The following is a 115,004-nucleotide window of genomic DNA, read 5'->3' on the forward strand; positions in this document are numbered from 1 at the left end:
GTTCAGGGGAATTGCGATGCTTCGTCACTCTTTGCGGGTGCGCCTGCTGTTGCCGGTGCTGGCCTTGGTGCTGGTCGTGGTGGTGGCACTGACGGTCATTCTGGCCATTACCGAAGCGAATCGGGTCAAGTTCGAGACCGGCGACGCGATCGAGCGCCAGTCGGTGTCCTTGCAGACCCTGTTCTCGGTCACCCGCGCGATGATGCTCGATCGCGTCAATACCTCCATGCGCCAGCTGCGCAAGGAAGCCAACGCACACGGCGCCGCCAGCGTCGGCAACGAAGTGCGCGTGGGCGAGCGCAGCGCCAACGACCTGCTGCTGGGCCAGAAGGCGCAGGCCAACGTCTTCGACATGCTCGACGAGGTCACCGCCATCCACGAAGGCACCGCCACGCTGTTCTCGCGCACCGGCGATGACTTCGTGCGCATCTCCACCAACGTCAAGAAGGACGACGGCAGCCGCGCCATCGGCACCGTGCTCGATCCGAACGGCCAGGCCGCCGCCAAGCTGCGCAACGGCGAAAGCTTCTACGGCGTGGTCGACATCCTCGGCAATCCGTACGTCACCGGCTACGAGCCGATCTTCGCCGGCAACGACAAGCGCGTGATCGGTGCCTGGTACGTCGGCTACAAGGCCGACACCCAGGCGCTGGAAAACGTGGTCAGCAGCCGTCGCGTGCTCGACTCCGGCTTCATCGCCGTGTTCGACAGCAAGAACAAGCTGCGCTTCCAGTCCACCACCGGTGCCACCACCGACACCGCCACCATCGAGCGGATCGTCAAGGAAACGCCCAACGACTGGGTCGTCACCAAGCAGGAAGTGCCCGATTGGGGCTTCACCCTGGTGTCGGCTTATCCCAAGAGCGACGTCAATGGCGTGATCGTGCGCCAGTCGCTGTGGATCGCCGGCATCGGCCTGCTGGTGTGTGCGCTGTTGCTCGGCCTGCAGTGGGCGTTGATCTGGAGCCGCGTGTTGCGCCCGATCCAGCACCTGACCACCGTGGCCGAAGAGCTGAGCCTGGGCAAGTGGAACCACACCATCGACGAGGTCAACCTCAAGGATGAAATTGGTACCCTGGCGCGCGCCATCTCCCGCCTGTCCAACAGTGTCCGGCTGGCCATGGAGCGGCTCAGCAAACGCTGAGCTGCGCGCACCCACTCCGTACCAGATGATGCAAGGAAGACGCCATGTCCACTGAATTCCGTCCGCTGATCGAGGTCCTGCGCGAACTCAAGGCGCTGGCACTGAAGAAGGCGTCCGGCTTTCTGTTCATCGTCACCGAGGAGAACCACTCCTGCATCATCCGCCTCAACGCCGGGCAGATCGAGGAAGTGGTGTTCCGCATGCTGCGCAATGACGAGGCGGTGCAACGCCTCACCATGGTCAATGCGGCCAAGGCCCGCTTCCAGGCCGACCCCGGCGCCGGCATGGGCAAGCCCTCGCTGCTGAGCGATGATTCGCGACAATGGTTGATGGGCGGTTTCGAACAGGATCTGGGTGGTGTACCGCCGCGGGCAGCGGTTGCAGCGGCTTCGGCACCGGCCGCCGCAACGCCGCTCGCCGCACCGAACGCAGCACCTTCAGGCGCTGGGTCGCCACCGGACGAGCGCGTCCGCGATGCATTGGAAAAAGTCGCGCTGAATTATCTCGGCCCGATCGCGGGTATGCTCTGCGACGAAGCCTGGGACATATCGAGCGACATCGAACAAGTGCTCAATCAGCTGGGCGCCAACCTCTCCACGCCACAGGAAACGCAGAAATTCATGGCAGATGCGCGCGTGGCGCTGGCCAAGCTGCGCTGACGGGCAACTGCAGTGGATCCAGGATCAAGCCGCGCATTGCGCGGTTTTTTTTCGCGCCCACTCGTGCGGAGATAGCGGAATTATCGCTGGCTAATCCAGACTTTTCACGCTTATGCCATTCAAGAACAAGTCGACGAAATGCCCGATACGCGATTTCGATGATTGGTCATTTTCGACTGCAAGGGAGATGGCAGTCACCACGCAAATGAAATCCTCATACGTGACGTCGCCACGGATCGCACCCGCGTCCTGCCCGCGCTGAAGCAGCCGGCGCCCTTCAGCGGTGATCGCATTACAGCCGGGCGTCCCGCATTGGATAACAGCTCCGATCGAAGCAGCAAGGCTCTGATAAATGCTCGTGTTCCTGGCAAGTTCTTCCAGGTACGCGCGTACCGCCTCGCCTGGAGCAAGGTCTCGGTCGCGCGCACGGCTGGCTTGCGCCAGCGACAGGAAACGCTCGTTGCTGGTTGCGGCTAACAGTGCCTCGCGCGTGGGAAAGCGACGATAAAGCGTACCGATGCCGACACCTGCGCGCCTGGCAACTTCCTCGAGCGGAACACCAGCTCCTTTTTCCAGAAAAAGCGCTTCAGCTGCAGAAAGGATGAGTTCCCGATTTTTCTGCGCGTCAGCCCGAAGGGCAGGTTCATCACTCACACGTTTTCCTCCCTCTCTTGTCAAGTGGAGGTTACCTCCATATCATAAGTGGAGCAATCCTCCATATTTGAAGAAGGCATCGGAAGATGACGAACCGTTTCGAAGACAAAGTGGTGGTGATCACGGGGGGCAGCGACGGCATCGGCCTGGCAACGGCGAAGCTGTTCGCAATGGAAGGCGCGCACGTGTACATCACCGGGCGTCGGCAGGACGCACTTACCGAGGCCGTGAAGGAGATCGGCCACGGAGCAGTCGGTGTGCAAGGCGATGTCACCAACTCCGGCGACGTCGCTCGGCTTTACGAGCAGATCCAACGCGATCACCACAAGGTCGATGTCGTGTTCGCCAATGCGGGCATCTACGAGGTCGTCTCCCTCGATGCGATCGACGATATGCATTTCGACACGACCTTCGACGTCAATGTGAAAGGCATGGTGTTCACCGTGCAAAAAGCGCTACCGCTGATGACTGCGGGCAGCGCTATCGTCCTCAACGGCTCCATCGCCGGCAGCAAGGGCCTGCCAGGCCAGTCTCTTTACAACGCCAGCAAGGCCGCGGTGCGCTCGTTCGCCCGAAGCTGGACCACCGACCTCAAGGAGCGAGGCATCCGCGTGAACGTCGTCTCGCCTGGTGGCACGCAGACGCGCCTGATACGCAGCTACCTCGATTCGCAGCCCGAAGTTGAAGAGGCGCTGAGCAAGAGTGTTCCGCTCGGGCGGCTGGCCGAACCGAACGAGGTAGCACGGGCAGTCCTCTTCCTGGCATCCAGCGAGAGCAGCTTTGTCGCCGGCCATGAGCTTTTCGTCGACGGTGGTGTCGCTGCGGTTTAGGCATTGGGCAAGACGCGTGGGGTGCACGGCGATCCTGCGTGTCGAAGCCGTGCTGATCGTGCAGGCATGGCTGCGGCTCTGGTCGAAACGCTTCGTCGAGCGCAGGGCATCCCGCTGTGCGGTCTTGTTTGACGCAAAGGCGCAATGCAGCCCGCGCTTCTAGAGGGTGATCCTGGCATCCAGCAACGGCACGAGCGCAGGCCAGCATCCCATCATCCGCAGAGGTCGAACGTACCTGAGTGCAGCACGCCTCACCCTCCCCCGCCAACGGCGGGGTCCGGGCGCATGCGCACCCGGTCTATTTCACCATCATCGATACTTGCGTCATCTTTTCGACGACCGGCGACAGTCCTCGAAAGGCCGATGTCACTCCTCCTCTGTCATCAACGGGCCTCGTAAATCCCTATGATTTAAGGGATTTCTAGTGAGGGATTTCTAGTGATCGACAAATGTATACCGTCGCGATCTACCGTCAAAACACGCGTTTAATGCTGGTGCGGGTTATAGAGCGACCTGCGCGGCGTAGACACTTCCGGGCTTATTGTCGATTTAGCGCGCTCCACTACGACCGGGAACGACCACACGCTAAGGGATTACAGTTCGCCCAGGAAATCCCCGACCACGGCGACGCAATGATCGAAGCTGGGCGTGTAATCCAGCATGGCGATGGCCTTGAACGCGGCGCGCAGGCCGGCATGCGGCGCTTGGATCTGGGACAGAAACGCCTCCCGATGGCGTAGGAGAAACGGCGTCGCCGCCAGAAGCTGCTGAGGCTCGCGCTCAATCACGAGCGCCAGGTCGAAAAGATCACGCGCCGTGACCCGATCGCCACGGTGATACATCTTCTTGGCAATGATTTCGGCGGCTGTCTCCACCTTCACGGCGCGACCGCCGATATCCCAGGTGTCCCAGGCGTCGTTCAGCAGATTGGGAGCGGCAACGAAGTCGACCTCGCCCTCCTCGAACTGCAGTTTGACGAAGGCGCCTGGCTGCTCAGTATAGTCCTGCGTCAAGTCCACCGCCGAGTCGCTCAAACGAGGCGTGACAAAGCCGAGGTACTGCGGATCGGGCACGAAAATGTCGATATCCTTGCTCAGCCGATGGCGGTGACGGAACATCAGCACGGTTCCACCGCCCAGGGTCCAGAACGGGTCCGTGATGCCGCCGTACTGGCTGATCTCGTCGATCAGCACCAACGCCCGCGGGAAAAGCCTCTCCCATGGACCGCCGGGCAGTGCCACGGGCTTCATGCCCACAGCGCCCGACGGTGCACGGACAAGGACCCGGCCAGCTTCGCCACGTTGCGCCAGACCTGCCTTGGCGGCAGGTGTGCACGCGAGGCCGCCTCTTCCACGGCCATCACGACGATGGGCACAGGCGCCTCGTCGAGTAAATGTGTCAGGTGAGGGGCAAATGGAGCAGGCACTTCGCCACTCGCCAGGGCCTGCTCCAGCGCCTCGGGCGCCAGTTCACGTGCATAGCTGACGCTCACCGTCTTGGCCGCCATCCACAGGCCGCGCTTCTTACGCCTCGCTTGCGTATCGAGCTTGGGACTGTCCAAGCCCAGTACCGCCGTCACCTGCCCCACACGGTTGACGCCAAGATCGCTCAGCGTGCCATTTTCCAGGCCGACCAGGGTCTGGCGAGACAGTCCGCTCAAGTGTGCCAACTGCGCCTGGGACAGGCCCAGCTCAGTGCGCCGGGTCCGCACGGTATGGCCGATATCGATGAGGTTCATGGCAGGCGCGATAGCTAGGTTAAATGTCTAATATTTTTTACATAATATACCCACTTATCACCACCTGCAAGAAGGCAGATTTAGCAAGCCGTCGTCCCTATTTCGCTGCGATGGCTCTTATCTAGCCGATATCTTTGCCAACTGGCGCTAATATCCTGGCAGGGCGTAACGGGGCGTAATGCGCGTTATGACAGGGCACTGCAGGGGATTCCATGGACGAGACACAACTGGAAGATTCGGCCACCGCTGCCGAATTGAAAATCGACGTTACCCTGATCGCCAAATTGAACTTGGCGGACTTTCAAAATGCGGTCCCACTGTTGCGGGATCTCTGGCTGGTCAACGAGACCGATCAGAAGCATGAGCAGGTCGAGTTGGTCCTGACGTCCGATCCGCCCTTTCTGAAGCCGCGCCGTTGGCGGATCGACGCGCTGGCCGCGGGCTCCCGCTATCCGATCCGCGACCTGGACCTGAATCTGGACGGCGGATTGCTGGCGCGGCTAACCGAGGCCGAGACGGCCACGGTCTCGCTGGCCTTGCGCTCCGTGGGCGCGGATGCGTCCATCCCGGCCCTCGCGCAGCGCGACAGCCATCTGGAGCTGCTGCCACGCAACCAATGGGGCGGCATCTCGCATCTGCCGGACTTGGTCGCCGCCTTCGTCCAACCCAACGATCCGGCCGTGGATCGGCTGCTCAAGCGAACCGCCGAGGTGTTGCGGCAGAACGATCGCAACCCCGCACTGGATGGCTACACCGGCGGCGCCAAACGCGCCTGGGAACTGGCTTCGGCCCTCTGGGGGGCCACGGCTGGCATGCAGTTGGACTATGCCCTGCCCCCGGCCAGCTTCGAGCAGTCGGGCCAGAAGGTGCGCAGTCCCAGCCAGATCGAAAGCTCGGGGCTGGGGACGTGTTTCGACCTCACGTTGCTGTTCTGCGCCGCACTCGAGCAGGCAGGGTTGAACCCCCTGTTGGTCTTCACAGAGGGCCATGCCTTTGCAGGTGTCTGGCTGCAACCAGAGGAGTTTTCCAACACGGTCGTCGACGACGTGACCGCTTTGCGCAAGCGCCTCAGGCTCAAGGAACTGGTGCTGTTCGAGACCACCCTGATCACCCAGCGCCCCACTGTCCCTTTCAGCTATGCCACCGAACGCGGTGCCCAGCAGGTTGATGAATCTCAGGATGCGGGATTCCGCCTGGCCGTGGACATCCGCCGGGCGCGGCTGCAGCGCATCAAGCCATTGGCCAGTGCGGAGGCGGCAGTTGCTACGGCGTCGGACACCGAAGGGTCACCGTCCACGCCCGCCGTGCCAAAGATCGAAGACGCGCCTGACCTGCCTGACAACGCGCCGGCCAATGCGGAAGATGCCAGCCAGCTCGATCCCAAGGACCGGCTGCTTCGCTGGCAACGCAAGCTGCTGGATCTGTCGCTTCGCAACAACCTGCTCAACTTCAAGGCCGGCAAGAAAGCACTCAAGCTGGAAGCACCGGACCCTGGCGCGCTGGAAGACCTGCTGGCCAGCGGCCAGTCCCTGAAGCTGCGCACGCGTCCGGACCTGATGAACGGTGCCGATCCGCGCGATCAGACCATCTACGAAGCCCGCGAACGCGAGAACGTGCGCCGTGCGCACGCGCTGGAAGCCCTGCAGAAGGGCGAGGTTTTCGTTGGCGTTCCCGAGATCGAACTCGATTCACGCCTGGTCGATTTGTTTCGCAGCGCTCGCACGACTTTGCAGGAAGGCGGTGCCAACACGCTTTATCTCGCCTTGGGCTTCCTGTCCTGGACCCGCGAAGACCGTGACGGTCAGCGCTACCGCGCGCCCTTGATCCTGGTGCCGGTCAGCCTGCAGCGCAAGAGCGCCCGCTCGGGCTTCACGCTCAGCCTGCATGACGACGAGCCCCGCTTCAATCCGACCTTGATCGAGATGCTGCGCCAGGACTTCGAACTGAGCCTGGGCACGCTCGAAGGCGAACTGCCGCGGGACGATGCCGGCCTGGACGTCGCTGCGGTATGGAAGGCTGTCGGCCACGCCATCAAGGACATCAAGGGCTGGGAAGTGACCGAGGACGTGGTGTTGTCCATGTTCTCGTTCGCCAAGTACCTGATGTGGAAAGACCTGGCCGAGCACAGCGAACAGTTACGCGAGAACCCGGTCGTGCGCCACCTGCTGGACACCCCGCGCGATGCCTATCCATTGGGCGCTCCGTTCCCGCAAGTGCGCGAACTGGACCAGCACTTCGACCCCAGGCAGGTGTTCTGCCCCTTGCCGGCGGATTCCTCGCAGTTGTCAGCTGTGCTGGCCGCCTCGCAGGGCAAGGACTTCGTCCTGATCGGTCCACCGGGGACTGGCAAGAGCCAGACCATCGCCAACCTGATCGCCCAATCCCTGGCACAGGGCCGACGCGTCCTCTTCGTATCCGAGAAAATCGCGGCGCTGGATGTCGTCTACCGGCGCCTGCGTGAAATCGGCCTGGGCGAGTTCTGCCTGGAACTGCACTCGAGCAAAGCCCGCAAGCTCGACGTGCTGACGCAGTTGCAATCGGCTTGGTCCAGCACTGGCCAGGCCGATGCCGAGCAATGGCGGGCCGAGGCTGAGAAACTCAAGCGCCTGCGCGATGCGCTGAACATCTATGTGGAACGCCTTCACCAGCGTCGCCGCAACGGCTTGAGCCTGTTCGGTGCCATCGGCACCGTCAGCGCGGGACACGACGTCCCGACACTTCACGTGGCCTGGCCCTCGGCCGATCAGCACGATCATGCTGGCATCGAACAGTTGCGCAGTGCCGTGGACCGCCTGGAAGTCAACGCACAGGCCATTGGCCATGCCGCGCTGGCGCAGCACCCCTTGGCCCTGGTCGGCCAGGGAGACTGGTCGCCCACCTGGCAGCAGCAACTAATCGCCACTGCACGTGATGTGCTTCCCGCCGCCCAGGCGACGATCGAATCCGCCCAGGCGTTTGTCCAGGCCATCGGCCTGCCCTCGCCCACCTTGACGCCCGAAACCTGCGAAGCGCTGCTGCTCCTGGCCCAACGCCTGCCTGTGGCGGCGGGACATGATTGGCGCTTTGTCCTGCGGCCCGACGCACGCAGCCTGAGCCAACGCCTTCAGGAAGGCGCGGCACTGGTGCGCCGCCATGCGGAACTGAACATACAGCTGTCCACGCCGTGGCCCGCTTCTGTCATGACCGCCTGCGCCGACGGGCTGGCCCTGCTCGCCGAGCACCGGCAGACTCGCGCAGAACTCGGCGAGCCCTGGCCGATACGCATCACCGTGCAGCTCAACCAAGGGCTGGGCTTGCTGGCCCAACTCGGCGAGCACCACTCGGCAATATCGGCTCCCTACGGCAAGGCGATCGAACAGCTCGACGTCGCCCAGTTGCAGCAAATGTGGGAACAGGCCGAGCAGACGTTCTGGCCCAAGTCCTGGCTGGGTAAACGCAAGGTCACAGCACAACTGTCCAGCGCTATCACAGGCGGCGCGCAGCCCAACGTAGCCAACGATCTGCAGCATTGGAAGGCCATCCGCGCCTTGCGCCAGCAGATCCAGGCCATCGCTCCAGGCCAGCAGTGTGCGGACGTCTGGGCAGGACTGGAGACACAAGAGGACAAGATACGCACGGCCCTGCGCTGGCAAACCGCCCTGGCCGCCGTACGCGAAGGCCAGCCCTGGGAGGACGACGGCTTCGATGCCATCGCCAACGGCCAATGCGGGGCCGCCCTGCAAGCCGATCTGCAACGGGCACGGCGACTGCGCCAGCTCGACCAAGACATTGCGGCACAGGCATCGCTGGAAACGGCGACCGACGGCCTATGGGCAGGCCACGCCACACCAGTCGACCGCATGCGTGCCGCACTCGACTTCCTGAGCGACTGGCGCAGCCATGCCCAGCTAGGTGCGTTGGATGCCCACACCTTGGTTGAGGAAGGCGCTTGCGGCCCCACGCTGACACGTGACCACCAAACGCTTCGCCAGCGGGCCGATACGGAACAAGCACTGGCCGCCCTGGACGACTTGCGCGAGTTCACCGCAGGCCTGTGGAAAGGTCTCGCCACCCACCTGGATGACCTCGAGCAGGCCTGCCAGCTCCGAGAGGATCTGGCTGCCGTGCTGGCCCGCCTGGCCACCACGCCCGAACAGATCTCTGCCTGCAAGGCACCGCTGCATACGCTGTTGGGCGATGCCAATGCACTGCTGGAGCCCGGTGGTCGAATCGTGCTGGCCGGCGCTCGATACGTGGAGAAATGGGAACAGCTACTACCCCGGCGCGAGGCACTCGCGACAACCGGACATTTTGCCGAGGCCGCCCAGGCGCAGTGGCAGTCCATATCACTCGACGGGCTGATCGAGCAAAGCCAGTCCATCGTGCGCGCCGAACACGGGCTGCGCAGCTGGTGCGCATGGCGCCAGGCGTGCGACGAGGCGCTCGCACTCGGGCTGGCCACCCTGGTCCAGGCCATCGAGCAGGGCCAGGTCGGCCCGGACCAGGCACGCCGAAGCTTCGAGACCAACTACGCACGCTGGTGGCTCAACGCCGTGGTCGATCACGAGCCGGTCATTCGCGGCTTCGTCAGCGCCGAGCATGAACAGCGCATCCGCGATTTCTGCGAACTCGACGAACGCTTCACCGCCATGACCCGGGACTGGCTGCGCGCCCGCCTGTGCGCCGACCTGCCCTCGCAGGACAACGTCAGCCGCAACTCCGAATGGGGGCTGCTACGGCACGAAATGGGCAAGAAGCGCGCGCACCTGCCCTTGCGCGAACTGATGGCTCAGATTCCCGAGGCGCTGACCAAGCTCACGCCCTGCTTGCTGATGAGTCCGCTGTCCATCGCGCAGTATCTCCAGGCCGGAGCCAACGCGTTCGACCTGGTGATCTTCGACGAAGCTTCGCAGATCCCGGTCTGGGACGCGATCGGCGCCATCGCCCGCGGCCGCCAGGTCGTCATGGTCGGCGACCCCAAGCAGTTGCCGCCCACCTCTTTCTTCGACCGCGCCGAATCCGGGCTGGACGACGAAGACGTCGAGGCCGACCTGGAGAGCATCCTCGACGAGTGCATCGGCGCCAACCTGCCGACACGGAATCTGAACTGGCACTACCGCTCCCGTCATGAAAGCCTGATTGCGTTCTCCAATCATGCCTACTACGACGGCGAACTGGTCACCTTCCCCTCACCCGTCACCAACGATCGCGCGGTCAGCCTGCAGCCGGTCTCAGGCACCTACCAGAAAGGCGGTGCGCGGACCAACCCGGCCGAAGCGAAGGCGCTGGTCGCCGACGTGGTGGCGCGCCTGACGGCGCCCGGTTTCCGCGAAATCGGGCTTACGATTGGAGTGGTCACCTTCAATGCGGAGCAGCAAAAACTGATCGAGGACCTGCTCGACGAGGCTCGCCGCCAGGATCCAAGGCTGGAGCCCTATTTCGCCGAGAGCGAACTGGAGCCGCTGTTCGTCAAGAACCTGGAGAGCGTGCAGGGCGACGAACGCGATCTCATCTATTTCTCCATCACCTACGGCCCGGACCCCGCAGGCCAACTGGCTATGAACTTCGGTCCACTCAACCGCCAAGGCGGCGAGCGCCGGCTCAACGTGGCTATCACCCGCGCGCGTCACGAACTGCGCGTATTCGCCAGCGTCCGCGCGGAGCAGATGGATTTGGCGCGAACCCAAGCCATCGGCGTGCGCGATCTCAAGCACTTCTTGGAATTCGCCGAACGCGGCGCTCGCGCGCTGGCGGAAGCGAACAGAGGCAGCCTGGGGGGCTTCGACAGTCCCTTTGAACAAGCCGTGGCCACCGCCCTGACCCGGCGCGGCTGGCAGGTCCAGCCACAGATCGGCGCCTCCTCGTTCCGCGTCGACCTCGGCATCGTCGATCCCGACGCCCCCGGACGCTACCTGGCCGGTGTGGAATGCGATGGCGCCACCTACCATCGCAGCGCCACCGCGCGCGACCGCGACAAGCTGCGCGAGCAGGTTCTGCGCGGCCTGGGATGGGACATCGTGCGGGTCTGGTCCACCGACTGGTGGATTGATCCGGCCGGCACGCTCGACAGGCTGGACGCCCGGCTGCAAGCCGTGCTCACGGCCCAGCGCAAGCGGCGCTCCGAACAGGCCGAGCGCGAAGCTGAGGCCGAGCGCCTAGCGCAGGCGGCCATCGCGCAAGCTATGGCGTCAGTAACGAAGCCAGACGAGGAAACGGCGGCCCCAATCCAGGATGCGGGTCCGGTCGCACCAGAAGTCCCGGCGACAGCTCCATCGCAGCAAGTCGAGGAAGTCTTTGCTCGCCAGGTCTCCGCAGCACCAGCCCATGCCGGTATCGCAGAAACAACGCCACCCGAAGCCTCGCTCTATCGGGTCACCCACCCGGCCGAAGCGGTCGCCGGCGCTAATCCCGATCGCTTTTTCGACGGCGATTACAACGACACCCTACTGGCCATGATCGCCCACGTCATCGATCATGAAGGCCCCGTGCTCGACGCCCTGCTGGCTCGCCGCATCGCCCGTGCCCACGGCTGGGTACGTACAGGCGGGCGGATCCGCGAGCGCGTGTTCCAACTTGCTCGGGCCCGCCATCGGACGACGGATGAAGAGGTCGGCACGTTCTACTGGCCCGAGCATCTTGATCCTGCAACGGAGCCGCCTTTCCGAGCGCCTGCCGACGAGGACAGCGTGCGAGCGGTCGACGAGATCAGCCTGCAGGAACTGGCTTCGCTGGCCCGTGCTGTGATCGCACAAGGAACGAAAGACGAAGCTGTGTATTACGCAATGGCGCGGAGACTGAGCCTCCAGCAGCTGCGGGCCTCCAGCCGAATGCGCTTGGAGCAGGCCGTGCATTCGACAGGGCATTAGGTAGACATTCTCAGGAGGGGAGCCATGCCGCACCAGGAGGCGCTATCGTCGAACCCGGAACAGGGCCTTGCAACGCCCAAGATGGTCCCGGCGGAGCCTTGGCCGCAGGCATCCTCCGAGAGCAGCGAGTGATTGGATGGCGCCACAGAACTACTTGACCTGTCACGTAAGCAGCGCAACCTGCTACTCCTGCGGCCCATCTTCCAACTCGAGCGCTACAAGGCGATGCTTGGTGATGAGGCAAGTGGGGACAGGACACTGTTCCACGGCATCGATGCCCACTACCTCGCGTTGTCAGCGCAAATGTGCAAGGCCACGAAGATGTCCATCGCCTGCCGCGACAGTAGGAAGGTCTGGATCCGACCTCCGGGGGGCTTACCGTCAGTTCTGTCGCCGACCCGTTCTGCTGGTCGGCAATAGCCACAGATAGAAAACTCAACTTATACTTTTATAATCAAAAAGTTAAGTTACTTCTACCGATATCGGGCGATAGCCTCCGAAAGACGCTTCATCACTCCCACTCGATCGTCGCCGGCGGCTTGCCGGAGATGTCGTAGACCACGCGCGAGACGCCGCGCAGTTCGTTGATGATGCGGTTGCTCACCGTGCCGAGGAAATCGTACGGCAGGTGCGCCCAGTGCGCGGTCATGAAGTCGATGGTCTCCACTGCGCGCAGTGCGATCACCCATTCGTAGGCGCGTGCATCGCCGACCACACCGACCGACTTGACCGGCAGGAACACCGCAAACGCCTGGCTGGTCTTGTCGTACAGATCGGCCTTGCGCAGTTCGTCGATGAAGATCGCATCGGCCTTGGCCAGCAATTCGGCGTATTCGCGCTTCACTTCGCCCAGGATGCGCACGCCCAGCCCCGGGCCCGGGAACGGATGGCGGTACACCATCGTGCGCGGCAGGCCGAGTTCGACACCGAGGCGGCGCACTTCGTCCTTGAACAATTCGCGCAACGGCTCGACCAAGCCCAGCTTCATGTGCTCGGGCAGGCCGCCGACGTTGTGGTGGCTCTTGATCACGTGCGCCTTGCCGGTCTTGCTGCCGGCCGACTCGATCACGTCCGGATAGATCGTACCCTGCGCCAGCCACTTGGCATTGGCCAGCTTGTTGGATTCCTCGTCGAAGATATCCACGAACAGGTTGCCGATGATCTTGCGCTTGGCTTCCGGGTCGCTGACGCCTTCGAGCTTGGCGAAGTAACGATCGGCCGCGTTGACGCGGATCACCTTCACGCCCATGTGCTCGGCGAACATCGCCATCACCTGGTCGCCTTCCTGCCAACGCAGCAGGCCGGTATCGACGAACACGCAGGTCAGCTTGTCGCCGATCGCCTTGTGCAGCAGCGCGGCGACCACCGACGAATCGACGCCGCCGGACAGGCCCAGGATCACTTCGTCATCGCCCACCTGCTCGCGCACGCGCGCGATCTGGTCGTCGATGATGTTGGCCGCCGTCCACAGCGTCTGGCAGCCGCAGACATCGACCACGAAGCGGCGCAGCAAGGTCTGGCCCTGCAGCGTGTGGGTGACCTCGGGATGGAACTGCACGCCGTACCAGCGCTTGTCCTCGTTGGACATCGCCGCCACCGGGATGCGGTCGGTCACCGCGGTGACGGTGAAGCCCGGCGGCACCTGCGACACGTGGTCGCCGTGGCTCATCCACACATTGAGACGCGACGCGCCGGCATGATCGGTCAGCCCTGCGAACAAGGCATCGGCAGCCACCACATCGACTTCGGCATGACCGAATTCGCGCTGGTCCGCCGCCTCGGTCGCACCACCCAGCTGCGCAGCCAGCGTCTGCATGCCGTAGCAGATACCGAACACCGGCAAGCCGCTGTCGAACACTTCCTGCGGCGCGACCGGCGCACCCGGCAAGGTGGTCGACTCCGGACCACCGGACAGGATGATGCCCTTGGCGCCGAAACCGGCGATCTCGGCCGGATCATGATCCCAGGCCCAGATCTCGCAATACACCCCGATCTCGCGGATGCGCCGCGCAATCAGCTGGGTGTACTGCGCGCCGAAATCGAGGATGAGGATCTTGTCGCTGTGGATGTTGGTCATTGGCGCCGGGATTGGGAATTCGGGATTGGAGATTGGCAAGAGCGGGATGGCGGCGATGCGCCCTGCCGAAGGAGATGCGGCGGGCTGCTACGCGTCCCTAATCCCGAATCCCCAATCCCGCGCACGGGCATCAGCCCATGCGGTAATTCGGCGGTTCCTTGGTGATCTGCACGTCGTGAACATGGCTTTCGCGCTGGCCGGCACCGGTGATGGTGACGAACTTCGGCTTGGTGCGCATTTCCTCGATGGTCGCGCAGCCCACGTAGCCCATCGTGGCGCGCAGGCCGCCGATCAGCTGATGGACGATGCCACCGACCGGGCCGCGATACGGCACGCGCCCTTCGATGCCTTCCGGCACCAGCTTGTCGGCATCGCTAGAATCCTGGAAATAGCGGTCCTTGGACCCCTTCTCCATCGCGCCCAGGCTGCCCATGCCGCGGTAGCTCTTGTAGCTGCGGCCCTGGAACAACTCGACCTCGCCCGGTGCTTCCTCGGTGCCGGCGAACAGGCCGCCGACCATCACCGTGGAGGCGCCGGCGACCAGCGCCTTGCCGATGTCGCCGGAGTAGCGGATGCCGCCATCGGCGATCAGCGGAATACGGTCCTGCAGCGCCTCGGCGACCATGTCCACCGCGGTGATCTGCGGCACGCCGACACCGGCGACCACGCGCGTGGTGCAGATCGACCCGGGGCCCACGCCGACCTTGACCGCATCGGCACCGGCGTCCATCAGTGCCAGCGCGGCATCGCCGGTGACGATGTTGCCGCCGATCACCTGCAGCTGCGGATACGCCTTCTTGACCCAGGCCACGCGATCGATCACGCCCTGCGAATGGCCGTGCGCGGTATCGACGATGACCACGTCCACGCCGGCCGCGGCCAGCAGTTCGATGCGCTGCTCGGTGTCGCCGCCCACGCCGACCGCCGCGCCGACCAGCAGGCGCGTGGACCCGTCCTTGGCCGCGTTGGGGTTGTCGGTCTTCTTCTGGATGTCCTTGACCGTGATCAGGCCGCGCAGCTCGAAGCTGTCGTTGACCACCAGGATCTTTTCGATGCGGTTGCGGTGCAGCAGCTCCAGCACTTCCTCGTCACTGGCGCCTTCGCGCACGGTGATCAGGCGATCCTTCTTGGTCATGATGTGGCGGACCGGATCGTCGAGCTTCTTCTCGAAGCGCATGTCGCGGCTGGTGACGATGCCGACCAGTTCGCTGCCATCCACCACCGGCACGCCGGAGATGTTGCGCGCGCGGGTCAGCTTGAGCACCTCGCCGATGGTCGTGTCCGGGCTCACCGTGAACGGCTCGGTGATCACGCCGGATTCGAATTTCTTGACCCGGGCAACTTCGCCCGCTTGCTGCGCAGGGGTCAGATTCTTGTGGATGATGCCGATGCCGCCCAGCTGGGCCATGGCCACCGCCAGCCGGTGCTCGGTCACTGTGTCCATCGCGGCCGAAAGAATCGGCAGTTTCAGGCGCAGATCGCGGGTCAGCCGGGTTTCCAGGCTGACGTCCTTGGGCAGGACGATCGAATGAGCGGGGACGAGGGAAACGTCGTCGTAGGTGAGAGCTTCAGCCTGGATGCGTAGCATCGGCGGACCCGAGTTTGGGGAAGCGCGGCATTTTACCCTGAAAGCCTTCACGAAGACACAACGCGACTGCAATGCAGCGTTACACGCGCCTCAGCCAGCCGCGTCGGCCGCTTCCAGCGTGTTCTGCATCAGCGTGGCGACCGTCATCGGCCCGACTCCACCCGGCACCGGCGTGATCCAGGCCGCACGTTGCACCGCTGCGTCGAAACCGACATCGCCAACCAGGCGGCCGTCGTCCAGCCGATTGATGCCGACATCGATCACCACTGCGCCCGGCTTGACCCATTCGCCCGGAATCAGGCCCGGGCGACCGACTGCCACCACCAGGATGTCGGCATTGCGCACGCTGGCTTCCAGCACCTCGGGCGGGGTGAACTTGTGGCAGCTGGTGACCGTGCAACCGGCGATCAGCAGCTCCAGGCCCATCGGCCGGCCGACGTGATTGCTCACGCCCACGATGGTCGCGTTGCGGCCGCGCACCGGCTGATCGGTGTGCCCCAGCAAGGTCACGATGCCGCGCGGCGTGCACGGACGCAGGCCGAACTCGCGCAGCGCCAGGTGCCCGACATTCTGCGGATGGAAGCCGTCGACGTCCTTGCGCGGATCGATGCGTTGGATCAGGCGATTGGCATCGGGGATGCCCGGCAGCGGCAGCTGGATCAGGATGCCGTGGATCTTGGGGTCGGCATTGAGCTGATCGATCAGCCGCGCCAGTTCGGCCTCGCTGGTGCCCTGCGGCAAATCGTAATCGAAGGCCTCGATGCCAACCTTTTCCGCGGCACGCCGCTTGTTGCGCACATACACCGACGAAGCCGGATCCCCGCCGACCAGCACCACCGCCAGCCCGGGGCGTGTCTTGCCGGCGGCCAGGCGCGCATCCACGCGCAGCTTCAGCCCGTCGAGCAGTTCCTCGGCGATGCGGCGACCATCGAGAAGGCGGGCCGGAGCAGAGGCAGCTGGCGCGGAAACGGTCATGGGGCGTCAGGTGTAGAGTCGAAGGCCGTCTATTGTCCCCGATTCCGTCATGACCGACACCACCTCGACACCCGATTCCATCACCACGTCCATCGAAGCGGCCGCATTTCGCCGTCTGTTGCAGCATCTCAACCAGCAGCGCCCGGATGTGCAGAACATCGATCTGATGATCCTGGCCGGCTTCTGCCGCAACTGCCTGGGCGACTGGTACCGCGAAGCCGCCGAAGCGCACGGCCAGCCGATGAGCAAGGAGCAGGCACGCGAAGCGGTGTACGGCATGCCGTTTGCCGACTGGAAACGGCAGCACCAGAAAGACGCCACGCCCGAGCAACTGGAAGCCTTCGCGGCCGCTCAACGCCGGCACGGCTGAGCCGGTCGACTTGTCAGCTCCGGCCGGCAGCTTGGTGCCGGCCGCTCTATCACCCCAGGTTTTTTCTCGACCAGCCGAGGCAATCCCAGCGCCGAACCCGCTTCGGTGCCCGCCAGCCGCATACGACTCAGTCGCGGGTCACGGCTTCGGGCTGAGTGGCCTGCGGCACCGCATCGGGATTGAGCGTGCGGCTCTCCCGCCGCGGCGGGGTGAACGGCGTGGGCTTGGGCACGGTCGGCGTGAGATTGCCGTACATCAGCCCTGCCACGGCGCCGGCACGCGTGTTGCCGGCCGCAATCTCCAGTTCGAACCGCTCGGCATCGCGCCGCCGGATCTCGCGCGCGATGGTGACCGCCTCGTCCTCGTCCACGCCCAGCTCGACCAGGGCCGCCTGCCCGAACGCCACTGCCGACTCGAAGGTCTCGCGAATCTGATAGTCCACCCCGGCAGCGACCAACTGCAATGAATGCTCACGGTCGAACGAGCGCACCAGCAACCTGGCGTGCGGGAACTCGTGCCTTGCCAGCTCGACGATGCGATTGGCCGCCCCGCGGTTGTCGATGCATATCGCGATCGCGCGTGCGCTATGCGCCCCGGAGGCGTGCAGCACATCGAGCCGGGTGCCGTCGCCATAGTAGATCTTGAAACCGAACTGTTCCGCGCTCTGGATCATCTCGATGTCGTTATCGATGATGGTCACATCCACATCGCGCGCCAGCAGCGACTGGCTGGCAACCTGCCCGAAGCGCCCGAACCCGATGATCAGCACGCTGCCGGTCTGCCCACTGACGGCGTCCACGCCTTCCAGCGACGGCTGGGCGGCCGGCGTCAGCCGTCGCTGCAACAGCACGAACAGCGGCGTCAGCGCCATCGACAACACCACGATTGCCGTCAGGCTGGCGTTGACCTGCGCGTCGATGACGCCAGACGCCGATGCTGCCGCGAACAGCACGAAGGCGAACTCGCCGCCCTGCGCCATCAGCACGCCCCGATCCAGCGCCTGGCGATGGTCGCTGCGCATCAGCCGCGCCACCACGTAGATGCACACGCCCTTGCCGAGCATGAGCGCCAGCACACCGGCCACGATCAGCCGCCAGTCCGCCGCAACCACATGCAGGTCCAGGCTCATGCCGACGCCCAGGAAGAACAGCCCCAGCAGGATGCCGCGGAACGGCTCGATATCCGCCTCGATCTGATGCCGGAAGGTGGATTCCGACAGCAGCACACCGGCCAGAAACGCGCCCATCGCCATCGACAGCCCGCCGACCTGCATCAACAGCGCCGCGCCCAGCACCACCAGCAAGGCCGCCGCCGTCATCACCTCGCGCGCCTTGGACGCGGCCAGGATGCGGAACAAGGGATTGAGCAGCCAGCGCCCCGCCACCACCAGGCCGACGATGCAGGCCAGACCGATGCCGATGTCCTGCCAGCGTTGCGTGGCCACCTGCGGGTCGCCGCTGGCGCCCATCCAGGCCACGATCGCCAGCAGCGGCACGATCAACAGGTCCTCGAACAACAGGATCGCCACGATCTTCTGGCCCGGCGGCAAGGCGACATCGCCCCGCTCTGCCAGCAACTGCATCACCACCGCCGTGGAGGTCAGCACGAAGCCGGATGCGGCCACGAATGCCACCGGCGGCGTGAAGCCGAGCAACAGGCCGATGCCGGTCAGCACCAGCGCGCACACTGCGATCTGCAGCGTCCCCAGGCCGAAGATCTCCTTGCGCAGGCTCCACAGGTGGGACGGCCGCATTTCCAGCCCGATGACGAACAGAAACATCACCACGCCCAACTCGGCCACGTGCAGGATCGCCTGCGGGTCATCGAACAGGCCCAGGCCAAACGGACCGATCGCCAGACCCGCGGCCAGATAACCCAGTACCGAACCCAGGCCCAGACGTCGAAACACCGGGATGGCGACCACGGCAGCGCCCAGCAAGGCCACCACGTTGATCAGTTCGCTGGATTCGGCAGGCTGGCTCATGCCGAGGATTCTAGCCGCAGGCACGTACCACGGACTTGCACCAGCGTGCCACGCTGGCAAAGCCGCCTGACGTGTCGATCAGCCAGCGGCACGGCGTTCTCGCCCGGCGAGGCCCCAAACGACGAACGACGCCGGATGGCGTCGTTCGTGGATGCAGGCGATGGCCAGGCAATCAGCCGCGCGCGTCGGCCTCGGCCAATGCGGTGCGCAGGATTTCCTTGGCCGGCCCGCCATGCTTTTCGTGCTCGAGCGCGAAATGCACGGTGGCCTCGATCAGACCGATATGCGCGCCGCAATCGAAACGACGGCCCTCGAAGCGGTAGGCGTCGACGGTTTCCTGCTGCAGCAGTCCGGCAATCGCATCGGTCAGCTGGATTTCGCCACCGGCACCGGCGCCGGTCTCTTCGAGCAGTTCGAAGATCTTCGGGTTGAGCACATACCGGCCGACCACGGCCAGATTGCTCGGCGCCACTTCCGGCTTGGGCTTTTCGACGATGGCGTTGATGCGCCCCTTGCGACCATCGAACGCATCGGTTGCCACGATGCCGTAGCTGGCGGTCTTGTCATGCGGCACATCCTCCACGGCGATGACGCTGCCGCCCGAGGCTTCGGCCACATCGGCCATCTGGGTCAGCGCACCGGCACCCCGGTTCCAGATCAGGTCGTCCGGCAGCAACACCGCAAACGGCTCGTCACCGACCACGGCCTTGGCACACAGCACGGCGTGCCCCAGGCCGAGCGCTTCGGCCTGCGTCACGAAAATGGCGCGCACGCCTTCCGGCAAGGCATGCCGCACCAGCTCCAGCTGTTCAAGCTTGCCGGCGCGCTCGAGCTTTTGCTCCAGTTCGTAGGCCTTGTCGAAGTAGTCGGCGATCGAGTGCTTGTAGCGATTGGTCACGAAGATCAGCGTGTCGCAACCGGCCTGGATGGCCTCGTCGACGGCGTACTGGATCAAAGGTTTGTCGATGATTGGCAGCATTTCCTTCGGCACCGTTTTGGTTGCCGGAAGAAAGCGGGTCCCAAGACCTGCGACGGGGAATACGGCCTTGCGAATACGCTTGCTCATTAAAGTCTTCTGACCTCACGTGCGGGGAATGGAACGACCGTATCAGATCGCGCGTCGACTTTCCGTCGAGCAGCCGCAAAATCCGGCATCAGACTGCCCAGGACAGTCTCCATCGCCTTGATGTCGTAACGGTTAACCGCCTCACGCAAGCGCGTCACCAGCTGCAACACCTGCTCGTGCGAGAACTCGCGCACACCGGCTTCCAGAATCTTGGGATGCGCGGTTGGGCGATAGTCTTCGTCGGAATAGAACAGGGTTTCGTGCAGCTTCTCGCCCGGACGCAGGCCGGTATAGAGGATCGCCACGTCCTTGCCGGGTTGCTTGCCGGCAAGACGGATCATCTGCTCGGCGAGCAGGCGGATCGGCACCGGCTCACCCATGTCCAATGTATAGATCGCGCCATGCGAGGCAGAGGCCGCGGCCTGCACCACCAGCTGGCAGGCTTCCGGAATAGTCATGAAGTAACGCGTCACATCCGGATGGGTCACCGTGACCGGGCCACCCTGGCGGATCTGCTCGCGGAACAACGGCACCACGCTGCCGGCCGAATCCAGCACGTTGCCGAAACGCACGGTGATGAAGCGCGTCGGCGCATCGCGCGCGTCCAGGCTCTGGCAGATCATCTCCGCATAGCGCTTGCTCGCGCCCAGCACGTTGACCGGCTCGACCGCCTTGTCGGTGGAGATGAAGACGAAGGTCTCGATGCGTGCGCGCTGGCAGGCGCGCGCCACGTTTTCGGTGGCCAGCACGTTGTTGCGTACCGCCTCGCGCAACTGCTCTTCCAGCAGCGGCACCTGCTTGTAGGCGGCGGCATGAAAGACGGCATCCGGCAACGCGGTGTTCAAGGCATGTGCGACCACCGCCGGGTCGCCGCAATCGCCAAGCACGCGCACCACCTCGATATCGGGGAACAACCGACGCAGGTCCGAATCGACGGTCAGCAACGCCAGCTCATCGATCTCCAGCAGCACGATGCGGCGCGCACCGTGCCGGGCGCACTGGCGGCAGACTTCCGAGCCAATCGAACCACCCGCGCCGGTCACCATCACCGTCTTGTTGGTCAACCAGTCGCGAATCAGGCGCCAATCCGGGGTGACCGGCTTGCGGTTGAGCAGGTCCTCGATCGCGACTTCTTTCAGTTCGCCAGGCAACGAGCGCCCTTCCAGCACGTTGATCAGCTTGGGCACCATCCGGAAAGGCAGCCCGGTACTTTCGCAGATGGCCACCACGCGCTGCATGCCCGAGGCATCCAGCGACGGAATCGCGATGACCAGCAGCTTGGCAGCCGTCTCCTTGGCGATGGCTGCAGCCTGGTCCAGATTGCCCAGCACATTCAGGCCCTGGATCTTGGCGCCATGCAGATTGTTGGCATCGTCCAGATAGCCGACCGGCACGAATGCGCCGGTGCGGCGCAGATCACGGACCAGACCCTCGGCGGCGCGACCTGCGCCAAGGATCAACACGCGCTGCGCGGCATCGCCGGAGTGCGCGATCTGGTAATCCTTCCAGGCGCGGTACAGCAGCCGCGGCGTACCCAGCAGCGCCGACAGGGCAAAGGGATAAACCACCAGCACCGACAGCGGCACTCCGTCCAGGCGGTCATAGGACAGCGCCAGCACGATCGCGACCAAGCCGAGAAAACTCGACTTGAAGATGTTCCACAGGTCCGGCACCGAGGCAAATCGCCACAGCCCGCGATACAGGCCCATCTTCCAGAACACCAGGCCTTGCGCGACCAGGACCACCGCGGTGCGCCAATCCCATAACGGCAGATCGGGAGCCTCGCGCAGCATGGAATAGCGGCCTGCATGCAGCAACTGCCAGCACACCCACACCATCAACAGGTCATGCAGCACCACCGCTGCTTGCGGCAGGGCCTTGGTCAAACGGTCACGCCAGGAAATCATAAAAGTCCGTTACTCAGGAATTGCGCAATCCATCGCGCAGGAAGTGCCAGATTGCGGTGGCACCCAGTCCCCATACCAGGGCTCCGGACACCTGCAGCCAAGTTGCATCATGACGAATTAACACATACAAGCAGACGGCAGCCACGCTGAAAGCGAAATAAATACCGGTTACCGGAACGTGCGTCTCAACCCTGCGTGCCAACCGCTGATAGAGATGTTGGGCATGCGGCTCCCACCACTGTTGCCTAGCGAGCATGCGAGACAGCAGTGTGAAGCCGGCGTCTACAAGAAATGCTGTCAATGGCAACCAGCTGATCCACCAACTTACCTGCCCGCTCGCTACCGTGAGTGCGAGCAACGCAGCCAGCACATATCCCAACGCACCACTGCCGCCATCACCCAGAAAGATGCGCGCACGCGGAAAGTTGAACGGCAAAAATCCCAGGCAGGACGCGGCGACGGCAAGACCTGCCCAGGCCCAGGCACCAGGCAAGACCGCAGCAAACGCCAGCGCGGCCAGCGCCGCCTGGCTGCTGGCCAGGCCGTTGATGCCGTCCATGAAGTTCCAGACGTTGATCAACACTACCGACGCCATGGCGGTGAGCACGCCATCCCAGAGCCTGCCGGTGTGATGGCTGACCAGCCAGCCAAGCATGACCGACGCCAACAGGTGGATCGCAAAACGCAGCCTGGCCGAGAGCGGACGATGGTCGTCCCACCAACCCACCCCGGCCACCAGTACCAGCCCGGCCGCGAACCAACCAAGAATCTGGCCTGCAGCCGGCCAGATCACGCCGGCTGCCACGCACCCGGACAGCAGCGCCGCCACGATTGCCATGCCACCGCCACGTGGGGTCGCGACCACATGGCTGCGGCGTTCACCCGGATGATCGAGCAGCCGCCGATGCAGCGCGTAACGTCGCAACAACCAGGTTCCCAGTGCCGCGACCGTCAGGTGCAACAGACACCACCACAGCCAGGCCTGCGGCATCAGACCACCGCGTAGTTCAACAGCGGCTTGACCGTGCCCCATTCCTTGCAACTCGGGCATTGCCAGTGATGGGTCTTGGCGCCGAAGCCGCAGCGAGTGCAGCGGTAACTCGGGTTGCGCACCAGCAACTGGTCGGTGATGTGCTTGAGGTCCTGCAAGGTGCCGACCGGGTCGCTGCCTTCGGCCAGGGTCAGGTCGATCAACGCCGATTCGCCGCGGACCGAGGGCCGGTCCTTGAGCTGGCGGCCCAGGTAGGCCAACGCAGGTGCCACACCGTCCTGGGCTTCCATCAACTGGGTCAATGCCAGCACCGGGGCGATGCCGCGATAGTGCTCGGTCATCTCGGACAAGAAATTACGTGCGCCGGCGATATCGCCGACCCGGCGATAGGCCGCCATCAATGCGGGAATGATCTCCGGCAGGTATTCCGGATCGTGCCGCGCAGCGCGCTCAAACGCGCGCACTGCCGCTTCGTCGTGTCCGCGCTCGGCTTCGATGCGTCCTTCCAGAATGCCGGCGCGCACCGAGGTGCCATCGGCCTGGTAGGCACGCGCGATCGCCTGCAATGCTTCGTCGGGCTTGCTCAGGCCACGATAGCGGTCGGCCAGCTCGCACTCGAATTGCGAAATCAGCTTGCCCATCGGCTCGCCGGTGACTTCTTCGTAACGGGTGGCGTTGTCGATCGCCTTTTCCCAGTCGCGCTCGGCCTGATAGATGCCGATCAGGTGACGCAGCGCCTGCGGCGCACGCTGATCCAGTTGCGCCAGTTCGGTGAACACGGTCTCGGCGCGATCCAGCAGGCCGGACTTCATATAGTCTTCGCCCAGTGCCAGCAAGGCCTGCACGCGCTGCTGATCGGTCAGGTCGGCGCGTTGCACCAAGCCCTGATGCAGCCGGATCGCGCGGTCGACCTCACCGCGACGGCGGAACAAATGCCCCAACGCGACCTGGGTCTCGAAGGTTTCCTTGTCCAGTTCGGCGATATGCAGAAACAGCTCGATTGCCTTGTCCGGCTGCTCGTTGAGCAGATAGTTCAGGCCACGAAAGTAGGTGCTGGACAGGCGACTGACCTGGGTATCGCCGTGGCGTTGACCACCGCGGCGGCCAACGACCCAGCCCCCCAGCGCTGCCAACGGCACGAACAGGAAGAACCAGATCCACTCGGTCAGAAAGTCCATACGCGCTTACAGTCCATCAAAGGGGCGCGGCTCGACTGCTGCAGGCGCAATGGGCCTGGCGTCGGCGCGACTGACTGCAACCGCCTTGTTGGCCTGGCGCAGTTTGGAATAGAGGGGAATGACCACACTGACCAGCACCATGCCGGCGCCGATCAACACACCGACCAGCAGCGCGACGATGATCGCGATTCCGGAGGTCGTGTGCACACTGGAGAAAAGGAAGTCGAGAGTGACATCCTGGGAATTGACCGCACCGATGATCAGACCGACCAGCAGGAAGGCCAACATCACCAGCAAGCGAAACACCTTCATGGCCAGACTCCGTCAAAAGAGGCTTAGCTTAACCGAGCCGACATAAACGCAGCGGCAGAATGACCTCAGTCAGCCGCATCCAGCAGATCGACCGGGACCACGGAGCTGACACGCTCGCGCAATTCCTTGCCAGGCTTGAAATGCGGAACATGCTTGCCCGGCAACGCGACCGACTCGCCGGTCTTCGGATTACGGCCAAGACGTGGCGGGCGGTAATGCAGCGAGAAGCTGCCGAACCCGCGGATTTCGATCCGATCACCATCGGAGAGCGCCTGCCCCATCATTTCCAGCAGCGATTTGACTGCCAGATCCACGTCGTCCGCCTTCAGATGCGCTTGACGTCGCGCCAGGATTTCAATCAATTCGGACTTGGTCATGGGAAGACTTGCTTTTTTCGACTGACACATCGGAATCGGCCCGGGCAAGCCCGGGCCGATCCATCACGCTCTTGCGAGCGCTACGCGCTTACTCGGACTTGTTGCTGTTCAACTGTGCACGCAGCAGCGCGCCCAGCTGGGTCATGCCACCGGATGCGGCCGAAGACTGGTATTCCTCCAGCGTTTCGCGCATTTCGGCATCGTCCTTGGCCTTGATCGACAGCTGCAGGGTGCGGCCCTTGCGGTCCATGCCCACGAACTTGGCTTCGATCTTGTCGCCGACCTTCAGGTGCTGGGTCGCATCGTCCACACGCTCGTTGGCGATGTCGCGTGCAGCGACGTAGCCTTCGATGCCATCGGCCAAGTCGATCGTGGCGCCCTTGGCATCCACTTCACGCACCACGCCTTCGACCTTCGAACCCTTCGGGTTGGACGCCATGTACTGGCCGAACGGATCCTGCTCCAGCTGCTTGACGCCCAGGCTGATGCGCTCACGTTCCGGATCGACTGCCAGCACAACGGCTTCCAGCGTGTCGCCCTTCTTGTAGTTGCGCACGACATCTTCGCCGGTGGTGTTCCAGCTGATGTCGGACAGGTGCACCAGACCGTCGATGCCGCCGTCCAGACCGATGAAGATGCCGAAGTCGGTGATCGACTTGATCTGACCGGACACCTTGTCGTTCTTCTTGTGGGTGGCAGCGAAGGTTTCCCACGGATTGGCGGCAACCTGCTTCATGCCCAGCGAGATGCGGCGACGCTCCTCGTCGACATCCAGCACCATCACTTCGACTTCGTCACCCACCTGCACAACCTTGGACGGGTTGACGTTCTTGTTGGTCCAATCCATCTCGGAGACGTGCACCAGACCTTCGACGCCCGGCTCGATCTCGACGAATGCGCCGTAATCGGTGACGTTGGAGACCTTGCCGAACACGCGGCTGTTGGCCGGGTAGCGACGTGCGATGTTGTCCCACGGATCTTCGCCCAGCTGCTTCAGGCCGAGGCTGACGCGGTTACGCTCGCGATCGAACTTCAGCACGCGCACGTCCAGCTCGTCGCCGACGTTGACGACTTCGGACGGATGGCGCACGCGCTTCCAGGCCATGTCGGTGATGTGCAGCAGGCCGTCGATACCGCCCAGGTCCACGAACGCGCCGTAATCGGTCAGGTTCTTGACGACACCCTTCAGGATCGCGCCTTCCTGCAGCTTGTCCATCAGCTGCTCGCGCTCTTCCGAGTGCTCGCTCTCGACCACGGCACGACGCGAGACCACCACGTTGTTGCGCTTGCGGTCCAGCTTGATCAGCTTGAACTCGAGTTCCTTGCCTTCCAGGTAGGCCGGGTCGCGCACCGGGCGCACATCCACCAGCGAACCAGGCAGGAACGCGCGGACATCCTTGATGTCCACGGTGAAACCACCCTTGACCTTGCCGCTGATGCGGCCGGTGATGGTTTCGTTCTTTTCCAACGCCTCTTCCAGCTCGTCCCACACCATTGCGCGCTTGGCCTTCTCGCGCGACAGCACGGTCTCACCGAAGCCGTTCTCGATGGAATCGAGGGCAACCTTGACCTGGTCGCCTACGCCGACATCGATCTCGCCAGCGTCATTACGGAACTGCTCGATCGGCACGATGCCTTCGGACTTCAGGCCAGCGTTGATCACCACCACGTCGCCGCGCACTTCCACGACGGTACCGGTGACAATGGAGCCCGGCTTCAGCTTCGCCAGATTGGCTTGACTGGCTTCGAACAGTTCAGCAAAAGATTCTGTCATTTGAATTTTACTCAGTTGAACACACGGGCGTTGATCGTCGAATGCGACAGATGCCAAGCGCCCAGCCTGTTGGTCGACTCCGGACAGCGAGTCGGTTAAGTAGTAGTAGAACCGCCACACGGGATGTGCGACGGAGCCTTGGAACGCCTTACGGTCGGCGGGACATGCCCGCTTGCGGAACGCTTACGACGACGTGCGAACGGTCAACAACCCGACCACACGTTGGACGACATCCTCGATCCCCATTCCGCTGGTATCGATCAGCACGGCGTCTTCGGCCGGCCGCAATGGCGCCACCACCCGCTGCGCATCACGGGCATCTCGAGCCATGATCTCGCGCAGCAGGTCGTCAAAGATAACCGAAACACCCTTTTCCATCAACTGTTTATGGCGACGGCCCGCACGTTCTTCGGCACTGGCGGTCAGAAACACCTTGAAGGCGGCATCGGGGAAGATCACCGTGCCCATGTCGCGCCCGTCCGCGACCAGGCCGGGGGCCTGCCTGAATGCGCGTTGGCGTTCCTTCAACGCGCTGCGCACCTCGGGAATGGCCGCAATCGCCGAGGCAAGTGCGCCGGTGGTCTCCAGGCGCAGTTCGCCGGTGGCGTCCACGCCATTGACCAGCACCCGCAGCCCTGCCTCGCCGGCATCGTCGAACTCCACCCTGGTGTCGAAGGTGCAGCGCACCAGCGCGGCCGGATCGGAGACATCCAGATCGGCCCAGCTCGCTGCCACGCCCACCGCGCGATACAGTGCGCCCGAATCGAGGTAATGCCAGCCCAGCCGGGCGGCCACGATCCGGCTCACGGTGCCCTTGCCGGCGCCGGAGGGACCATCGATGGTAAGGACGGGCGAAAGGTCGGTCATTCAGGTTTCCGGAAGGTCATCAGGCGGTAGTGTAGCGCCGCTCGCGGGGATTGCGATGCAACCACTTGAAAGCACGACGAAAAGCCGGTTAGAATTGCCGGCTTAATTCCGGGTGCACCCTCGATTGCGGGCACTCTTCCATCGAATCCAACCGTTTACGCCGAGGTGTGCCATGAAAGTCCTGTCCTCCCTGAAGTCTGCGAAGACCCGTCACCGCGACTGCAAGGTGGTCCGCCGCCGCGGCAAGGTCTTCGTGATCTGCAAGTCGAACCCGCGTTTCAAGGCGCGTCAGCGCTAAGCTTTCGCCGCGCGTGCAAGACCCGAGAAAGCCGCCTCCGGGCGGCTTTTTCTTGGCCGATCCTTCACGCCGACGATTGCCTGATGCAGGCTGGACTACACGGATGCCCGGCCGGCTCCGCGTGACGGGTGCGCTGGCAGGCAATACGCCGCGGCGTTGTGTACCACCGATCTGCAAGCACGCTGGCCCTGGTTTTGCTGTAATCACCATCCGAATCTTGTCCACTGGGGAGTAGATGACATGCGCAACCGTTTGTTTGTCCTGCCGCTGATCGCGCTGATGGGGATCAGTGCCGCTGCGTCGGCCGATACGCTGCTGATCGACCGCGCACAGCAAAAGCCTGCCGCTGCCCTGCCCTTGCGCGGCGACAGCATGAGCCAGGTCGAAGGCCGTTATGGCGCGCCGCAGGAAAAGCTGGCGCCGCGCGGCGGCCAGAAGCGCCAGTGGCCGACCATCCACCGCTGGGTATATCCGGCCTTCACCGTGTACTTCGAAAAGAGCCGGGTGATCGACGTGGTAGCCAACCAGGCCGATGCCAACGAGATCGGGCCCAAACCGCCGATCAAGTGATCGCGGGTTGTTCGGGTTCCATCGGAGGGTGACTGCAACAGTGGTTTGATCCAATGGTGTGCGGGAAGCGATCACTGCGAGTCGGTAAGGCGAGTCCTTCGCAAGGGGCGGTTCGACGCGAATTCCTCGCAAGAGCCGATTCAACGCGAGTCCCTCGCAAGAGCCGACTTAAGGCAAGTCCCTCGCAAGAGCCGACTTGAGGCGAGTCCCTCGCAAGAGCCCGCACATCCATGTGCGGGGATTGAATTAACGGCCCGGCGTTGCCTGGCATTGATTAGGTAGTTGCAAGTTATGACCGATAGCGTTCGCTTTCCTGCCGAGTGGGAATCTCAGTCCGCCGTGTTGATTGCGTGGCCGCATGCGGGCACCGATTGGGCCGAGCGTCTTGCCGAGGTGGAAGAGACCTATATCGCGCTGGTCACGGCGATTTCCCGCTTCGAGCCGGTGATCGTGTGCGTGGCCGATGACGACCTGCAGATCTACGCGGAAGCGCGGCTGCGCTCGGCACGGGTGGACATGGCGCAGGTGCGCTTCGTGGTTGCGGCCTACAACGACACCTGGCTGCGCGATTCGGGCCCGATCACACTGCGCCAGGACGGCGGTTTCCGCCTGATGGATTTCCGCTTCACCGGCTGGGGCGGCAAGTTCGAGGCCAGCCTGGACGATCAGCTGGTCACCTCGCTGGATGCGGCGCAGGTATTCGTGCCCTCGCAGGTGCAGACGGTGGACTTTGCGCTGGAAGGCGGCGCGATCGAGACCGATGGTGCGGGCACCTTGCTGACCACCTGGAAGTGCCTGCACGAGCGGCATCCGCAGCGCACACGCGATTCGCTGAGTGCCGATCTTGCCGCGTGGCTGGCGCAGGACCGCGTGCTGTGGCTGGATCACGGCTATCTGGAAGGCGACGACACCGATGCGCATATCGATACGCTGGCGCGCTTCGCCGGCCCGGATGCGATCGTCTACCAGGGCTGCGATGTGGCCAGCGATTCGCATTACACCGAACTGCAGGCGATGGGCGCCGAACTGGCTGCGTTGCGCAAGGCCGATGGGCAGCCGTATCGGCTGTTCGTGTTGCCGTGGGCCGAGCCGATCCTGGACCAGGGCCGGCGTCTGGCCGCCTCGTACGCCAACTTCCTGATCGTCAACGGTGCGGTGCTGATGCCGGCTTACGGCGACAAGGCCGATGCGCGCGCGCAGGCAGTGCTGGCCGAGGCGTTTCCGCAGCACGTCATCGTGCCGGTGCCGTGCCGCCCATTGATCTGGCAGAACGGCAGCCTGCATTGTCTGACCATGCAGCTGCCCGCCGGTCTGCTGGCTGCCTGAGTCACTCCTGTTCCGGCCGGCAGGCCGGTGTTACACCATCGCGCGCTACCTTAGTGCGCCACTTCGCTGGACGAATCGCCATGACCCGTCATCTCCTTCCCGTCGCGCTGATCCAGGAGCGCAACCACGGCGACGCCGCGGCCAATCTGGCCATCATCGAATCGCGCGTGGCCGAAGCCGCCGCACAGGGCGCCAAGCTGGTGCTGCTGCAGGAACTGCACAACGGTGCGTATTTCTGCCAGCACGAGTCGGTGGACGAATTTGACCTGGCCGAGCCGATCCCCGGCCCCAGCACCGAGCGGCTGGGCGCGCTGGCCAAGCAGCACGGCGTGGTGCTGGTGGCCTCGTTGTTCGAGCGCCGCGCGGCCGGGCTGTATCACAACACCGCGGTCGTGTTCGAAAAGGACGGCCGCCTGCTCGGCAAGTACCGCAAGATGCATATCCCGGACGATCCGGGCTTCTATGAAAAGTTCTATTTCACGCCGGGCGATCTGGGCTTTGCGCCGATCGATACCTCGGTCGGCCGGCTCGGTGTGCTGGTGTGCTGGGACCAGTGGTACCCCGAAGCGGCGCGCCTGATGGCGCTGGCCGGTGCGGAACTGCTGCTCTACCCCACCGCGATCGGCTGGGATCCGGATGACCAGCAACCCGAGCAGGAGCGCCAACGCGATGCCTGGGTGCTCAGCCATCGCGGCCATGCGGTCGCCAACGGGGTGCCGGTGCTGTCGTGCAACCGCGTCGGCCATGAGCCCTCGCCGTTGGGCGCGTCGGGCATCCAGTTCTGGGGCAACAGCCATGTGCTGGGGCCGCAGGGCGAGTTCATCGCCGAAGCAGGACAGGACCCGACCGTGCTGGTCTGCGACGTCGACCTGCAGCGCAGCGAACACGTGCGCCGCATCTGGCCGTTCCTGCGCGATCGCCGTATCGATGCGTATGGCGACCTGCTCAAGCGCTACATCGACTGACCGCATGCCTGTCGAGTTGCGCGAAGTCTGCGACGCGGACATCCCGGCCATCACCGCGATCTATGCGGAGCAGATTGCCGGGGTCAACAGCTACGAATACAGCGCACCATCGCGCGATGAGATGGCTGCACGGGTGCGCGCGAGCGTGGATGCCGGCTACCCCTATCTTGTTGCCGAGCGCGATGGCGTGGTGGTGGGCTATGCCTACGTCGGCGCCTATCGCGCACGCGCCGGCTACCGCTGGACCGTTGAGAATTCGATCTATCTCGCCAGCGCCGCGCAGGGCCACGGCATCGGCAAGGCCTTGCTCGGCGAGCTGATCGCACGCTGCCAACAGCGCGGCTATCGACAGATGATTGCGGTGATCGGCGATGCCGACAACCTGGCATCGCGACGGCTGCATGAACGTTTTGGTTTTCGCACGGTCGGAGTGTTCACCGGTATCGGCCGCAAGCATGGTCGCTGGCTGGACGGCGTGCAGATGCAACGCGCGCTCGGCTCCGGTGACACCGCCCCTCCTTCTGATGAATGACCCCATGACTGAGCAAACCACCCACGTTCTGGACGATGCGCTGTCCGGCCAGCCGCATCGCATTGTCGAACGCGATGGCGTGCGCTATACCCTGCTCGGCACCGCGCATGTCTCGCTGGCCAGCGTGGCTGCGGTGCAGCGGGCGATCGGCAGCGGCCGCTACGATGCGGTGGCGGTGGAACTGGACGCGCAGCGCCTGCAGGCGCTCAGCGACCCGGATGCCCTCGCCCGCCTGGACCTGGTGCAGGTGATTCGCAAGGGCCGGGTGGCCTTGTTTGCGGCCAACCTCGCCCTGGCCGCCTACCAGCGCCGCCTGGCCAAGCAGCTCGGTATCGAGCCGGGCGCGGAATTGAAGGAAGCGGTGAATCTGGCGCGCGCGCAAGGCCTGCCGGTGCACCTGATCGATCGCGAGGTCGGCCTGACCTTCAAGCGCGCGTCCGGGCGGCTGGGATTCTTCGGCAAGATGAAACTGGCCGGCGGCCTGCTCGGCGGTCTGTTCGCGGCTGACGAGGTGGGCGAAGAGGAAATCGAAAAGCTCAAGCAGGGCGACATGCTGGAGGCGAGCTTCGGCGACTTTGCCAGCGAAAGCCCGGAGCTGTACGAGACCGTGATTGCCGAGCGCGACCAGTACATGGCCACGCGCCTGCGCGAGGAAGCCACCACCGATCAGCGCGAGATCCTGGCGGTGGTCGGTGCAGGACATCTGGCCGGTCTTGCACGCCACCTGGAGCAGGACACCGCCGCACCCGGCCCGTTGCGCGAGTCGCTGGAATACGTGCAGCAGCGCAAGCGCATTCCGTGGATTACGCTGGGCATCCTGGCGGTCATCATCACCGGCATCGGCATCGGCTTCTGGCGCGGCGGCCTGAGCATGGGCGCGGACCTGTTGTTGCAGTGGGCGATGTATACCGGAGGACTGGCCGCGCTGGGCTGCCTGCTGGCGGGCAGCCACCCGTTGAGCATCCTCACCGCGGCGGTGGTGGCGCCGTTCAAGCCGTTCCGCCTGAGCGTGCCGACCGGTGCGTTCGCCGCCCTGGTCGAAGTGCATATGCGCAAGCCGGCCTATGGCGACTTCCTGTCGCTGCGCGACGATGCGCAGACCTTGCGCGGCTGGTACCGCAATCGCGTCTCGCGCGTGGTGCTGACCTTCCTGCTGACCAACGTCGGCAGCATGGCCGGCGTGTGGCTGGCCGGTGTGCAGATCTTCAATCGCCTGCATGGGTGAGCGTGGCGGCACTACAGTCTGTTGCTCGTAGGAGCGCACCCGGGCGCGATTGGGCGTTACCGGTAACGCCCCATCGCGCCCGGGTGCGCTCCTACGGCATTCGATCGCTTGCGCGCGGCTACGGCGCGGACTGCGCCTGTGGCGCGAGCTGCAGGCGCACCCAGACGCCGTAGTGATCCGAGGCCCAGCGCCCTTCGGCATACGGGGTGTCGAACAGGATGCGCGCTTCGCGCGCCAGCAGGCGGTTCTGCTGGAAGAACACGTGGTCGATCCGCGCCGGCGTGTCGAACACATGCAGGTTCAAGGTGCTGACGGTGGCATCGCTGTTGCGATGCACACTGCCGTAGCTGTCGCCGTAGCCCTTGCGTAGCGCTTCCAGATCCAGGGCATCGGCGGCGGTGTTGAAATCGCCGGCGATCACGACCGGTGCCTGCTCGCTGTTGGAGGCAATGAAGTCCAGCAGGTCGGCGACCTGACGCGTGCGTGTGGCGGTGCCACGCGCATCGGCACGTTCGTTGAGGTGGGTGACGTAGACATTGATCGGCTGGCCGTCGACATCGACTTGCAGATGCGCGGCAACGCGGTAGTCGTCCAGCGGCTGCAGCAGGCGCTGATGCCGGGCCAGCACCGTGCGCCGGCTCAGCAACGCGTTGCCGTAGCGCTTGGGCGCGCCGACCGGATCTGCCGAGGCGAAGGTGTAGTCGTAATCCAGCTTGCGCGCCAACCAGGCGGCCTGGTTCTCCACACCGCCGCGGCGCTCGATCACTTCCTGCAGCGCGATCACGTCCGGCGCCAGTTTCTTGAGCTCTCTGGCGATATAGGCGCGACGCGCCGGCCAGTCTTCGCGGTCGTGATGCAGGTTGAGCGTGACCAGGGTCATCTCGCGCTGCGCCGCGCCCGGCGACTGCACTGCCGGGGATGCGCGTGCTGCCTGATCGGTCTGCTCGAGTTGTGCGGGTTGCGCGGCCTGCGTGGCGTGTACAGCGACAAAGCACAGTAGCAGCGCCACCCACACGACCGGCCACCCGCCGCCGCGCCGCGCCGGCGCTGCCCGGGTCGGTCTAGCCGCGTCGTTCATTGCGAGGCGCGCTCGGCCCGCCGCACCGCGCTGGGCACATCGATCTGCACGTTGGCCGGCAGCTGTTGAATCCGCAATTCGCCGTTCTGCCATTCGGCAGATTCACCGTTGATGCTGGCCTTGCCCGGCGTGCCCTGGTACGGCCACGGCAGCACCACCCCGCCCGGCGGCAGGATCAGGCCGGGCTGCAGTTGCAGCACCAGCTGCTTGTCGGTGCGCTGCAAGGTGTAATTGAGGCGCCCGTACGGTGTGCGCAGCTCGGCAATGCCGATGCCCTTGCCCTCGAACCAACGCGTCGGCGTGCCGGCAGCGATGACCAGACTGGCGTCGGATTCGCGTCCGTAGGCGAACATGTCCAGCACCGAGCGCACGAAATCCGAGGCGACCCAGGCATGCGGCAGGTCGCCGACGAAGAACGGCGTGCGCGGCGTGCGCGAGACCACTTCCGCCCATTGGTTCCAGGGTTGCGGCGCACGGTCCTTGAAGAAGAACGCGGTGGCGTCCCAGGCGCGGTCGCGCCAGCCCAGACGCACGAACGCGGCCACGTTGCGCCATTCGTAGGGCGTGTAGTCCTTCCATGCGCGCTTGCCGTCGCGGCGATCGGAAAACTCCTTCCAGTAGCGCTCGAAGGTATTGGTCAACAGGTCCTGCGGCAGGCGTTGCTGCTCGCCGCCCGGGGCCAGCGCGATGGTGGTCGAGGTCGCATCGAAGTCGCCCAGCTCGGCCGAGCCAGGCAGGAAATCGAGACTGTGCTGGCGCACCGCCGCGCCCAGCGAGGCGACCAGGTCGCCACTGAATTCGTCGCGTGCGGCGCTGAAGCGGGCGACCTCGTCGGGCTTGTCGAGCGCGCCGGCCAGCATCGCCGCATCCTTGTAGCCGCGCAGCGCCCAGAAGTTGTCCCAGTACGAATGCACCGGCTTGGCCGAATAGCCTTCGTGGCTGATCGACACCGGCATCATTCCGTAGAAGGCCGGATTGCGCATGAAGTTGTCTTCGGTGCGCTCGCTGGCGCGCAGCTTTTCCATGTAGTCGTAGGCGCCGGTCACGTGCGGCCACATCTTTTCCAGGAACGCCTTGTCGCCGGTGTAGCGGTAGTACTCGGCGATGTTGAAGATCAGCTCGCCATGGCTGTCGTTCTCGGGCACCGGGTCGCTGCCGCGGTCGTCCACGCAGCACGGCACCATGCCGTCGGCGAACTGATACGGGGCGAACCAGTCGACGTACTCGCGCACCACGTCTTCGCGGCCGAGCCGCAGCAGGCCTTCGGAAATCATCGCGCCGTCGCGGATCCAGCTGCGCGAATACGAGCGCGTGCCCGGCTGCAGGCGCGGGCCGATGCGCGAGATCAACATATGCGCCAACGCGGTGCGCAAGGTGTCGACCACCGGCTTGCCTTCGGCCGGCACGCTGATGCGCACGCGATCGAGCTTGCTGCGCCACTGCTGGGCCACCTGCTGCTGCGCCTTGTCGGCATCGAAGCCGGCCGGCAGTTGCGCGGTGCCGGTCTGCGGAATCACCAGCGCCACCTCGCGCTGTTGGCCGGGCTCCAGCTTCCAGCGATACAGCAGCACGCCCGAAGCCAGGCCGGTGTCGTCCTTGACCTGGGTGATCGTCGGCGGCGTGGCGGCGGTGAGATGGCTGACATCCATGCCGCTGTCGAAGGCGCTGGCAAAGCCGGCATCCGGACGTTGTGCGGCGAATACCCGCGGCTTGCCGTTGACGCTGACCTGCGCGCCCTCCACCGCCAGTTGTTCGATCCGGCTGACGCCGCCCAGGGTGTTGAGGAACTGCGCCGGCGGGTTGACCTGGAACGGCCGCACCGCCAACGCCAGGGTGAAGTCGCGCGCCTCCTTGCCGGTGTTGTGCAGCTGATAGCGTGCGACCAGTTGCGCCTGATCCGGGGTGCCCTGCACGAATGCGGTCACGCGCAGGTTCATCAGGTCGTGGTGCCAGTCGACGCTGGGAATCGGCAGGTAATCGTCCTGCAGGCTCTGTTCGCTGCTGACGTCGGACCAGTGCAGCAGCTTGCCGCCGGTGACCACGAACGGCTCGATGCTGAAGCCGCCCTTGCCCACTTCCACCGCGCCGTCCTCGCCGATCAGGCCCTGCTCGGTGCCGCCGTCCAGACCCAGGATGGTCCAGTACGGCTGCTCGCCGGAGAAACCGCGCGGATAGCTGCCGCGCGGCATCTGCGCGGCCAGCGACTTGATGAAGTCGTTCGGGGTCGCCGCAAACGCCAGCGGCTGCAGCTGAACTTCCTTGATGCCATAGCGCCAGTTGGGGCCGTCCTTGAGATCGAAGCGCAGGTATCGCGCCTCGGTGTCCGGCAGCGCTAGCCAATCGGTGCCGCCGGCACCGGCCGTGACGGTGCGCAGGTCGCGCCAGCCGCGCCCGTCGCTGGACGCGCGCACCACGTATTGCGAGGCCTGCAGGCCGGGGACCCACTGCACCACCGCGCCGCCGAATTCGCGCACCTTGCCCAGGTCCAGCGTGACGGTCTGTTGCTTGACCGCGCCGCTGAGCCAGAAGGTCTCCGGCTTGCCGTCGGCCAGGCGTTGTTCCAGTGCGGGCGCGGTGTCGGTGATGGCCTCGGCCTTCAACGGCGAGGTGTCTTCCGGCGGCAGCGGCGTGAGCGTCAGACGGTCGAAGCACACCGTGCCCTTGCCGCCGACCTTGTTGTAGATGGTGAACTCCACATCCGCGCTGCTGCGCAGCTGCTTGTCCTGGCCCGGGCCCCAGGCCTTTTCGATGTTGCGCTTGCGATAGCCGACGGTGGTCCAGTTCTTCGGGAAGTTGAAGCCGGGCCGGTTGACCCACCACACGTTGTCGCCGCTGGCATCGATCAGCTTGACCTGCAGGTCGTTGGACGGCGAGTCGCCGCGCAGCGCAAAGCCGATGCGGTAATTGTCCGGATAGTCGATCGGCAGGTTGCGACGGATGCCGACATAGCCGGACACGCCGTTGAAGTTGTAGTCCAGGCACAGCGCATGCCCGCCGGCGCTGGTGGCGACCGGCCGCAGCGAGCCGCTGACCTGGTTGGACACCACCAGGCGCCAGGCGCCGATGTCGTTGAAGCCGTCGAGCACGCGTTCCTGCGCCTGCGCCGTGACCGCAGAGGTGGCAACAGCGGTCATGGCAAACAATCGCAGGAACATTGGCTTCACCCCTTCACACTCCCCAGCAGAAGACCTTGGATGTAGTAGCGCTGCAGCGCGACGAACAATAGCAGCACCGGAATCACCGTCACCACTGCGCCGGCCATCATCAGCTCCACGTCCATGATGTGCTCGCGCGACAGTGCGGCCAGCGCCACCGGCAAGGTGTACTGCTCCTGGTCGGTCAGCACGATCAGCGGCCACATGAAATCGTTCCACGAGCCCATGAAGGTGAAGATGGTCAGGGTGACCAGCACCGGCTTGAGCATCGGCAGCACGATCTGGAAGAAGATCCGCATTTCGCTGGCGCCGTCGATGCGCGCGGCCTCGATCAGTTCATCGGGAATGCTGCGCGCGTACTGGCGCACCAGGAAGATGCCGAACACCGTCGCCAGCGCCGGCACCACCACCCCGCCGATGTTGTTGACCAGATGCAGCTGCTTCATCAACAGGAACAGCGGCAGCATCGCCACCTGCGCCGGGATCACCAGCGCCGCCATCAGGATCTTGAAGATGCGCTCGCGGCCGACGAACTGCAGCTTGGCGAACGCATAGCCGGCCATGGTGTTGATCAGCAGCGAGCCGAGCGTGATCAGCCCGGACACCATCAGGCTGTTGGCGAAGTTGCGCGCCATGCCGGTACGCGCGAACAGCTCGTGGTAGTTGGCGGTGGTGAACGCCGAGGGCAGCATCGGCGGCGGGAAGCGGCTGGCCTCGCCGGTGGGCATGAACGACACCGACAGCATCCACAACAGCGGCGCCAGGCTGACCAGCGCCAGCAGCAGCAGGCCACCGTTGATCAGCACGCCATTCCAGCGCGATTGGCCGACATCACGACTCATATCAAATCCCTCTTGCGGCCGAAGCGCAGCATTACGGTGGTCACCGCCAGGATGATCAGGAACAGCAGGAACGCCACCGCCGACGCGCGGCCGAGGTTCCACCACTTGAAGCCTTCCTCGAACATGAAATACAGCACGCTCACGGTGCTTTGCAGTGGGTCGCCGCGGGTCATCACGTAGGGCTCGGCGAACAGCTGGAAATAGCCGGAGATGGTGATCACCCCGACCACCATCAGCACCGGGCCGAGCATCGGCAGGGTGATATGCAGGAACTGCTTCCAGCGCGAGGCGCCATCGATGCGCGCGGCCTCATACAGGTCCTGCGGGATTGCCTGCAGCCCGGCCAGGAAGATCACCATGTTGTAGCCGAAGTTCTTCCACACCGCGAACAGCATGATGGTCGGCATCGCCCAGCGCGGGTCGCCCAGCCAGTCGATCGGGGCGATGCCCAGATGGCTCAGACCGAAGTTCACCAGGCCGTACTTGATGTGGAACAGATAGCGCCAGATCACCGCCACCGCCACCAGCGTGGTCACCACCGGGGCGAACAAGGCGGTACGGAACAACGCCTTGAAGCGCGAGGCCTTGGCATTGAGCAGCAATGCCGCGCCCAGCGACACGCCGATCGACATCGGCACGCCCAGCAGCACGAAATACGTGGTGTTCCACAACGACTTCCAGAACAGCGGCGTCTGCAGCAGGTCGATGTAGTTGCCCAGGCCGACGAAGCGCAGATGGCCGCTGTCGGCCAGTGCGTACAGATCGAAGTCGGTGACGCTGAGCACCAGCGCGGCGAACACCGGCACGCCGAAGAACATGCCCAGCACCAGGATCGACGGCGCGGCGAACACCCAGCCGGCGACGGAATTACGCTTCATCATCGTGCCGCCCCCTCGCCCGCTGCAGGCGCTGCGGCAGGTGTCGCCGCAGGCGTTGCCGGTGCACCGGCCGGACCGACATGCCCGCCCTCCTGTTCGAAGATCCAGCGGCGCTTGGCCAGGATCTCGTCCACGCGTTTATCCAGTTCCTGCACGGCGGCCTCATGTGATTGGCCGCCACGCACCACGCGCTCGGTCACCAGGCGCATTTCCTGCACGATGCGCTCCCATTCCAGCACCTTGGGCGTGGCCTTGACCCGCTCCAGCTGGTCGCCGAAGGCATGCGCCAGTTCGTCGTTGGCCAGCGAGGGCAACTTCCAGGTGCTGCGACGCGGCGGCAGGTCGCCGATGATGGCGTGGAAGCGCGCCTGCACCTGCGGCTGCGACAGGTATTCGATCAGCTTCCAGCTGGCGTCCTTGTGCTGCGACGACTTGAAGATCACCAGGCTGGAACCGCCGGCAATGCCCGCGCCCAGGCCGTTGGGCCCCGGCAGCGGCGCAGTGCCCCACTTGCCTTCCATGCCCGGCGGCTGGCGCAGCTTGAACTCGCGCACGTTCCAGGGGCCGGACAGATAGAACGCGTAATAGCCGTTGAAGAACTCGTACCAGACGTTGGAGACCTGGGTCTCGGAGACCTTCGGCGCCCAGCCTTTCTGATACATGGTGTCGTAGAAGCCCAGCGCCTTGCGGAAGCCCTCGCCGCGAAAGTTGCCGTAGTTGTCGTGGTCGCGCAGCAGGCGGTCGTCCTGCTGCAGCGCGAACGACAGCTGCTGCTCGAACTCGTTGAGCGGCATCAGGATGGCGTAGCGGTCCGGGCCGACCTTGCGCTTGATCGCCGCCATCACCTGTTCCATCTCGGCCCAGGTCTTGGGCATCTCGCTATAGCCGGCCTCGCGCAGCAGGTCCTTGCGATAGAAAAGCAGCCGGGTGTCCACATACCACGGCACGCCATACAGGGTGCCGTCGACCAGATTGGTGTCCCACACGCCGGGGAAATAATCCTGCGGGTCGACGATCCTGGAACGCGCCACATACGGCTGCATCGGTTCCAGCGTGTCCAGCAGGGCGAACTCCGGCAGCCAGGTGTTGCCGAGCTGGCACACGTCCGGCAAGCCATCGGCGGCAAAGGCGGTCAGCAGTTTTTCGTGCGCCGCCGTCATCGGGATGTTCTGCACATCCACGTGGATGTCGGGGTTTTGCTTCTCGAAGTCGGTCACCAGCTCGGCGACCACTTCGGCCTCCTTGCCCATGGCCCAGAAGCGCACGGTGGTCTTGCCGGGGTCGGAGCGTTCGCATCCCGCCATACCCACACACAGTGCGGCGGAGATCATCAACAGTTTCAAAAGTCGCACGGATTACTCGGGTTTTTGGCGTTGCGAGGGGTCTTGCTGGGCCTGGGCGGCGGCGGCACGCGACTCGGCCATGCCCAGCGCGCGGGCGGCGGCTTTTTGCTCGTCCTTCTGCGGTGCCGGCTGCGGCTCGCCTTCGGGAGTGAGCCAGCCGCCGGTGAAGCCGGCGCGTTCCAGACCGGCCCGGATGTAGGGGTTCTTCTTCATCACGGTCCAGACGAATTCGTTCTGGTAGTTGGCGATCATCGCCAGGATCGGGCCCTGGTCGATGGCGATGTAGTCGCTGGCCACCCAGCCACGGTCCGGCACCATGCGCCCGGTCTTGAGCGGGATGTCGTAGTTGAAGCTGGGATTGAACGAGTCCAGAAAGCCGTAGCTGGAATACAGGAAGTCGCCATAGCGCTTGTGCATTTCCTCGGTGGCCGGGATCACCACTTCCGGGGCGAACACGATCGAGGAAATCGCCGCCGACGGCACGATGGTGCCGTCGTCGAAGTTCTCGCGCAGGCCGGCGCCGCGCGAGGAATAGTGGCGGAACTGGCGCTGCTCGCCACGGTATTCCTGGCTGGTGTTCTGCGGGCCGTCGCCGGCGGTCAAGCCCCAGACGTTCTCGCCGTAGTCCTTCCACTTCATCGGGTTGTCGATGGCATAGTCGCGCTGGGCCAGGGTGGCGCGGCGGCTGTTGAGGAAATAGTCGATGCCGCGTTCGCGCATGTACTGGTCCTGGATATCGCGGAAGTCGATCCAGACATGGCTGTACTGGTGACCGAACAGCGGGCCGAAGGACAGGTATTCCTGGCCCTGGTAGACGCCCCAGTCATTGTTGTAGGTGCGGGTCCAGCTGGTCCAGGCATCCACGTCCACGCCGTGGGTCGGCGAGCCGAGCGCGAGGATGTACAGCATCATCGCCTCGTTGTAGCCCATCCAGTCGTGGTCGATGAAGCCGCTCTCGGGGAACCAGCCCATCGAGATCAGCGGTGCGCGCTGCTGCAGCCAGCGCCAGTCCACGCGCTTGTACAGCGCATCGGCGATCTGCCGGATCTCCTTTTCGCGCGGGTCGTCGCCGTCGTAATACGACTGGGTGAACAACACGCCCATCATCAGCAGCGCGGTGTCCACGCTCGACAGCTCGACCCAGCTGTCGTAACGGTTGCCCTGCTGCATGTCCAGAAAGTGGTAGTAGAAGCCCTTGTACCCGGCCCTACCGGTCCGCTGCGGCCCCATTGGCGCATCGCGGAAGAATTTGAGTGTGGTCAAGGTGCGGTCGATCGCCTGATTGCGACTGACCCAGCCGTTCTCTATGCCGATCGGGTACGCGGTCAGCGCGAACCCCACCGAGGCGATGCTGGCGAACGGACGTGACGGAAACCGGTCCGGCGACAGCCCATTGAGTTCGTTGGTGGTGTCCCAGAAAAACTGGAAAGTGCGGCGCTCGATGTCCGAGAACAGCGGCGGCAGCGCGGGTTTGACCGGCTTGGGTGGCAGCTGCGCTTCCACCAGGATGACTTTCACCGGCGCCTTCTTTTCGGCCACTTTGGGTTCCTCGGCCTGCTTGCAGGACGCTAGCACCAGCGCACCCAGCAATAGTGGAATCGTCAACCAATACGAAGTCCTGCCCCTGTTCATCCGCCCCCCACTTGTGTAATCGATTACATCTCGCACGCCAACCTACCCTATCCAAGCGCCGAGTTCGACCGCCCCGGCAACTGCCGGGGCGGTCGAGTACCTCACCAGTTCAGGCCGAAGGCCAGACGGAAGGTACGCATCGGCGACGCCAGCACACCGGTCGGGGTGCCGTAAGCCGTGTTCAAGTCTCCGAGTGTCCCGGTCTCGCCGTTAAAGTTGGCGTAGTTCACCCAATTGAACACGTTGAGGATATCCGCACGCACGTTGAATTTGACACCTGCGCCGGTATCCCACTCTTTATTGGCGGCGATGCTGAACTCCTTGTAGCCCAACGTGCCGTCCGGCTTGAACTGCACGATGTAGCACTGGTCGTTGCCGGCCAGGCAGTTCTGCCCATAACGCGCGGTCTGGCTGGCCAGCGACAGCTTGCCGGACAGCTTGATCTCGTACGGCAGCTCGTAGATGCCGGTGACCACCAGGCGATTCTTCGGAATGCCGCCGGCCTCGCGCCAGCCGTAGTCCTCGATGCGTTCGCGATCCAGGGCGTAATGCTCGCCAAACTGGCGGTTCTCCTTGGCATCGGAATAGGTGTAGGCCACCGTCAGGCCCCAGCCGGACTCCTCGTCGAACGGCTTTTCGACCTGCAGGGCGAGCTGGTTGTTGCGGGTTTCCACGCCGTTGGTCCCCAGCACGATGGCGCTGTAGCCATCCGGGCCGTCGGTCGGCGAGCCGGACGTGGTGCCCGGCTGGAAGAACGACCCGTCCGGCAGACGGTTGCCGCGCACGAACGCGAAACCGTCATGGCTTTCGATGCGGCTCAGGGTCACGTCGGTGAACCAGTCCTGGCCCCACAGCGGCACCATGTTGCGCATGCCGATGCTGAATTGATCGGAGTACGGGGTCTTGATGTTGTTGTCGATCAGGTAGACCTCGCGACCGCCGCCGCCGGTGCTGCTGGCTGTCAGCGTGTTCAGGCCTTCCTGGGTGTTGTAGGCCGGATTCCATGCGGTGCACGGGTCGCCCAGGCAGGCCGGGTTATTGGCGCTGGTGAAGTAGTAACTGTAGGAGTTGAACGAGTTGTTGAGCTGCTCGAGCGCCAGGTAATCGAAGATGTTGCGGTCGTAGGCACGGCCGGCACCGCCATAGATCACATGCGCCTGATCGCCGAACAGGTCATAGGAGGCACCCAGGCGGGGCTGCCAGGCGTTCTTGAACGCCTTGCGGTTGTTGCCGGTGCTGATGAAGTTGTTGATGTCGTAGTTGGCGTTGCGCAGGTTGGTCCAGTTCTGCAGCGCACCGGCGACGTCGGACGGGGTCACGAAGTCCAGGAACGCCGGGGTTTCTTCGTAGTCGTAGCGCACGCCCAGGTTCAGGGTCCAGTGCTCGTTGACCTCCCAGTCGTCCTGCAAATAGATGCCGTACTGCTTGTTCTCGGACACCACCGAACCGCCACCTTCGACCAGCGGCGCACCGAAGCGCACCCGGTACGGCGTTTCGACATCGCTGAGGATGTTGTAGTAGTACTGCGGGTTGGCCGGATTGAACTGGGTGGAATCCAGATCGATGCTCTTGAACTTCACGCCCATCTTGACGGTGTGCGCGCCGTGCCATTCCAGGCTGTTCAGGGTCAAATCGTCCTGGAAGGTCCAGCCCTTCTGACCCTTGCGCTGGAAGCTGCTGCCGGCGCCTGCGGCAAGCACGTCGGTCTCGTTACCGCGGTTGGGCGTGTAGCTGAGGATGTAGCCGTTGCCGTTGTTGATCGGCGCCTGGTTCCAGAACGCGCTCTCGTAGCTGAGGTTGGCTTCGTTGAGGAAGTTGGCGCCGCTGTACTGCCAGCGCAGGTTGGCACGCTTTTCTTCCTGGCCGTTGATGCTGCCGTGCTCGAGGGTCGAGGTGCCGCCGACGTCGTTGAGCTCGTCTTCCTTGCGGTACTTGCCGCTCAGCTCGAACAGGCTGTTGTCGCCGATGGTCCAGTCGATCTTGGCGAAGTACAGGTCTTCCTTGAACGGCGTGCTGTAGGTGGCGACCAGCGGCTGCAACTGCGTGGGCAGCTGATCGACGCGGTCCGAATAGATCGAACCGGGGATCACCACGTTCGGGGTGGTGTATTCCTTGGCTTCATAGGCGACGAAGAAGTGCGCCTTGTCCTTGAGGATCGGGCCGCTGAAGGTGGCGCCGTACTGGGTTTCCTCGAAGTCGTCACGCACGCCGGCGCGCTTTTCCAGCGGGCTTTCTTCGCGCCAGCTGTCGTTGCTGGTATCCCAGAAGAAGCTGCCGTGGAAATCGTTGGTACCGGACTTGGACGAGGCCACGATGGCCGCGCCGCTGACCTGGTCGAACTCGGCCTTGTAGTTGGAGGTGATGACCTTGTATTCGCCGATCGCCGACTGCGGGAACGGGTTGCCGCGGCTGGAATCCTGGCCGCTGACGCCGCCGGTCAGCACGTAGTTCTTCTGGCTCACGCCGTCGATGTAGACGTTGGTGCCTTCGGCCGAGGTAGCGCCCGAGCGCACCTTGGTGGTGCCGTTGGCCTCGCGGGTGAACTGCACGTTCGGCACGGTATCGGCCAGTTCCAGGAAGTTGCGCGTGGCACGCGGCAGGTTCTGGATCTGCACGTTGGAGATATAGGTGGCGTTCTCGGAGGTACGGGTTTCCACCAGTACCGGCGGGGCCTTGACCTGCACCGCGTCCAGCGTGGTGGCGTTACCACCGTCAGCCGTGGCCGGTTCGCCGCCGACGCCCAGGTTCAGGGTCGCGGTCTGGCCGACCTGCACGGTGACGTTCTGCGAGGTGGTCTGGCCGTTGGCGGTGACGTCCAGGCGGTACGAACCCGGCGGCAGGCCGCCGAGCGAGTAGCCACCGTTGCTGACCTGCACGGTGCGGGTCAGGCCGGTGGCGAGATTGGTCGCGGTGACCTGGGCCTGGCTGGCAGGCGCCGAGTCGACGGTGACCTGGCCGCGGATGGTCGCCGCAGCACTCTGCGCAAAGGCCGGCGCGGCACCAAGCAGCAGGCAACTGGCCAGGGCGCAGCTGAGCAGCTTGCGCGCCGGACTGGCGGAATGGGGGTAGTGGTGGCGCATTGGTCCCTCCAGGGATCGGTACAGATTGTTGTTGTGGCGTTGCGAGTTGCAGGAACGACCGCTGCGGGGGGCAGCGGGAGCGGACAGAACGTCCGCGAAAAGGGTCAGCGGGCAGGAAACCTCAGGGGCCGGGCTCGCCGGCGCCGCAGGAGGCGCGGATCACCAGCTCGGGCGTGAGCAATTGGCGGATGCCGTCGTCGCGGCCGGGCTGGTCCACCAGCCGCATCAGCCGGGACATCGCCTGCTCGCCCAGGCGCGCGATGCTGACCCGCATCGTGGTCAGCGCCGGATGGACGAAACGGGCCAGCGGAATATCGTCGAAACCGGCCAGTGCCACATCGCCGGGCACCGAGACATCGGCCTGGACAAACGCGTACAGGCAGCCCAGCGCGGTCATGTCGTTGGCGGCGAAGACCGCGTCGGGCAGCGTGCCGCCGGCCAGCATCGCCTGCCCGGCGCGGTGGCCTGAGGCCTCGTCGAAGTCGCCGGTGAATTCGATGCCCTGCGCGGTACCGCCGTGGGCGGCGATCGCATCGCGGAAGCCACGCAGGCGTTCGCGCGCATCGAAATTCAGCGCTGGCCCGCCGATGAAGGCGATGCGCCGATGTCCGGCCGACAACAGATGTTCGGTCATCGCCATCGCGCCGGCATGGTCGTCGATGCTCAGCACCGGATAGGCGTCGCCGGGGAGATGCGCGTTGATCAATACCGTGGGCAGCGCCTGCGGCAGGTTGTCGGTGAGGAACCCGGGCTGCTCGGCATACGGCGACAGCACCAGCAGACCATCCACGCGCCCGCGCATGGACTGCAATGCCCTGCCCTGCGCTTCCGGGTCGCCGTGGTAACTGGACACCAGCAGATGCTGGCCGGCGGCACGCGCCGCACCATCGATACCGCGGATCAGCTCGGAAAAGAATTCGCCATACAGATCGGGCAGCACCACGCCCAGGGTCTGGGTGCGTCGGCTGCTGAGGCTGCGGGCTGCCGCATGCGGGCTGTAGCGCAGCCGCGCGGCCACGTCCTGCACCAGCTGGCGCACCGGCCCGGCGACGTTGTCATGCCCATTGAGCGCACGCGACACCGTTGCAACGGAGACCTGTGCTTCCCTGGCGACATCTTTGATGGTGACCGCACCCTTGGCCATTCGTGTCGCCCTCCGCGACCGAGTTCCCAAAACTGGCGCGGACTGTAAGCGTTTTCATACGAAGGCGTAAACCCCTGTCTTCACGCCCGTGAAAACGCTTACAGATCAAGCATCTGCAAGTGATGAATACGTGAAGCGATGTGTTGCGACGCAACAAATATCGCCCATATGTCCACGGATGAAGGTCGACGGCGATCACGGTTGGGCGGTTTGGCGCTCCGGAGGGAACGGTCCCCCGCGTAGGAGCGCACCCGGGCGCGACGGTGGCTATGGGATAAGGCAGTCGCGCCCGGGTGCGCTCCTACGACGGCGGTTTGATTGGCCCGGTTATCCCGCCTCGCCCGGCGCGATCGCCTCGATCGACAGCGCGTGGATATCGGTCTGCATCATCTCGCCCACCGCGGCATAGACCGCGCGGTGCCGCGCCAGCGGCGGCTTGCCGGCGAAGGCGGCGCTGACCACGCGCACATTGAAATGCCCACGGCCGTCGCGCGCGCCGGCATGCCCGGCATGGCGATGGCTGTCGTCCACCACCTCCAGCTCGGTCGGCGCCAGCGCCGCCTGCAGCGCGGTGCGGATCCGCTCGACCCGGCTCATGGCAGCACCCGGCGGAACGGACGCACCTCGGTGCGCACGTAGACACCCGCCTCGACATACGGTTCGGCATCGGCCCAGGCGCGGGCGTCATTCAGCGCGTCGAATTCGGCGATGACCACGCTGCCACTGAAACCGGCCGGGCCCGGATCCTCCGCATCGATCGCCGGGCATGGCCCGGCCACCAGCAGGCGCCCTGCCGCCGCCAGCGCCTGCAAACGGGCCAGATGCGCCGGTCGCGCCTGCTGCCGGGCCGCCAGTGCGTCGGCCCGGTCATACCCCTCGATTACGTACCACATAGGCCACCTCGCCCAAGACGTGAAGAACAGCCCCGGGATTCTAGCCGCCTCGGCGCTGGACACCGCCCCCGCGCACGCATTACCCTTGCCACCACTGCACACGCAATCGGACGCAGCGGCCCGTCGGCCCAGGCCCCACGCCTCCTCGACGACCGATTCGCTGCCCACCGCCGACCCGCGTAGACGACCTCCTCGCTGTTCCGTCGCCGCATGCCACGCGGCGCACGTTGTATGTGGATTTGTAGGATCGTGCCGGCACGGGCACGACATTGATCGCAATAACTCAAGGCAAAGCCCTGCAGGCGCGGCTCCGACCGTGGCCGGCGACCGTAAGACCCGATGTCGACCTGATGAATTCCGAACTCGCGCACGACGCGAATCCGCCAGCCACGAGCGCGCCGCCACAGCAGCAGGAAATGCGGCTGGCGGTGGTGCATGGGCAAGCGGTGCTGCAGATCCCGCAGGATCTGTATATTCCGCCGGACGCGCTGGAAGTCATCCTGGATGCCTTCGAAGGTCCGCTGGACCTGCTGCTGTATCTGATTCGTCGCCAGAATCTGGACATCCTGGATATCCCCGTCGCCGAGATCACCCGGCAGTACGTGGATTACATCAACGTGATGCAGGAGCTGCGCTTCGAACTGGCGGCGGAATATCTGGTGATGGCCGCGATCCTGGCCGAGATCAAGTCGCGCATGCTGTTGCCGCGCCCGCCCAGCGAGGAAGGCGAAGAAAACGATCCGCGCGCCGAGCTGGTGCGCCGGCTGCAGGAATACGAACGCTTCAAGCAGGCTGCCGAGGATCTGGACACGCTGCCGCGCATGGGCCGCGACAGCGCGCCGGTGCAGGCGCATCTGCCCGAGCGCGCCGCGGTCAAGCTGCCGCCGCCGGTGGAACTGAAAGAAATGCTGATGGCGCTGTACGACGTGCTCAAACGCGCCGAACTGTTCACCGGCCATGCGATCAAGCGCGAGGCGCTGAGCGTGCGCCAGCGCATGGGCGATGTGCTGAGCCGCCTGGACGATGGCAGGTTCTACCGTTTCGAATCGCTGTTCACTGCCGAAGAAGGCAAGCTCGGCGTGCTGGTCACCTTCCTGGCGCTGCTCGAACTGGCCAAGGAGCAGTTGCTGGACATCGTGCAGGAGGCGCCGCTGGCGCCGATCTACGTGAAGTCGCTGGCCTTGGGCAATACCAATGCGCCGCTGCAATTCTCCAGCGAATTCGACGACAGCGATGCCGCCAACGAACCCCTCTGAAGCCGATCACCGAATGGATCAAGCGTTGATCACCCGCATCATCGAAGCCGCCCTGCTGGCGAGCAGCCAGCCGCTGACGCTGGCGCAGCTGCAGGGCGTGTTTCCGGAAGAAGAACCGGCGCCGCCCGGCAGTGTCGAGCGCGCGCTGGAACTGCTGCGCGACGGCTGCGCCGAGCGCGGCGTGGAGCTGGTCGAGGTGGCCTCGGGCTTCCGCTTCCAGGTCAAGGCTGACGTGCATGGCTGGGTCGCCCGGCTGTGGACCGAGCGCCGCACCAAGTACACCCGCGCCACGCTGGAAACCCTGGCGCTGATCGCCTACCGGCAGCCGATCACCCGCGGCGAGATCGAGCAGGTGCGCGGCGTGGCGGTCAGCAGCAACATCATCCAGGCGCTGGAAGAACGCGAGTGGATCCGCGTGGTCGGCCACCGCGACGTGCCCGGCAAGCCGGCCCTGTTCGGCACCACCAAGGGCTTTCTGGATTACTTCGGGCTCAAGCGATTGGACGAGCTGCCGCCATTGTCTGAGTTGAAGGACATTGCCGAGCTGGAGCCGCAGTTGCCGCTGGACCGCGACGGCCAACTGGATGGCGCGGTGCCGGCGTCGGCGGCGATGGGTGCGGAGCATGCTGAAGCGGGTCCGGATACGGATCCAGACCCGGATATGGCGGATGCAGACGGCGCCGGCGCCGATGCGGCGATTGCCGCCCGGACTGACGCGGCGGCGGATGCAGGTGCTGACGCGGATGCCGACCCGGGCGACGTTGCGCCGGAACACCGCGATGCCGAGGATGTGTTGCCGGCATCGGACAGCACCACCGATGCAACCAGCGACAGCGACGACGCAACGCACGCCGATGCCGAGATGGCTGTTAATGCCGACGACAGCGACCAGACCGCCAGCCCAGGCACTGCAGTCGACGATGAAATCGAACACCACGCCGACGCGGTCGATGACCACGCCAGCGCCGATGAATCGAGTGACGACACACCGCAACACCCCGAGCATGCCTCGGCGCAGGACCCAAACCCGTTGGACCCAGATGACGCCCGTGAGGGCGACCCCGACACCGCGCCGGGAACGCGCGCGGATGCAGTGAACGAAGACGAAGACAACGCCGTCGCGACGACGACCGTGGCTGTTGACGAAGCCGATTCCGAACCAGAGGCCGACCCAGAACGCGTCGGCCGGAGCCAGACACATGAGTGACACCCCCCGCAAGCTGTCGTTGAACAAGCTTTCCCTCAAGCGCGACAGCGCGCCCGAAGCGCCCAAGCTGGAAGAGCGCCTGCACAAGGTGCTGGCCCAGGCCGGACTGGGGTCGCGCCGCGCGCTGGAACAGCGCATTGCCGATGGCCTGATCAAGGTCAATGGCGCCGTCGCGCAGACCGGCATGTCGGTGCGCAGCGGCGACAAGATCGAGCTGGATGGCCGCAGTTTCGTGGCCAGCGCGCTGACCGAGCCCTCGCGCGTGCTGATCTACAACAAGCCCGAAGGCGAAGTGACCACCCGCGAAGACCCCGAAGGCCGCCCGACCGTGTTCGAGTCGCTGCCGGCATTGAAAGGCTCGCGCTGGATCGCCATCGGCCGCCTGGACATCAACACCACCGGCCTGCTGCTGCTGACCACCGACGGTGAGCTGGCCAACGCGATGATGCACCCCTCCTACGAGGTCGAGCGCGAATACGTGGTGCGCGTACGCGCCCCGGAAGGCGAGGACAAGGTCTCCGACGCCATCATCGAGCGCCTGTCACGCGGCGTGCTGCTGGAAGACGGCGGCGCCAAGTTCGACGAGATCGAACGCATCGGCGGCACCGATTCGCACGACTGGTTCCGCGTGGTGGTCAAGGAAGGCCGCAACCGCGAAGTGCGTCGCCTGTGGGAGTCGCAGGGCTGCCAGGTCAGTCGCCTCAAGCGCAGCCGCTACGGCAAGATCTCGCTGCCGCGCGAACTGCTGCGTGGGCAGTCGATCGAAGTGGCGCAGGACAAGGTCGACAGCCTGCGCGCCGAACTCAAGCTGGAAGAAGGCGCGCCGTCGGCGCTGACGCTGCAGCCGGTGATCGGCCAGCGCCGCGCCGCCAAGTCCACCGTGCACGTCTCGCGCGATGGCCGCAGCAATGCCTACGTCAATGGCCAGACCTCCGGCGCCGACGAAGGCCGCGAACTGCGTCGCTTCGACAACCTGCGTGAAGATCGCGGCGGCCGTGGCCGTGGCAAGCCAGGCGGTTTCCGCGGTGGCCTCACCGTCAGCGGCGAAGCGGCGGCCAAGCAGTCGCAGCAGCGCCCATTCAAGCAACGCGCCCCCGCCAAGGGCGACCGCGGCCTTCCGGACGGCAACCCGGCCGCGTTCCGCAGCTGGTACGTGCCCGATGGCGTGAGCACCGGCCCGAGCGGCCACCGCAATGCCGGCCCCGGTGGCCCTGGCACCGGCCAGGCGCGCCCGTACGCGAAGAAGGGTCCGGGCGGTGCACGCCCAGGTGGCGGCGCGGGCAATGCACGCCCTGGCGCGGGCGGCGCGGCACGTGGCGGCGCCGGTGGCGGACAGGGCCAGTCGCAGGGCCAGGGTCAGCGCAAGCACCCGTACGGTCATCCGGGCAATGCGCCGAGCTTTCCGTCCGATCACGCCAACCCGGGTTTCAGCCCGTATGGCGCGGCACGTCCGGCGGCCGGTCGCCCGACCGGCGCACGCGCGGGTGGCCCCGGTGGCAACCGTGGTCCGGGCGGCAATCGCGGTCCGGGTGGTCCGGGCGGCGCGCCGCGTGGACCGGGTGGTCGCCCGCCGGGTGGCGGCAATCGTCGTCCGCCAGGCGGTGGTAATCGCGGTCGCTAAGCTGCGGCACGCGCAATAAAAAACGGCCCTGCAAAGGGCCGTTTTTTATTGGTGTTTCCGTTCGCGCCCGGCATCGCAGTTGCTGGAAACAGCAGCGACACCGAGTTCGTACAGCAACAGCGCAGAGCCCACTGTTTGGGGGCGCTGCGCGTTCACGCAGGCGTCGACCATTGGCGACGCTTGCGCTGCATGCACAGCGTCTTACTTGCGACGCTCGATGACGAAGTTGCCCACCGCCACGCCCAGATCGACGCCCTCGCCCGTGCCGGCCAGGGCCAGCGAAATGTCGCCCTTGGTGACCACCTGTGCCGTGCTGGACTTGACCACGCCGGCATGCGCTTCGGCCGCCGCGTAGGTGCCGAACAGATCATTGAGGCTGTAGGCGCCTGAGAAGGTGCCGCGGCCGCCGACAATCTTGGACTTGCCGACGGTCAGGCCGCCGCCCTTGCTGGAGATCTTGACCGGGATCACCGCGCCGTTGTCGCACTTGATGGTGCCGGTGCCGCTGGCGGTCTTGTAGAACACCGACCAGCCCGACAGGTTGAACGACAGCTGGCAGTCGATGTTACCGGCGGCCTGCGCCTGCGGTGCAAGCGTTGCGGCGCCCAGCAGCGCGAAGAGGGAAAGGGACTTGATCATGCGGGCATTCCGGTTGGTGAACGTGGCGCCGAGCCTATCAGCGCCGATGTGGCAGCCGCGACAACATGCCGGCACCGCGCATGCGACCGTTCAGCGAATCATTATTTCGCCGGCCGGCGGCCTGCGCCGCCACAGTCTGCGATGGCGGCATGGGATGATTGCGGCATGCCACGCACCGTCTACAGCCTGCTCTTCGCCGCCCTGCTGCTGCCCACCCTCGCCCACTGCGGCGAGACCATCCCGACCCAGGGCTATACCGTCGTGCGCACCTATCCGCACGACACCGCCGCCTTTACCGAAGGCCTGTTCTATCTCGACGGCTACCTGTACGAGAGCACCGGCGAACTGGGCCAGTCCAGCGTGCGCAAGGTCGAGCTGGAGACCGGCCGCGTCCTGCAGCAGGCCTCGACACCGGCGCCGTTTTTCGGCGAAGGCATCGTGGCCTGGCACGACCGCCTGATCCAGCTGACCTGGCGCAACCAGCGCGGGTTTGTCTACGACCTGGCCACGCTGACGCCGCGCACGCAGTTCAGTTATTCCGGCGAGGGCTGGGCGCTGACCCGCGACGACAGCAGCCTATACATGAGCGATGGCACTGCCCGCATTCGACGGCTGGATCCGCAGACGCTGCAGCAGGTCGGCAGCATCAAGGTCACTGCCGGCGGCAGGGCGCTGGACAATCTCAACGAGCTGGAATGGGTCAACGGCGAGCTGTTGGCGAACGTCTGGCTGACCACCCGCATCGCACGCATCGACCCGGCCAGCGGCAAGGTCATCGCCTGGATCGACTTGAAGGCGCTGGTGCCGGACGCCGACACCCTGAGCGACCCAAGCAACGATGTACTCAACGGCATCGCCTACGACGCCGAGCACGATCGTCTGTTCGTCACCGGCAAGCGGTGGCCGAAGATCTACGAGATCAAGTTGGGTGAGTAGCGGGGATTGGGGATTGGGGATTCGCAACAGCGGGCAAACGGATAGCTGTGCCTTGCCTGCTTGCACCAATCCCTAATCCCTAATCCCTAATCACAAATTCATCCGCATCCAGCATCGCCGGGAAGCGTACGCGGTGTTCGGCCAGGGCGGCAGCGCTGAGGGTGGTGGTGACCACCTGTGGCTGCTCGCGGATTTCCACCTGCGGCTGGCCGAGGAAATCGATCACGGCGCTGTCGCCGGCGTAGTGCAGCTGATTGCCGTCGACGCCGACGCGGTTGACCGCTGCCACAAAGCACAGGTTCTCGATCGCGCGTGCGCGCAGCAACGTCTTCCAGGCATAGGCGCGCGCGGACGGCCAGTTGGCGACGAACAGTTGCAGATCGAAATCCAGCTGGCCCGGCCGCTCGACATCGAAGCGATTGCGGCAGAACACCGGAAAGCGCAGGTCGTAGCAGACCTGCGGATTGATCCGCCAGCCCTTCCACTCCACCGTCAGGCGATCGCGCCCGGCCGCGTAGCGCAGGTGCTCGTTGCCGAAGCGGAACAGATGGCGCTTGTCGTAATACTGCAGCGCCCCGTCCGGCGTGGCCCACAGCAGCCGGTTGAACACGCCTTCGGGCGTGCGCAATTGCACGCTACCGGTGACGGCCGCATCCAGCCGCGCCGCCTGCGCACGCACCCAGGCCACGGTCGGCCCGTCCATGTCCTCGGCCTTGTCGATGGCGTCGTTGGAGAACCCGCTGGTGAAGGTCTCCGGCAGGATCACCAGATCGGTCTGCCCGGCCAACGGCTCCAGCAACGCACCGTAATAGTCGCGATTGCCGGCCGGGTCATGCCAGCGGGTGTCGCCTTGGATCAGGGAGATGCGCAGGTCGTTCATTAAAGGCTCGGGATTCGGAAGTGGGGATTTGGGATTCGAACGGCGGGTTTCGGGTGGCTTCCTGTCATCGGCTTTCTGCGAACTCGTCAACAAACGACCAACCGCCGTTACGATTCCCGAATCCCGATTCCCGATTCCCAGCTCTTCAGAGCTGCTGCAACCGCGCGATCGCCGCATCCAGGGTCGCATCGTTCTTGGCGAAGCACAGCCGCGCCAGTCGTTGCCCTTGCGGCGCGGTCTCGTAGAACGGCGACAGCGGAATCGCGGCCACGCCCTTTTCCACCGTCAGCCACTTCACGAACTCGGTGTCGGGCAGGTCGCTGATCGCCGAATAGTCGACCAGTTGGAAGTAGCCGCCGGGCACCGGTAACGGCTTCAGGCGCGTGGTCAGCAACTGTTCGCGGAAACGGTCGCGCTTGGCCTGGTAGAACGCGCCGAGGTGTTCGTCGTGTTCGGGTTCGTCGCGAATCATCGCGGCGAATGCGTGCTGGGCCGGGCCGAAGCTGGTGAAGGTGTTGTACTGGTGCACCTTGCGGAACTCGGCGCTCAGTGCCGGCGGCGCGATCGCGTAGCCGATCTTCCAGCCGGTGCAGTGATAGGTCTTGCCGAAGCTGGAAATCACGAACGCGCGCTCGCGCAGTTCCGGCCAGCGCAACACCGATTCGTGGCGGCGACCGTCGAACACGATGTGTTCGTACACCTCGTCCGAGAGCAGGAAGATGGCGCTGCCGCGCAACAGCTCGGTCAAGCGCTGCATGTCATCGGCAGACAGCATCGCGCCGGACGGATTGTGCGGCGAGTTGATCATCAGCAGGCGCGTCTTCGGCGTGATCGCCGCGCGCAGCGCCGGCCAATCGATGGCGAAGGTCTGCGGGTCCAGCGCCACGTGCACGGCGCGCGCGCCGGCCAGGTCGATCGCCGGCTCGTAGCAGTCGTAGGCCGGGTCCAGCACGATGACCTCCTCGCCTGCACGCACCACCGCGTGGATGGCGTTGAAGATCGCCTCGGTGGCCCCGCTGGTGACGGTGATCTCGCTGTCGGCATCGACCTGCGCGCCGTAGCAGCGCTGCGCCTTGCCGGCGATGGCCTGGCGCAAGGCCGCAACGCCGGTCATCGGCGGGTACTGGTTGTGGCCGGCCGCCATGGCCTTGGCCAGTTCATCGACCAGCCGCTGCGGCACCGCGAAATCGGGAAAACCCTGGCCCAGATTCACCGCGCCGTGTTCGGCCGCCAGCTGCGACATGACGGTGAAGATGGTGGTGCCCACCTTGGGCAGCTTGGTCGTGAGGGGCATCGGGCCTGTCCGGGCAACAAACGGGGGGACCGCGAGTGTACGCAAAGCCGCCAGGCGGTTGCGCCCAGGCGATGCAAAACAGCGTTCCCGGACACATCACGCCGCCGAACGCGCCCCCGGCAGCGCGCCATCGTCGCTACAATGCGCGCCCTGCCTCGCCCACCCCATGCCGTCCTGCGACGGGAGCCCGCTGCGCCGATGATCGAACCGCTGCACACTGCGCCACCGCTGCTGGCGGCGCGCGCGCTGGCTTTCAGCCGCAACGAGGAGCCGGTGTTCGGCCCGCTGGATTTCCATGTCGATGCCGGCGAGGCGCTGCTGGTGCAAGGCGACAACGGCGCCGGCAAGACCACGCTGCTGCGGGTGCTGGCCGGGCTGCTGCATGTGGAGCGCGGGCAGATCGAGATCGACGGCAAGACCGCGCGGCGCGGCGACCGCAGCCGCTTCATGGCCTATCTGGGCCATTTGCCGGGGCTGAAGGCCGACCTCAGCACGCTGGAGAACCTGCACTTTCTGTGCGGCCTGCATGGCCGCCGCGCCAAGCAGATGCCCGGCAGTGCGCTGGCCATCGTCGGCCTGGCCGGCTACGAGGATGCGTTGGTGCGGCAGCTGTCGGCCGGCCAGCGCAAGCGCCTGGCGCTGGCGCGGCTGTGGTTGTCGCCGGCCCCGCTGTGGCTGCTGGACGAGCCCTACGCCAACCTGGACCTGGACGGCATCACCCTGGTCAACCGGATGATCTCCGCGCACCTGCGCGGCGGTGGCGCGGCGCTGGTCACCACCCACGGCGCCTATGCGGCACCGCCGGTGCGCACGCGCATGCTCACGCTGGAGGCGGCGGCATGAGCCTGCATTCGCCACAACCCTCGCTGTGGCAGGCCGCGCGCGCGCTGCTCAGCCGCGACCTGCAGCTGCTGTGGCGCCGTCGCAGCGATGCCTTGCAGCCGGCGCTGTTCGCGCTGCTGATCGTGGTGTTGTTCGCGCTGGGCCTGGGCGGTCGCCCGGACCTGCTGGCGCAGGCCGCACCGGCGGTGCTGTGGCTGTCGGTGCTGCTGGCCGGCCTGCTGTCGCTGGATGCGCTGTTCCGCAGCGACGTGGAAGACGGCTCGATGGAGCAATGGCTGCTGGCGCCGGTGCCGTTGGCGTGGCTGATCGCGGTGCGCGTGCTGCTGCACTGGGCGACCAGTGCGCTGCCGTTGATCGCGGTGACGCCGCTGCTGGGCGAATTGCTGCACCTGCCACATGACCAACTACCGGTGCTGCTGGCATCGTTGGCGCTGGGCACACCGCTTCTGAGCCTGCTTGGTGCCGTGGTTGCGGCGCTGACGGTGACGATGAAACGCTCTGGTATTCTCGTGGCGTTGCTGGCGTTGCCGTTGTACGTGCCGGTGCTGGTGTTCGGTGCCGGCAGTGTCGCGGCCAGCGGACAAGGGCAGGATGCGGTGGGTGCGTTGTTGTTGCTGGGCGCCGGATTGGTGATCGGCGTGGTGCTGGCACCGCTGGCTGCGGCTGCCGCAATCCGGATTTCCTTGAGTTGAGCCCTGCGGTCGATGCGCTGTCGACAAGACGCTCCACTCATTGCGTTGTTGCTGTTTCGAGAGCCAATGCCATTCCAAAGGCTGCTGCCATCGCATGAACGTCGTCGCCCGCTGGTTCCACCAACTCGCCTCGCCTCCGATCTTCGACCGTTTCACTGCGCGCTGGGCGCCGTGGTGCTACGCGCTGGCCGCGGTGTTGCTGGGCGTGGGCATCTGGCAGGCCTTGTTTGCGGTCCCGGCCGACTACCAGCAGGGCGATAGCTTCCGCATTCTGTATATCCATGTGCCGAGCGCGTGGATGAGCCTGTTCGTGTTCGGGCTGATGGCGGTGTACGCGGCGATCGCGCTGATCTGGCGCATCAAGATCTGCGAAATCCTGGCCATGGCCTGCGCGCCGATCGGCGCGGCGTTCACCGTGATCACCCTGCTGACCGGCAGCATCTGGGGCAAGCCGATGTGGGGCGCCTGGTGGGATTGGGACCCGCGCCTGACCACCGAGCTGATCCTGCTGTTCCTGTATCTGGGCGTGATCGGTCTGTACCAGGCCATCGACGATCGCCGTCAGGCCGCGCGCGCGGCCGCCTTGCTGGCGATCGTCGGCGTGGCGCTGCTGCCGGTGATCCGCTATTCGGTGGTGTGGTGGAACTCGCTGCATCAGGGCCAGAGCATCCGTCTGCTCGGCCCCTCCAGCATCGATGCCAGCATGCTGCTGCCGCTGTGGCTGATGGTGATCGGCACCAAGTTCTGGTTCGCCGGTTCGCTGCTGACGCGTGCGCGCGCCGACAACCTGCGCCGCGAGGCCGGCAAGGCCTGGATCGTGCGCGATGCGCCGGAGCGCGCGGCATGAGCTACCTGCCCTACGTCATCGCCGCCTACGCGGTATTCGTGCTGGTGCTGCTGTGGGACCTGATTGCCGGTCGCTGGCAGCTGCGCCGCGCGTTGAAGGTCGCGCAGGCGCGGCGTTTGCGCGAGCGCAAGCGCGCGGTGCCCAGCGATGCGGAGCTGATCCGGTGAACCCGCAACGGCGCCGCCGGATCTGGCTGGTGATCGCGCTGGTGCTGGCCGGTGGCCTGGCGACCGCGCTGGTGGCGATGGCACTGCAGCGCAATGTGGCTTATCTGTACACACCGTCGGAAGTGCTGCGCGGCGACGCCGGCGAGCATGCGCGCTTCCGGCTCGGCGGCATGGTGGAGAAAGGCTCGTTCCAACGTGCGTCCGGTTCGCTGGAAGCGCAGTTCCGCGTCACCGATGGCGATGCACAGTTGCCGGTGCGCTACGACCGCATCCTGCCGGACCTGTTTCGCGAGGGACAGGCGGTGGTGGCGACCGGACGCATGCAGAACGGCGTGTTCGTTGCCGAAGATGTGCTGGCCAAGCACGACGAGACCTACATGCCGAAGGAAGTCGCCGACAAGATGGGCAGCGCGCACCGCAAGCACGATGTGCCGGCGGCCGCAGACCAGGCCGGAGCGCTGCGTTGATGGCAGGGGTCAAAACGTTCGCCTTGCTGCGCTGTGGTCGCTTGCAGCTTGCCTGCGTGGCCGACGATGTCGCGATGTCTGGGCAGGCGCATGCAGACGCTGCCCGGATGCCGCCCCTGCATTGCGCCGGCAAGCGTCGCACCACTGCCTGCCCGCCAACGCGCCAACCCGATGCTGCCTGAGCTCGGCACCTTCCTGCTGATTCTGGCCTTGCTGGTGGCCCTGGTGCAGGCCGCGCTGCCGCTGGCCGGTGCGCAGCGTGGGCGCAGCAGCTGGATGGCGGTCGCGCGGCCGGCCGCGTTGCTGCAGCTGGGCCTGATCGCAGCGGCCTTCGCGCTGCTGACGCATGCCTTCCTGGTGCAGGATTTTTCGGTGCGCTATGTCGCCGAGAATTCCAACAGCCTGCTGCCGGTGATGTATCGCTACTCGGCGGTGTGGGGTGCGCACGAAGGCTCATTGCTGCTGTGGACGCTGGTGCTGGCGCTGTGGACCGGGGCGGTGGCGCTGTGGTCGCGGCAGTTGCCCGCGCAGGTGGTGGCGCGCGTGCTCGGGGTGATGGCGCTGGTCAGCATCGGCTTCCTGGCGTTCCTGCTGTTCACCTCCAATCCGTTCGCGCGCTTGTTGCCGGTGCCGCTGGAAGGCGCCGACCTGAATCCACTGTTGCAGGACCCGGGACTGATCATCCATCCGCCGATGCTGTATTGCGGCTATGTCGGCTTTGCGGTGCCGTTCGCCTTCGCCATTGCCGCATTGCTGGAAGGCCGCATGGATGCGCGCTGGCTGCGCTGGACGCGGCCATGGACCAATGTGGCCTGGGCCATGCTCACCGTCGGCATCGCGCTTGGCAGCTGGTGGGCGTATTACGAGCTGGGCTGGGGCGGCTGGTGGTTCTGGGACCCGGTGGAAAACGCCAGTTTCATGCCGTGGCTGGTGGGCACCGCCTTGCTGCATTCGCAGGCGGTCACCGAAAAGCGCGGCAGCTTCGCCAGCTGGACCTTGCTGCTGGCGATCGCCGCCTTTTCGCTGTCGTTGCTGGGCACCTTCCTGGTGCGCTCGGGCGTGCTGACCAGCGTGCATGCGTTTGCGGCCGACCCGTCGCGCGGCCTGTTCATCCTGGTGTTCCTGCTGGCGGTGGTCGGTGGTTCGCTGTTGCTGTACGCGTTGCGTGCGCCGCGCCTGTCGCTGGTCGATGACCCGCGCCGCGCGTTCGCCGGCAGCTCGCGCGAAACCTTGCTGCTGTTGAACAACCTGCTGCTCGCCTGCGCCTGCGCAATGGTGTTGTTGGGCACGCTGTATCCGCTGCTGGCCGACGCCTTGGGCCTGGGCAAGCTGTCGGTGGGGCCGCCCTACTTCGGCACCTTGTTCCTGGTGCTGATGGCGCCCTTGGTGGCGCTGTTGCCGTTCGGCCCGCTGACCCGCTGGCAGCGCGAGCAGGCCTCGCGTCCGCTGGCGATGCTCGCACCATGGGCAGGCCTGGCGGTTGCCGCAGGCGTGCTGGCCTGGTTCGCCGCGCCGCAGGGCGAGTGGAAGGCGGCACTCGGCGTGGCCGGCGCGGCCTGGGTGCTACTGGGCACGCTGCGCTTCCTGTGGACGCGGCGCGCAGCCAAGGGCCGGAAGCTCACCGCCGAAATGCTGGGCATGCTGCTGGCGCACCTGGGCGTGGCGGTGTTCCTGGCCGGTGCGTTGCTGGTGGAATCACTGAGCCTGCAGCGCGAGGTCGCACTGGCGCCCGGGCAGCAGATGCAGATCGGCCGATACGCGCTGCACTTCGATAATGTCGAAGAGCTGCGCGGGCCCAATTACGTCTCCGACCGTGCCAATCTGCAGGTGTTCAAGGACGATGCGCCGGTCGGCCTGCTGCATGCGGAAAAACGCCGCTACGCCAGCGGCGGGCAGACCTTGACCGAGGCGGCGATCCGTCCCGGCCCATTCGGCGACCTGTATGTCGCGCTTGGCGAACCCCTGGGCAATCAGGCCTGGGCGGTCCGCGTCCACCTCAAACCGTTCGTCCGCTGGATCTGGCTGGGGGCGCTGCTGATGGCGCTTGGCGGCCTGGTCACCGCGGCCGACCGGCGTTTTCGTCGTTCTCCGGAGATCCAAGATGGTTGAGTCACGTTCACCCCGCCTGCCTACTGCGGTTCTGGTGGGTGCCATCGTGCTGCTGCTCGCGCTGGCAGCGCTGCTGGTCTATGCGGTGGTGCGCTCCGGTCAGGACGATCGCGATGCCCTGCCCTCTGCGCTGATTGGCAAGCCGGCGCCGGAGTTCGCGCTGCCGCTGCTGCACGACCCCAGCATCGTGGTGCATGCGCGCGAACTGCGCGGCGCGCCGTACATCATCAACGTGTGGGGCAGCTGGTGCCCGGCCTGCCGCGAGGAGCACCCGGTGCTGAGCCGCTTTGCGCTGACCAAGCGCGTGCGCGTGATCGGCTACAACTGGAAGGACGAGCGCAACGATGCGCTGCGCTGGCTCGAACAGCTGGGCAACCCCTACCTGCTGGTGGTCGCCGACAAGGATGGCCGTACCGCGATCGACTTCGGCATCGCTGCGGCACCGGAGACCTTTCTGGTCGACGGGCGCGGCGTCGTGCGCTGGAAGTACAGCGGCATGCTCACCCAATCCATCATCGACACGCAGCTGATTCCGGTGCTGAGCAAGATCGAGCGCTCGCCCAGTGCCGCTCCGGACCTACACGCCAAGCAATGATGCGCGCCTGGCTGCTGACGCTGCTGCTGTTGCCCTGGCTGGCGCTGGCCCAGCCGGTCGGCGACCCGGCGCCGCTGCGCTACGCCTCGGTTGAAGAAGAGGCGCGCTTCCATGCGCTCACCGCCGAGTTGCGCTGCGTGCAGTGTCAGAACCAGTCGCTGGCCGATTCCAATGCGCAGATCGCCCAGGACCTGCGCCGCGAAGTACTGGCGCTGATGCATGAAGGCCGCAGCGATGCGCAGATCCGCCAGTTCCTGGTCGCGCGCTATGGCGAGTTCGTGCTGTACCGCCCGCGCGTGGAATCGCGCACCTGGCTGCTGTGGTTCGGCCCGCTGCTGGTGTTGCTGCTGGGTGCTGGCGCCATTGTGTTGCTGGTGCGCCGACGCAGCGTGGCTGCGCCCGCCCTGCCCGCCGATGAGCAGGAGTGGTGATGGTCGGCTTCGTCAGTGCGGTGGTGCTGCTGACCCTGCTTGTCTTCGGCGTGGCGCTGCGGCCGCTGTGGCGCGAGGCGCGCGGGCTGACCGCCAGCATCGCGGTGTTGCTGCTGGCGGCGAGCACGGCACTGTACTGGCTGGTCGGCACGCCGAGCGCGATTCAGGCGCCGGCCGAGCGGCCGGCCACGCCACGCTCGCTGGATGAGGCCATCGTGCAACTGCGCGCCGCACTGGCGCGCAATCCCGATCAGGCCGAAGGCTGGGTATTGCTGGGGCGCTCGCTGTCCAGCCAACAGAAATTCGCCGAAGCGCGCGATGCGTTTGCGCGCGCGGCCGCGCTGCGCCCGGACGAGCCGGATGTGCTGGTGGCTGCCGCGCAGTCGCGCATGCTCGCCGACGACAGCGGGCACCCTGATCCGCAGGCCATGCGCCTGCTGGAACATGCGCTGGCGGTGCAACCGGACCATCAACGCGCACGCTGGTTCCTGGGCGTGGTGCAGCGCCAGGCCGGTGAACCGGCCAAGGCCAGCGAGACCTGGGAGCCGTTGTTGCGCGTGGTGGATGCCTCTACCCGACCCGGCCTGCTGGAACAGATCAACGCCGCGCGCCAGGAAGCCAGGCTGGCGCCGATCCAGGCACCGGCTGCGCCTGCCGCCGATGCAGCCAGCGGCAAACGCATCCAGGTACGCGTGACGCTGGATGCCGAGTTCGCCAAACGCACCGGGTTGCCGGGCGACACCAGCGTCTTCGTGATTGCGCGCGCCGCCGACACGCCGATGCCGGTGGCGGTGGAAAAACACGCGCTGCGCGAGCTGCCGTTGACCATCACCCTGGACGACGGCGACAGCCCGATGCCGACGCGCACGCTGTCGTCGCTGGACACCGTGCAGGTGCTCGCCAGGCTATCGCGCAGCGGCAACGCGATGCGCCAGGCCGACGATGTCGAAAGCGTGCCGGTGATGGTGGGACTGCCCACTGCCGCGCCGGTGGAGCTGGTGATCGGCCGCTGATTGCCCGCCACGTTTGGTGACTACGCTTGAGGCCAATGGACCAAAAGCGGTTAACAGAAAACGCAGGCACGCCATCACGTTGTCAGCTGCCGTCAGCGTCATCTGGATAATCCAAGCCGCGTTGGTCGAACGCGCGATGCCCTCGCCGCGCCAGAGAGTGAATCGGTTGCGTTGTTGAAACCATGCACCCCGACAATCTCCACTGGTCCTTGCCCGCCCACCGTCGCGGGACCTTACGCGGCATAGATGCCGCGTAAGAGCCTACAAGGACGTACTTGCGGCGTGTCCTGCGACGGTGGGCGGGCAAGGGCCCTGCAACCAAACCGCAGATGCGCCGCTCTGCAGAGTGGCATCACACAGAGCAACGACTCAAACCGATTCCCAATTCCCGAATCCCCATTCCCATCCTGCCCCCCGGCACCTGCCATGGCAGATAGAATTGCCGCATGACCGAATTCATTCCCCCCGGCACGCTGTTCCACGCGCTGCCCTCGCCGTTTCCGATGAAGCGCGGTGGTGTGCTGCTGCAGGCGCGTGTCGCCTACGAAACCTGGGGCACGCTGGCAGCCGATCGCAGCAATGCGGTGTTGATCGTCACCGGTCTGTCGCCGAATGCGCATGCCGCGGCAAATCCGGCCAATCCCGAGCCGGGCTGGTGGGAAGCAATGCTCGGGCCTGGCAAGCCGATCGATACCGAACGCTGGTTCGTGGTCTGCGTCAATTCGTTGGGCAGCTGCAAGGGCTCGACCGGCCCGGCGTCGATCGACCCTGCCACCGGCACGCGGTATCGCCTGGGTTTCCCGGAACTGTCGATCGAAGATGTGGCCGATGCCGCAGCCGACGTGGTGCGCGCGTTGGGCATCGAACAACTGGCCTGCCTGATCGGCAACTCGATGGGCGGCATGACCGCACTGGCGTTGTTGCTGCGCCACCCCGGCATCGCGCGCAGCCATATCAATATCTCCGGCAGTGCGCAGGCGCTGCCGTTCTCGATCGCGATCCGCTCGCTGCAGCGCGAAGCCATCCGCCTGGATCCGCACTGGAACGGCGGCCATTACGACGACACGTGTTACCCGGAGTCGGGCATGCGCATGGCGCGCAAGCTCGGCGTGATCACCTACCGCTCGGCACTGGAATGGGACGGCCGCTTCGGCCGCGTGCGGCTGGATTCCGAACAGGCCGCCGACGATCCGTTCGGCCTGGAATTCCAGGTCGAAAGTTATCTGGAAGGCCATGCGCGCCGCTTCGTGCGCTTCTTCGATCCCAACTGCTATCTGTATCTGAGCCGCTCGATGGATTGGTTCGATCTGGCCGAGTATGTCGACAACAGCCCGTCCATCGACGCGCGGGTCGATGGCACGCAAGCCGACAACGCTGCGGTCGCCGCCAGGCCGGATACAGGCATCTCGACCGACGCCACGGTGCTGGCCGGACTGGCGCAGATCCGCATCGCGCGTGCGCTGGCGATCGGTGCCAACACCGACATCCTGTTCCCGGTGCAGCAACAGGAACAGATCGCCGAAGGCCTGCGCGCCGGCGGTGCCGAGGCACACTTCATCGGGCTGGATTCGCCACAAGGCCACGATGCCTTCCTGGTCGATTTCGCACGCTTCGGGCCGGCGGTACGCAACTTCCTGGACGCTTGCTGATTTCCAGACCTGCGCAACGGCGGCGTGGTCCGTCACGGCAGCAGAGCCTGCCGCGCAAGACGCTGGCGCTGCTGTTCCTGATCGGCATGACTGCCATGGTGGTTGCAGGCCGCCTGCCGGCGCTGCTGGCGCTGTGGTACGCGGCTGCAAGCTTGCTGGCGATGCTGGTCTACCGGCTCGACAAGAGCGCAGCCCAACGCGGCCGGCAACGCACACCGGAAGCCACCCTGCACCTCATCGCACTGCTCGGCGGCTGGCCGGGCGCGTTGCTGGCGCAGGCGCTGTTCCGGCATAAATCCAGCAAGGCGGCCTTCCAGCTGCGGTTCTGGATCACTGTCGTAGCGAACGTCGCCGCCTTGTATTGGGCATGCCGCCAACCTGCGCTGCTGGCAGCACTCCACGCATTGCTGGGGTAAGCGGCGCATGCGTGATACATGCGCGCAACCGGTCAGTGCGAACCGGCAACAGCATCCTCAGGCCAACGGCTCCAGCGCACCGGCCCGCAGGCGATAACGTCGCTGCACCACGCCATCGGGCACGCTGTCGTGGGTGATCATCACAAGGCTGCGCTCGCCCAGCGCGGCAGCTAGATCCAGCAGCAAGGCGTGTGCGGTATCCACATCCAGGCCGTCGGTGGGTTCGTCCAGCAGCAGGATCGGCGCCTCGCGCAGCAAGGCGCGCGCCAGCGCCAGCCGGCGCGCCTGGCCGGCCGAGAGCGTGGCGCCGTTTTCGCCGACCCAGGTGTCCAGACCGTTCTGCGCGGTGGCCCAGGCGCGCAGGCGCACCTGGTCCAGCGCGTTCCACATGGCCGCATCGCCTGCGCCGGCATCGCCGATGCGCAGGTTGTCGCGCACCGTGCCGGCAAACACCGGGGCATTCTGCGGCAGCCAGGCGATGCGTTGATGCCATTGCGCCTGCGCGAAATGGCGCAAGTCGATATCGGCGTAGCTCACCTGCCCGGCCTGCGGGTCCCACAGCCGCAACAGCACTGCGGACAAGCTGCTCTTGCCGCTGCCGCTGTCACCGTTGATGGCGATGCGCTCGCCAGGCGCCAGGCTCAGATCGAGCGCCTGCAGCAGCGGGCGTCCACTGCCCGGCCACGCAAAACTGACCTGTTGCAGGCGCAGCGTGCCGCTGCGTGGCGCATCCACTGGCTGCGACGGATCGACGACCGACGGCGCCTGATCGACGATGGACTGCAAGCGCCTGGCCGCAACGCGCGCGCTCTGCAGCGCCTGCAAGGCGAGCCCGGCGCCGGCCCAGACCTCCAGCAATGCCATGGTCAGGAACACCAGCCCGGCCGCCATTTCCGCAGCAATCAATCCACGTTCTGCCGCGCTCAACCCAAGCCACAACATGCCGGCCAGACCGATACCGCCGCAGACCGCATGCAGCAGGTTGCCGCCGATCAGGCGACGGCGCTGCAGGCGATCGCCATCGACCACCGCCGCCGCCGTTGCATCGACCTGATGCAGCCAGGCACCTTGCGCATCCACCGCAGCGAGATCGGCCGCACCTTCCAGGCCCTCGAACGCCTGCGTGCGCAAGGCGGTGCGTTGCCGGGCGCGCAGCTGTTCGCGCTGCGCACCGCCGCGCGCCACCTGCCACGGCACCACACCGCCGATGACCACGCCCAGCACCACCAGCAACACGCCAGCCGGCGGATAGATCAGCGCCGCTGCCGCCACGCCGGCCACCCAGATGCCGAGCAATGCGCTCAACGGCGCCAGCGCGCGCACGCTCACGCCATCGACCTCGCCGATGTCGGACATCAGCCGCGCCAGCAGATCGCCGGTGCGCGTGGCCGACAGGCGGCCCGGCGCCAGCGGCAACGCGCGGCGGAAGAACCACACGCGCAGGTCGCGGGCGATGCGCAGCGTGGCGTCGTGGCCGATCAATTTTTCGCCATAACGCGAAACGATGCGCGCAAAGGTCAGCGCGCGAATGCCGGCCGAGGGCGAAAAGAAATTGAAGCCGCTGCCCATGCCGGCGACACCGGCCAAAGCAGCGGCGGTCAGGAAACTGCCGGACAGGCCGAGCAAGCCCACGCCGGCCAGCATGGTGACAAGGACCAACAGCGCCGACAGCAGCAGGCGCCAAGCATGCCGGCGAAACACATCGCGCAGACGGTCGGGCTGTGTGCCGTTCATGGCAGCTCCGCTGCGACGGTGGCGCCGCGCAGGTCGATCACAGTGTCGGCCCAGCGCATCACCGCGGCGCTGTGCGTGGCCAGCACCACCGCGCGGCCGCGTGCGAACACACCCAGGGTGCGCAGCAACTCCGCTTCGGTGTCCGGATCGAGAAAGGCAGTGGGTTCGTCCAGCAGCAACAGGTCCGGCTCGCGCAGCAACAGCCGCGCCAGGGCCACGCGCCGTGCCTCTCCACCGGACAACCCGAAGCCGCGCTCGCCGATCTGCGTGTCCAGGCCCGCAGGCAGCTGCGCGGCAAAGCGCAGCACCTGCGCGGCGTCGGCCACCGCGTGCAGGCGCGCAGCGCCGGCCTGCGGATCGGCCAGGCGCAGGTTGTCGGCGATGCTGCCGTGAAACAGATACGGCCGCTGCGTGGCATAGCCGATGCGGGTCCCCGGCCGCAGCACCACGCTGCCGGCCTCCGGCGCCAGCCAGCCGGCCAGGCCCTCCAGCAAGGTGCTCTTGCCGCTGCCACTGGCACCGATCACGGCAACGCGCTGCCCGGGCTGCAAGGTCAGCGAAAAATGCGCGACCACCGTGTGCGGCGCGCCCGGCGGCCGTAGCGCAAGATCGCGCGCCTGCAAGAGCGGGGCGTGTGCCTGGGCCGGTTCCAGTGCACGCAAGGGCGGCACCGTCACCGGTGGCGTTGCCGATGCCGGCGCGAAGCCTTCCAGCAGGCGCTCGGCTTCGGCCACCGCCGCCAGCGCATTGGCACGGTCGTGGTAATGCGCCGCCAGCCGCCGCAACGGCGCAAAGAATTCCGGCGCCAGCAGCAGGCAGAACATGCCCGCGCCCAGCGTCGGCAAGCCGTGCAGATCGAGCATGCCCAGATAGGTCAGGCCGAAGTACAGCGCCACGATCGCCACGCTCACCGAGGCGAAGAATTCCAGCACCGTGGACGACAGGAAGGCGATGCGCAGCACCTTGAGCGAACGCTCGCGCACGCCTTCGGCCGCCGCGGCAATGCCGCTCAACTCGGCCTCGCCGCGGCCATACACGCGCAACAGGCCCAGGCCCTTGAGGCGATCGGCAAAGTGCCCGCCCATGCGTGCCAGTTCGCTCAGCTGGTCGCGCCCGGCGGCTTCGGCGCCCCAGCCCACCAGCATCATGAAGAACGGAATCAGCGGTGCGGTCAGCAGCAGCACCAGGCCCACCACCCAATCGACCGAAAACACCGCGACCAGGATCAGCGGCGGCACCAGCAGCATCTCGGTGCGTGCGAGCTGGTAGCCGACGAAGTAGCCCTCCAGCGCATCGGTATGCGCCAGGCTCAATTCGCCCAGTTCGCCGCTGCGCTGCCGGCGCAGCCACACCGGCCCATGCTGCACCAGGCGGCGCGCGATGCGGGCACGCAGTTCGCGCCTGGCCACATCGGCCACCTCGCCGGTCAGCGACTGCGCCCAGGCATTGAGCAGCGCGCGCCCTACCAGCGCACAGACCAGCCCCGCCCCCACGTCGCGCAATTGCGCCAGCGCCAGATGCTGCACCAGCACCGCCTGCAGCAACCACGCGATCGCCGCCGCCTGCGCCAGCAGCAGCACCCCAGACACCGCCACCGCCACGCCGGCCAGGCGCCGCGCACGCGTGGCCGGGGCCGCCAGTGCATCCAGCCATTGGCCGCGTTGACGGCGCTGGGCTGGCGTTTCGCTGGCTCGCACGCTGGGCTGGCTCACATCGCTCTCAAGGAAGACATCGTGTTGCAAGCGATTGTAAGTCGCCACTTCCCGCTACGGGCTGCGCATTGTGCCGCACCCGCCCGCCTCGGCATTGATCTGGATCAACGCGCGTGTCGCGGCAAGCGCAGATGATCGGCTGCATTCCTTCATCGACACCCAACCAGGCCCACCCGCCATGATCGACTCGACAGTTGTTGAACTGTCGCGGCTGCAGTTCGCAGTCACCGCGATGTACCACTTCATCTTTCCGCCGCTGACCATGGGCCTGTCGTTCCTGCTCGGCATCATGGAAAGCGTCTATGTGATGACCGGCAAGGACATCTGGCGGCGCATGACCATGTTCTGGGGCGTGCTGTTCGGCATCAACTTTGCCATGGGCGTGGGCACCGGCATCGTGATGGAATTCGAGTTCGGCATGAACTGGTCTTACTACAGCCATTACGTCGGCGACATCTTCGGTGCGCCGCTGGCGATCGAAGGCCTGATGGCGTTCTTTCTGGAAGCGACCTTCCTGGGCCTGTTCTTTCTCGGCTGGAACCGGCTGAGCAAGGTGCAGCACCTGGCCACCACCTGGCTGGTGGCGCTGGGCAGCAACTTCTCGGCACTGTGGATCCTGATCGCCAACGGCTGGATGCAGAACCCGACCGGCGCGGTGTTCAACCCGGACACCATGCGCATGGAAGTGGTCGATTTCATGGCGGTGCTGTTCAACCCGGTGGCACAGGCCAAGTTCGTGCACACCGTCAGCGCCGGCTACGTGCTCGGCGCGGTGTTCGTGATGGCGATCAGCGCGTTCTATCTGCTGCGCGGCACCCATGTGGAGATGGCGCGGCGTTCGTTCGCAGTGGCTGCCGCGTTCGGCCTGTTGTCCTCGCTGTCGGTGGTGGTGCTCGGCGACGAGAGCGGCTACGCCGCCAACGAACACCAGAAGATGAAGCTGGCGGCGATCGAGGCGATGTGGGAAACCGAAGCCGCCCCGGCCGACTTCACCGCATTCGGCATTCCCAACCAGCAGACCCATCGCAACGACTACGCGGTCAAGATCCCGTACCTGATGGGTCTGATCGCCACACGTTCGCTGGACCAGCCGATCCCCGGCATCCTGGAACTGGTCGGCCGTGCCGAGCATCGCATCCGCGGCGGCCAGATCGCCTACGGCGCGCTGCAACGCATCCGCGCCAACAAGGACGATGCCGAAGCGCGCAAGGTCTTCGAGGCACATTGGCAGGATCTGGGCCACGGCCTGCTGCTCAAGCGCTATCGCGACGATATCGGCAATGCCACGCCGCAGCAGATCGCCCAGGCGGCGATGGACACCGTGCCGCGGGTGCTGCCGCTGTTCTGGACCTTCCGCATCATGGCCGCCATCGGCATCTACCTGATCGCCTTCTTCGCCATCGCGTTCTGGTTCGCCTGCAAGCACAACTTCCAGGAAAAACGCTGGTTCCTGACCCTGGCGCTGTGGAGCCTGCCGCTGCCGTGGATCGCGATCGAGTGCGGCTGGTTCGTGGCCGAGTACGGCCGCCAGCCGTGGGCGGTGGAAGGCGTGCTGCCGACCTTCTATGCCGCCTCGGGACTGGATCTGTATGAAATCGTGTTGACCCTGGTCGGCTTCACCGCGCTGTACACCACGCTGTTGGTGATCGCGATCAAGCTGTCGCTGAAGACCATCCGCAAGGGCCCGGATGCGCTATTTCCACCGAGCCAACGCACCCCGTCGCCGCACGGCAGCTCGCCCCACGCGTCCTCACCCGACGCCCCATTGAGCACCGGCGCGCTGGCCGGCGGCGCACCGTAAGCCAGGAGAGACAACCATGGATTTCATCTTGCTCGACTACACCACATTGCGCGTGATCTGGTGGCTGTTGCTCGGCGTATTGCTGTCCGGCTACGCGGTGATGGGCGGCTTCGATCTGGGCGTCAGCACCCTGCTGCCGCTGGTGGCCCGCAACGATGCCGAACGCCGGCTGGTGATCAACACCATCGGCCCGGTCTGGGAAGGCAGCCAGGTCTGGCTGATCCTGGGCGGCGGCGCGATCTTCGCCGCATTCCCGCCGTTGTATGCGGTGAGTTTTTCCGGGTTCTATCTGGCGATGTTCCTGATCCTGTTCGCACTGATCCTGCGCCCGGTCGGGTTCAAGTTCCGCGGCAAGCTGGCCGACCAGCGCTGGCGCAGCAACTGGGACTGGGCGTTGTTCGTCGGCGGCTGCATTCCGGCGCTGATCATGGGCGTGGCGGTCGGCAATGTGCTGCTCGGCGTGCCGTTCCACTTCGACGACAGCATGCGCATTTTCTACACCGGCAATCTGTTCGGGCTGCTGACGCCGTTCGCGCTGCTCGCCGGCCTGCTCAGCGTGGCGATGTTGATGGCGCACGGCGCGGCGATGCTGGTACTCAAGACCGACGGACCGGTGGCCGAGCGTGCGGCGCGTTTCGGCAGCATCGCCGCGCTCTGCGCGGTGGCGCTGTTTGCCGCCGCCGGTGCATGGGTGGCGCTGGGTCTGCCGGGCTATGCAGTGACTTCGCTCCTGGCCACCGATGCGCCGACCAATCCGCTCGGCAAGACCGCCGCACTCACCGCAGCCGGCGGCTGGCTGCACAACTACAGCAGCATGCCGGCCACATTGATGGCACCGCTGATCGGCCTGGTCGGGCTGGCCATGAATGCGCTGCTATTGCGTGTGCGTCGCGGCGGCCTGGCGTTCATCGCCTCGGGTTGCGCCATCGTCGGCATCGTCTTTACCGTCGGCTTTGCGTTGTTCCCGTTCCTGTTGCCCTCGTCCACCGCACCGAGCGCAAGCCTGACGCTGTGGGATGCCTCCAGCAGCCGCCTGACGCTGTGGATCATGCTGCTGGCGACCACGCTGTTCATGCCGATCGTGCTGGCCTACACAAGCTGGGTCTATCGCGTACTCAAGGGCAAGGTCACCGCCGACGAACTCTCGGCCAATCCAAACGCCTACTGAGCATGCCCGCTGCGCGTTGCGATGCACAGCTGCCTCGCGCTCGCAGCAGGCCTCAACCTCACACCTGCTTCAACGACTCAAGGAGAACGACAATGTGGTACTTCGCCTGGATCCTCGGCACCGGTCTGGCCGCACTGGCGGCCGTGCTCAACGGCATGTGGTTTGAAGCACGCGAGCCGGAGCGTGGCCAACCGCATCAGTAAAATTATTTTCGCTAGATGCTTGCCGATTCCGCATTCCCTATGTAACATACGCGGCTCCTTCGGGGTGTAGCTCAGTCTGGTAGAGCGCTACGTTCGGGACGTAGAGGTCGCAGGTTCGAATCCTGTCTCCCCGACCAGTTTCAAAACACAAAACCGGCCTTGTGCCGGTTTTGTGTTTTCAGGCGCTGGCGCATGCATGCGCGCAGTGCGGATGGTCTGTCATGTCTGTTGTCATTGCCGCTGCCTCCCCGTCCGCCCGGTTGCGTGGTCGCGGCTTGGTGCTGGCTGCCATTTTGTTGTCCGCCTTCAACTTGCGTACCGCGGTGACGTCGTTGACGCCGCTGCTGGAACGCATTGCCGACGAGTACGCATTCGGCGCGCCCACCATGGGTGCGCTCGGCATGTTGCCGACGGCTGCATTCGCACTGACCGGTGTGGCCACGCCGGCCTTGCTGCGCCGCTTCGGCCTGCTGCGCACCGCGCTGCTGTCGATGGCATTGGCCACTGTCGGCCTGGTGTTGCGCCCGCTGCTGCCGGGCACTGCCGGACTGCTGATCGGTTCGTTGGTGGCACTGGCCGGCATGGGCATGGGCAACGTGGTGTTGCCGCCGCTGGTGAAGCGCTATTTCGGCGATCGCGTCGGCGGCGTCAGCACGCTCTACATCACCGTATTGCAGGTCGGCACCCTGCTGCCGGCACTGCTGGCGGTACCGGTGGCCGATGCGCTGGGCTGGCGCAGCTCGATGGTGGTGTGGGTGTTGCCGGCACTGCTGGCATTGGCGGCCTGGGCCATGGTGCACACCAGCCACCGCCGCATCCGCGCGACCGGGCCGGCACCGGTCACGCCCACGTCCGAGGCCGAGGGCCGCGTGGCACGCACCGCCCTGGGCTGGAGCATGGCGGTGACCTTCGGCATGACCTCGCTGGTCACCTATTCGATGTTCACCTGGTTGCCGACGCTGCTGCGCGAAGCCGGCGCCTCGCCCGCGTTCGGCGGCACCATGGTGGCGCTGTTCGCGGCACTGGGCATGGTCGGCGCCTTGACCATGCCGGCGCTGGCGGTGCGCATGCGCAACCCGTTTCCGATCGTGCTGCTGTGCGCGGCCTGCCACCTGGTCGCGTTTGCCGGGCTGTGGTGGGCGCCGCTGGCCGCGCCGATCCTGTGGGTGACCCTGCTCGGCCTGGGGCCGAGCACGTTCCCGCTGGCCTTGGTGCTGGTCAATCAACGCAGCCGCACTGCGGCCGGCTCGGCGGCCCTGTCCGGGTTCTCGCAGGGCATGGGCTATGCGGTGAGCTGCCTCGGGCCATTCCTGTTCGGCTGGCTGCATGCGCACCACGGCGGCTGGACCTCGCCGTTCGTCTTCCTGGTGATCTGCATCCTGGTGCAGCTGGCGGCCGCCTGGGTGGCCTGCCGTCCGCAGTTGTTGGAAGACGTCTGGGCGCCGCCGCCACGCGGCGCCCGCGCGGTCAACGTACCGGCAGACTGATGTAGCTGGGCTGCTCGGGGCTCACATAGACGCGCTGGGTGGCCTTTCGATAATCGCCGGGCTTGGCGAAGAAGATGTTGTCCACGTAGGTCTGCGGATTGCGGTCGTACAGCGGAAACAGGCTGGACTGCACCTGCACCATCACCCGGTGGCCCGGCTGGAAGGTGTGGTTGGCGGTCGGCAGGCCGAACTGGAACGCCAGCGGCTGATTGGATGCCAGCGGCTTGGGCGTGCTGAAACTCTCGCGATAGCGGCCGCGGAAGATCGCCAGCGACACCGGCAGCTCGTAGCCACCCATCTTGGGACTGGACGCCATCTCGTCCGGATACACGTCGATCAGTTTCACCACCCAGTCGCTGTCGCTGCCGCTGGTGGAGGCCTGCAGATGCACTTCCGGTGCACCGGCGATCTGCAGGGGTTCGGTCAGCGGCTCGGTGACGAAGGTCAATACGTCCGGGCGGCCGTCGACGAAGCGCTGGTCCTGCACCAGCCAGGTGGTCCACATGCTGCGATCGCCGAAGTCCACCGGCCGCGGCACGAACGGCACCGGCTTGGCCGGGTCGGCCACGTACTCCTCGAAACCGGGCTGCCCCGCCGCCGGCTGCTGGAACGACAGCTTGCCGCCGGCCTGCAGGTACAGCGGTTTGCTGCTCGACGCACAGCCCTTGGCGCAGCTGCGCGGCCAAGCCTGCAGACGGTCCCAATGATTCTCTCCGGTGTTGTAGATGAACACCGGCGGCGTGCTCGCCTTGGGTGCGCCATCGACCAGGTATTGATCGAAGAACGGGCGCAGTACGTCGTGGCGGAACTGGCGCGCGGTATCGCCGTCGAAATTCAATGCGCCCAGCGCGCTGCCGTCGTAGTTGACCTGGCTATGCCGCCACGGCCCCATCACCAGGTAGTTGAGCGTATTGCTGCGGTCGCGCGGCTCCATCGCCGCGTAGCTATGGATGGCACCCCACATGTCCTCCTGGTCCCACAGCCCCTGCAACCACATGGTCGGCACCTTGAGCGGGGTGCGCGCCATCACCTTGTCCAGCGCCTGCTCCTGCCAGAACGTATCGTAGGCGGCGTGTTCGGTGAGCTTGTGCCACCACGGCAGCTGTTCCAGGCCGGCGGCCCTGGCGAAATCGCCGGCCGATCCGGCGCGCAGCAGGTTGCTGTAGTCGTCATGGCCCTGGCGCGCGATGCCGCTGCCCTTGCCGCGCTGGGTGAGCTGGCCGGTGAAATAGTCGAAGTTGACCTGGCGGAACGCGCCGTAGTTGAACCAGTCGTCGCCCATCCAGCCGTCGATCATCGGGCTTTCCGGCACCGCGACCTTGAGCGCCGGATGCGGGTTGGTCAACGCCATCACCACGGTGAAGCCTTCGTAGGACGAGCCGATCATGCCGACCTTGCCGTTGGATTCCTTGACGTTTTTCACCAGCCAGTCGATGGTGTCCCAGGCATCGGTGGCATGGTCGACCTCGCTGGGATTGAGCGCACCACGCAGCGGCCGGGTCATCACGTAATCGCCTTCGGAGCCGTACTTGCCGCGCACGTCCTGGAGCACGCGGATATAGCCGCCTTCGACGAACACGTCGTCGCCCTGTGCGAGCAGGTCCTTCATATGCGGCGAGGCCATGCGCTCGGTGCGGCCGCTGGCGTTGTACGGCGTGCGCGTCAGCACCATCGGCGCATTGCGCGCGCCCTTGGGCAGCACGATCACCGTATGCAGCTTGACCCCGTCGCGCATCGGAATCATCACCTCGCGCTTGATGTAGTCGTTGGCGGCATCACCTGCCACGAACGGCTTGCCGGTGATGTCCGGCGTCATCGGCGAAGTTTGCGCCAGCGCGCTGCCGGTGGCGGCGGCAATGGCGGTGGCGAGCAGGCAGGCGGCAAAACGGCGCATCGACGACTCCGGAACGTGCAGGGGCAGTCGTCGACTGTAGGCAGAGCGCGGCCTGCCGGGGGAGTGTCAAAGGTCGTGGTTGCCGGGTAGGTAGTGGTGGCCGGGTGGCTGGCCTGCGTATCGCCGATCAGTGCCGTACCTGGCCCTGGCCCCGCACCACGAAGCGCTCCACCGTCAGCGCCTCCAGGCCCATCGGGCCGTAGGAATGCAGGCGCGTGGTGGAGATGCCGATCTCCGCGCCCAAGCCAAGCTCACCGCCATCGGAGAAACGCGAGGAGGCGTTGACCATCACCACCGCCGAGCGCAGCGATTGCACGAACCGCTCGGCATTGGCGGCATCCTGCGTGGCGATCACCTCGGTGTGGTCCGAGCCGTACTGGCGGATATGCGCCAGCGCGGTGTCCAGATCCGGCACCACCCGGATGGCCAGGATCAGGTCGAGGAATTCGGCGGCGTAGTCGTCGTCGCTGGCAGCTGCGACGTCGGGCAACAGTGCGCGCGTGGCCGCATCGCCATGCAGCTCCACCTTGCGCTCGCGCAGGGCCTGCGCGGCCAGCGGCAGAAAGCGCGCCGCGATGTCGGCATGCACCAGCAAGGTCTCCAGCGCATTGCAGGCCGAGGGCCGGCTGGCCTTGCCATCGACCAATAGACGCACGGCCAGATTCACGTCCGCCGACGCATCCACGAACAGATGGCACACGCCCTTGTAATGCTTGATCACCGGCACGCGCGCATGCTCGGCCACGAAGCGGATCAGCCCTTCGCCGCCACGCGGAATCGCCAGATCGACGATGTCGCTGAGTTGCAGCAGCTCCAGCATGGTCTCGCGGCGCAGATCCTCGACCAGGGTCAGCGCCGCTTCCGGCACGTCAGCCTCGCGCAGGGCGCGCTGCAGGGCGCGCGCAATCGCAGTATTGGAGTGGATCGCTTCCGAGCCGCCACGCAGGATCACGCCATTGCCGGCCTTGATGCACAGTGCTGCCGCATCGGCGGTCACATTCGGGCGCGCTTCGTAGATCATCGCGATCACCCCCAGCGGCACCCGCACCTTCTGCACGACGATGCCATTGGGGCGAACATCCTCGCGCGTGACCTGGCCGACCGGATCGGGCAGTTGCGCCACCTCGCGCAGCGCGGCTGCGATGCCGTCCAGGCGCTTTGTGTCCAGCGCCAGACGATCCAGCATCGCAGCACCAACCCCCTTCTCACGCGCCGCCTCCAGATCGCGCGCATTGGCCGCCAGGATCACCGCCGCATCCTGTTCCAGCGCGGCCGCCATCGCCTCCAGCAAGGCCTGCTTGGCAGACGCGGACAGTTGCGACAGCACTTGCGCGGCATCACGGCATTGCAGGGCTAGGGTTTTGATGGTCATTGGAGGGCCGGGATTGGGGAGTCGGGATTGGGGATTGGCAAAAGCGGCAATACCGTTTTATCACCACAGGGAATCAGTCGTCGGGACACGGAGGCAACGTTAGGGAAACGCGGTGCATACGCGTTTGCAAATCCCCAATCCCGACTCCCCAATCCCCGCTACAAAAGCACCAAATCATCGCGATGCACCACATTCTCGCCGTAGCTGTAACCGAGCACGGGCTCGATCTCGCGCGAGTGGCGGCGGGCGATGCGGCGGATATCCACCGCCGAATACTGGCTGACGCCGCGTGCCAGGCAGCGCTCGCCGGCGTCGTCACGCAGGTGGATCTCCACCATGTCGCCACGCCGGAAGTCGCCCTGCGCACCGGCCACGCCGCCCGGCAGCAGCGAGGCGCCCTTGTCGGTCAGTGCAACGGCGGCACCGGCATCGATCAGGATCGCGCCCGCTTCCACCGGCGCATGCCGCAGCCAGTACTTGCGGGCGGCAATGCGCGTGCGTGCGGCGTGGATACGCGTGCCGTGCAGGCGATCCTGCGCCAGGGCACGCACCACATCGCCATTGCGGCCGTTGAACAGATAGGTTTCGATGCCGGCCGCGCCGGCCTTTGCGGCGGCTTCCAGCTTGGTGCGCATGCCGCCGGTGCCCACGCTGCTGCCGCTGCCGCCGGCCATCGCCAGCACCTCGGCGGTGAGTTCGGCCACCTCGTCGAGCGGCCTCGCCAGCGGATTGCTGCGCGGGTCGGCGCTGTACAACCCGTCGATATCGGTGGCGATGAACAAGGCATCGGCATCAACCAGGGCGGCGACGATCGCGGCCAGGTTGTCGTTGTCGCCCAGCTTGAGCTCGTCCACCGACACGGTGTCGTTTTCGTTGATCACCGGCAACGCGCCCAGCCGCAACAACTCGCCCAGGGTGGCGCGTGCGTTGAGATAGCGGCGGCGATTACGCAGGTCGTCGTGGGTGAGCAACACCTGCGCCACCGGGCGCTCGAAAAAGCGCTGCCAGAGCGCGATCAACTGTGCCTGCCCCAGCGCAGCCAGCGCCTGGCGCGCGGCGATCGGCGCACCGGCCTCGGCAGCCTTCGGCAGGATCGCGCGGCCGGCCGCCACCGCACCCGACGACACGATCACCAGCTCGCGCCCGGCCATCAGGTTGGCCGAGACGAACTGCGCCAGCCCCAGCGCAAAACGCGGCGACAGGCCACCGCCATCGGCGGCGAGCAGGCTGCTGCCGACCTTGAGCACCGCGCGTCGCCATGGCGGCAGCGCCTGCTCGGTAAATGACGCAGCAGTGGCGATGGGCGTGCTCATGGCGACAACCTGCTCAGTGCGTGTTCCACTCATGGACGGTCAGCGTGGAGGCATCGCGCAGCGCCAATGGGTCGCGCGCGACGATCTGCTGTGCGTCTTCCAGACTGGGGACGTTGATCAATACGTATGCGCCACCGCTGCCATCGCTGAAGCCGCCGGTCAGTTCCAGCTGCCCGGCCGCCCGCAGCGTGTCGAGAAATGCACGGTGCGGCTGCACCACATCGGCCGGAAAATCCGGCTTGCGCATCGCCAGCACCAGATAGCGTGTCGCCATCAGCCTGCCTCCTTGTCGGGTGTTGCCTCGCTACGGCCGAACGGCGCGGAAATCACCAGAAAGCGCGCTTCCATCTCGGACAGGTTGTGCATCTGATGGGTGGAACCGGGCGGCACATGCAGGCCCTGCCCGACCCCGAGCACATGCTGCTCGCCATCCAGCTGCAGCATCACCTCGCCGGCCAGCACATAGAAAAAATGCCGCGCGCGGCTGTGCCGGTGACGCAGCTCGGCCGCGCCGGGCGGCATGTGCTCTTCGAGCACGCTCAGGTTGGGGTCGCGCAACAGGTGCCAGCCGTCGCTGGCTTCGCCCCAGGGGTAATGCTCGGCGGTGTCGGTGCTGATCGCGGCCATCAGACCAGCGCCTGCCAGCGGGCACGCAGGACGTCCAGCTGCAGATCTGCGGCGGCGCCTGGCGAGACGCGGGCGGCCAGGCTGCCTTCCGGCGTGCGCCCCTGCCCTGCGGTGTCGGCCGATTCCGCGGCCGCCTTGTAGGCCTCGCGGAACGGCACGCCGGCAACCGCCGCTTCCACCGCCACGTCGGTGGCGTACATGCCCGAATCGATCGCCGCACGCAGCTTGTCCGGGCGCCATTCCAGATTGGCCAGCAGGGCCGGCAGCAGTTCCAGCGCCGCCAGGCCGCGCCCGAAGCCGTGCACGATGGCGCCCTTGCTGCTCTGCAGGTCGCGGTGATAGCCCGATGGCAGCGACAGCAGCTGTTCGATCTCGGTCCGCGCGGCGGCCACGCTGGCGTGGGTGGCACGCATCAGTTCGATCACGTCGGGGTTACGCTTGTTCGGCATGATCGAGCTGCCGGTGGTGTATTGCGCCGGCAACGCGACGAAGGCGAACTCGCCGCTGGTGAACAACGACAGATCCCAGGCGATCCGGCGCAGGTCCAGCGTTGCGCTGCCAAGCGCCTCGAGCGCGGCCAGTTCGTACTTGCCACGCGAGAGCTGCGCATAGATCGGCGACACCTGCAGCCGTGCAAAGCCCAGCTCGGCAGTGGTGTGTGCACGGTCCAGCGGCAGGTTGACGCCGTAGCCGGCCGCAGTACCGAGCGGATTGCTGTCCACCAGGCGCAAGGTATCGGCCGCACGCACCGCGTTGTCGATAAAGGCCTCGGCCCAGCCCGCCCACCACATGCCGGCCGAGGACACCACCGCACGCTGGATATGCGTATAGCCCGGCACCGGCAGCGCAGCTTCTGCCTGCGCGCGGTCCAGCGCCACCTTGGCGATCTCCGCGCCAAGCTCGGCCACGCGTTGCAGCTTGTCCTTCAACCACAGGCGCGTGGCGACCAGGATCTGGTCGTTACGGCTGCGCCCGGTGTGGATCTTGCGGCCGGCATCGCCCAGCCGTTCGGTCAGGCGCGCCTCGATCGCCGAGTGGCAATCCTCGTAGCGCTCGTCCAGCACGAACGTGCCACTGCGGAAATCGGCCGCCAGCAGGTCCAGCTGTTCGCTCAGTCCGCCCAGCTCCTGCAGCGACAGGATGCCGATGTGCTGCAGTCCCTGCGCATGCGCCTTGCTGGCAGCGATGTCGTACAGGAAGAACTCGCGGTCCAGGATGACGTCGTCGCCGGCCAGGAAGCTCTGGATCTTGGCGTCCACCGCCACGCCGGGTTTTTGCCACAACAGATTGGTCATCGGAAAGCGTCTCGAAATAAATTGTCAGCTTAAATCCCCGCACACGGAGGTGCGGGCTGTCGCGAGGGACTCGCACCTTTGAATCCCCGCACAAGGATGTGCGGGCTCCTGCGAGGGACTCGCACCTTTGAATCACCGCACAGGGCTGTGCGGGCTCCTGCGAGGGACTCGCACCTTTGAATCACCGCACAGGGCTGTGCGGGCTCTTGCGAGGGACTCGCATCATCAGCCAATCGCAGTCAATTCGTCCCAGCCCAATGCCAGGTTGAGATTCTGCATCGCCTGCGTCGCCGCGCCCTTGAGCAGGTTGTCCAGCGTTGCCACCACCACCACCCGCTTGTTGCCCGGCGCCAGCGTCACGCCACCGATCTGCACGCCATGCCTGCCGGCGATGCGGCTGACCCACGGCGCTTCATCGACGATCTCGATCAACGGCTCGTCGGCGTAACGCTGCGTGTAGCGCGCCTGGACCTGCTCGCGCGTCAGCGCTTGCTGCAGCCACAGGTTGACGGTCATGGTGATACCACGGAAGTGCGGTGCCACATGCGGCATGAACTCCACCGGCACACCGAGCTGCGCAGAGACTTCGCGCTCGTGCATGTGATTGGTCAGCGCATACGGCATCAGGTTATCGGCCAGCAACTCGGGGTTGTTCTTGTCCGACGGCGTGGTGCCCGCGCCGGAATACCCGGACACGCCGAAACACTGCGGCGGGCCGGCCAGTTGGTCGAGCAAGGGCGCGATCGTCAGCTGCATCGCGGTGGCATAGCAGCCCGGATTGCTGATGCGCTTCTGCCCGGCGTAGCTGCCGCGCGTCAGCTCGGGCAACCCGTAATACCAGGCCGGATCGAAGCGGTAATCGGCCGACAGATCGATCAGCAGCGTCTGCGGCCTGGCCGAATCGATCGCCGCGACGAAGGGCTCGGCCTTGCCGTTGGGCAATGCCAGGATCACCACGTCGGCGGCCTTGGCGGCCACCGCATCGGCATCCAGGCTCTCGTAGCGCAGCTCGCCGCGATACGCCGCGTTGTGCTCGGCCACCGGTTGCCCGGCCAGCTCGCGCGAGGACACGAACAGCAGCTGCAGATGCGGGTGTGCCACCACCAGCTTGATCAATTCCGATCCGGTATGCCCGCGGGCCCCGACGATGCCGATGGTCGTTGTTTGAACAGTCATGCGTTTGCTTCCAGGCGGAACTGCAGGTGGCGTTTGACCCCGGCCCATTCCGTATCGATGATGGAGAACACCACGGTGTCGCGCGGCGTGCCGTCAGGGTGACGGGTGTAATTGCGCAGCACGCCGTCCTGCTTTGCACCGAGCCGCGCAATCGCCGCGCGCGAGGTGTGATTGAACCAACTGGTCTCGAACACCACGCTCAGGCAGCCCAGCGTTTCGAAGGCGTGCTGCAGCAGCATCCGCTTGGTGTCGGTATTGACGCCGCTGCGCTGCACGCGCGGCGCGTACCAGGTGTAGCCGATCGACAGCTTGGGCACTGTCGCATCCAGCCCGTAATAGCGTGTGCAGCCGACGACCTCGCCGGCCGCATCGCATACCACGTAAGGCAGCACCCGCCCGTCGGCTTGCGCATCCAAGGCCGCGCCCACGTAGTCGTCCACCTGCGCCGGTGCCGGCACGCCGGTGTACCACAGCCGCGACAAGGCCCCATCGCCCAGCGCAGCGCGCAGACCATCGGCATGCGCAGTCCGTAATGGTTCCAGTGTTGCGTGTTGCCCGCGTAGCGTGGGCAGCTCGCGCCAAAGCGCTGGCAATGCGACGGGCGCCATCATACTCAGCCCAGCAGCGTCGGCTGACGCGTCGCGCAATGCGCCACGCAGTGCTGGATCTGCTCGAAGTTCTCCAGCCCGTACCAGAACACCTTCCACTTCTCCTGCTTGATGCAGCCGTCGGACTCGGCGTAGTAGAAAATGTTGACCTGGTTGTTGTGACGCGAGCGCCAGAACAGTTGCGGGGTTTCCTCGCGCATCACGTTCCACACCGCACGGCCCAGGCCTTCGCCCTGGGCGTCGTCGAGCACGGCGAACTTGTCCAGGTAGATCAGCGCGCTTGCACCCAGCATGCCTTCGTCGGTAAGGATCACCGCGGCGCGGTAGTTCTCGCTGACATAGGCGCGCAGCAACCTGGTGTTGCTGAAGTAATCGGGCACCAGCGTACGGCCGAAACTGGATTCGATCAGCGTCCTGAGCCGCGGCAGGTCCAGTTCGTCCCAGGAGGTCGCGCGCAGCACGCGCTCGCCGCGCCGCACCAGCGTGCCCGAGCCCTTGTGGGTGAACAGTTCCTTGGCCAGATCGGCCGGCCGGGTGATCGACACCGACGACTCCAGCGGCAGGCGATCGAGCAGATCCTTGATCTGTTCGATCTTGACCCGCATGCCACCGTTGATCCACGGCTGCTGCATCAGATGGTCGAACTCGGTGGACAGGTTGATCGAGTCGATCACCTTGCCATCGGCATCCAGCAGACCGCCGGTGCCGGTGAGGAAGATGATCTTGTACGGCTGCAGCTCTTGCACCAGTTCGTTGGCGGCAAAATCCGCGTTGACGTTGAGGATCTGCCCGCTCGGCGTCTCGCCTAGGCTGGTGATCACCGGAATCGAGCCGGCCTGCAGGCTGGCTTCGATCGGCGCCAGGTTGACCGCCTTGACCTCACCGACCAGGCCGTAGGTGTCGCGGTCCAGATACTGCGCTTCGAATACGCCGCCGGTGATCGAGGTCGCACGCGCGCCGTTCTGCTGCAGCGCCTCGACCAGCTTGAGGTTGGAGGCCTGGAACACCTTGCGCACGATCGCCAGCGCTTCCGGCGAGGTCACCCGCAAGCCGTTGACGGTGCGCTTCTCGATACCGGCCGCCGACAGTTCGGCATCCAGCTGCGGGCCGGCGCCATGCAGCACGATCGGGGTCAGCCCCACTTCCTGCAGGAACGACAGCGACGAGGTCAGCGCGTCCAGGTCGTCGCGCAGCACCGCGCCGCCCACCTTGACCACCGCAAAGCGTTTGGCATCCAGCTGCGAGAAACGCTTGAGGTACTGGCTGATTTCCTTGGCGCTGGCCATGCTCGAAAGCAGGCGCACGATGGTCTGGCGGGTCTGTTTGTGGGGCTGTGCGGAGAGGGACATTGCCGTGATCGAAGAGAGGAATGGCCGCGCCTGGGCGCGGAACGCGGCTTCAGTTTGAGCCGTTGATGATGCGATGTACCGACTCGGCGTAACGCTGCAGCTGCGCAAGCGTCACGAACTCGTCGGCGGTGTGCGCCTGGGCGATATCGCCGGGGCCATAGACCAGGGCGGTGTAACCGCCGGCCGAAAACAGCGAGGCCTCGGTCCAGAAATCCACTGCATTGCCGATCGGCAGGTCCAGCGCATCGGCCACATCGCGTGCGGCCAGGCGGCGTTCTTCAGCCCGCGCGATATCGCCGGACGGCAGGCTGGGGCCGCGGAAGGTTTCTTCGAAATGCGCCGCGTGTGGATCGGCAAATCCGGCAAACGTCGCCAGCAAACCGTCCACGTCCATCGACGGCAGCGGACGAAAGCCGAAACGCAGCTCGGCCGCCGGCGCGATCATGTTGGCCTTGATGCCGCCCTCGACCCGACCGATGTTGAAGCGCAGGCCGGTCAGGCCGCCGAAACGCGCATGCGCCAGCGACTCGACATGGTCCAGCGCCCTGCCGCCCCAACGCATCGCCTGATGCAATGCACTTGCGGAAGGATCCTGCTTGCCCGAGGCATGCCCGGCACGCCCAGCAAACCGCATCAGCACCGAGCTGATGCCGCGATGCGCCAGCACCGCCTCGCTCATGGTCGGCTCGGCAACCAGCACCGCCTCATACGGCACACCGCGCGCCAGGAACGCGGCGATGCAGCGCGGGTCGTTGGCTTCCTCGTCGGAGGAAAACAGGAAGGCCGCATCGCCCTGCCCGGCATTGGCCGCCGCCACCAGCGCCGCTGCCGCACCCTTGATGTCGCAGACGCCCAGGCCGATCACGCGATCGTCGGTACGCCGCATCACGTGCGGATCGGCGCTCCAGTGCGGCGAATCCGGCACCGTGTCCAGATGCACGTTGAACAGGTAGCTGGGCGTGCCGCGCACCGCATACAGGCTGACCGCACCGGCACCGTGGTCGATCACCTCGACCTGGAAACCGGGCAGCTGCGCGCGCAGATAATCGAAGATGCCGCCCTCGGCAGCGATCGCCCGCGGCGGATTGCGGGTGTCGAAGGACACCAGCTGTTCCAGGTGTTCGAGGGTGGAGGCAAGTAGATCGGTCATGTCGGTTTGATCAATGGTCCGAAGTGGCGGCTAACAAAAGTCACAACTGCACCGTGGTGCGAGGTTGCGCAAACAACACCTACAGCGCATCCAGGCCACCCTTCTCCCAACGGGAGAAGGTGCCCCGAAGGGGCGGATGAGGGGACGGGCGAAGCCGAGTGCACCGCACCCTGCGGGAGCTTCGCTCGCACCCTCACCTCACCCCCGCTCCGCGCCCCGGCCCGCGCTTGCGGCGCGGGCGCTCCAAGGCACGCGCGCCAGTGGCGCATCAGCCGTGCCTTCTCGCCCCGGGGAGAGGGGCTTTAGATCCTCAGCGATTCACCTGGGCATACAGCGTCGAGCTCATCCCGAACAGCTTGATGAAGCCTTCCGCTTCTTCCACGCCCCAGTCGGCCGACTGCGCATAGGTCGCGCCCTTGGTGTTCAGCAGGTGCGGCGAACGCACCGCCACCGCATCGACGCGGCCACCGCGGGTTTCCAGCGTGACCTCGCCATTGACCTTGGCCTGCGACGATTTCAGGAACGCCTCGATGTCGGTCTTGAGCGGGTCGTGATAGAAGCCTTCGTACACCAACTCCACCCACTTGCGCGCCACGTCCGGCTTGAAGCGATTCTGCTGCTTGGTCAGCACCGCATCTTCCAGCGCGCGGTGCGCGGTCAGCAGCGAGATCAGGCCCGGCGCCTCGAACACGATGCGGCCCTTCAACCCGATCACGGTGTCGCCGGTGTAGACGCCACGGCCCACGCCGTAGGGCGCGAACAGCTTGTTGAGCTGGGCCAGGATCTGCTCGCCCGGCAGCGCCTTGCCATTGAGTTCAACGGCCTCGCCTTCGACGAACTTCAGGGTGACGGTCAGCGGCTCGACCGGCCACTCGCTGCGCGGCGCGCACCAGCCGCGCGCACCTTCGCCCGGCGCTTCCCAACGGTCGATCTCGCCGCCGGACATGGTCAGCCCGAGCAGGTTCTCGTTGATGGTGTAGGCCTGCTGCTTGGCGCGCACGCCGAAGCCGCGCTCTTCCAGGTACTTCTGCTCGTAGGCGCGGGTCTGGGTGTGTTCTTTCTGGATCTCGCGGATCGGCGCCACGATCTGGTAATCGCCCAGTGCCTTCACTGCCAGGTCGAAACGCACCTGGTCGTTGCCCATGCCGGTGCAACCGTGCGCGATGCTGCGCGTGCCCAGTTCCTCGGCGCGCTTGAGCGCGGCATCGACGATCAGGTAACGGTCGGACACCAGCAACGGGTACTGGCCCTGATAGCCCTCGCCCGCCCACACGAACGGCTTGACGAAGCCCTGCCAGATGGCAGGACCGCCATCGACGGTGACATGACTGGCGGCACCGAGTTCGGCCGCGCGCTTTTCGATGAAATCACGCTCCTCGGCATCCACCCCGCCGGTATCGGCAAACACGGTGTGCACCGCATAGCCCTGCGCCTGCAGATACGGAATGCAGAAGCTGGTATCCAGGCCACCGGAGAACGCCAGGACGATGTCCTTCTTTGTGCCGGGATTGGAGAGTGGGGATTCGGGATTGGTGGAAGCGGTCTGCTGCGACATGGGGGTCTCTTTAGAAGTTGACTAGGTTGGGTCGGGAGCCGGGTTCGCCGTTGCGAATCCCACATCCCCAATCACGAATCCCGGCGGCCCTGGCCCGCCAGGGCCGCCATGATCGCCTTCTGCACATGCAGGCGATTCTCGGCTTCATCGATGGCAATGCAGTTGGGCGAATCCATCACCGCGTCGGTGGCCTTGACGTTGCGACGCAGCGGCAGGCAGTGCGAGAACACGCCGTTGTTGGTCAGCGCCATCTTGCGTTCGTCGACGATGAAGTGCTGGTACTGGTCGCGGATCGGCTTTTCCGGCTCCCAATTGCCGAAGAACGGCAACGCGCCCCAGCTCTTGGCATACACCACGTCGGCACCGGCGTAGGCACTGTCGATGTCGTGGCTGACCTGCAGCGAGCCGCCGCTTTCGGCCACGTTCTGGGCTGCCCAGTCCATGTAGCGCGGGTCCAGGATGTAGTCCGGCGTCGGGCACAGCAGGGTCACGTCCATGCCCATGCGGGTGGCGATCGTCAGCGCGGAATTGGCCACCGCGGTGTTCAACGGCTTGGGGTGATAGGTCCAGGTCAGCACGTACTTCTTGCCGCGCAGATCCTGGGTGCCGAAGTGTTCCTGCAACGCCATCGCGTGCGCCAGCTCCTGGCACGGGTGGGTGATGGTCTCCATGTTGATCACCGGCACCGGCGAATACTTGGCAAAGCTCCTGAGCACCTGGTCCTCGCGGTCCTTGGACCAGTCGACGAACTTCGGGAACGCGCGCACGCCGATCAGGTCGACATAACGGCCCAGCACCCGCGCCACTTCGGCAATGTGCTCCTCGGTGTCGCCATCCATCACCGTGCCCAGATTGAACTCGATCGGCCAGGCGTCCTTGCCCGGCTGCAGCACCACCGCATGCCCGCCCAGCTGGAACGCGCCCAGCTCGAAGCTGGTGCGGGTGCGCATGGACGGGTTGAAGAACACCAGCGCGATCGACTTGCCCTTCAGCTCGCTTCCCAGCTTGTTGCGTTTGAACAACGCGGCCTGGGTCAACAGCGCGTCCAGTTCGGCGCGGCTCCAGTCCTGGGTGTTCAAGAAGTGCTTCAGTGACATCGATCGATCCTTGTGCTGCGTGCTTCTGCTGCGTGGTCCGCCAGGAGTGGCGGGGTGCGCGACATGCGCGTTTCTTGCGGTTGAAACTTTTGTGACGTCAAAACGAAAAAACCCAGCCTGCGGGCTGGGTTTTCAACGGCGGAACAGCAAAACGCTCCGGTTACCCAGCGAAAATGTGGGATTCCGGTCGGCGGGCACGCGAGGTCATGCCGGAGGCCATCCGGGCGGCGCTGGTGTCGTGCTGAAAGGCGTTTGCGTACATAGGGCGCGAATCCTCGCATGCATGCGGGCACGGCGCAACCGCCGCGCGGCTCAGCGCGGCGGCGCGACGATGGCGTCGGGGATGTAGGGGGTGACCGACACGCGGACGCGCAGCCGGTTGCCCGGGTCTTCCGGCAGCCGCGAACGGTACTTGGTGCCCTTGTAGACGTAATCCACATCGAAGGCGATCGGCCGCCGGAACTCGCGCGGCACTTCCACCACCCGGCAGTTGCGCCGTGTGCTGGTCGGCGGCACCGCCATCGGCACGGACGCCGGCTCGGGGCGACGGGAGAACATCTCCTTGACCGAATCCACCATCCGGTTGATACGGCCTTCGTCCTCGACCGGTGCCGCTGCCACCGGCGCGACCTGCTCGGCCTCGCACTGTTCCTCCATGCGGGTGGCACGCAGGGTCTGATAGACCGGCTCGACATTGAGCACCTGCGCGTAATCCAGCTTCACGTTCTCGATCACCACCACCCGGTTCTTGGGATCGGTTTCCGCCGCGTGCGCTGACGATGCCTGCCAGGCGAACACACAGAGCAGCAGGAAGAACGGGGAAGGTCGCATCAGTACCAGGAGGGCGCAGCCAGGCAATACGTAAGTGTATGGAGCTTGCGATCCCTTGGGCTGAACGCAGCCCATCCGGTCACCGGCGCTGCTGCGCGCGTGCGGTTGGTTCGCCACATCGCCGCGACCGGCTAGAATCGCCCGGTTATCCTTTTTCAGATGCCGATGAGCCTGCGCCTGCACAACAACCTGACGCGGCGGGTCGAGCCGTTCGCACCGCTCGATCCGTCCAGCCCCACCCTGTATGTGTGCGGCCCCACCGTCTACAACTACGCGCATATCGGCAACGCCCGCGGCCCGGTCGTGTTCGATGTGCTGGCCGCCCTGCTGCGCCGGCGCTATGGCGCGCTGCGCTACGCGCGCAACATCACCGACGTGGACGACAAGATCAACGCCGCCGCGCAGGCGCAGGGCGTGCCGATCTCGACCATCACCGACCGCTTCGCCGCGATCTACCGCCAGGACATGGCCGCGCTCGGCGTGCAGCCGCCGGACATCGAACCGGAAGCGACCGCGCATATCCCGCAGATCGTGGCGATGATCGAGCAGCTGATTGCCAACGGACATGCCTATGCCGCCGAAGGCCATGTGCTGTTCGCGGTGGCCAGCTTTGCGCACTACGGCAAGCTCTCGCGCCGCGACCCGGACGAGATGCTGGCCGGCGCGCGCGTGGACGTGGCGCCGTACAAGCGCGACCCCGGCGACTTCGTGCTGTGGAAGCCCTCCAGCGACGAGCTGCCCGGCTGGGACTCGCCCTGGGGCCGCGGCCGCCCGGGTTGGCATATCGAATGCTCGGCGATGGCTGCCGCGCACCTGGGCCCGACCATCGACATCCATGCCGGCGGCGTGGACCTGCAGTTCCCGCATCACGAGAACGAGATCGCGCAGAGCGAATGCGCGCATGGCGGGGCGACCTTTGCGCGGTTCTGGCTGCACAACGGCATGCTCAATTTCAGCGGCGCCAAGATGAGCAAGTCGCTGGGCAACATCGAGACCGTGCACGACCTGATCGCCCGCCACCCGCCCGAGGCGTTGCGCTACGCGCTGCTGAGCGCGCATTACCGGCAGCCGCTGGACTGGTCCGATGGCCTGATCGACCAGGCCAAGAACACGCTGGACCGGCTGTACGGCACCTTGCGCGACCTGGCCGCGGCCGAACACGCTGCCGGGATCGCCCCCGCGCAGCCGGCCACGATTCCCGACGAGGTGGAAGCCGCGCTCGACGACGACCTCAACACCCCGCTTGCGCTGTCGGTCATCGCCAGCATTGCCTCCGAGGCCCGCGCGCTGCGCACCCAACTCGCACAGGGCAGCGACGCATCTGCAGGTGTTGCCGCGCTGTCCGGCCTGAAGTCGCGGCTGCTCGGCGCAGGCCTGGCGCTGGGATTGCTGCAGCAGGATCCGGCCGCCTGGTTCTCGCGCGGCACCGACGCCGGCGACGATGCGCGCATCACGGCGCTGGTCGAAGAACGCAATGCCGCCAAGAAAGCGAGGGACTTCGCCCGCGCCGACGCCATCCGCACGCAGCTGGCCGACGAAGGCATCGTGCTGGAAGACACTCCGCAAGGCGTGCGCTGGAAGCGCGCATGACCCTCCGCCCTTCTCCCGTCGGGGGAAGGTGCCCCGCAGGGGCGGATCAGGGTGCGAGCGCAGCCACATGCACCTTCCTTGCGGTAAGGGCGAAGCCACCCGCATCGAATTCCAGCGAGGCTTCGCCCTTACCCTCCCCGCTCCGCGCCCCGGCCCGCGCTGGCGGCGCGGGCGCTCCAAGGCACGCGCGCCCATGGCGCGCAAACCGCGCCTTCTCGCCCCGGCGGGTGAGGGGCGCCATTGCGGTGTCGCCGGGCAGCGCTACCACCGACCGAATCTGGATTTTTTGATGACCACCACCCCCTTCCCGCTTGAACCCACCGCCGTCGACGCACAGGCCGCCATTGCCGAGGAGTTCTCCTTCTTCGGCGACTGGTCCGAGCGCTACCAGTACCTGATCGACCTGGGCCGCAAGCTGCCCAGCTTCCCCGAACAGTGGAAGACCGAAGAACACCGCCTGCATGGCTGCCAGTCGATGGTGTGGATCGTGCCGGAGGGCAATGCCGAGCGGCTGGACTTCCACGCCGTCAGCGACTCGGCGATCGTCTCCGGGCTGATCTATCTGGCCTTGCGCGTGTACTCCGGGCGTAGCGCACAGGAGATCCTGGCCACCGAGCCGGACTATATCGCCGGCATCGGGCTGGCCAAGCATCTGTCGCCGACCCGCAGCAATGGCGTGGCGGCAATGCTGGCCTTCATCCGCGACACCGCCCGCGCCCAGCAGTGAGCACACCGACGCCCTCGCCCGCTGCCTCGCTGCGTACGCTGCTGGCCCACCCCGGCTTCGGCCTGGTGCTGCTGTATCGCGTGGCGGCGATGCTGTCGTACCAGATCGTCGCGGTCACGGTCGGCTGGCATATCTACGAGATCACCCGCAATCCGCTCTCGCTCGGGCTGATCGGCCTGGCGGAGATCCTGCCGTTCTTCTGCATCGCGCCGTTTGCCGGCTATCTGGTCGATCATCTGCCGCGCCGACGCCTCGGCATGGTCGCGGTGCTGGGCCTGGTCGCCACTGCGTTGCTGCTGTTGGCCATCACCCATGGCTGGCTGCCGGTGCAGGGCGTGTGGCCGATCTACGCGGCCATCGCGCTGACCGGTGCGGCGCGCTCGTTCCTGTCGCCGGTCTACAACGCGCTGTTCGCACGTGCGCTGCCGCGCGAGGCGTTCGCGCGCGGCGCCAGCATCGGCAGCGTCACCTTCCAGGCCGGCATGGTGATCGGCCCGGCGCTGGGCGGCGTGCTGGTCGGCTGGGGCGGCAAGGGCCTGGCCTATGGCGTGGCCGCCGGCGTGGCGCTGGTGGCGATCCTGGCGCTGGCGCTGCTGCGTGTCAGCGAGCCGGTCAACGCAGGCCCGCGTGCGCCGATCTTCCGCAGCATCGCCGAAGGTGCGCAGTTCGTGCTGTCCAACCAGATCATGCTGGGCGCGATGGCGCTGGACATGTTCTCGGTGTTGCTGGGCGGCGCAGTGTCGATGCTGCCGGCCTTCATCCACGACATCCTGCATTACGGCCCGGAAGGGCTGGGCATCCTGCGCGGCGCCCCGGCACTGGGCTCGATCGTGGTCGGCGTGTGGCTGGCGCGGCACCCGCTGCAGCGCAATGCCGGGCGCATCCTGATGCTGTCGGTGGCCGGCTTCGGTCTGTGCACCATCGCGTTCGGCCTGTCGCGGCATTTCTGGCTGTCGGCAGCGATCCTGCTGGTCTACGGCATGTGCGACGGGGTGTCGGTGGTGGTGCGCCAGACCATCCTGCAGCTGGCCACGCCCGATGCGATGCGTGGCAGGGTGTCGTCGATCAACGGCATCTTCATCGGCTCGTCCAACGAGCTGGGTGCGTTCTACGACGGCGTGATGGCGCGCCTGGTCGGCCTGGTGCCGGCGGTGGTGATCGGCGGCTGCGTGACCCTGGGCGTGGTCGCCACCACCGCGTGGAAGGCGCCCAAGCTGCGCAAGCTGGATCTGCGCGACCTGCAGTGAGGTCTGAGGCAGTGAAGTCTGCGACGGTGCCCGCAGGTCTGATCGATATCACCTGATCGATGCCTGCCTGGCCGCATGACACGCGCCAGGCGTGTCGACCACTGCAACGTCCGTTGCGCTTGCACGATGCGCATAAAAAACCCCGCGCATGGCGGGGTCTTTCAGTCGACGGACAAGGCCTGGACCTTGTCGAACGATCAGTCGCCCTGCTGCTTCTGCAGGTGCTCCCAACGCTCCTGGGCGTCGATGGTGCGCTCGGCGGTCAGGCGCGCTTCCAGCCGGTCCAGGCCGATCTCTTCGCCGGTGTCCACGCAGTAACCGTAGTCGCCGTCTTCCAGACGCTTGAGCGTGCTGTCGATCTTGCCGATCAGCTTGCGATGACGGTCGCGGGTGCGCAGCTCCAGCGAGTTCTCGGTCTCGCGCGTTGCACGCTCGGCTTCGTCGCCGATGTCGCGCACTTCTTCGCGCAGGTTTTCGATGGTCTGCTTGGACTCTTCGATCAGGTCGTTGCGCCAGCTCTGCAGACGCTGACGGAAGTACTCCTGCTGCAGCTTGCTCATGTACTCCTCATCGGCTGCAGGCTTGTAGCCCTGCGGCAGGATCGGACGACCGGTGGCTTCATCGGTCTTGTACTCGACCACCTTGTACTTGGTCTTGGGGGTCGGGCTGGCCGGCTTGGAGGTCACGGCCACGGCCACCTTGCCGACCGGACGGGTCGCGGCGGGCTTGGCGGGGGCTTCGGTTTTGGTTGGCGTTTTTGCTGAAGATTTCGAAACGGGCACGGGATTCTTAAGTGGCGGGGTCGCAGGCTTTGCCGGCTTCGCAGGGACGGCCTTGGAGGCCGGTGCGGGCGCGGGCTTTTCAGCCTTGACCGGGACTGACTTGGCCGGAGTCGACTTGGTAGCCGGCTTCGGTACGGACTTGGGCGCCACCGGCTTGGCGGCCGGTTTGGCGGCAGCCGGAGCTGCCTTGTTCGCCGCCGGCTTGGCAGCACGCTTGGCGACAGGAGATTTTACAGGTTTGGCGGCCGCGGGTTTGGACGCTGCGGTCTTGGCGACCGGCGCCGGCTTGGCCGCGGTCTTGCTCGCAGCTGCCTTCTTGGCAACCGCTTGCTTGGCAGCCGGCTTGACCTGCTTGGCGGCCGGTTTTGCAGCGGCAGGCGCCGCTGCCTTCTTCGCAACGGGTTTGGCGGACTTCTTGGCGGCCTCTACGGCCTTTTTTGCAGGTTTTTTAGCAGCCACGAAACGCTCATCCTTGGTTCCCCCGGGGCCCGGGAAAGCGGGCCTTTATAGCTTACCCCACGGACCCCCGGCAACCACGTATTAATCCAAGTGGCATATCATTGGCAAGTGATCTCACGCCTGCTCATCGCGCTGCTGCGCTTCTACAAGCGGTTCATCAGCCCCCTGCTGGGGCCGCGCTGCCGTTTCGCGCCCAGTTGCTCGGAATACGCGATGACCGCGATCGGCCGCTTCGGCCCGCTGCGCGGTTGTTGGCTGGCAATGCGCCGGCTCGGCCGCTGCCATCCCTTTCATCCGGGCGGGTTCGATCCCGTCCCCGACGCGCCCGCGTCCTCGCCCGCTTCCCCTTCCTGTAGTTGCAAAGGACCTCATCCATGAGCCGAACCCTCATCGTCAACGCCCGCCTGGTCAATGAAGGCAAGGAATTCGACGCCGATCTGCTGATCGAAGCCGGCCGCATCGCCAAGATCGCCAGCAAGATCGCCCCAGCCGCAGGCGACACCGTGGTGGACGCGGCCGGACGCTGGGTGTTGCCGGGCATGATCGACGACCAGGTGCACTTCCGCGAGCCGGGCCTGACCCACAAGGGCGATATCGCGACCGAATCCGGCGCCGCGGTGGCCGGTGGCCTGACCAGCTTCATGGACATGCCCAACACCAACCCGCCGACCCTGGACGCGGCCGCACTGCAGGCCAAGTACGACGCGGCAGCCGGGCGCGCCTGGGCCAACTACGGCTTCTACATGGGTGCCAGCAACGACAATCTGGCCGCGATCCAGACGCTGGACCCGAAGACCGCCCCGGGCATCAAGGTGTTCATGGGCGCCTCCACCGGCAACATGCTGGTCGACAACCCCGAGACGCTGGACGCGATCTTCCGCGACGCGCCGACGCCGATCATCACCCACTGCGAAGACACCCCCACCATCGATGCGACGCTGGCGCAGTACAAAGAGAAGTACGGCGACGCGTTGACCCCGGAGATGCATCCGGACATCCGCTCGCGCGAGGCTTGCCTGAAATCCTCGCTGCTGGCGGTGTCGCTGGCGCGCAAGCACAACACCCGCCTGCACGTGCTGCATATCTCCACCGCCGACGAGCTGGCGCTGTTCGAAGCCGGCCCGCTGGTCGATGCCGAGGGCAAGCTGCGCAAGCGCATCACCGCCGAGACCTGCATCCACTTCCTGCGCTTCGACCGCAGCGACTACGCGCGGCTGGGCAACCTGATCAAGTGCAACCCCGCGATCAAGGACGCCGACGACCGCCTGGCACTGATCCAGGCGCTGGCCGAGGACGTCATCGACGTGCTCGCCACCGACCACGCGCCGCATACCTGGGAAGAAAAGCAGAAGCCCTACGCACAGGCGCCCTCCGGCCTGCCGCTGGTGCAGTACGCGCTGGTCGCCGCGCTGGAGCTGGTGCACGAGGGCAAGCTGCCGATCACCCGTATCGTGCAGAAGTTCGCGCATGCGCCGGCACAGTTGTTCGATGTGGAAGAACGCGGCTTCCTGCGCGAAGGCTATTTCGCCGACCTGGTGATGATCGACAACACTCCGTTCACCGTGAAGCGCGAGCAGGTGCTGTCCAAGTGCGGCTGGTCGCCGTTCGAGGGCACCACGTTCCGCTCGCGCATCGCCGCGACCTGGGTCAACGGCCAGCAGGTGTGGGATGGCGAACAATTGGTCGGCACTGCCGCCGGTCAGCGCCTGACCTTCGACCGCTGATGCGCGCAGCCCTGATTGGCGCCTGGCTTGCGCTGGCGCCGCTCTCGCTCGCTGCCGGCAGCGTCGCTGCGCAGTCCGCCGACGCCATGGAGGTGGTATTTCCGCAAAGCGCTTCGCAGGGCGCGCTGGTGATCGGCAAGGTGCCGGCGGGCAGCCAGGTGCAGTACGCCGGCCGCAGCTTGCGGGTCAGCGGCTATGGCAGCGTGGTGTTCGGCATCGGCCGCGACGCCAGCGGACCGTTGCAGGTGCAGATCACCCGGCCCGATGGCAGCAAACAGACCGCCAGCATTGCGGTGACGCCGCGCGACTGGCCGGTGGAGCGCGTCAACGGCGTGCCGCCCAAGACGGTCAATCCGCCTGCGGCGATCGCCGAGCGGATCAAGCGCGAGCAGGCGCAGGTCACCGCCGCGCGCGACCGCGACGATGCCCGCACCGATTTTGCCCAGGCCTTCATCTGGCCGGTGCAGGGCCGCATCAGCGGGCGCTTCGGCAATGCGCGGGTCTACAACGGCCAGCCCGGTGCCGGCCACTCGGGCATGGACATCGCCGCGCCCACCGGCACGCCGGTCAAGGCACCGGCTGCCGGCGTGGTGACCTTTGCCGCGCCGGACCTGTATCTGACCGGCGGCACCGTGCTGTTGGACCATGGCTTCGGGGTGAGTTCGAATTTTCTGCACCTGTCGCGCATCGACGTAAAGGTGGGCGACCGGGTGGAGCAAGGTCAGGTGATTGCCGCAGTCGGTGCCACCGGGCGCGCGACCGGGCCGCATCTGCATTGGGGGATGAACTGGTTCGATGTACGCATCGATCCGCTGCTGGTGCTTGAGCGCAGCAAATAGCTAGCGCGCGCGGTGTGCCGGCAGGGCCGGCGCGCGGCGGCATGGTGTCTGCGACCCACCCGTTGCGCTTGTGTTCGCCGCAGGGCTTTGGGGTATAACCGGGACGACCGTCGATCGTCACCGGGCATCGGTGGACGATCGGTCACTGGCCGTCGGTCCGGTGCCTAGCCGCCGGACCTGCGCCATCTCCCCTCCCCCGACCGCAGGAGATGTGCGACATGCGCAACGAGCAACTCAAACCCACCCTGGGCACCTGGCAACTGTGGGGGATCGCCGTGGGTCTGGTGATTTCCGGCGAGTATTTCGGCTGGAGCTACGGCTGGGGCACCGCCGGCACGCTGGGTTTTCTGGTGACCACGCTGCTGGTCGCGGTGATGTACACCTGCTTCATCTTCAGCTTTACCGAGCTGACCACCGCCATCCCCAATGCGGGCGGGCCGTTCGCCTACAGCCTGCGCGCATTCGGGACCTACGGCGGCATGCTGGCGGGCCTGGCCACGCTGATCGAATTCGTGTTCGCGCCGCCGGCCATCGCGATGGCGATCGGCGCCTATCTCAACGTGCAGTTCCCGACCCTGGACCCGCGCATCGCCGCGATCGGCGCGTATGCGATCTTCATGGGCTTGAACATCGTCGGCGTGGCGATCGCCGCCACCTTCGAGCTGATCGTGACCTTGCTGGCGGTGATCGAGCTGCTGGTGTTCATGGGCGTGGTGGCGCCGGGCTTCAGCGTTGCGCGCTTTGCCGCCAATGGCTGGGCCGGTAACGATGTGTTCGGCCCGGCCGCCATTTCCGGCATCTTTGCCGCGATTCCGTTTGCGATCTGGTTCTTTCTGGCGATCGAGGGCGCGGCGATGGCGGCCGAAGAGGCCAAGGATCCCAAGCGCACGATTCCGCGCGCCTACATCGCCGGCATCCTCACCCTGGTGGTGCTGGCGCTGGGCGTGATGGTGTTTGCGGGCGGGGTCGGCGACTGGCGTCAGCTCTCCAACATCAACGACCCGTTGCCGCAGGCAATGAAGGCCGTGGTCGGCAACAGCTCGACCTGGCTGCATATGCTGGTGTGGATCGGCCTGTTCGGCCTGGTGGCCAGCTTCCACGGCATCATCCTGGGCTATTCGCGGCAGTTCTTCGCGTTGGCGCGTGCCGGGTTCCTGCCGCACGGGCTGGCCAGGCTGTCGCGCTTTCGCACGCCGCATCGCGCGATTCTTGCCGGCGGCGCGATCGGCATCGCAGCGATCTGCAGCGACAGCGTGGTCAAGATCCAGGGCATGTCGCTGACCGCGGCGATGATCACCATGTCGGTGTTCGGCGCGATCGTGATGTATGTGATGAGCATGCTCAGCCTGTTCAAGCTGCGCCGCGCCGAACCCGGGCTGGAGCGCAGCTTTCGCGCGCCGGGCTATCCGGTGGTACCGGCAATCGCGCTGCTGCTGGCGCTGGTGTGTCTGGTGGCGATGGTCTGGTTCAACCCGATCGTGGCGCTGATCTTCGTGGGCCTGCTGCTGTTCGGTGCGCTGTGTTGCGTGCTGAGCTTGCGCAGCCAGGCCACGCCTGCGGCCAGTGCCAGATGAGCGGGTTCGCGTTTACCGCTGGCGGCGAGCGCTTCCAGTTTGCCGATCTCAAGACCTTGCTGGCCAAGGCCACGCCGCCGCGCTCGGGCGACCAACTGGCCGGGCTCGCCGCCGACTCCGGGCTGCAGCGGGTGGCCGCGCAGATGGCGCTGGCGGACCTGCCGCTGCGTCACTTCCTCGATGAAGCGGTGGTGCCGTACGAATCGGACGAGGTCACCCGCCTGATCGTCGACCAGCACGATGCGGCCGCATTTGCCGCGGTGGCGCATCTTACCGTCGGCGGCTTTCGTGATTGGCTGTTGAGTGCGCAGGCCGACGAAGCGGCACTGGCCGCACTGGCGCCCGGACTGACACCGGAGATGGTGGCGGCAGTCTCGAAGTTGATGCGCGTGCAGGACCTGATCCTGGTCGCGCAGAAGACGCGCGTGGTCACGCGCTTTCGCAATACGCTGGGCTTGCGTGGCCGCCTGTCCACGCGCCTGCAGCCCAACCACCCTACCGACGATGCCACCGGCATCGCCGCCAGCGTGCTCGATGGCCTGCTATACGGCAATGGCGATGCGGTGATCGGCATCAATCCTGCCAGCGACAGCCTGGCCGCCACCACCGCGTTGCTGCGCATGCTCGATGCGGTGATCACCGGCTACCAGATCCCCACGCAGTCCTGCGTGCTGGCGCACATCACCACCACCATCGACGCGATCAACCGCGGTGTGCCGGCGGACCTGGTGTTCCAGTCGATCGCCGGCACCGAAGCGGCCAATGCCAGCTTCGGCATCAATCTGGCGCTGCTGCAGGAAGGCCATGACGCCGGGGTGTCGCTGCGGCGCGGCAGCGTCGGCGACAACGTGATGTATTTCGAGACCGGCCAGGGCAGCGCGTTGTCGGCCAATGCGCATCATGGCGTCGATCAGCAGACCTGCGAGGTACGTGCCTATGCCGTGGCGCGGCAGTTCAAGCCGCTGCTGGTCAACACCGTGGTGGGCTTCATCGGCCCGGAATATCTCTACGACGGCAAGCAGATCATCCGTGCCGGGCTGGAGGATCACTTCTGCGGCAAGCTGCTGGGCGTGCCGATGGGCTGCGACATCTGCTACACCAATCATGCCGAAGCCGACCAGGACGACATGGACGTGCTGCTAACCCTGCTCGGCACCGCCGGCATCAACTTCATCATGGGCATTCCCGGCTCCGACGATGTGATGCTCAACTACCAGACCACCTCGTTCCACGATGCGCTGTATGCGCGCCAGGCACTCGGGCTGCGCGCTGCGCCCGAGTTCGAACACTGGCTGGAACAGCAAGGCATCCTGCGCCTGCGCGATGGCCGCTTCGAACTCGGTAGCGAGCTTCCCGCACCGTTCCGGCGTGCGCTGGAGCAATTGAACGCCGGCAGCGTGCAATGAGCAGCCCCACCACTCCTCCGCGCGATGCCTGGGCGCAGCTGCGTCAGCTCACACCGGCGCGCATTGCGCTGGGGCGCGTCGGCACCAGCCTGCCCACCGCGGCGCACCTGGATTTCCAGCTTGCGCATGCGCAGGCGCGCGATGCAGTGCATCTGGCATTCGACCCACAGCCGCTGCAGGCAGCGCTGCAACAGCGCGGGCGGGACAGCATTCTGCTGCACAGCGCGGCGGTGGACCGGCACACCTATCTGCAACGTCCGGATCTGGGCCGGCGCCTGGACGAGGATGCGGCCGCGCATCTGCGTGGCCTGACCGCGGTCCACGGCGGCGGGCGCGATATCGCGGTGGTGGTCGCCGACGGACTCTCTGCATTGGCGGTGCATCGACACGCAGCGCAGATGCTGGAGCATATCGACGCGCTGGCCGCACACGAAGGCTGGTCGTTGGCGCCGGTAGCGTTGATCGCGCAAGGCCGCGTCGCCATCGGCGACGAAGTGGGCGAACTGCTCAAGGCGCGTCTGGTGATCGTGTTGATCGGCGAGCGACCAGGGCTGAGCTCGCCCGACAGCCTGGGCCTGTATCTGACCTATACCCCACGTGTTGGCCTGACCGACGCCGCGCGCAATTGCATTTCCAATATCCGCGCCGAAGGACTAAGTTACGCCGAAGCTACGCACAAGCTTGCGTACCTGCTGCGCGAATCGTTCCGGCGCAAACTGTCCGGCGTGCAACTCAAGGACGAAGCCGAGCAACCGGCGCTGCCGTCGTTGGGCGCGTCCGACGCCGCGCCGCGGACGTTTCTGCTTCCTGATGGCGCGCCATCAGACCCTGAAGCTGGGTGCGGCTAGCCGACCTAATTAGGTAAGCGCGCCATCGTGCGGATCGCTGGCCGCATAGGTGCTGGTCGGCAACTCGTTGTCGTGTGGATGGCGCAGGGCATTGCGTACATCTTCCGGCAGTTGCTCGACATCCAGCATCACCTTGCCGGAATGCACATCACGCACCACCGACGCAGGCAGCACGAAGTCGCCCCCGTTTTCGATATTGATGACCAGCTCGGCGCCATCCTTCCGCACCTCGCGGACGGCACCGACGCCGACTTCGCCATCGCGCAGAAATACCATCTGGCCGATTTCGATCTGTTGCATCTTGTTTCTCCTTTGGCAGGCAGCGCGTGAACGCGCAGTGCCATGAACGTTCTTGTGTGCAATCCAGGCTGACAACGCCGATCCAGCCTTACGACTGGATCGGCGCTTGCGCAAGCGACAGGACTGAATTTAGGACCGTGCACCATCGCGACGATCGTGCAGGCGTGCAGCAGGCCTCAGCGCAGCGGAACGTCCGCCACCTTGTCCTGGTAATCCTTTTTCGGATCGACACCGAACAACACCTTGATACCGGCCAGCAGACTGGAACCGTTGAGCCAGATCTGCGCGTGATCGGTGTCCAGACGCAGCAGCGCCAGCTTGGGATCGTCCTTGCCGCCTTCGTACCAGGCAGCCACATGCGGGTTCCACAGGCGCTCGACCACGGCCGGATCGGTGTCTTCGCGCAACGAGCCGCTGATGCTGGCGAACAGGTCATGCCCCTTGCTGCTGAAGGCGCCGATGACGCGGCGGCCCTGCCCCAGCATGGCAATCAGCGCGTTGTCCTTGGAGGTGAAGAACCAGATCGGACCACCGCTATCGCCTTCGATCTGTGCGGTCATCGGGCGGGCATGCCCGTCTTCCACGCCATCCAGGCCAAGCATCACGGTGCGATCGGATTTCAGGGCTTTCCAGAATTTTTCCTGCAGCTCTTTGGGGTCTGCCATCTCGATGTCTCACATGCGCGTGTCTACGCGGGTGACTCAGTCTGGAAGTCTCCCCGCCCACGGCATGTGACGATGTGCACTCCTGCCTGCACATGGCGGCAACGCGATCGCCTCCGGTGAAATGGTGCACCTGCATAAATCACGCAAGCCAATGGCACCTGTTTGCGACGCAGTCACGTTGCAGAGCGTGATGCCACTAAAGCTCTTGAACATTGCATCTGAACGCCAGACCGCTATAGCGACCACGTCAGTAAGATCGCCCCGCCGATTGCTCCGCCATCCAGGAACACCCGGACGCGGTGACCGGCATCCGCCGATCGCGTGCTGCGCCATGGTTGCGGCACATGCACGCGACGTGCGGCGGCTGAAGCGTATCCATCAATCGCCTGCGTCCCTTCCGAGAGAGCGCCACTCATGTCTGCATCGCCCTTGCGCACGACCTGTATCGCCGCCGTCCTGCTGAGCCTTGTCAGCGCCGATGCCACCGCCTTGACCGGCACGGCCAGCCGCCCACAACTCACCAGTAGCGAGGCGAGCACGTACACCATCTCCAAGGCCCTGGCCAAGGCCGGCCCGATCACCGCCCTGGTCACCGACAACTGGAATCCCACTGCGGGGGTCGCGCTGCTCAGTGCAGACTTCGCCGTGGCCGCCGATGGCTCCACGCGCTATCGCACCGTGCAGTCGGCAATCGATGCCGCTGTCGCTGCCGGCGGCAGCACCCGTCGCTACATCAGCATCAAGGCCGGCACTTACACCGAACTGGTCTGCGTGCCGACCAACGCGCCACCGCTGACCGTGTTCGGCCTGGGCACCAACACCGCCGACACCGTCATCCGCTTCAACAACGCCAACCCGACGCCCAAGCCGGCCGGCACCGCAAGTCACCCCTGTGCCAGCAATGCAGCGGCAACCACGGTGGGCACCTCCAACAGCGCGACACTGACCGTGCGCGCCGCCGGCTTCCAGGCGCGTCACCTGCGCGTGGACAACAACTATGTCGAAGGCACTTACCAGGACAACAACCAGTCGGCAGTCGCGCTGGCGGTGCGTGGCGACCAGGCCAGCTTCGAAGACGTACTGGTGACCGGCAATCAGGACACCTTGCTGATCAGTGCGACCAATGCCGCCAATGTGATCCGCGCCTATTTCAAGAACAGCACGATCGAAGGCGATGTCGACTTCATCTTCGGCTCGGGTGTGGGCGTGTTCGACAACGCCACCATCCGCTCGGCCGGTGCGCGCCTGGGCAGCAGCCGCGGCGGCTACATCTTTGCGCCAAGCACACGTCCGGGCAGTGCCTATGGGTTCCTGGCGATCAATAGCCGCTTCGTCGCCGGCTCCGGATCACCCGACAACCAGACCTACCTGGGGCGCGCCTGGGACGAAGGCATCAGCAGCCTGTCCGCCTACGTCAACGGCACCTCACCCAATGGTCAGGTCACGGTGCGCAATTCCAGCCTGGGCAGCCACATCCGCAAGACCGCACCATGGAATGCCTCCACCGTCAGCCGCCCGTACTGCAGCAGCAACTGCGCCAATTCGGCCAACCGGTTCTACGAATACGGCAATAGCGGTGCCGGCAGCGCGGACTGATGGCTCGCCACGCCAGGTCGCCCTGAAGCACCACGTCGCAACGCGTTGACGTTGCCACCCTCGCCTGTCGGCAAGCCGTGTGATGCGTTACGCCGACAGGCGTTGTCGTTTCCTGCGATTGCGGCACCTTCGCCACGTCGTTGGTCGTGCACTGACGGAACCAGATCCGCGCGCTCAGTCCGCGCCGCTGGCAGCACGCCAGCTATGCCACAACTGCTGCACGGGCGGTGGATAGGCTGCCTTGCCGGCAAGCTCGCGCTGCAGGCGCAGGCGTGCCAGCCGCGACCATACCCGGTGCGGGCGCGCCAACGCCGGTTTGCGCGGCCAAGCGCGCAGCAATTGCGTGCGCCATGCGGCCAGCGTCATGTCGCCAGGTGCGGCGCTGTCGCCGGCCACACGCTGGCGTGCATCCAGCCATTGCAGCGCCACCGCGGTGGCATCGCCAGGCTGGGTGCGCGCAAACAGCGTGGCTTCCACGCCGACCACGGCCTCGGCGAAGGCACGCAATCTCGCCAACGCCTGCTGCAACACTTGCGGCTGCGCACGGGCGTCCTGCATGGCCGGCAAGGTATCGGCCAACTGCGCCCATGGCGCAGGCACCGGCTCCAGCACGCGCCCCAGCGGATGGCGCGAACGCTGCTGCGACCAGTCGCGCAGCTCCTGCTGCCACCATGCCAGCTTGGCGTCGGCCGGCAACGGGTCGCCGGCGATGTTCATGATGTCTTCCCATTCCTGCAGCAGCGCAAACCAGGCCGCCGTGAGGCGTCGCTGCGGCTCGGGAATGAAGGGCTCGGCAACCGACCATTCCGGCCAGCGCGTGCGCCACTTGTCGAGAAAACTGTCGAGAGCGCTGGATTGGCTCATGGCGGGTCCAGAAGAAAACGAAAGAAGATCAGGTCTGCGGCCACGCCACGGCATCCCACAGTGTCTGCGGCTGCGCGACGAGGACGTCGGCCTGCCAGCGCGACGGCTCGTCGTCGTGCAGGCGATAGCCCCACAACACCGCCACCGAGGGCATCGCCGCCGCGCGCGCGGCCAGGATGTCGCGCTCGTCGTCGCCGACGTAGACGCACTGCGCCGGCGCAACGCCGATGCGCTCGGCCGCGGTCAGCAAGGGCAACGGATGCGGCTTGCGCTCGGCCAGCGTATCGCCGCCGATCAGCACCGCGCAGCGTTGCTCCCACCCCAGTTGCGGCAGGATCAGCCGGGCCAGATATTCGGGCTTGTTGGTGACCACGCCCCAGATGCAACCGGCGCGCTCCAGCCGCAGCAGCAGTTCTTCGACACCATCGAACAGCTGCGACTGCGTACCGATTAAGGCCTCGTAACGACGCAGGAATTCCGGCACCAAGGCATCGCGCTCGGCCGCATCGAGTTCGGCAAACGCCACCGCCAGCATCGCGCGTGCGCCCTTGGACACCACCGGACGCAACTGCGCCAAGGCGATTGGCGCACGCCCACGCGCATCCAGCATCGCGTTGACGGTCGCCAGCATGTCCGGCGCGCTATCGAGCAAGGTGCCATCCAGATCGAACAACACCGCACGCGGAAATTTCATCGCCGCCCCGCTACTCTGCGCTGGCCCGCGGTCATCGGTAAATTGCGATTCGGCCGACATCAAACACGCACGTGCCGTTGCGAATCCCGAATCTCCACTGCCCAATCCCCGCCCGTCACGGCTTCACCGCATAAGCCAGGTAATTGACCTCGGTCCGCGACGACAGGCGCGCACGATTGCGCCACGGCTCGTACACCATGCCGCTGACATCTTCCAGCTGCAGTTCGGCACTGCGCAACCACGCCGCAAGCTCTGCCGGCTTGATGAAATCCTTGTAGTGATGCGTGCCCCTGGGCAGCAGCCGCGCGATGTACTCAGCGCCGACCACCGCCAGTGCGAACGCGGCCGGGGTGCGGTTGAGCGTGGACAAAAACAGCTTGCCGCCCGGCTTGAGCAGGCTGGCGCAGGCGCGGATGATCGCGGTCGGGTCCGGCACGTGTTCGAGCATTTCCATGCAGGTCACCGCATCGAAACTGCCCGGCTGTTCGGCGGCCAGGTCTTCCACCGACTGCACGCGGTAATCCACCTGGACGCCCGATTCCAGGCTGTGCAGGCGCGCCACCTTGACCAGCTCCGGCGCCAGGTCGATCGCCGTGACCTGGGCGCCCAGGCGCGCCATCGACTCGCTGAGCAGACCGCCGCCGCAGCCGACATCGAGCACGCGCGCGCCGGCCAGGCCCAGCCGCGCGGAGACATAGTCCAGACGCACCGGATTGAGCGCATGCAGCGGCTTCTGCGGGCCGTCGGCATCCCACCAGCGGTTGGCCAGCGCCGCGAACTTGTCCAGCTCGCTCTGATGGAAGTTGCTGGAATTGGATTGGGGATTCGGATTCATGCGGAGCTCCGTGATGGGGTGACGCGCGCTCAGGCGCGGACGGTGCGGATGCGCTCGCGCCACTGCCGCGCATTGGCGACCAGGGCAGCGGTGTCCATGTCGATGAGCTCACGCTGCACCAGTTTGGGCTTGCCGGCGATCCACACATCGGTGACCTGATGACGGCCGGCAGCGTAGATCAGTTGCGACAGCACATGATGCAGCGGCTGGGTCTCCAGTGCGGACAGATCCACGCAGACCAGATCGGCCTGCTTGCCGATTTCGATCGAGCCGATCCTGTCGCCGAAGCCCAACGCGCGCGCGCCGCCCAGTGTGGCCGCACGCAGCGTGGTGGCCGCGTCCAGTGCGGTGGCATCGTTGGCCACTGCCTTGGCCAGGATCGCCGCCGTGCGGTTCTCGCTGAACATGTCCAGGTCGTTGTTGCTGGCGCAGCCGTCGGTGCCGATCGCCAAGTTGACGCCGGCACGTTGCAGCGCGCAGGCCGGGCAAAAGCCCGAAGCGAGCTTGAGGTTGGACTCCGGGCAATGCACCACGCTGACGCCGCGCTCGGCGCACAGGTGGATTTCCGCCTCGGTGAGCTGGGTCATGTGCACGGCGATCAGGCGGTCGTTGACCAGCCCCAGGCGGTCCAGCCGCGCCAGCGGGCGCTGCCCGTACTGGGCAACCGAATCGGCCACTTCCTGCGCGGTTTCGTGCGTGTGCAGATGCACCGGCAGATCCAGCTGGTCGGCCAGCATGCGCACGCGTTCGAAGTTGGCGTCGTTGACCGTGTACGGCGCATGCGGCGCGAAGGCGGTGCTGATCAGCGGATCGTCGCGCCACTGGTCGTGCAGTTCGCCGGCCCGTGCGAAGTATTCGTCGTCCGACGATGCCCAGGCGGTGGGGAAATCGATGATCACCGCGCCGACCAGCGCACGGAACCCGTGCTGCTTGTACACGGCCGCCTGCACATCGGCGAAGAAGTAGTTCTCGTTGACGCAGGTGGTGCCGCCACGCAGCATTTCGGCGATCGCCAGCGTGGTGCCGTCGGCGACGAATTCCGGCCCGATCACCGCCGCCTCCACCGGCCAGATGTGCTGCTGCAGCCACACCATCAGCGGCAGATCGTCGGCAACGCCACGCAGCAGCGTCATCGGGTTGTGCGTATGCGCATTGACCAGGCCCGGGATCAAGGCCGCCTCCGGGCGCGAGACGGTCTGCGTCGGCGCAAACCGCAGGCGCGCCTCGGCGGTCGGCAGGATGGCCACGATGACGCCGTTGTGCACCGCCACCGCGTGATCGTCGAGCACCACCGCATGCGGCTCGATCGGCACGACGTAGCCGGCTTCGATCAACAGGTCGCAGACTTCGGGAGGGGCATTGGTCATGAGCGGATCCATAAAAGGTTAATTGTCGAACGGCCAGCTGGGATCGCCACCGGCCACAGGCACATAGCGCTGGCCGTCGTAGCGCAGCACCTGGCGCGCGCGACGGGTGTGTTCGGTATCGGTGTCGCTGCCAGCGGCGCTCTCCACGGTAGCCACGTTGGCTGTCAGCACGATGTCCGCATAGCCAGCGTGTACCTGCGGCGCCATGCTCACGCTCAGATTGGCCACTTCGGTGATCACATCGCCCTTGCCGAAACTGCACGGCTCGCCTTTCACACGTTGCCACGCATAGAGATCGCGTTGCAGCACCGGGCGCAGGCTGCGCCCCTCGCGCACCAGCAGTGTCAATGCCTGATTGCTGTAAAAATCCGGGCAGCTGGGCCCGCGCGCGGCACTGCGCACCACCACGCCGATCGCACGCACGCCCTTGGCCAGGTCGTAGCGCGCGGTGTCCAGGCGCAGGCTGTCGGCAGCCAGTTCGAAGGCGGCGTCCTCGCCCATTGCCTGCGCGTAGAACGCCAGCACCTTGCCGCTGGCGGCATCGAGCATGGCCACGCGCAACTCGAGGTCGCGCTCGCCAGGCACGGTTTCCGCATCGCCGGCAAATGCGATTGCCGCCAGCCGGATCGCCGCATCGTTCGGCCACGGCTTGCAGCTCTGGGCCACCAGACGGTCGGCCGGCACCGTGGCAGCAGCGCCGCCCACGACGCCGGAGGTTGCAATGGCCGCAACGGCGGCCACGTCATCGGCATCGCAGGTTGCGGCAGCCGATTGCGCAAACGCCGGGCACGCGAGCAGCGCACCCCACAGCCCCAACACGACACTGGCACCGCGTCCCGCTCGATCAGGCCAGTGTCCCAGACGCATCGTCTTACTTGACGCGCGCCGAGTATTCGCCAGAGCGGGTGTCGACCTTGATGATTTCGTCCTGGTTGACGAACAGCGGCACGCGCACCACCGCGCCGGTTTCCAGAGTCGCCGGCTTGCCGCCGCCGCCGGAGGTATCGCCGCGCACGCCCGGATCGGTCTCGGTGATCTTCAGCTCGACGAAGTTCGGCGGCTGCACCCAGATCGGCGTGCCGTTCCACAGCGTCACGATGCAGTCTTCCTCGCCCTTGAGCCACTTGTCGGCGCCACCCATGCCGGCCTTGTCGGTCTGCACCTGCTCGAAGGTTTCCGGGTCCATGAAGTGCCAGTACTCGCCGTCGCTGTACAGGTAGCGCATGTCGGTATCGACCACGTCGGCCACTTCCACGTCGTCGGTCGCCTTCATGGTCATTTCGACCACGCGGCCGGACTTGATGAAGCGGTACTTCATGCGGGTGAAGGCCTGGCCCTTGCCCGGCTTGACGTATTCGGTCTCGGTGATGACCGCCGGCTCGTTGTTGACCAGGATCTTCATGCCGTTCTTGACGTCGTTCATGCCAACAGTGGCCATGGTGCAGCTCCTCGATAAGACCACGACCTGCCACAGGCCGTGGCAGGTCGGATTAGAATGGGGCGCCCGCCGCAACCGGCGGGCATTGGTTTTGTGACCGCACATGATACCCGCAGCCCCCCTCGCCTTGCAGCCATCTCCGCCGCCCACCCTGCAACCGCCGCGCTGGCAGCAGCAGTGGCGCGACGCCGTGCGCGACCCGCGCGCGCTGCTGGCGCTGCTGGGCCTGGAGGCGCAGGCGGCCGGGATCAGCGACGCGGCCGCCGCGCAGTTCCCGCTGCGGGTGCCGCAGGCATTCGTGGCGCGCATGCGCCGTGGCGACCTGCACGACCCGCTGCTGCGCCAGGTGCTGCCGCTGGACGATGAAATGCGGCCGGTGCCCGGCTTCGGCCTGGATGCGGTCGGCGATGGCGCCGCCAAGACCGCCGAAGGGGTGATCCAGAAATACCGCGGCCGCGCGCTGCTGATCGCCACCGGCAGCTGCGCGGTGCACTGCCGCTACTGCTTCCGCCGCCACTTCCCGTATGCCGAGGAAACCGCCGCGCGCGACGGATGGCGCGACGCGGTCGCCACGATCGCGGCCGACCCCGGCATCGACGAAGTGCTGCTGTCCGGCGGCGACCCACTGTCGCTGGCCACCGGCAAGCTGGCCGAACTCACCGATGCGCTGGCTGCCATCGGCCACATCAAGCGCCTGCGCATCCACAGCCGGCTGCCGATCGTGCTGCCCGAGCGTGTCGACGCGCCGCTGCTGGCCTGGCTGCGCAGCCTGCCGTGGCCGGTGGCCTTCGTGGTGCATGCCAACCATGCCAACGAATTCGATACCGCCGTGGACGATGCCATGCGCGCCCTGCGCGAGGCCGGCGCGCAGTTGCTCAACCAGGCCGTGCTGCTGCGCGGCGTCAACGACAGCGTGGACGCGCTGGCGGCCCTGAGCGAACGCAGCTTCGCCGCCGGCGTGCTGCCGTATTACCTGCATCAGCTCGACCGGGTGGCCGGCGTGGCGCATTTCGAAGTGGACGATGCGCGCGCGCGCGCCCTGCACACCGAGCTGGCCGCGCGCCTGTCCGGCTACCTGGTGCCGCGCCTGGTGCGCGAAATTCCCGGCGACACCGGCAAACGGCCGCTGTAACCACCAGCTCGAACACACCGGATCGTAGGAGCGCACCCGGGCGCGACGAAGCACGACCGGTAACGCCCGTCGCGCCCGGGTGCGCTCCTACGCTGATCAGCCCGCGGCGATCAGCTTGACCATGTCGGCCGGGCTCAGCGGGCGGCTGAACCAGTAGCCCTGGCCCAGGTCGCAGCCACGCTCGCGCAGCAGGTTGAACTGCGCTTCCTGCTCGATCCCCTCGGCCACCACCGTGATGCCCAGCGAATGTGCCATGCCGATGATGGCTGTGGTCAGCGCCAGATCGTCCGGGTCGCGCTGCAGGTCGGCGATGAAACTCTTGTCGATCTTGACCCCGTCCACCGGCACCTGGCGCAGATGGCTCAAGCCGGAGAAACCGGTGCCGAAGTCGTCCAGCCACACCTTCACGCCGGTACGGTGCAATTGATCGAGCAGGCTGGCGGCCATCATTTCGTCGCCGATCACCGCCGTTTCGGTCAGCTCCAGGTGCAAGCGCGCGGCCGGCAGGCCGGACTCGGCCAGGCACTCGGCCACGGTGTCGATCAGGTCGCCACTGCGCAGTTGACGCGGCGAGACGTTGACCGAGATGAACAAGCCCTCGCCCACCACCGGCCATTGCGCCGCTTCCAGGCAGGCCGCGCGCAGCACCTTGGGGCCGATCACCTCGATCAGGCCGCTCTGCTCGGCGATGTCGATAAAGGTGGACGGCGCAATCGTGCCCAGCGCCGGGTGCTGCCAGCGCAACAGCACTTCCACCCCCACCAACACCCGGTCGCTGGTGCGGTAGATCGGCTGATAGACCAGCCGCAGCTCGTCGCGCTCCCAGGCCCCGCGCAGCTCGTGCTCCATGTGCACGCGCCGCTCCACCGCATGATCGGCGGCACGGCTGTAGAAGCGATGGCAGTTCTTGCCGGCGACCTTGGCCTGGTACATCGCGATGTCGCCGTTCTTCAGCAACGCGGTGGCATTGCTGGCATCGTCCGGGAACAGCGTGATGCCGATCGAGGTGCCCAGGAACACCTCCCGGCCCTGCACGTTCAAGGGGCGGCTCAATTCGTGCACCAGCCGGTCCGCCAGCTGGGCGGCAAGCAGGCTGACATCGCCGTTCTGCAGCAGGATCACGAACTCGTCGCCGCCAAAGCGCGCCAGGATCGCGTCGTCGCCGCCCAACGCACCGACCGCGCGGCTGATGCGGCTGGCGAACTGCAGCAGCGCTTCGTCGCCGGCTTCGTGGCCCAGCGTGTCGTTGACGCGCTTGAAGTCGTCGATATCGGCGAACAGCAGCGCCAGCTTGCTGTCGGTGCTGCGGGCGGTGTTGAGCAGATGGTCCAGGCCCTCGCGGAACCCCAGCCGGTTGGTCAGCCCGGTCAGCGCGTCGGTGTAGGCCATGTGGCGCACCTCGCGATCGTGCCGGGCGATGCTCTCGCTCATGCGGCCGAAGGCGGAAATCAACTCGCCGATCTCGTCGTTGCGCGGATGCGGCGGCAGCTGCACCGCATAGTCGCCACGCTCGATCTGGCGCGCGGCCGCCGCCAGCAGCCGCACCGGTGCCACCAGGGTGCGCTGCACGTAGATGGCCAACAGCACCCCCAGCGCCACCAGCGCGGCCAGCAGCACCAGCAGCCAGCCCAGATCGCGTTTGCCGATCGCGTTGAGGTTCTGCACCAGGGTCAGGTTGGCGCCGGATTCGACCCTGCGCACCCGCTCGCGCGACATGCCCACCCGCACCCCGCCGATGCGCTGGTCGCCGATCTTGATCGGCATCGTCACGTCCAGCACTTCCGGCGAGGACTGCGACAGCATGGCGCGCGCGGTCACCGCCCTGGCCGCGAGCGGGTCGGTCATGGGCTGGCCGTAATGCTGCAGATCGGGCGAGCCATCGTGCACCAGCCGGCCGCGTCGATCGAACACCAGCACGTAGCTCACCACCTGCTGCCGCGAGGCGTTGCGCACCAGCGCACCCACTGTGCCTAGGTCGGAGTAGTACAGCGGATTGGCCAGGCCGTTCGCCAGTTCGGTGGCCAGGGTCTCGCCACGCGTGCGCAGGCTGCGATCGAACAGCTCGTGCAGGATCTGCGCGCTGAGCCCGCGCACCTCGCGTTGCATCGCGCTCTGGCGCTGCAGCAGCGACGCCAGGATCGCACCGACCAGCAGCAGCGTCAGCGCCATCACCAATAGGAAGCGTGCCTGCAACCCGAAGCGCACCTGAGTCATTCCACTTGGTCCCTGACACGGTGCAAGCCGGCGCTCAGCGTATCCAGGCGCCGGCGGCTGGCAGCATCCAGCGGGTGGAAGGCGGTGGTGCCGAAGAAGCGTTTCAGGGCCGGCCCGGCCTTGGGGTCGGAGGCCGCCTGCAGCAGCACCACGCGCAGCCGCCGTTCCACCGCCGGATCCATGCCGGTGCGCACCATCTCCACCGCGCGCGGCACCGGCGCACTGCGATGGACGATACGGAAATCACGCTTGAACACCTGCGGCAGGTGGCGTTCGTCATCCCAGTCGGCGTTGCTGAAGGCGCCCGCATCGATCAGGTGCTGATGCACGAAGGCGGAGATATTCAGTTTCGACCCGACCATCAGGTAACCCACCGAGCCCGGTACCTGGCTGTCGTCCGGCGACAGCAGCACATCGCAGGCGATGCCGTTGCGCACCAGCTCCAGCATCGGCAGCAGGTAGCCGCTGGTGGAGGAGGCGTTCTGCAACGCCAGGGTGTGCCCGCGCAACTGCTTGAGCGACTGGATCGGGCTGTCGCGGCGGACGAAGAACACCGTGTGGAACTCGCGCAGGCCGCCGCGCTCGGTCATCACCAGCGGGTGCGCACTGCCGCGCTGTTCCAGCAGCATTGCCGCACCGGTGGTTTCGCTGACCCAGTCGACGCGGCCACGCCGCAGGTAACTGGACATCTGCCGCGCATCCGGCGCCATCAGGATTTCGCCACGGCGGATCCCGACCTCGCGCATGCGCGGCACCACGTAATCCAGCAGGGGCTTGAGTTGCGCGTAATGGGTGGCGGGATCGTCGCTGATCCGTCCAAGCACCAATACCGGGGAAGGCGCCGCTGTCGCCGTCGCGGCCAAGCCTGCCCCGGCCAACAGCCCGCAGGCAATCAGACACCATCGTAGACCGCGCAAAACGGACACTCCCCTAGAGCCGCCGACAGCCTAGCCGAATCTTTCCAGATGTGACAGACGTCAGCTTCCGTTGCGCTTTGCCAGCATGGCCATGCGCTGCGCATCGGACAGAATGCCGCGCAGCAGACGCACTTCCTGCTCGCTCATGTCCGCGCGCAACAGCAGCCGCCGCAGCTTGCGCATCGCCGACTCCGGCGCCCGCCCCTTGTGGAAGTCGATCTCGTCCAGGGTCTGGCCCAACTGGCCGAACATGCCTTCCAGCTGGGCATGGCTGGCCGGGCCCTCGCGCAGCGCGCCGGCCGCCGCGGCGGGCGCAACCTCCGCTTCGCCAGCCGCCAGCTGCGCCAGCCGCACCTCGTACGCCACGACCTGTACCGCCGCCGCCAGGTTGAGCGAGCTGAACGCCGGATCGGAGGGGATATGCAGCGCCGCATGGCAGAGCTGCAGTTCGTCGTTGGTCAGGCCGGTGCGCTCGCGACCGAACACGATCGCCACCTCGGCCGGTTCGCCAGCCTTGGCCCAGGCACGGCGCGCGCCCTCGTCCGGCGGCAGCTCTTCCAGCGCGACCCGGCGCGCACGCGCGGTGCAGCCGATCACCAGGGTGCAATCGGCCACCGCCTCGGCCAGGGTGGCGAAGATCGGCGCCTCGCCGAGCACGTCCTCGGCACCGGCCGAACGCCGATAGGCGTCTTCGTCGAGCGCACGCTCCGGCGCCACCAGCACCAGGCGCGACACGCCCATCGTCTTCATCGCGCGCGCGGCGGCGCCGATGTTGCCTGGATGCTGGGTGCCGACAAGAACGAAACGGATGCGCTGGCTGACGGACATGAACGGAGATTGGGGAGCGATTCGGTCGTAGATGGTAAACTGCGCGGCCGGCTTTGGTGCCGGACCGCTCTTTTACCTTCGCCATTTTCGATTCTGCCTTCACGGGAGCTTTAACCATGCAGAAACCCGCCGTCACCGTCATGGTCAAAGCCGCCCGCCTCGCCGGCAATGTGCTGTTGCGCGGTATCAACAAGCTCGATGCGCTCAACGTGGTGCAGAAAGGCCGCATGGACTACGCCAGCGAAGTCGATGCCGATGCCGAGAAGGTCATCATCAAGGAACTCAAGCGCGGCTACCCCGAGTACGCCGTGTTCGGCGAAGAAGGCGGCGTGCAAGGTGGCAAGAGTGGCCGCTACACCTGGGTCATCGACCCGCTGGACGGCACCAGCAACTATCTGCGCGGCTTCCCGCATTACTGCGTGTCGATCGCGCTGGTGGAAAACGGCGAGCCCACCGACGCGGTGATCTTCGACCCGCTGCGCAACGAGCTGTTCACCGCCAGCCGCGGCGCCGGCGCGGTGCTCAACGACCGCCGCATCCGCATCGCCGAACGCAAGGACCTGGAAGGCGCGATGGTCCACACCGGCTTCCCGCCGCGCGAGCGCGCACGCACCAGTGCGCAGCTGAAGTGCGTCGATGCGTTGCTGGTGCAGGCAGAGGATGTGCGTCGTACCGGTTCTGCCGCGCTGGACCTGGCCTACGTGGCCTGCGGCCGCGCCGATGCGTATTTCGAGGCCGGCGTCAAAGCGTGGGACATCGCGGCCGGCGTGCTGCTGGTGCGCGAAGCCGGTGGTCGCGTCTGCGACTACAAGGGTGCCACCCCGCCGCGCATGGACAACATGGGACCGGAAACGCAGCAAATCGTGGCCGGCAACATCAAGATCAGCGACGCGCTGCAGAAGGTCATCGTCAACACCGGCTACGCCCGCGAGTTCGACGCCAAGTTCTGATCGCTGCCCGAGCGCAAGTTCTGACCGACGCCCGCACACCGTAGGAGCGCGCCCGAGCGCGACGGGGCTTTCCCAGCAAAGCCCTCGCGACCAGGGTCGCTCCTACAACAGCGCTCAGCAAAACACACAAGGCCGGGATCGCTCCCGGCCTTGTGCGTTTCAGCGCGACGCCAAGCCATTCGGCGCCACACATCGTAGGAGCGCGCCAGAGCGCGACGGGGCTTTCCCGGCAAAGCCCTCGCGACCAGGGTCGCTCCTACGACAGCGCGCAACAAAACGCACAAGGCCGGGATCGCTCCCGGCCTTGTGTGTTCCAGCGCGATGCAAAGCCCATCAGCCCCGCACAACGTAGGAGCGCGCCCGAGCGCGACGGGGCTTTCCCAGCAAAGCCCCTCGCGACCAGGGTCGCTCCTACGACAGCGCGCAGTAAAACGCACAAGGCCGGGATCGCTCCCGGCCTTGTGCGTTTCAGCTCGACGCCAAGCCCATAGGCGCCGCACACCGTAGGAGCGCGCCAGAGCGCGACGGGGCTTTCCCACCAAAGCCCCTCGCGACCAGGGTCGCTCCTACAACAGCGCGCAACAAAACGCACAAGGCCGGGATCGCTCCCGGCCCTGTGTGTTGGGTGCCGCTGTCGCAGCGCTACTTGGAACCTAGCGCTGATGCACGACTTCAGGCGATCGCAGCGTGGTAGCGGCGCTCGACTTCTTCCCAGTTCACCGCGTTGTAGAACGCGCCGATGTATTCCGGACGACGGTTCTGGTACTTCAGGTAGTACGCGTGTTCCCACACGTCCAGACCCAGGATCGGGGTGTTGCCTTCGAACAGCGGGCTGTCCTGGTTGGCGGTGCTTTCCACCACCAGCTTCTTGTCCGGGGTCACGCTCAACCAGGCCCAGCCCGAGCCGAAACGGCTGACGGCGGCCTTGGTGAAGGCTTCCTTGAACTTCTCGAAACCACCGATGTCCTTGTCGATCGCCTTGGCGACCTCGCCCTTGGGCTCACCGCCGCCATTGGGCGACAGCACGGTCCAGAACAGCGAATGGTTGGCGTGGCCACCACCGTTGTTGCGCACCGGGCCCTGCAGGTTTTCCGGCAGGCTCTTCAGCTTGGACACCAGCTCTTCCACCGGCAGGTCGGCGTACTCGGTCCCTTCCAGCGCCGCGTTGACGTTGTTGATATAGGTCTGGTGATGCTTGGTGTGATGGATTTCCATCGTCTGCGCATCGATGTTGGGTTCCAGCGCGTCGTAGGCGTAGGGCAACTGCGGGAGGGTGTAAGCCATGCGTGTCTCCTGGACTTGCCGCCCGGCGAAGACCGGGCGTTGCGGGGTAGATGGTAAGGACGGCGGCGGCGCTTACCAAGGGTATTGGCAGGGAAACTTCATCCCATCGCATGCCGCGTCGTGTTCGCTGCATACCTTGCACCATGCCCCGGTTACTCGGGCGTGAACCGTCCCGCCGCCCGGCGCGTTCAAAGTCGACACAGTCGCGCAGCGGCATACTTGCCCTGCCGTCCCAACACCCTGTTTCCGGAACCGTCATGCGCAAGCCCGCTTTGCTGATCGTCGCCATCGTGCTGCTCGTCGCCGGGTTATGGGGCATGCGCGCGATGCAGACACCCAAGCCGCACTTCGCGCCGCAACTCAGCGCGCCGATCGCCGCCGCAGCACCGGTCGAACGCTCACCGCAGCAGCAAGCGTTGCCGGGATTTCTGCCGACCGAGGCCATGGCCACGATCGTGCTGATCCAGCGCGGCGGGCCATTCCCGCATCCGCAGGACGGCAGCGTGTTCGGCAATCGTGAGCAGCGCCTGCCCGAGCGTCCGCGCGGCTACTACCACGAATACACCGTGGAAACCCCAGGCAGTCCCGATCGCGGTGCGCGCCGCATCGTCACCGGCGGTACGCCACCGCAGGCGTGGTATTACAGCGACGATCATTACCAGAGTTTCAGATCGTTCCAGGGCCCGGCTCCGGAGCAGGCGCCATGAGCGCAGGCGACTTCGCACTGGACCTGTCCGACCCGCAGCAATCGGGCGTCTACCAAGCCGAGACCGACGATCTGGACACCATGGCCGCGCTTGCCCGCGATGCCGGCCTGCACATCCTGCGCGTGGACCTGGCCAGCTGCAGCGACAAGCACAGGCTGCTGATGCGTCTGGCCACCCAACTGGACTTCCCTGCCGGCTTCGGCCGCAACTGGGACGCGCTCTCCGATGCCTTGCGCGATCTGGCATGGCTGCCGGCGTCGCATGGCTATGCGCTGCTGATCGACGGCGCCGATGCGCTGGCCCGCACTGCGCCGAACGACCGCGACACCTTGCTGGACATCCTCGACGAAGCGGCTACCGCCTGGGCCGCGCGCGGGCTCACGTTTGCGGCATTCGTGGCGCCTGCGAGCGCCTGCGACTAGGCGCTGCCTGCAAGACGCATCCCGCACTCGCCGGACACAGCACGATCAACACGGCGTGGTGGTGGTCGGTGATCACCGGTGCGTGTCCAGCGCGTGTTTCACGCAACGCGCTGCCCCACGGCTGCCACCCCTGTAGTGGGAGGCGTGGTGCCAGTTATCGCTCCACACATCCACAAGGCCGGCACGCAGTCGGGCACCGGCCCGACCATCAACTATCCAGTTCGCTCCAGCGCGCGAACGCCGCATCCAGCCGAGCCTGCGCATCGCCCAATGCGGCCGTATGCGCGGTCATCGCCGCACTGTCGCGCTGGTAGAAGGCCGGGTCGTTCATCGCCTCGGTCAATGCCGCGACCTGTTGCTCCAGGGTTTCGATCAAGGCCGGCAATTGCTCCAGCTCACGCGCGTCCTTGTAGCTGAGCTTGCGCCTGGGCGCGGCATCGGCCGGCAGCGCAGCCGCCACCGGCGTGGTTGCCGCCGCCGTCGCCGATGCCTTGGCAACCGCCATCGCATTGGGCGCCGGGGTGCGACGCTGACGCAGCGAATCGCTGTACCCGCCGACGTAATCGCCGATCAGGCCCTCGCCCTCCATCACCAGGGTGGAGGTCACCACGTTGTCGAGGAAGTCGCGGTCATGGCTGACCAGCAACAAGGTGCCGGTGTACTCGCCCAGCAGCTCTTCCAGCAGCTCCAGCGTTTCCACGTCCAGATCGTTGGTCGGTTCGTCCATCACCAGCAGGTTGGACGGCTGCGCGAACAGGCGGGCCAGCAGCAGCCGATTGCGCTCGCCGCCGGACAGCCGGGTGATCGGCGCACGTGCGCGCTCGGGGGTGAACAAAAAGTCCTGCAGATACGCATGCACATGCTTGCGCTTGCCGTTGATCTCGATGAAGTCACGGCCTTCGGCCACGTTCTCGATCGCGCTCCAGTCCTCGCGCAGCGTGGAACGGTACTGATCGAAGTAGGCGATCTGCAGATTGGTGCCGATGCGGATCTCGCCCTGCTGCGCCTGCAGATCGCCCAGCAGCAACTTCAGCAAGGTGGTCTTGCCGCTGCCGTTGGGGCCGATCAGCCCGATGCGGTCGCCGCGCTGGATGATGGTCGAAAAATCCTTGACCATCGTGCGCGCGCCGAATGCGAAACCGACTTCCTTGGCCTCGATCACCTTCTTGCCGGAGGACTCGCCCTGCGAGACTTCCATGCGCACGTTGCCGGTCAGGTCGCGGCGCTGCACGCGCTCGTTGCGCATCGATTCCAGACGCCGTACGCGGCCTTCGTCGCGGGTACGCCGCGCCTTGATGCCCTGACGGATCCAGATTTCTTCCTGCGCCAGCATCTTGTCGAAGCGCGCGTTTTCCTGCGCCTGCGCATTGAGCCGCTCTTCGCGGCGACGCTCGTAATTGGCCCAGTCGCCCGGCCAGCTGGTGACCTGACCACGATCGATCTCGACGATGCGAGTGGCCAACGCACGCAGGAAGCGCCGGTCATGGGTGACGAACAACACGCTGCCGTTCCAGTTCTTCAGGAACGACTCCAGCCAGTCGATGGCTTCGATGTCAAGGTGGTTGGTTGGCTCGTCCAGCAGCAGCACATCCGGCGAGGACACCAGCGAGCGCGCCAGCAGCACGCGCCGCTTCATGCCGCCGGACAACCGCGCAAACTCCGCATCGCCGTCCAGTTCCAGCTTGGTCAGCGTCTCGCTGACGCGCTGATCCAGCGCCCAGCCGTCGGCCGCGTCGATCTTGGCCTGCACCTTGCCGAACGCGTCGGCATCGAACACCTCGGCATGGCTGAGTTGATGGAACTCGGCCAGCCAATGACCCAGCTCGCCCAGGCCGTCGGCCACCACATCGAACACGCTGCCGCC

General features: G+C 65.9%; 101 protein-coding genes and 1 tRNA gene (1 of these 102 cut by a window edge). 45 read left to right on the plus strand and 57 right to left on the minus strand.

The window, feature by feature from the left end; genetic code table 11:
- The first annotated feature begins 16 nt into the window (after window positions 1-16).
- Both GGR73_RS06045 and GGR73_RS06050 read left to right on the plus strand, forming a co-directional pair.
- A complete protein-coding gene (locus GGR73_RS06045; protein ID WP_184456030.1) occupies window positions 17-1,144 on the plus strand; it encodes a Cache 3/Cache 2 fusion domain-containing protein in 1,128 nt (375 codons plus the stop codon).
- A gap of 44 nt (window positions 1,145-1,188) precedes the next feature.
- A complete protein-coding gene (locus GGR73_RS06050) occupies window positions 1,189-1,803 on the plus strand; it encodes a hypothetical protein (protein WP_184456032.1) in 615 nt (204 codons plus the stop codon).
- 90 nt (window positions 1,804-1,893) lie between these two features.
- Here the strand turns inward: GGR73_RS06050 and GGR73_RS06055 are convergent, their stop codons facing one another.
- Window positions 1,894-2,457 (minus strand): TetR/AcrR family transcriptional regulator, encoded by a 564-nt coding sequence (locus GGR73_RS06055; protein ID WP_184456034.1) that lies wholly within the window; start codon window positions 2,455-2,457, stop codon window positions 1,894-1,896.
- Window positions 2,458-2,543: 86 nt separating this feature from the next.
- Here GGR73_RS06055 and GGR73_RS06060 point away from each other — a divergent pair, with 86 nt between their 5' ends.
- On the plus strand, window positions 2,544-3,287 hold the full coding sequence (locus GGR73_RS06060; RefSeq protein ID WP_184456036.1) for a glucose 1-dehydrogenase: 744 nt from the start codon (window positions 2,544-2,546) through the stop codon (window positions 3,285-3,287).
- A gap of 593 nt (window positions 3,288-3,880) precedes the next feature.
- Here GGR73_RS06060 and GGR73_RS06065 read toward each other — a convergent pair.
- Together GGR73_RS06065 and GGR73_RS06070 are read right to left on the minus strand one after the other, a co-directional pair.
- Window positions 3,881-4,537, minus strand: coding sequence for a nucleotidyl transferase AbiEii/AbiGii toxin family protein (locus GGR73_RS06065; protein WP_184456038.1), 657 nt, complete (start codon window positions 4,535-4,537; stop codon window positions 3,881-3,883).
- A complete protein-coding gene (locus GGR73_RS06070) occupies window positions 4,534-5,025 on the minus strand; it encodes a helix-turn-helix domain-containing protein (protein WP_184456040.1) in 492 nt (163 codons plus the stop codon). The genes GGR73_RS06065 and GGR73_RS06070 overlap by 4 nt, the downstream gene beginning before the upstream one ends.
- A 212-nt stretch (window positions 5,026-5,237) precedes the next feature.
- Between GGR73_RS06070 and GGR73_RS06075 the strand changes: the two genes are divergently transcribed.
- Window positions 5,238-11,870, plus strand: a complete 6,633-nt coding sequence (locus GGR73_RS06075; protein WP_184456042.1) for a DUF3320 domain-containing protein — start codon at window positions 5,238-5,240, stop codon at window positions 11,868-11,870.
- A 511-nt stretch (window positions 11,871-12,381) separates the two neighbouring features.
- Here the strand turns inward: GGR73_RS06075 and guaA are convergent.
- The 3 genes from guaA to folD form a co-directional block, all read right to left on the minus strand.
- A complete protein-coding gene (guaA, locus tag GGR73_RS06080) occupies window positions 12,382-13,947 on the minus strand; it encodes a glutamine-hydrolyzing GMP synthase (RefSeq protein ID WP_039521782.1) in 1,566 nt (521 codons plus the stop codon).
- A 130-nt stretch (window positions 13,948-14,077) separates the two neighbouring features.
- On the minus strand, window positions 14,078-15,535 hold the full coding sequence (guaB, locus tag GGR73_RS06085; RefSeq protein WP_016903541.1) for an IMP dehydrogenase: 1,458 nt from the start codon (window positions 15,533-15,535) through the stop codon (window positions 14,078-14,080).
- A gap of 90 nt (window positions 15,536-15,625) precedes the next feature.
- Complete coding sequence (folD, locus tag GGR73_RS06090; protein WP_039521785.1) at window positions 15,626-16,510, minus strand: bifunctional methylenetetrahydrofolate dehydrogenase/methenyltetrahydrofolate cyclohydrolase FolD; 885 nt, start codon at window positions 16,508-16,510, stop codon at window positions 15,626-15,628.
- Between the two features lie 49 nt (window positions 16,511-16,559).
- Here folD and GGR73_RS06095 point away from each other — a divergent pair, with 49 nt between their 5' ends.
- Entirely contained in the window at window positions 16,560-16,880 is a 321-nt protein-coding gene (locus GGR73_RS06095; protein WP_046342931.1) for a DUF1244 domain-containing protein, read from the plus strand.
- Window positions 16,881-17,007: 127 nt separating this feature from the next.
- Here GGR73_RS06095 and GGR73_RS06100 read toward each other — a convergent pair whose 3' ends face one another.
- The 9 genes from GGR73_RS06100 to cmk form a co-directional block, all read right to left on the minus strand.
- The gene (locus GGR73_RS06100) at window positions 17,008-18,864 is read right to left on the minus strand and encodes a monovalent cation:proton antiporter-2 (CPA2) family protein (protein WP_184456044.1); all 1,857 of its coding nucleotides are present in this window, start codon (window positions 18,862-18,864) and stop codon (window positions 17,008-17,010) included.
- Window positions 18,865-19,036: 172 nt separating this feature from the next.
- Window positions 19,037-19,930, minus strand: coding sequence for a UTP--glucose-1-phosphate uridylyltransferase GalU (galU, locus tag GGR73_RS06105; RefSeq protein WP_016903544.1), 894 nt, complete (start codon window positions 19,928-19,930; stop codon window positions 19,037-19,039).
- Window positions 19,930-21,837 carry a polysaccharide biosynthesis protein gene (locus GGR73_RS06110; RefSeq protein ID WP_024939212.1) on the minus strand — a complete coding sequence of 636 codons (1,908 nt, stop codon included), beginning with the start codon at window positions 21,835-21,837 and terminating at the stop codon, window positions 19,930-19,932. The genes galU and GGR73_RS06110 overlap by 1 nt, the downstream gene beginning before the upstream one ends.
- 13 nt (window positions 21,838-21,850) lie before the next feature.
- Window positions 21,851-22,828, minus strand: a complete 978-nt coding sequence (locus GGR73_RS06115) for an MraY family glycosyltransferase (protein ID WP_184456046.1) — start codon at window positions 22,826-22,828, stop codon at window positions 21,851-21,853.
- A complete protein-coding gene (lapB, locus tag GGR73_RS06120) occupies window positions 22,828-24,006 on the minus strand; it encodes a lipopolysaccharide assembly protein LapB (protein WP_016903547.1) in 1,179 nt (392 codons plus the stop codon). The genes GGR73_RS06115 and lapB overlap by 1 nt, the downstream gene beginning before the upstream one ends.
- Before the next feature lie 6 nt (window positions 24,007-24,012).
- Window positions 24,013-24,318, minus strand: a complete 306-nt coding sequence (locus tag GGR73_RS06125; RefSeq protein ID WP_024939214.1) for a lipopolysaccharide assembly protein LapA domain-containing protein — start codon at window positions 24,316-24,318, stop codon at window positions 24,013-24,015.
- Window positions 24,319-24,383: 65 nt separating this feature from the next.
- Window positions 24,384-24,695 carry an integration host factor subunit beta gene (locus GGR73_RS06130; protein ID WP_016903549.1) on the minus strand — a complete coding sequence of 104 codons (312 nt, stop codon included), beginning with the start codon at window positions 24,693-24,695 and terminating at the stop codon, window positions 24,384-24,386.
- An 88-nt stretch (window positions 24,696-24,783) separates the two neighbouring features.
- Window positions 24,784-26,469 carry a 30S ribosomal protein S1 gene (gene rpsA, locus GGR73_RS06135; protein ID WP_016903550.1) on the minus strand — a complete coding sequence of 562 codons (1,686 nt, stop codon included), beginning with the start codon at window positions 26,467-26,469 and terminating at the stop codon, window positions 24,784-24,786.
- A gap of 183 nt (window positions 26,470-26,652) precedes the next feature.
- Window positions 26,653-27,336 (minus strand): (d)CMP kinase, encoded by a 684-nt coding sequence (gene cmk, locus GGR73_RS06140; RefSeq protein WP_024939216.1) that lies wholly within the window; start codon window positions 27,334-27,336, stop codon window positions 26,653-26,655.
- A 172-nt stretch (window positions 27,337-27,508) separates the two neighbouring features.
- On the opposite strand from cmk, the gene ykgO reads away from it, so the two are divergent.
- The 6 genes from ykgO to GGR73_RS06170 all read left to right on the plus strand — a co-directional run bounded on the left by ykgO (window position 27,509) and on the right by GGR73_RS06170 (window position 32,252).
- A complete protein-coding gene (ykgO, locus tag GGR73_RS06145) occupies window positions 27,509-27,634 on the plus strand; it encodes a type B 50S ribosomal protein L36 (protein ID WP_005913193.1) in 126 nt (41 codons plus the stop codon).
- 240 nt (window positions 27,635-27,874) lie between these two features.
- A complete protein-coding gene (locus GGR73_RS06150; protein WP_039515118.1) occupies window positions 27,875-28,204 on the plus strand; it encodes a hypothetical protein in 330 nt (109 codons plus the stop codon).
- Between the two features lie 291 nt (window positions 28,205-28,495).
- Window positions 28,496-29,530, plus strand: coding sequence for an agmatine deiminase family protein (locus GGR73_RS06155; RefSeq protein WP_102251924.1), 1,035 nt, complete (start codon window positions 28,496-28,498; stop codon window positions 29,528-29,530).
- A gap of 80 nt (window positions 29,531-29,610) precedes the next feature.
- Window positions 29,611-30,495, plus strand: a complete 885-nt coding sequence (locus GGR73_RS06160) for a carbon-nitrogen hydrolase (protein WP_016904714.1) — start codon at window positions 29,611-29,613, stop codon at window positions 30,493-30,495.
- 4 nt (window positions 30,496-30,499) lie between these two features.
- The gene (locus GGR73_RS06165; protein ID WP_104595230.1) at window positions 30,500-31,027 is read left to right on the plus strand and encodes a GNAT family N-acetyltransferase; all 528 of its coding nucleotides are present in this window, start codon (window positions 30,500-30,502) and stop codon (window positions 31,025-31,027) included.
- Window positions 31,020-32,252, plus strand: coding sequence for a TraB/GumN family protein (locus GGR73_RS06170; protein ID WP_049818118.1), 1,233 nt, complete (start codon window positions 31,020-31,022; stop codon window positions 32,250-32,252). Before GGR73_RS06165 ends, GGR73_RS06170 begins: the two co-directional genes overlap by 8 nt.
- 118 nt (window positions 32,253-32,370) lie before the next feature.
- Here GGR73_RS06170 and GGR73_RS06175 read toward each other — a convergent pair whose 3' ends face one another.
- From GGR73_RS06175 to GGR73_RS06220, 10 genes are all read right to left on the minus strand, one after another.
- A complete protein-coding gene (locus GGR73_RS06175) occupies window positions 32,371-33,267 on the minus strand; it encodes an endonuclease/exonuclease/phosphatase family protein (protein ID WP_184456048.1) in 897 nt (298 codons plus the stop codon).
- A gap of 59 nt (window positions 33,268-33,326) precedes the next feature.
- Window positions 33,327-36,464, minus strand: coding sequence for a discoidin domain-containing protein (locus GGR73_RS06180; protein WP_024940600.1), 3,138 nt, complete (start codon window positions 36,462-36,464; stop codon window positions 33,327-33,329).
- A 26-nt stretch (window positions 36,465-36,490) separates the two neighbouring features.
- Window positions 36,491-37,327: a carbohydrate ABC transporter permease gene (locus GGR73_RS06185; RefSeq protein ID WP_016904891.1), complete on the minus strand. Its 837-nt coding sequence runs from the start codon at window positions 37,325-37,327 to the stop codon at window positions 36,491-36,493.
- On the minus strand, window positions 37,324-38,208 hold the full coding sequence (locus tag GGR73_RS06190; protein ID WP_024940601.1) for a carbohydrate ABC transporter permease: 885 nt from the start codon (window positions 38,206-38,208) through the stop codon (window positions 37,324-37,326). Before GGR73_RS06190 ends, GGR73_RS06185 begins: the two co-directional genes overlap by 4 nt.
- Complete coding sequence (locus GGR73_RS06195; protein ID WP_184456050.1) at window positions 38,205-39,557, minus strand: sugar ABC transporter substrate-binding protein; 1,353 nt, start codon at window positions 39,555-39,557, stop codon at window positions 38,205-38,207. Before GGR73_RS06195 ends, GGR73_RS06190 begins: the two co-directional genes overlap by 4 nt.
- 3 nt (window positions 39,558-39,560) lie before the next feature.
- The gene (locus GGR73_RS06200; protein ID WP_039527041.1) at window positions 39,561-41,180 is read right to left on the minus strand and encodes a glucoamylase family protein; all 1,620 of its coding nucleotides are present in this window, start codon (window positions 41,178-41,180) and stop codon (window positions 39,561-39,563) included.
- Window positions 41,181-41,281: 101 nt separating this feature from the next.
- Complete coding sequence (locus GGR73_RS06205) at window positions 41,282-44,260, minus strand: TonB-dependent receptor (RefSeq protein ID WP_184456052.1); 2,979 nt, start codon at window positions 44,258-44,260, stop codon at window positions 41,282-41,284.
- A 121-nt stretch (window positions 44,261-44,381) separates the two neighbouring features.
- A complete protein-coding gene (locus tag GGR73_RS06210; protein WP_184456054.1) occupies window positions 44,382-45,404 on the minus strand; it encodes a LacI family DNA-binding transcriptional regulator in 1,023 nt (340 codons plus the stop codon).
- 327 nt (window positions 45,405-45,731) lie between these two features.
- Window positions 45,732-46,001 carry a BolA family protein gene (locus tag GGR73_RS06215; RefSeq protein ID WP_016904540.1) on the minus strand — a complete coding sequence of 90 codons (270 nt, stop codon included), beginning with the start codon at window positions 45,999-46,001 and terminating at the stop codon, window positions 45,732-45,734.
- Window positions 45,998-46,297: a YciI family protein gene (locus GGR73_RS06220; RefSeq protein ID WP_184456056.1), complete on the minus strand. Its 300-nt coding sequence runs from the start codon at window positions 46,295-46,297 to the stop codon at window positions 45,998-46,000. Before GGR73_RS06220 ends, GGR73_RS06215 begins: the two co-directional genes overlap by 4 nt.
- A gap of 350 nt (window positions 46,298-46,647) precedes the next feature.
- Here GGR73_RS06220 and GGR73_RS06225 point away from each other — a divergent pair, with 350 nt between their 5' ends.
- From GGR73_RS06225 to GGR73_RS06235, 3 genes are read left to right on the plus strand one after another with little or no spacing between them, the layout of a single operon-like run.
- On the plus strand, window positions 46,648-47,553 hold the full coding sequence (locus GGR73_RS06225; RefSeq protein WP_024940608.1) for a segregation and condensation protein A: 906 nt from the start codon (window positions 46,648-46,650) through the stop codon (window positions 47,551-47,553).
- Window positions 47,531-48,760 (plus strand): SMC-Scp complex subunit ScpB, encoded by a 1,230-nt coding sequence (scpB, locus tag GGR73_RS06230; RefSeq protein ID WP_184456058.1) that lies wholly within the window; start codon window positions 47,531-47,533, stop codon window positions 48,758-48,760. The genes GGR73_RS06225 and scpB overlap by 23 nt, the downstream gene beginning before the upstream one ends.
- Entirely contained in the window at window positions 48,753-50,381 is a 1,629-nt protein-coding gene (locus tag GGR73_RS06235; protein WP_184456060.1) for a pseudouridine synthase, read from the plus strand. The genes scpB and GGR73_RS06235 overlap by 8 nt, the downstream gene beginning before the upstream one ends.
- A 201-nt stretch (window positions 50,382-50,582) precedes the next feature.
- Here the strand turns inward: GGR73_RS06235 and GGR73_RS06240 are convergent, their stop codons facing one another.
- Complete coding sequence (locus GGR73_RS06240) at window positions 50,583-51,020, minus strand: hypothetical protein (protein WP_016904973.1); 438 nt, start codon at window positions 51,018-51,020, stop codon at window positions 50,583-50,585.
- A 165-nt stretch (window positions 51,021-51,185) separates the two neighbouring features.
- Between GGR73_RS06240 and GGR73_RS06245 the strand changes: the two genes are divergently transcribed.
- Complete coding sequence (locus tag GGR73_RS06245) at window positions 51,186-51,956, plus strand: glutaminyl-peptide cyclotransferase (protein ID WP_146091060.1); 771 nt, start codon at window positions 51,186-51,188, stop codon at window positions 51,954-51,956.
- Window positions 51,957-52,035: 79 nt separating this feature from the next.
- Here GGR73_RS06245 and GGR73_RS06250 read toward each other — a convergent pair whose 3' ends face one another.
- Entirely contained in the window at window positions 52,036-52,836 is an 801-nt protein-coding gene (locus GGR73_RS06250; protein ID WP_166764440.1) for an amidohydrolase, read from the minus strand.
- Between the two features lie 145 nt (window positions 52,837-52,981).
- Entirely contained in the window at window positions 52,982-54,130 is a 1,149-nt protein-coding gene (locus GGR73_RS06255; protein WP_046342977.1) for a pyridoxal phosphate-dependent aminotransferase, read from the minus strand.
- 198 nt (window positions 54,131-54,328) lie between these two features.
- On the opposite strand from GGR73_RS06255, the gene ccmA reads away from it, so the two are divergent.
- The 11 genes from ccmA (at window position 54,329) to GGR73_RS06310 (ending at window position 63,359) form a co-directional block, all read left to right on the plus strand.
- Window positions 54,329-54,973 (plus strand): heme ABC exporter ATP-binding protein CcmA, encoded by a 645-nt coding sequence (gene ccmA, locus GGR73_RS06260; RefSeq protein ID WP_039527017.1) that lies wholly within the window; start codon window positions 54,329-54,331, stop codon window positions 54,971-54,973.
- Window positions 54,970-55,665, plus strand: a complete 696-nt coding sequence (gene ccmB / locus GGR73_RS06265) for a heme exporter protein CcmB (RefSeq protein ID WP_006452115.1) — start codon at window positions 54,970-54,972, stop codon at window positions 55,663-55,665. The genes ccmA and ccmB overlap by 4 nt, the downstream gene beginning before the upstream one ends.
- Window positions 55,666-55,759: 94 nt before the next feature.
- Window positions 55,760-56,512 carry a heme ABC transporter permease CcmC gene (gene ccmC / locus GGR73_RS06270; RefSeq protein WP_046342978.1) on the plus strand — a complete coding sequence of 251 codons (753 nt, stop codon included), beginning with the start codon at window positions 55,760-55,762 and terminating at the stop codon, window positions 56,510-56,512.
- Complete coding sequence (locus GGR73_RS20285) at window positions 56,509-56,679, plus strand: heme exporter protein CcmD (RefSeq protein WP_102254266.1); 171 nt, start codon at window positions 56,509-56,511, stop codon at window positions 56,677-56,679. The genes ccmC and GGR73_RS20285 overlap by 4 nt, the downstream gene beginning before the upstream one ends.
- Window positions 56,676-57,146: a cytochrome c maturation protein CcmE gene (gene ccmE, locus GGR73_RS06280; RefSeq protein WP_039515161.1), complete on the plus strand. Its 471-nt coding sequence runs from the start codon at window positions 56,676-56,678 to the stop codon at window positions 57,144-57,146. Before GGR73_RS20285 ends, ccmE begins: the two co-directional genes overlap by 4 nt.
- Window positions 57,147-57,317: 171 nt before the next feature.
- Entirely contained in the window at window positions 57,318-59,255 is a 1,938-nt protein-coding gene (locus tag GGR73_RS06285) for a heme lyase CcmF/NrfE family subunit (protein WP_104569974.1), read from the plus strand.
- Window positions 59,248-59,850, plus strand: coding sequence for a DsbE family thiol:disulfide interchange protein (locus GGR73_RS06290; protein ID WP_024939984.1), 603 nt, complete (start codon window positions 59,248-59,250; stop codon window positions 59,848-59,850). Before GGR73_RS06285 ends, GGR73_RS06290 begins: the two co-directional genes overlap by 8 nt.
- Window positions 59,847-60,281: a cytochrome c-type biogenesis protein gene (locus GGR73_RS06295; protein WP_184378258.1), complete on the plus strand. Its 435-nt coding sequence runs from the start codon at window positions 59,847-59,849 to the stop codon at window positions 60,279-60,281. Before GGR73_RS06290 ends, GGR73_RS06295 begins: the two co-directional genes overlap by 4 nt.
- Window positions 60,281-61,294, plus strand: coding sequence for a c-type cytochrome biogenesis protein CcmI/CycH (locus tag GGR73_RS06300; protein WP_184456062.1), 1,014 nt, complete (start codon window positions 60,281-60,283; stop codon window positions 61,292-61,294). The genes GGR73_RS06295 and GGR73_RS06300 overlap by 1 nt, the downstream gene beginning before the upstream one ends.
- A 446-nt stretch (window positions 61,295-61,740) precedes the next feature.
- Complete coding sequence (metX, locus tag GGR73_RS06305) at window positions 61,741-62,943, plus strand: homoserine O-acetyltransferase MetX (RefSeq protein WP_184456064.1); 1,203 nt, start codon at window positions 61,741-61,743, stop codon at window positions 62,941-62,943.
- A complete protein-coding gene (locus GGR73_RS06310; protein ID WP_184456066.1) occupies window positions 62,937-63,359 on the plus strand; it encodes a DUF1294 domain-containing protein in 423 nt (140 codons plus the stop codon). The genes metX and GGR73_RS06310 overlap by 7 nt, the downstream gene beginning before the upstream one ends.
- Window positions 63,360-63,416: 57 nt before the next feature.
- On the opposite strand, the gene cydC is transcribed toward GGR73_RS06310, so the two are convergent.
- Window positions 63,417-65,093 (minus strand): thiol reductant ABC exporter subunit CydC, encoded by a 1,677-nt coding sequence (gene cydC / locus GGR73_RS06315; protein ID WP_184456069.1) that lies wholly within the window; start codon window positions 65,091-65,093, stop codon window positions 63,417-63,419.
- On the minus strand, window positions 65,090-66,835 hold the full coding sequence (cydD, locus tag GGR73_RS06320; protein ID WP_184456518.1) for a thiol reductant ABC exporter subunit CydD: 1,746 nt from the start codon (window positions 66,833-66,835) through the stop codon (window positions 65,090-65,092). Before cydD ends, cydC begins: the two co-directional genes overlap by 4 nt.
- A gap of 148 nt (window positions 66,836-66,983) precedes the next feature.
- On the opposite strand from cydD, the gene GGR73_RS06325 reads away from it, so the two are divergent.
- From GGR73_RS06325 to GGR73_RS06345, 5 genes are all read left to right on the plus strand, one after another.
- Window positions 66,984-68,606 (plus strand): cytochrome ubiquinol oxidase subunit I, encoded by a 1,623-nt coding sequence (locus GGR73_RS06325; RefSeq protein ID WP_184456071.1) that lies wholly within the window; start codon window positions 66,984-66,986, stop codon window positions 68,604-68,606.
- 16 nt (window positions 68,607-68,622) lie between these two features.
- Window positions 68,623-69,774, plus strand: coding sequence for a cytochrome d ubiquinol oxidase subunit II (gene cydB / locus GGR73_RS06330; protein ID WP_039521843.1), 1,152 nt, complete (start codon window positions 68,623-68,625; stop codon window positions 69,772-69,774).
- 92 nt (window positions 69,775-69,866) lie between these two features.
- A complete protein-coding gene (gene cydX, locus GGR73_RS06335) occupies window positions 69,867-69,977 on the plus strand; it encodes a cytochrome bd-I oxidase subunit CydX (protein ID WP_024939993.1) in 111 nt (36 codons plus the stop codon).
- Window positions 69,978-70,037: 60 nt separating this feature from the next.
- Window positions 70,038-70,114: transfer RNA gene (locus GGR73_RS06340), tRNA-Pro, on the plus strand.
- Window positions 70,115-70,237: 123 nt separating this feature from the next.
- Window positions 70,238-71,464, plus strand: coding sequence for a CynX/NimT family MFS transporter (locus GGR73_RS06345; protein WP_184456520.1), 1,227 nt, complete (start codon window positions 70,238-70,240; stop codon window positions 71,462-71,464).
- On the opposite strand, the gene GGR73_RS06350 is transcribed toward GGR73_RS06345, so the two are convergent.
- The 13 genes from GGR73_RS06350 to GGR73_RS06410 all read right to left on the minus strand — a co-directional run bounded on the left by GGR73_RS06350 (window position 71,445) and on the right by GGR73_RS06410 (window position 85,710).
- The gene (locus GGR73_RS06350) at window positions 71,445-73,358 is read right to left on the minus strand and encodes a CocE/NonD family hydrolase (RefSeq protein ID WP_184456073.1); all 1,914 of its coding nucleotides are present in this window, start codon (window positions 73,356-73,358) and stop codon (window positions 71,445-71,447) included. The two genes, GGR73_RS06345 and GGR73_RS06350, sit on opposite strands and share 20 nt — an antisense overlap.
- 127 nt (window positions 73,359-73,485) lie before the next feature.
- A complete protein-coding gene (locus GGR73_RS06355) occupies window positions 73,486-74,730 on the minus strand; it encodes a glutamate-5-semialdehyde dehydrogenase (RefSeq protein WP_184456074.1) in 1,245 nt (414 codons plus the stop codon).
- A gap of 158 nt (window positions 74,731-74,888) precedes the next feature.
- Window positions 74,889-76,043 (minus strand): glutamate 5-kinase, encoded by a 1,155-nt coding sequence (proB, locus tag GGR73_RS06360; RefSeq protein WP_184456076.1) that lies wholly within the window; start codon window positions 76,041-76,043, stop codon window positions 74,889-74,891.
- A gap of 13 nt (window positions 76,044-76,056) precedes the next feature.
- A complete protein-coding gene (locus GGR73_RS06365) occupies window positions 76,057-76,317 on the minus strand; it encodes a YciI family protein (protein WP_024939998.1) in 261 nt (86 codons plus the stop codon).
- Window positions 76,317-76,670, minus strand: a complete 354-nt coding sequence (locus GGR73_RS06370) for a cupin domain-containing protein (protein ID WP_024939999.1) — start codon at window positions 76,668-76,670, stop codon at window positions 76,317-76,319. Before GGR73_RS06370 ends, GGR73_RS06365 begins: the two co-directional genes overlap by 1 nt.
- A complete protein-coding gene (locus GGR73_RS06375) occupies window positions 76,670-77,965 on the minus strand; it encodes an argininosuccinate lyase (RefSeq protein ID WP_054591571.1) in 1,296 nt (431 codons plus the stop codon). Before GGR73_RS06375 ends, GGR73_RS06370 begins: the two co-directional genes overlap by 1 nt.
- A gap of 225 nt (window positions 77,966-78,190) precedes the next feature.
- Window positions 78,191-79,141 carry an N-acetyl-gamma-glutamyl-phosphate reductase gene (argC, locus tag GGR73_RS06380; protein WP_184456078.1) on the minus strand — a complete coding sequence of 317 codons (951 nt, stop codon included), beginning with the start codon at window positions 79,139-79,141 and terminating at the stop codon, window positions 78,191-78,193.
- The gene (locus GGR73_RS06385) at window positions 79,138-79,749 is read right to left on the minus strand and encodes a GNAT family N-acetyltransferase (RefSeq protein WP_184431254.1); all 612 of its coding nucleotides are present in this window, start codon (window positions 79,747-79,749) and stop codon (window positions 79,138-79,140) included. The genes argC and GGR73_RS06385 overlap by 4 nt, the downstream gene beginning before the upstream one ends.
- Window positions 79,750-79,754: 5 nt before the next feature.
- Entirely contained in the window at window positions 79,755-81,098 is a 1,344-nt protein-coding gene (locus GGR73_RS06390; protein ID WP_024940003.1) for an acetylglutamate kinase, read from the minus strand.
- 49 nt (window positions 81,099-81,147) lie between these two features.
- Window positions 81,148-82,248, minus strand: coding sequence for an acetylornithine deacetylase (locus GGR73_RS06395; RefSeq protein ID WP_024940004.1), 1,101 nt, complete (start codon window positions 82,246-82,248; stop codon window positions 81,148-81,150).
- A gap of 310 nt (window positions 82,249-82,558) precedes the next feature.
- Window positions 82,559-83,803, minus strand: a complete 1,245-nt coding sequence (locus GGR73_RS06400; protein ID WP_126967415.1) for an argininosuccinate synthase — start codon at window positions 83,801-83,803, stop codon at window positions 82,559-82,561.
- Between the two features lie 71 nt (window positions 83,804-83,874).
- Window positions 83,875-84,900: an N-acetylornithine carbamoyltransferase gene (locus tag GGR73_RS06405; RefSeq protein WP_167709027.1), complete on the minus strand. Its 1,026-nt coding sequence runs from the start codon at window positions 84,898-84,900 to the stop codon at window positions 83,875-83,877.
- Between the two features lie 312 nt (window positions 84,901-85,212).
- Entirely contained in the window at window positions 85,213-85,710 is a 498-nt protein-coding gene (locus GGR73_RS06410; RefSeq protein WP_024940007.1) for a hypothetical protein, read from the minus strand.
- Between the two features lie 186 nt (window positions 85,711-85,896).
- On the opposite strand from GGR73_RS06410, the gene cysS reads away from it, so the two are divergent.
- The 3 genes from cysS to GGR73_RS06425 all read left to right on the plus strand — a co-directional run bounded on the left by cysS (window position 85,897) and on the right by GGR73_RS06425 (window position 89,295).
- A complete protein-coding gene (cysS, locus tag GGR73_RS06415) occupies window positions 85,897-87,321 on the plus strand; it encodes a cysteine--tRNA ligase (protein ID WP_160954543.1) in 1,425 nt (474 codons plus the stop codon).
- 289 nt (window positions 87,322-87,610) lie between these two features.
- Entirely contained in the window at window positions 87,611-88,048 is a 438-nt protein-coding gene (locus GGR73_RS06420; RefSeq protein WP_016903219.1) for a SufE family protein, read from the plus strand.
- Window positions 88,045-89,295: an MFS transporter gene (locus GGR73_RS06425; protein ID WP_039521872.1), complete on the plus strand. Its 1,251-nt coding sequence runs from the start codon at window positions 88,045-88,047 to the stop codon at window positions 89,293-89,295. Before GGR73_RS06420 ends, GGR73_RS06425 begins: the two co-directional genes overlap by 4 nt.
- Window positions 89,296-89,492: 197 nt before the next feature.
- Here the strand turns inward: GGR73_RS06425 and dksA are convergent, their stop codons facing one another.
- Entirely contained in the window at window positions 89,493-90,536 is a 1,044-nt protein-coding gene (dksA, locus tag GGR73_RS06430) for an RNA polymerase-binding protein DksA (protein ID WP_184456080.1), read from the minus strand.
- A gap of 90 nt (window positions 90,537-90,626) precedes the next feature.
- Here dksA and yidD point away from each other — a divergent pair, with 90 nt between their 5' ends.
- The 6 genes from yidD (at window position 90,627) to eutC (ending at window position 96,927) form a co-directional block, all read left to right on the plus strand.
- Entirely contained in the window at window positions 90,627-90,914 is a 288-nt protein-coding gene (gene yidD / locus GGR73_RS06435; protein WP_054591576.1) for a membrane protein insertion efficiency factor YidD, read from the plus strand.
- On the plus strand, window positions 90,911-92,260 hold the full coding sequence (locus GGR73_RS06440; protein ID WP_104644345.1) for a dihydroorotase: 1,350 nt from the start codon (window positions 90,911-90,913) through the stop codon (window positions 92,258-92,260). Before yidD ends, GGR73_RS06440 begins: the two co-directional genes overlap by 4 nt.
- Complete coding sequence (locus GGR73_RS06445) at window positions 92,260-93,099, plus strand: M23 family metallopeptidase (RefSeq protein WP_184431260.1); 840 nt, start codon at window positions 92,260-92,262, stop codon at window positions 93,097-93,099. Before GGR73_RS06440 ends, GGR73_RS06445 begins: the two co-directional genes overlap by 1 nt.
- A 209-nt stretch (window positions 93,100-93,308) precedes the next feature.
- A complete protein-coding gene (gene eat / locus GGR73_RS06450) occupies window positions 93,309-94,673 on the plus strand; it encodes an ethanolamine permease (protein ID WP_024940405.1) in 1,365 nt (454 codons plus the stop codon).
- Window positions 94,670-96,079, plus strand: coding sequence for an ethanolamine ammonia-lyase subunit EutB (locus GGR73_RS06455; RefSeq protein ID WP_184456082.1), 1,410 nt, complete (start codon window positions 94,670-94,672; stop codon window positions 96,077-96,079). Before eat ends, GGR73_RS06455 begins: the two co-directional genes overlap by 4 nt.
- The gene (gene eutC / locus GGR73_RS06460) at window positions 96,076-96,927 is read left to right on the plus strand and encodes an ethanolamine ammonia-lyase subunit EutC (protein ID WP_184456084.1); all 852 of its coding nucleotides are present in this window, start codon (window positions 96,076-96,078) and stop codon (window positions 96,925-96,927) included. Before GGR73_RS06455 ends, eutC begins: the two co-directional genes overlap by 4 nt.
- Window positions 96,928-96,936: 9 nt before the next feature.
- Here the strand turns inward: eutC and GGR73_RS06465 are convergent, their stop codons facing one another.
- Window positions 96,937-97,227, minus strand: coding sequence for a hypothetical protein (locus tag GGR73_RS06465; RefSeq protein WP_016903771.1), 291 nt, complete (start codon window positions 97,225-97,227; stop codon window positions 96,937-96,939).
- A gap of 176 nt (window positions 97,228-97,403) precedes the next feature.
- Window positions 97,404-97,892, minus strand: a complete 489-nt coding sequence (locus tag GGR73_RS06470; protein ID WP_024940409.1) for a pyridoxamine 5'-phosphate oxidase family protein — start codon at window positions 97,890-97,892, stop codon at window positions 97,404-97,406.
- Window positions 97,893-98,348: 456 nt separating this feature from the next.
- On the opposite strand from GGR73_RS06470, the gene GGR73_RS06475 reads away from it, so the two are divergent.
- A complete protein-coding gene (locus GGR73_RS06475) occupies window positions 98,349-99,488 on the plus strand; it encodes a putative acyl-CoA thioester hydrolase (RefSeq protein WP_184519191.1) in 1,140 nt (379 codons plus the stop codon).
- A 174-nt stretch (window positions 99,489-99,662) separates the two neighbouring features.
- Here GGR73_RS06475 and GGR73_RS06480 read toward each other — a convergent pair whose 3' ends face one another.
- The 6 genes from GGR73_RS06480 to efp form a co-directional block, all read right to left on the minus strand.
- The gene (locus GGR73_RS06480) at window positions 99,663-100,352 is read right to left on the minus strand and encodes a squalene/phytoene synthase family protein (RefSeq protein ID WP_184456088.1); all 690 of its coding nucleotides are present in this window, start codon (window positions 100,350-100,352) and stop codon (window positions 99,663-99,665) included.
- 28 nt (window positions 100,353-100,380) lie between these two features.
- Complete coding sequence (locus GGR73_RS06485) at window positions 100,381-101,046, minus strand: phosphoglycolate phosphatase (RefSeq protein WP_184378297.1); 666 nt, start codon at window positions 101,044-101,046, stop codon at window positions 100,381-100,383.
- 115 nt (window positions 101,047-101,161) lie between these two features.
- Window positions 101,162-101,881 carry a bifunctional 2-polyprenyl-6-hydroxyphenol methylase/3-demethylubiquinol 3-O-methyltransferase UbiG gene (gene ubiG / locus GGR73_RS06490; protein ID WP_024940414.1) on the minus strand — a complete coding sequence of 240 codons (720 nt, stop codon included), beginning with the start codon at window positions 101,879-101,881 and terminating at the stop codon, window positions 101,162-101,164.
- Window positions 101,882-101,910: 29 nt separating this feature from the next.
- Entirely contained in the window at window positions 101,911-103,248 is a 1,338-nt protein-coding gene (locus GGR73_RS06495) for a TRZ/ATZ family hydrolase (protein ID WP_024940415.1), read from the minus strand.
- An 18-nt stretch (window positions 103,249-103,266) separates the two neighbouring features.
- A complete protein-coding gene (locus tag GGR73_RS06500; protein WP_456362926.1) occupies window positions 103,267-104,067 on the minus strand; it encodes a PA3715 family protein in 801 nt (266 codons plus the stop codon).
- A 52-nt stretch (window positions 104,068-104,119) separates the two neighbouring features.
- Window positions 104,120-104,686 carry an elongation factor P gene (gene efp, locus GGR73_RS06505; protein WP_007962665.1) on the minus strand — a complete coding sequence of 189 codons (567 nt, stop codon included), beginning with the start codon at window positions 104,684-104,686 and terminating at the stop codon, window positions 104,120-104,122.
- A gap of 103 nt (window positions 104,687-104,789) precedes the next feature.
- Between efp and epmB the strand changes: the two genes are divergently transcribed.
- Entirely contained in the window at window positions 104,790-105,818 is a 1,029-nt protein-coding gene (epmB, locus tag GGR73_RS06510; RefSeq protein WP_184456092.1) for an EF-P beta-lysylation protein EpmB, read from the plus strand.
- Between the two features lie 96 nt (window positions 105,819-105,914).
- Here the strand turns inward: epmB and GGR73_RS06515 are convergent, their stop codons facing one another.
- From GGR73_RS06515 to GGR73_RS06525, 3 genes are read right to left on the minus strand one after another with little or no spacing between them, the layout of a single operon-like run.
- The gene (locus GGR73_RS06515) at window positions 105,915-108,032 is read right to left on the minus strand and encodes a putative bifunctional diguanylate cyclase/phosphodiesterase (protein ID WP_024940418.1); all 2,118 of its coding nucleotides are present in this window, start codon (window positions 108,030-108,032) and stop codon (window positions 105,915-105,917) included.
- Window positions 108,029-108,958 carry a phosphate/phosphite/phosphonate ABC transporter substrate-binding protein gene (locus GGR73_RS06520; RefSeq protein WP_184456093.1) on the minus strand — a complete coding sequence of 310 codons (930 nt, stop codon included), beginning with the start codon at window positions 108,956-108,958 and terminating at the stop codon, window positions 108,029-108,031. The genes GGR73_RS06515 and GGR73_RS06520 overlap by 4 nt, the downstream gene beginning before the upstream one ends.
- A gap of 51 nt (window positions 108,959-109,009) precedes the next feature.
- Window positions 109,010-109,777 (minus strand): RNA methyltransferase, encoded by a 768-nt coding sequence (locus GGR73_RS06525; protein ID WP_126966073.1) that lies wholly within the window; start codon window positions 109,775-109,777, stop codon window positions 109,010-109,012.
- A 116-nt stretch (window positions 109,778-109,893) separates the two neighbouring features.
- Between GGR73_RS06525 and GGR73_RS06530 the strand changes: the two genes are divergently transcribed.
- Window positions 109,894-110,727, plus strand: a complete 834-nt coding sequence (locus GGR73_RS06530) for an inositol monophosphatase family protein (RefSeq protein ID WP_039521909.1) — start codon at window positions 109,894-109,896, stop codon at window positions 110,725-110,727.
- A 672-nt stretch (window positions 110,728-111,399) separates the two neighbouring features.
- Here GGR73_RS06530 and GGR73_RS06535 read toward each other — a convergent pair.
- On the minus strand, window positions 111,400-112,011 hold the full coding sequence (locus GGR73_RS06535) for a superoxide dismutase (RefSeq protein ID WP_016904847.1): 612 nt from the start codon (window positions 112,009-112,011) through the stop codon (window positions 111,400-111,402).
- Window positions 112,012-112,268: 257 nt separating this feature from the next.
- Between GGR73_RS06535 and GGR73_RS06540 the strand changes: the two genes are divergently transcribed.
- Together GGR73_RS06540 and GGR73_RS06545 are read left to right on the plus strand one after the other, a co-directional pair.
- Window positions 112,269-112,718: a ribonuclease domain-containing protein gene (locus tag GGR73_RS06540; protein ID WP_016904848.1), complete on the plus strand. Its 450-nt coding sequence runs from the start codon at window positions 112,269-112,271 to the stop codon at window positions 112,716-112,718.
- Entirely contained in the window at window positions 112,715-113,140 is a 426-nt protein-coding gene (locus GGR73_RS06545; protein ID WP_024940420.1) for a barstar family protein, read from the plus strand. Before GGR73_RS06540 ends, GGR73_RS06545 begins: the two co-directional genes overlap by 4 nt.
- Window positions 113,141-113,348: 208 nt before the next feature.
- Here GGR73_RS06545 and GGR73_RS06550 read toward each other — a convergent pair whose 3' ends face one another.
- Window positions 113,349-115,004, minus strand: the 3' portion of a protein-coding gene (locus GGR73_RS06550; RefSeq protein ID WP_184456095.1) for an ATP-binding cassette domain-containing protein. The gene runs 237 nt beyond the window's last position; 1,656 of the gene's 1,893 nt are visible here — the last part of the coding sequence; its start codon lies beyond the right edge, outside the window; its stop codon occupies window positions 113,349-113,351.

It is taken from the genome of Xanthomonas sp. F14 (assembly GCF_014199865.1).

Excerpts from the sequence above, each read along its gene's own strand:
- GGR73_RS06045 (WP_184456030.1), top strand. The coding sequence starts at position 17 with ATGCTTCGTCACTCTTTGCGGGTGCGCCTGCTGTTGCCGGTGCTGGCC.
- GGR73_RS06050 (WP_184456032.1), top strand. The coding sequence starts at position 1,189 with ATGTCCACTGAATTCCGTCCGCTGATCGAGGTCCTGCGCGAACTCAAG.
- GGR73_RS06060 (WP_184456036.1), top strand. The coding sequence starts at position 2,544 with ATGACGAACCGTTTCGAAGACAAAGTGGTGGTGATCACGGGGGGCAGC.
- GGR73_RS06065 (WP_184456038.1), bottom strand. The coding sequence starts at position 4,537 with ATGAAGCCCGTGGCACTGCCCGGCGGTCCATGGGAGAGGCTTTTCCCG.
- GGR73_RS06070 (WP_184456040.1), bottom strand. The coding sequence starts at position 5,025 with ATGAACCTCATCGATATCGGCCATACCGTGCGGACCCGGCGCACTGAG.
- GGR73_RS06075 (WP_184456042.1), top strand. The coding sequence starts at position 5,238 with ATGGACGAGACACAACTGGAAGATTCGGCCACCGCTGCCGAATTGAAA.
- guaA (WP_039521782.1), bottom strand. The coding sequence starts at position 13,947 with ATGACCAACATCCACAGCGACAAGATCCTCATCCTCGATTTCGGCGCG.
- guaB (WP_016903541.1), bottom strand. The coding sequence starts at position 15,535 with ATGCTACGCATCCAGGCTGAAGCTCTCACCTACGACGACGTTTCCCTC.
- folD (WP_039521785.1), bottom strand. The coding sequence starts at position 16,510 with ATGACCGTTTCCGCGCCAGCTGCCTCTGCTCCGGCCCGCCTTCTCGAT.
- GGR73_RS06095 (WP_046342931.1), top strand. The coding sequence starts at position 16,560 with ATGACCGACACCACCTCGACACCCGATTCCATCACCACGTCCATCGAA.
- GGR73_RS06100 (WP_184456044.1), bottom strand. The coding sequence starts at position 18,864 with ATGAGCCAGCCTGCCGAATCCAGCGAACTGATCAACGTGGTGGCCTTG.
- galU (WP_016903544.1), bottom strand. The coding sequence starts at position 19,930 with ATGAGCAAGCGTATTCGCAAGGCCGTATTCCCCGTCGCAGGTCTTGGG.
- GGR73_RS06110 (WP_024939212.1), bottom strand. The coding sequence starts at position 21,837 with ATGATTTCCTGGCGTGACCGTTTGACCAAGGCCCTGCCGCAAGCAGCG.
- GGR73_RS06115 (WP_184456046.1), bottom strand. The coding sequence starts at position 22,828 with ATGCCGCAGGCCTGGCTGTGGTGGTGTCTGTTGCACCTGACGGTCGCG.
- lapB (WP_016903547.1), bottom strand. The coding sequence starts at position 24,006 with ATGGACTTTCTGACCGAGTGGATCTGGTTCTTCCTGTTCGTGCCGTTG.
- GGR73_RS06125 (WP_024939214.1), bottom strand. The coding sequence starts at position 24,318 with ATGAAGGTGTTTCGCTTGCTGGTGATGTTGGCCTTCCTGCTGGTCGGT.
- GGR73_RS06130 (WP_016903549.1), bottom strand. The coding sequence starts at position 24,695 with ATGACCAAGTCCGAATTGATTGAAATCCTGGCGCGACGTCAAGCGCAT.
- rpsA (WP_016903550.1), bottom strand. The coding sequence starts at position 26,469 with ATGACAGAATCTTTTGCTGAACTGTTCGAAGCCAGTCAAGCCAATCTG.
- cmk (WP_024939216.1), bottom strand. The coding sequence starts at position 27,336 with ATGACCGACCTTTCGCCCGTCCTTACCATCGATGGTCCCTCCGGCGCC.
- ykgO (WP_005913193.1), top strand. The coding sequence starts at position 27,509 with ATGAAAGTCCTGTCCTCCCTGAAGTCTGCGAAGACCCGTCACCGCGAC.
- GGR73_RS06150 (WP_039515118.1), top strand. The coding sequence starts at position 27,875 with ATGCGCAACCGTTTGTTTGTCCTGCCGCTGATCGCGCTGATGGGGATC.
- GGR73_RS06155 (WP_102251924.1), top strand. The coding sequence starts at position 28,496 with ATGACCGATAGCGTTCGCTTTCCTGCCGAGTGGGAATCTCAGTCCGCC.
- GGR73_RS06160 (WP_016904714.1), top strand. The coding sequence starts at position 29,611 with ATGACCCGTCATCTCCTTCCCGTCGCGCTGATCCAGGAGCGCAACCAC.
- GGR73_RS06165 (WP_104595230.1), top strand. The coding sequence starts at position 30,500 with ATGCCTGTCGAGTTGCGCGAAGTCTGCGACGCGGACATCCCGGCCATC.
- GGR73_RS06170 (WP_049818118.1), top strand. The coding sequence starts at position 31,020 with ATGAATGACCCCATGACTGAGCAAACCACCCACGTTCTGGACGATGCG.
- GGR73_RS06180 (WP_024940600.1), bottom strand. The coding sequence starts at position 36,464 with ATGACCGCTGTTGCCACCTCTGCGGTCACGGCGCAGGCGCAGGAACGC.
- GGR73_RS06185 (WP_016904891.1), bottom strand. The coding sequence starts at position 37,327 with ATGAGTCGTGATGTCGGCCAATCGCGCTGGAATGGCGTGCTGATCAAC.
- GGR73_RS06190 (WP_024940601.1), bottom strand. The coding sequence starts at position 38,208 with ATGATGAAGCGTAATTCCGTCGCCGGCTGGGTGTTCGCCGCGCCGTCG.
- GGR73_RS06200 (WP_039527041.1), bottom strand. The coding sequence starts at position 41,180 with ATGAACAGGGGCAGGACTTCGTATTGGTTGACGATTCCACTATTGCTG.
- GGR73_RS06205 (WP_184456052.1), bottom strand. The coding sequence starts at position 44,260 with ATGCGCCACCACTACCCCCATTCCGCCAGTCCGGCGCGCAAGCTGCTC.
- GGR73_RS06210 (WP_184456054.1), bottom strand. The coding sequence starts at position 45,404 with ATGGCCAAGGGTGCGGTCACCATCAAAGATGTCGCCAGGGAAGCACAG.
- GGR73_RS06215 (WP_016904540.1), bottom strand. The coding sequence starts at position 46,001 with ATGAGCCGGGTCGAGCGGATCCGCACCGCGCTGCAGGCGGCGCTGGCG.
- GGR73_RS06220 (WP_184456056.1), bottom strand. The coding sequence starts at position 46,297 with ATGTGGTACGTAATCGAGGGGTATGACCGGGCCGACGCACTGGCGGCC.
- GGR73_RS06225 (WP_024940608.1), top strand. The coding sequence starts at position 46,648 with ATGAATTCCGAACTCGCGCACGACGCGAATCCGCCAGCCACGAGCGCG.
- scpB (WP_184456058.1), top strand. The coding sequence starts at position 47,531 with ATGCCGCCAACGAACCCCTCTGAAGCCGATCACCGAATGGATCAAGCG.
- GGR73_RS06235 (WP_184456060.1), top strand. The coding sequence starts at position 48,753 with ATGAGTGACACCCCCCGCAAGCTGTCGTTGAACAAGCTTTCCCTCAAG.
- GGR73_RS06240 (WP_016904973.1), bottom strand. The coding sequence starts at position 51,020 with ATGATCAAGTCCCTTTCCCTCTTCGCGCTGCTGGGCGCCGCAACGCTT.
- GGR73_RS06245 (WP_146091060.1), top strand. The coding sequence starts at position 51,186 with ATGCCACGCACCGTCTACAGCCTGCTCTTCGCCGCCCTGCTGCTGCCC.
- GGR73_RS06250 (WP_166764440.1), bottom strand. The coding sequence starts at position 52,836 with ATGAACGACCTGCGCATCTCCCTGATCCAAGGCGACACCCGCTGGCAT.
- GGR73_RS06255 (WP_046342977.1), bottom strand. The coding sequence starts at position 54,130 with ATGCCCCTCACGACCAAGCTGCCCAAGGTGGGCACCACCATCTTCACC.
- ccmA (WP_039527017.1), top strand. The coding sequence starts at position 54,329 with ATGATCGAACCGCTGCACACTGCGCCACCGCTGCTGGCGGCGCGCGCG.
- ccmB (WP_006452115.1), top strand. The coding sequence starts at position 54,970 with ATGAGCCTGCATTCGCCACAACCCTCGCTGTGGCAGGCCGCGCGCGCG.
- ccmC (WP_046342978.1), top strand. The coding sequence starts at position 55,760 with ATGAACGTCGTCGCCCGCTGGTTCCACCAACTCGCCTCGCCTCCGATC.
- GGR73_RS20285 (WP_102254266.1), top strand. The coding sequence starts at position 56,509 with ATGAGCTACCTGCCCTACGTCATCGCCGCCTACGCGGTATTCGTGCTG.
- GGR73_RS06285 (WP_104569974.1), top strand. The coding sequence starts at position 57,318 with ATGCTGCCTGAGCTCGGCACCTTCCTGCTGATTCTGGCCTTGCTGGTG.
- GGR73_RS06290 (WP_024939984.1), top strand. The coding sequence starts at position 59,248 with ATGGTTGAGTCACGTTCACCCCGCCTGCCTACTGCGGTTCTGGTGGGT.
- GGR73_RS06295 (WP_184378258.1), top strand. The coding sequence starts at position 59,847 with ATGATGCGCGCCTGGCTGCTGACGCTGCTGCTGTTGCCCTGGCTGGCG.
- GGR73_RS06300 (WP_184456062.1), top strand. The coding sequence starts at position 60,281 with ATGGTCGGCTTCGTCAGTGCGGTGGTGCTGCTGACCCTGCTTGTCTTC.
- metX (WP_184456064.1), top strand. The coding sequence starts at position 61,741 with ATGACCGAATTCATTCCCCCCGGCACGCTGTTCCACGCGCTGCCCTCG.
- cydC (WP_184456069.1), bottom strand. The coding sequence starts at position 65,093 with ATGAACGGCACACAGCCCGACCGTCTGCGCGATGTGTTTCGCCGGCAT.
- GGR73_RS06325 (WP_184456071.1), top strand. The coding sequence starts at position 66,984 with ATGATCGACTCGACAGTTGTTGAACTGTCGCGGCTGCAGTTCGCAGTC.
- cydB (WP_039521843.1), top strand. The coding sequence starts at position 68,623 with ATGGATTTCATCTTGCTCGACTACACCACATTGCGCGTGATCTGGTGG.
- cydX (WP_024939993.1), top strand. The coding sequence starts at position 69,867 with ATGTGGTACTTCGCCTGGATCCTCGGCACCGGTCTGGCCGCACTGGCG.
- GGR73_RS06350 (WP_184456073.1), bottom strand. The coding sequence starts at position 73,358 with ATGCGCCGTTTTGCCGCCTGCCTGCTCGCCACCGCCATTGCCGCCGCC.
- GGR73_RS06355 (WP_184456074.1), bottom strand. The coding sequence starts at position 74,730 with ATGACCATCAAAACCCTAGCCCTGCAATGCCGTGATGCCGCGCAAGTG.
- proB (WP_184456076.1), bottom strand. The coding sequence starts at position 76,043 with ATGAGCACGCCCATCGCCACTGCTGCGTCATTTACCGAGCAGGCGCTG.
- GGR73_RS06365 (WP_024939998.1), bottom strand. The coding sequence starts at position 76,317 with ATGGCGACACGCTATCTGGTGCTGGCGATGCGCAAGCCGGATTTTCCG.
- GGR73_RS06370 (WP_024939999.1), bottom strand. The coding sequence starts at position 76,670 with ATGGCCGCGATCAGCACCGACACCGCCGAGCATTACCCCTGGGGCGAA.
- GGR73_RS06375 (WP_054591571.1), bottom strand. The coding sequence starts at position 77,965 with ATGACCAATCTGTTGTGGCAAAAACCCGGCGTGGCGGTGGACGCCAAG.
- argC (WP_184456078.1), bottom strand. The coding sequence starts at position 79,141 with ATGACTGTTCAAACAACGACCATCGGCATCGTCGGGGCCCGCGGGCAT.
- GGR73_RS06385 (WP_184431254.1), bottom strand. The coding sequence starts at position 79,749 with ATGGCGCCCGTCGCATTGCCAGCGCTTTGGCGCGAGCTGCCCACGCTA.
- GGR73_RS06390 (WP_024940003.1), bottom strand. The coding sequence starts at position 81,098 with ATGTCCCTCTCCGCACAGCCCCACAAACAGACCCGCCAGACCATCGTG.
- GGR73_RS06395 (WP_024940004.1), bottom strand. The coding sequence starts at position 82,248 with ATGACCGATCTACTTGCCTCCACCCTCGAACACCTGGAACAGCTGGTG.
- GGR73_RS06400 (WP_126967415.1), bottom strand. The coding sequence starts at position 83,803 with ATGTCGCAGCAGACCGCTTCCACCAATCCCGAATCCCCACTCTCCAAT.
- GGR73_RS06405 (WP_167709027.1), bottom strand. The coding sequence starts at position 84,900 with ATGTCACTGAAGCACTTCTTGAACACCCAGGACTGGAGCCGCGCCGAA.
- cysS (WP_160954543.1), top strand. The coding sequence starts at position 85,897 with ATGAGCCTGCGCCTGCACAACAACCTGACGCGGCGGGTCGAGCCGTTC.
- GGR73_RS06420 (WP_016903219.1), top strand. The coding sequence starts at position 87,611 with ATGACCACCACCCCCTTCCCGCTTGAACCCACCGCCGTCGACGCACAG.
- GGR73_RS06440 (WP_104644345.1), top strand. The coding sequence starts at position 90,911 with ATGAGCCGAACCCTCATCGTCAACGCCCGCCTGGTCAATGAAGGCAAG.
- GGR73_RS06445 (WP_184431260.1), top strand. The coding sequence starts at position 92,260 with ATGCGCGCAGCCCTGATTGGCGCCTGGCTTGCGCTGGCGCCGCTCTCG.
- eat (WP_024940405.1), top strand. The coding sequence starts at position 93,309 with ATGTGCGACATGCGCAACGAGCAACTCAAACCCACCCTGGGCACCTGG.
- GGR73_RS06455 (WP_184456082.1), top strand. The coding sequence starts at position 94,670 with ATGAGCGGGTTCGCGTTTACCGCTGGCGGCGAGCGCTTCCAGTTTGCC.
- eutC (WP_184456084.1), top strand. The coding sequence starts at position 96,076 with ATGAGCAGCCCCACCACTCCTCCGCGCGATGCCTGGGCGCAGCTGCGT.
- GGR73_RS06465 (WP_016903771.1), bottom strand. The coding sequence starts at position 97,227 with ATGCAACAGATCGAAATCGGCCAGATGGTATTTCTGCGCGATGGCGAA.
- GGR73_RS06470 (WP_024940409.1), bottom strand. The coding sequence starts at position 97,892 with ATGGCAGACCCCAAAGAGCTGCAGGAAAAATTCTGGAAAGCCCTGAAA.
- GGR73_RS06480 (WP_184456088.1), bottom strand. The coding sequence starts at position 100,352 with ATGAGCCAATCCAGCGCTCTCGACAGTTTTCTCGACAAGTGGCGCACG.
- GGR73_RS06485 (WP_184378297.1), bottom strand. The coding sequence starts at position 101,046 with ATGAAATTTCCGCGTGCGGTGTTGTTCGATCTGGATGGCACCTTGCTC.
- ubiG (WP_024940414.1), bottom strand. The coding sequence starts at position 101,881 with ATGAATCCGAATCCCCAATCCAATTCCAGCAACTTCCATCAGAGCGAG.
- GGR73_RS06495 (WP_024940415.1), bottom strand. The coding sequence starts at position 103,248 with ATGACCAATGCCCCTCCCGAAGTCTGCGACCTGTTGATCGAAGCCGGC.
- efp (WP_007962665.1), bottom strand. The coding sequence starts at position 104,686 with ATGGCCACTGTTGGCATGAACGACGTCAAGAACGGCATGAAGATCCTG.
- epmB (WP_184456092.1), top strand. The coding sequence starts at position 104,790 with ATGATACCCGCAGCCCCCCTCGCCTTGCAGCCATCTCCGCCGCCCACC.
- GGR73_RS06515 (WP_024940418.1), bottom strand. The coding sequence starts at position 108,032 with ATGACTCAGGTGCGCTTCGGGTTGCAGGCACGCTTCCTATTGGTGATG.
- GGR73_RS06525 (WP_126966073.1), bottom strand. The coding sequence starts at position 109,777 with ATGTCCGTCAGCCAGCGCATCCGTTTCGTTCTTGTCGGCACCCAGCAT.
- GGR73_RS06530 (WP_039521909.1), top strand. The coding sequence starts at position 109,894 with ATGCAGAAACCCGCCGTCACCGTCATGGTCAAAGCCGCCCGCCTCGCC.
- GGR73_RS06535 (WP_016904847.1), bottom strand. The coding sequence starts at position 112,011 with ATGGCTTACACCCTCCCGCAGTTGCCCTACGCCTACGACGCGCTGGAA.
- GGR73_RS06540 (WP_016904848.1), top strand. The coding sequence starts at position 112,269 with ATGCGCAAGCCCGCTTTGCTGATCGTCGCCATCGTGCTGCTCGTCGCC.
- GGR73_RS06545 (WP_024940420.1), top strand. The coding sequence starts at position 112,715 with ATGAGCGCAGGCGACTTCGCACTGGACCTGTCCGACCCGCAGCAATCG.